At 41.6% G+C, this 107126-nt stretch carries 83 protein-coding genes and 1 riboswitch; of the genes, 58 read left to right on the top strand and 25 right to left on the bottom strand.

The features are described 5' to 3' along the window. The first annotated feature begins 726 nt into the window (after positions 1-726). The 8 genes from ACYQ2C_RS11945 (at position 727) to ACYQ2C_RS11910 (ending at position 19230) form a co-directional block, all read left to right on the top strand. A complete protein-coding gene (locus tag ACYQ2C_RS11945; RefSeq protein ID WP_460050905.1) occupies positions 727-1989 on the top strand; it encodes an efflux RND transporter periplasmic adaptor subunit in 1263 nt (420 codons plus the stop codon). A 90-nt stretch (positions 1990-2079) separates the two neighbouring features. Next, positions 2080-2799: an ABC transporter ATP-binding protein gene (locus tag ACYQ2C_RS11940; protein ID WP_460102841.1), complete on the top strand. Its 720-nt coding sequence runs from the start codon at positions 2080-2082 to the stop codon at positions 2797-2799. Positions 2800-2871: 72 nt separating this feature from the next. Continuing rightward, a complete protein-coding gene (locus tag ACYQ2C_RS11935; RefSeq protein WP_460102839.1) occupies positions 2872-4188 on the top strand; it encodes an ABC transporter permease in 1317 nt (438 codons plus the stop codon). Positions 4189-4199: 11 nt separating this feature from the next. After that, positions 4200-5438 carry an ABC transporter permease gene (locus ACYQ2C_RS11930; protein WP_460102836.1) on the top strand — a complete coding sequence of 413 codons (1239 nt, stop codon included), beginning with the start codon at positions 4200-4202 and terminating at the stop codon, positions 5436-5438. Between the two features lie 94 nt (positions 5439-5532). After that, the gene (locus ACYQ2C_RS11925) at positions 5533-6972 is read left to right on the top strand and encodes a sigma-54-dependent transcriptional regulator (protein WP_460102834.1); all 1440 of its coding nucleotides are present in this window, start codon (positions 5533-5535) and stop codon (positions 6970-6972) included. Continuing rightward, positions 6973-8313: a sensor histidine kinase gene (locus ACYQ2C_RS11920; RefSeq protein WP_460102831.1), complete on the top strand. Its 1341-nt coding sequence runs from the start codon at positions 6973-6975 to the stop codon at positions 8311-8313. A 251-nt stretch (positions 8314-8564) separates the two neighbouring features. Then, a complete protein-coding gene (locus ACYQ2C_RS11915; protein WP_460102829.1) occupies positions 8565-17423 on the top strand; it encodes an FG-GAP-like repeat-containing protein in 8859 nt (2952 codons plus the stop codon). 688 nt (positions 17424-18111) lie between these two features. Further along, a complete protein-coding gene (locus tag ACYQ2C_RS11910) occupies positions 18112-19230 on the top strand; it encodes a transposase (protein WP_460102826.1) in 1119 nt (372 codons plus the stop codon). Positions 19231-19249: 19 nt separating this feature from the next. On the opposite strand, the gene ACYQ2C_RS11905 is transcribed toward ACYQ2C_RS11910, so the two are convergent. Next, on the bottom strand, positions 19250-20563 hold the full coding sequence (locus tag ACYQ2C_RS11905; RefSeq protein WP_460115686.1) for a DUF2254 domain-containing protein: 1314 nt from the start codon (positions 20561-20563) through the stop codon (positions 19250-19252). 588 nt (positions 20564-21151) lie between these two features. Here ACYQ2C_RS11905 and ACYQ2C_RS11900 point away from each other — a divergent pair. Beyond that, positions 21152-21595: a DUF4124 domain-containing protein gene (locus ACYQ2C_RS11900; RefSeq protein WP_460115684.1), complete on the top strand. Its 444-nt coding sequence runs from the start codon at positions 21152-21154 to the stop codon at positions 21593-21595. Positions 21596-21961: 366 nt separating this feature from the next. On the opposite strand, the gene ACYQ2C_RS11895 is transcribed toward ACYQ2C_RS11900, so the two are convergent. The 4 genes from ACYQ2C_RS11895 to ACYQ2C_RS11880 form a co-directional block, all read right to left on the bottom strand. Then, positions 21962-23230: an aspartyl protease family protein gene (locus ACYQ2C_RS11895; RefSeq protein ID WP_460102822.1), complete on the bottom strand. Its 1269-nt coding sequence runs from the start codon at positions 23228-23230 to the stop codon at positions 21962-21964. A 1588-nt stretch (positions 23231-24818) separates the two neighbouring features. After that, the gene (locus tag ACYQ2C_RS11890; RefSeq protein ID WP_460102820.1) at positions 24819-25319 is read right to left on the bottom strand and encodes a hypothetical protein; all 501 of its coding nucleotides are present in this window, start codon (positions 25317-25319) and stop codon (positions 24819-24821) included. Positions 25320-25621: 302 nt separating this feature from the next. After that, positions 25622-27274: a vanadium-dependent haloperoxidase gene (locus tag ACYQ2C_RS11885; protein WP_460102818.1), complete on the bottom strand. Its 1653-nt coding sequence runs from the start codon at positions 27272-27274 to the stop codon at positions 25622-25624. A 1489-nt stretch (positions 27275-28763) separates the two neighbouring features. After that, a complete protein-coding gene (locus ACYQ2C_RS11880; protein WP_460102816.1) occupies positions 28764-30746 on the bottom strand; it encodes an acyltransferase family protein in 1983 nt (660 codons plus the stop codon). 170 nt (positions 30747-30916) lie between these two features. Here ACYQ2C_RS11880 and ACYQ2C_RS11875 point away from each other — a divergent pair, with 170 nt between their 5' ends. Beyond that, positions 30917-31414 (top strand): hypothetical protein, encoded by a 498-nt coding sequence (locus ACYQ2C_RS11875; RefSeq protein ID WP_460050877.1) that lies wholly within the window; start codon positions 30917-30919, stop codon positions 31412-31414. Between the two features lie 175 nt (positions 31415-31589). Here the strand turns inward: ACYQ2C_RS11875 and ansA are convergent, their stop codons facing one another. Then, a complete protein-coding gene (gene ansA, locus ACYQ2C_RS11870; protein ID WP_460102813.1) occupies positions 31590-32594 on the bottom strand; it encodes an asparaginase in 1005 nt (334 codons plus the stop codon). 291 nt (positions 32595-32885) lie between these two features. Between ansA and ACYQ2C_RS11865 the strand changes: the two genes are divergently transcribed. The 6 genes from ACYQ2C_RS11865 to ACYQ2C_RS11840 all read left to right on the top strand — a co-directional run bounded on the left by ACYQ2C_RS11865 (position 32886) and on the right by ACYQ2C_RS11840 (position 43440). Further along, positions 32886-35072, top strand: a complete 2187-nt coding sequence (locus ACYQ2C_RS11865) for a VWA domain-containing protein (protein ID WP_460102811.1) — start codon at positions 32886-32888, stop codon at positions 35070-35072. Between the two features lie 522 nt (positions 35073-35594). Next, entirely contained in the window at positions 35595-39530 is a 3936-nt protein-coding gene (gene hrpA, locus ACYQ2C_RS11860; protein ID WP_460115687.1) for an ATP-dependent RNA helicase HrpA, read from the top strand. A gap of 455 nt (positions 39531-39985) precedes the next feature. Beyond that, positions 39986-40351 (top strand): HvfA family oxazolone/thioamide-modified RiPP metallophore, encoded by a 366-nt coding sequence (locus ACYQ2C_RS11855; protein WP_460102807.1) that lies wholly within the window; start codon positions 39986-39988, stop codon positions 40349-40351. 70 nt (positions 40352-40421) lie between these two features. Next, positions 40422-41279 carry an HvfB family MNIO-type RiPP peptide maturase gene (locus ACYQ2C_RS11850; RefSeq protein WP_460102805.1) on the top strand — a complete coding sequence of 286 codons (858 nt, stop codon included), beginning with the start codon at positions 40422-40424 and terminating at the stop codon, positions 41277-41279. A 51-nt stretch (positions 41280-41330) separates the two neighbouring features. After that, positions 41331-42089 (top strand): HvfC family RiPP maturation protein, encoded by a 759-nt coding sequence (locus ACYQ2C_RS11845; protein WP_460102803.1) that lies wholly within the window; start codon positions 41331-41333, stop codon positions 42087-42089. Between the two features lie 562 nt (positions 42090-42651). Continuing rightward, a complete protein-coding gene (locus ACYQ2C_RS11840; RefSeq protein WP_460102801.1) occupies positions 42652-43440 on the top strand; it encodes an MlaA family lipoprotein in 789 nt (262 codons plus the stop codon). 268 nt (positions 43441-43708) lie between these two features. Here the strand turns inward: ACYQ2C_RS11840 and ACYQ2C_RS11835 are convergent, their stop codons facing one another. Continuing rightward, a complete protein-coding gene (locus tag ACYQ2C_RS11835) occupies positions 43709-44017 on the bottom strand; it encodes a PilZ domain-containing protein (RefSeq protein ID WP_460050863.1) in 309 nt (102 codons plus the stop codon). Positions 44018-44310: 293 nt separating this feature from the next. On the opposite strand from ACYQ2C_RS11835, the gene ACYQ2C_RS11830 reads away from it, so the two are divergent. Then, the gene (locus ACYQ2C_RS11830) at positions 44311-45501 is read left to right on the top strand and encodes a PP2C family protein-serine/threonine phosphatase (protein ID WP_460050861.1); all 1191 of its coding nucleotides are present in this window, start codon (positions 44311-44313) and stop codon (positions 45499-45501) included. A 2-nt stretch (positions 45502-45503) separates the two neighbouring features. Further along, positions 45504-45986 (top strand): STAS domain-containing protein, encoded by a 483-nt coding sequence (locus tag ACYQ2C_RS11825; RefSeq protein ID WP_460050859.1) that lies wholly within the window; start codon positions 45504-45506, stop codon positions 45984-45986. A gap of 82 nt (positions 45987-46068) precedes the next feature. Here the strand turns inward: ACYQ2C_RS11825 and ACYQ2C_RS11820 are convergent, their stop codons facing one another. The 3 genes from ACYQ2C_RS11820 to dusA all read right to left on the bottom strand — a co-directional run bounded on the left by ACYQ2C_RS11820 (position 46069) and on the right by dusA (position 48728). After that, positions 46069-46524 carry a tellurite resistance TerB family protein gene (locus ACYQ2C_RS11820; protein ID WP_460050857.1) on the bottom strand — a complete coding sequence of 152 codons (456 nt, stop codon included), beginning with the start codon at positions 46522-46524 and terminating at the stop codon, positions 46069-46071. 99 nt (positions 46525-46623) lie between these two features. Next, positions 46624-47595: a transaldolase gene (gene tal, locus ACYQ2C_RS11815; RefSeq protein ID WP_460102846.1), complete on the bottom strand. Its 972-nt coding sequence runs from the start codon at positions 47593-47595 to the stop codon at positions 46624-46626. A 107-nt stretch (positions 47596-47702) separates the two neighbouring features. Further along, a complete protein-coding gene (gene dusA / locus ACYQ2C_RS11810; protein WP_460102797.1) occupies positions 47703-48728 on the bottom strand; it encodes a tRNA dihydrouridine(20/20a) synthase DusA in 1026 nt (341 codons plus the stop codon). A 58-nt stretch (positions 48729-48786) separates the two neighbouring features. Here dusA and ACYQ2C_RS11805 point away from each other — a divergent pair, with 58 nt between their 5' ends. After that, complete coding sequence (locus ACYQ2C_RS11805; RefSeq protein ID WP_460102795.1) at positions 48787-49398, top strand: YigZ family protein; 612 nt, start codon at positions 48787-48789, stop codon at positions 49396-49398. Between the two features lie 32 nt (positions 49399-49430). Here ACYQ2C_RS11805 and ACYQ2C_RS11800 read toward each other — a convergent pair whose 3' ends face one another. Together ACYQ2C_RS11800 and ACYQ2C_RS11795 are read right to left on the bottom strand one after the other, a co-directional pair. After that, on the bottom strand, positions 49431-50312 hold the full coding sequence (locus ACYQ2C_RS11800; RefSeq protein ID WP_460102792.1) for a general secretion pathway protein GspB: 882 nt from the start codon (positions 50310-50312) through the stop codon (positions 49431-49433). 1 nt (position 50313) lies between these two features. Continuing rightward, positions 50314-52014 carry an ExeA family protein gene (locus tag ACYQ2C_RS11795; RefSeq protein ID WP_460102790.1) on the bottom strand — a complete coding sequence of 567 codons (1701 nt, stop codon included), beginning with the start codon at positions 52012-52014 and terminating at the stop codon, positions 50314-50316. Positions 52015-52251: 237 nt separating this feature from the next. On the opposite strand from ACYQ2C_RS11795, the gene ACYQ2C_RS11790 reads away from it, so the two are divergent. Then, positions 52252-52437 (top strand): hypothetical protein, encoded by a 186-nt coding sequence (locus ACYQ2C_RS11790; RefSeq protein WP_460050847.1) that lies wholly within the window; start codon positions 52252-52254, stop codon positions 52435-52437. Positions 52438-52576: 139 nt separating this feature from the next. On the opposite strand, the gene purN is transcribed toward ACYQ2C_RS11790, so the two are convergent. Beyond that, a complete protein-coding gene (gene purN, locus ACYQ2C_RS11785) occupies positions 52577-53284 on the bottom strand; it encodes a phosphoribosylglycinamide formyltransferase (RefSeq protein WP_460102787.1) in 708 nt (235 codons plus the stop codon). Positions 53285-53317: 33 nt separating this feature from the next. Continuing rightward, positions 53318-54361: a phosphoribosylformylglycinamidine cyclo-ligase gene (purM, locus tag ACYQ2C_RS11780; protein ID WP_460050843.1), complete on the bottom strand. Its 1044-nt coding sequence runs from the start codon at positions 54359-54361 to the stop codon at positions 53318-53320. Between the two features lie 306 nt (positions 54362-54667). On the opposite strand from purM, the gene ACYQ2C_RS11775 reads away from it, so the two are divergent. Next, a complete protein-coding gene (locus tag ACYQ2C_RS11775) occupies positions 54668-55804 on the top strand; it encodes a DUF2066 domain-containing protein (RefSeq protein ID WP_460115683.1) in 1137 nt (378 codons plus the stop codon). A gap of 130 nt (positions 55805-55934) precedes the next feature. Then, entirely contained in the window at positions 55935-56666 is a 732-nt protein-coding gene (gene hda / locus ACYQ2C_RS11770; protein ID WP_460050839.1) for a DnaA regulatory inactivator Hda, read from the top strand. A gap of 37 nt (positions 56667-56703) precedes the next feature. Here the strand turns inward: hda and sppA are convergent, their stop codons facing one another. From sppA to arsC, 4 genes are all read right to left on the bottom strand, one after another. Continuing rightward, entirely contained in the window at positions 56704-58575 is a 1872-nt protein-coding gene (gene sppA, locus ACYQ2C_RS11765) for a signal peptide peptidase SppA (protein ID WP_460102782.1), read from the bottom strand. A 226-nt stretch (positions 58576-58801) separates the two neighbouring features. Beyond that, positions 58802-59230 carry a DUF2069 domain-containing protein gene (locus ACYQ2C_RS11760; RefSeq protein ID WP_460102780.1) on the bottom strand — a complete coding sequence of 143 codons (429 nt, stop codon included), beginning with the start codon at positions 59228-59230 and terminating at the stop codon, positions 58802-58804. A gap of 32 nt (positions 59231-59262) precedes the next feature. Next, on the bottom strand, positions 59263-59856 hold the full coding sequence (gene wrbA / locus ACYQ2C_RS11755) for an NAD(P)H:quinone oxidoreductase (RefSeq protein ID WP_460102777.1): 594 nt from the start codon (positions 59854-59856) through the stop codon (positions 59263-59265). A gap of 61 nt (positions 59857-59917) precedes the next feature. Beyond that, positions 59918-60259, bottom strand: coding sequence for an arsenate reductase (glutaredoxin) (gene arsC, locus ACYQ2C_RS11750; protein WP_460102775.1), 342 nt, complete (start codon positions 60257-60259; stop codon positions 59918-59920). A gap of 748 nt (positions 60260-61007) precedes the next feature. Between arsC and ACYQ2C_RS11745 the strand changes: the two genes are divergently transcribed. The 15 genes from ACYQ2C_RS11745 (at position 61008) to ACYQ2C_RS11675 (ending at position 74770) form a co-directional block, all read left to right on the top strand. Next, complete coding sequence (locus tag ACYQ2C_RS11745) at positions 61008-62351, top strand: YihY family inner membrane protein (RefSeq protein ID WP_460050829.1); 1344 nt, start codon at positions 61008-61010, stop codon at positions 62349-62351. Positions 62352-62715: 364 nt separating this feature from the next. Next, positions 62716-63081: a response regulator gene (locus ACYQ2C_RS11740; protein ID WP_460050827.1), complete on the top strand. Its 366-nt coding sequence runs from the start codon at positions 62716-62718 to the stop codon at positions 63079-63081. Positions 63082-63093: 12 nt separating this feature from the next. Then, the gene (locus ACYQ2C_RS11735) at positions 63094-63681 is read left to right on the top strand and encodes a hypothetical protein (RefSeq protein ID WP_460050825.1); all 588 of its coding nucleotides are present in this window, start codon (positions 63094-63096) and stop codon (positions 63679-63681) included. A gap of 370 nt (positions 63682-64051) precedes the next feature. After that, positions 64052-65335 (top strand): valine--pyruvate transaminase, encoded by a 1284-nt coding sequence (locus tag ACYQ2C_RS11730; RefSeq protein ID WP_460102770.1) that lies wholly within the window; start codon positions 64052-64054, stop codon positions 65333-65335. A gap of 173 nt (positions 65336-65508) precedes the next feature. Then, a complete protein-coding gene (locus ACYQ2C_RS11725) occupies positions 65509-66024 on the top strand; it encodes a hypothetical protein (protein WP_460050821.1) in 516 nt (171 codons plus the stop codon). A 393-nt stretch (positions 66025-66417) separates the two neighbouring features. After that, positions 66418-67116, top strand: a complete 699-nt coding sequence (locus ACYQ2C_RS11720; RefSeq protein ID WP_460050819.1) for a haloacid dehalogenase type II — start codon at positions 66418-66420, stop codon at positions 67114-67116. Between the two features lie 362 nt (positions 67117-67478). After that, on the top strand, positions 67479-67829 hold the full coding sequence (locus ACYQ2C_RS11715) for a GFA family protein (protein WP_460050817.1): 351 nt from the start codon (positions 67479-67481) through the stop codon (positions 67827-67829). A gap of 519 nt (positions 67830-68348) precedes the next feature. Beyond that, complete coding sequence (gene dnaX / locus ACYQ2C_RS11710; protein WP_460102766.1) at positions 68349-70766, top strand: DNA polymerase III subunit gamma/tau; 2418 nt, start codon at positions 68349-68351, stop codon at positions 70764-70766. Positions 70767-70815: 49 nt separating this feature from the next. Then, positions 70816-71136: a YbaB/EbfC family nucleoid-associated protein gene (locus tag ACYQ2C_RS11705; RefSeq protein ID WP_460050813.1), complete on the top strand. Its 321-nt coding sequence runs from the start codon at positions 70816-70818 to the stop codon at positions 71134-71136. A 23-nt stretch (positions 71137-71159) separates the two neighbouring features. Further along, entirely contained in the window at positions 71160-71756 is a 597-nt protein-coding gene (recR, locus tag ACYQ2C_RS11700) for a recombination mediator RecR (protein ID WP_460050811.1), read from the top strand. 49 nt (positions 71757-71805) lie between these two features. Continuing rightward, on the top strand, positions 71806-72957 hold the full coding sequence (rnd, locus tag ACYQ2C_RS11695; protein ID WP_460050809.1) for a ribonuclease D: 1152 nt from the start codon (positions 71806-71808) through the stop codon (positions 72955-72957). Positions 72958-72986: 29 nt separating this feature from the next. Then, the gene (locus ACYQ2C_RS11690) at positions 72987-73511 is read left to right on the top strand and encodes a hypothetical protein (protein WP_460050807.1); all 525 of its coding nucleotides are present in this window, start codon (positions 72987-72989) and stop codon (positions 73509-73511) included. Between the two features lie 93 nt (positions 73512-73604). Next, entirely contained in the window at positions 73605-73895 is a 291-nt protein-coding gene (locus ACYQ2C_RS11685) for a YcgL domain-containing protein (protein ID WP_460050805.1), read from the top strand. Positions 73896-73916: 21 nt separating this feature from the next. Then, positions 73917-74357: a YcgN family cysteine cluster protein gene (locus ACYQ2C_RS11680; RefSeq protein WP_460050803.1), complete on the top strand. Its 441-nt coding sequence runs from the start codon at positions 73917-73919 to the stop codon at positions 74355-74357. A 41-nt stretch (positions 74358-74398) separates the two neighbouring features. Next, positions 74399-74770 (top strand): hypothetical protein, encoded by a 372-nt coding sequence (locus ACYQ2C_RS11675; protein WP_460050801.1) that lies wholly within the window; start codon positions 74399-74401, stop codon positions 74768-74770. Positions 74771-75123: 353 nt separating this feature from the next. Here the strand turns inward: ACYQ2C_RS11675 and ACYQ2C_RS11670 are convergent, their stop codons facing one another. Continuing rightward, the gene (locus ACYQ2C_RS11670) at positions 75124-75627 is read right to left on the bottom strand and encodes a pyridoxamine 5'-phosphate oxidase family protein (RefSeq protein WP_460050799.1); all 504 of its coding nucleotides are present in this window, start codon (positions 75625-75627) and stop codon (positions 75124-75126) included. A gap of 864 nt (positions 75628-76491) precedes the next feature. Between ACYQ2C_RS11670 and ACYQ2C_RS11665 the strand changes: the two genes are divergently transcribed. The 4 genes from ACYQ2C_RS11665 to ACYQ2C_RS11650 all read left to right on the top strand — a co-directional run bounded on the left by ACYQ2C_RS11665 (position 76492) and on the right by ACYQ2C_RS11650 (position 78598). Continuing rightward, positions 76492-76833, top strand: coding sequence for a hypothetical protein (locus tag ACYQ2C_RS11665; protein ID WP_460050797.1), 342 nt, complete (start codon positions 76492-76494; stop codon positions 76831-76833). Positions 76834-76845: 12 nt separating this feature from the next. Continuing rightward, entirely contained in the window at positions 76846-77286 is a 441-nt protein-coding gene (locus ACYQ2C_RS11660; protein WP_460102760.1) for a hypothetical protein, read from the top strand. 43 nt (positions 77287-77329) lie between these two features. Beyond that, complete coding sequence (locus tag ACYQ2C_RS11655; RefSeq protein ID WP_460102758.1) at positions 77330-77599, top strand: hypothetical protein; 270 nt, start codon at positions 77330-77332, stop codon at positions 77597-77599. 228 nt (positions 77600-77827) lie between these two features. Then, the gene (locus tag ACYQ2C_RS11650) at positions 77828-78598 is read left to right on the top strand and encodes an amidohydrolase family protein (RefSeq protein WP_460102756.1); all 771 of its coding nucleotides are present in this window, start codon (positions 77828-77830) and stop codon (positions 78596-78598) included. A gap of 212 nt (positions 78599-78810) precedes the next feature. On the opposite strand, the gene ACYQ2C_RS11645 is transcribed toward ACYQ2C_RS11650, so the two are convergent. From ACYQ2C_RS11645 to ACYQ2C_RS11635, 3 genes are all read right to left on the bottom strand, one after another. Further along, a complete protein-coding gene (locus tag ACYQ2C_RS11645; protein ID WP_460102754.1) occupies positions 78811-79242 on the bottom strand; it encodes a bacteriohemerythrin in 432 nt (143 codons plus the stop codon). 136 nt (positions 79243-79378) lie between these two features. After that, positions 79379-80632 carry a DUF4785 domain-containing protein gene (locus tag ACYQ2C_RS11640; RefSeq protein ID WP_460102752.1) on the bottom strand — a complete coding sequence of 418 codons (1254 nt, stop codon included), beginning with the start codon at positions 80630-80632 and terminating at the stop codon, positions 79379-79381. Positions 80633-80644: 12 nt separating this feature from the next. Continuing rightward, the gene (locus ACYQ2C_RS11635; RefSeq protein WP_460102750.1) at positions 80645-81496 is read right to left on the bottom strand and encodes a hypothetical protein; all 852 of its coding nucleotides are present in this window, start codon (positions 81494-81496) and stop codon (positions 80645-80647) included. A gap of 1451 nt (positions 81497-82947) precedes the next feature. Further along, a riboswitch (cobalamin riboswitch) is annotated at positions 82948-83100 on the top strand. A 144-nt stretch (positions 83101-83244) separates the two neighbouring features. Between ACYQ2C_RS11635 and ACYQ2C_RS11630 the strand changes: the two genes are divergently transcribed. The 4 genes from ACYQ2C_RS11630 to ACYQ2C_RS11615 all read left to right on the top strand — a co-directional run bounded on the left by ACYQ2C_RS11630 (position 83245) and on the right by ACYQ2C_RS11615 (position 87955). Continuing rightward, positions 83245-85065 (top strand): TonB-dependent receptor plug domain-containing protein, encoded by a 1821-nt coding sequence (locus ACYQ2C_RS11630; protein WP_460102748.1) that lies wholly within the window; start codon positions 83245-83247, stop codon positions 85063-85065. 207 nt (positions 85066-85272) lie between these two features. Next, positions 85273-85875, top strand: coding sequence for a cob(I)yrinic acid a,c-diamide adenosyltransferase (gene cobO / locus ACYQ2C_RS11625; RefSeq protein WP_460102746.1), 603 nt, complete (start codon positions 85273-85275; stop codon positions 85873-85875). A 107-nt stretch (positions 85876-85982) separates the two neighbouring features. Beyond that, complete coding sequence (locus ACYQ2C_RS11620) at positions 85983-86999, top strand: FecCD family ABC transporter permease (protein WP_460050983.1); 1017 nt, start codon at positions 85983-85985, stop codon at positions 86997-86999. 47 nt (positions 87000-87046) lie between these two features. Continuing rightward, positions 87047-87955 carry an ATP-binding cassette domain-containing protein gene (locus tag ACYQ2C_RS11615; protein ID WP_460050779.1) on the top strand — a complete coding sequence of 303 codons (909 nt, stop codon included), beginning with the start codon at positions 87047-87049 and terminating at the stop codon, positions 87953-87955. A 146-nt stretch (positions 87956-88101) separates the two neighbouring features. Here the strand turns inward: ACYQ2C_RS11615 and ACYQ2C_RS11610 are convergent, their stop codons facing one another. Beyond that, entirely contained in the window at positions 88102-89391 is a 1290-nt protein-coding gene (locus tag ACYQ2C_RS11610) for an NAD(P)/FAD-dependent oxidoreductase (RefSeq protein WP_460102744.1), read from the bottom strand. Between the two features lie 777 nt (positions 89392-90168). Here ACYQ2C_RS11610 and ACYQ2C_RS11605 point away from each other — a divergent pair. The 5 genes from ACYQ2C_RS11605 to ACYQ2C_RS11585 all read left to right on the top strand — a co-directional run bounded on the left by ACYQ2C_RS11605 (position 90169) and on the right by ACYQ2C_RS11585 (position 94892). Beyond that, positions 90169-90831 (top strand): DJ-1/PfpI family protein, encoded by a 663-nt coding sequence (locus tag ACYQ2C_RS11605; RefSeq protein ID WP_460102742.1) that lies wholly within the window; start codon positions 90169-90171, stop codon positions 90829-90831. A 193-nt stretch (positions 90832-91024) separates the two neighbouring features. Then, positions 91025-91639, top strand: coding sequence for a hypothetical protein (locus ACYQ2C_RS11600; protein ID WP_460102740.1), 615 nt, complete (start codon positions 91025-91027; stop codon positions 91637-91639). Positions 91640-92362: 723 nt separating this feature from the next. Continuing rightward, entirely contained in the window at positions 92363-92950 is a 588-nt protein-coding gene (locus ACYQ2C_RS11595; RefSeq protein WP_460050773.1) for a type VI secretion system PAAR protein, read from the top strand. Between the two features lie 44 nt (positions 92951-92994). Continuing rightward, positions 92995-94017, top strand: coding sequence for a DUF2515 family protein (locus ACYQ2C_RS11590; RefSeq protein ID WP_460102737.1), 1023 nt, complete (start codon positions 92995-92997; stop codon positions 94015-94017). Between the two features lie 92 nt (positions 94018-94109). Beyond that, entirely contained in the window at positions 94110-94892 is a 783-nt protein-coding gene (locus ACYQ2C_RS11585) for a hypothetical protein (protein ID WP_460115680.1), read from the top strand. Between the two features lie 274 nt (positions 94893-95166). On the opposite strand, the gene ACYQ2C_RS11580 is transcribed toward ACYQ2C_RS11585, so the two are convergent. Then, on the bottom strand, positions 95167-97161 hold the full coding sequence (locus ACYQ2C_RS11580) for an alpha/beta hydrolase family protein (protein WP_460102733.1): 1995 nt from the start codon (positions 97159-97161) through the stop codon (positions 95167-95169). Positions 97162-97321: 160 nt separating this feature from the next. On the opposite strand from ACYQ2C_RS11580, the gene tilS reads away from it, so the two are divergent. The 8 genes from tilS (at position 97322) to truD (ending at position 106435) form a co-directional block, all read left to right on the top strand. Continuing rightward, positions 97322-98725, top strand: coding sequence for a tRNA lysidine(34) synthetase TilS (gene tilS, locus ACYQ2C_RS11575; protein ID WP_460102731.1), 1404 nt, complete (start codon positions 97322-97324; stop codon positions 98723-98725). Positions 98726-99238: 513 nt separating this feature from the next. Next, positions 99239-100870 (top strand): CTP synthase, encoded by a 1632-nt coding sequence (locus ACYQ2C_RS11570; RefSeq protein WP_460050763.1) that lies wholly within the window; start codon positions 99239-99241, stop codon positions 100868-100870. Positions 100871-100959: 89 nt separating this feature from the next. After that, positions 100960-101823 carry a 3-deoxy-8-phosphooctulonate synthase gene (gene kdsA, locus ACYQ2C_RS11565; RefSeq protein ID WP_460102728.1) on the top strand — a complete coding sequence of 288 codons (864 nt, stop codon included), beginning with the start codon at positions 100960-100962 and terminating at the stop codon, positions 101821-101823. A gap of 147 nt (positions 101824-101970) precedes the next feature. Next, positions 101971-103263 (top strand): phosphopyruvate hydratase, encoded by a 1293-nt coding sequence (gene eno / locus ACYQ2C_RS11560; RefSeq protein WP_460050759.1) that lies wholly within the window; start codon positions 101971-101973, stop codon positions 103261-103263. Positions 103264-103444: 181 nt separating this feature from the next. Continuing rightward, positions 103445-103738 (top strand): FtsB family cell division protein, encoded by a 294-nt coding sequence (locus tag ACYQ2C_RS11555; protein ID WP_460050757.1) that lies wholly within the window; start codon positions 103445-103447, stop codon positions 103736-103738. A 44-nt stretch (positions 103739-103782) separates the two neighbouring features. Then, complete coding sequence (gene ispD, locus ACYQ2C_RS11550; RefSeq protein WP_460050755.1) at positions 103783-104532, top strand: 2-C-methyl-D-erythritol 4-phosphate cytidylyltransferase; 750 nt, start codon at positions 103783-103785, stop codon at positions 104530-104532. A gap of 183 nt (positions 104533-104715) precedes the next feature. Further along, positions 104716-105189, top strand: coding sequence for a 2-C-methyl-D-erythritol 2,4-cyclodiphosphate synthase (gene ispF, locus ACYQ2C_RS11545; RefSeq protein ID WP_460102725.1), 474 nt, complete (start codon positions 104716-104718; stop codon positions 105187-105189). Between the two features lie 175 nt (positions 105190-105364). Continuing rightward, entirely contained in the window at positions 105365-106435 is a 1071-nt protein-coding gene (truD, locus tag ACYQ2C_RS11540; protein WP_460102722.1) for a tRNA pseudouridine(13) synthase TruD, read from the top strand. A gap of 162 nt (positions 106436-106597) precedes the next feature. Here truD and ACYQ2C_RS11535 read toward each other — a convergent pair whose 3' ends face one another. Then, positions 106598-106837 carry a hypothetical protein gene (locus ACYQ2C_RS11535; protein WP_460050749.1) on the bottom strand — a complete coding sequence of 80 codons (240 nt, stop codon included), beginning with the start codon at positions 106835-106837 and terminating at the stop codon, positions 106598-106600. Positions 106838-107126: the final 289 nt, after the last annotated feature.

Raw genomic sequence — 107126 nt, 5'->3', positions numbered from 1 at the left:
TTGTGAAGAAATTGGAAATCGCATTTTCAATTTCTGTCCTCTGATTAAATCATGGATGAGTTAATCAGAGGTTCCTAAAGTAATCTCAGTCTGGTTTATTTAGGCTTTGTCAGAGATTTCCGACTATTCTCCGTAAGTTCTTTATTTTTCTTTTTAGTATTTCTTTTTTTCATTTTTTTTTTTCGTATTTTTCCCCTCCATCCAAAATGTCTCTTATTTATTCGTTCTCTCTACTTTGAATAAATGTTTTCAGGTTGGGTAATACAGCTAAGAATAATATTTGTGATTCACTCGATGCTGTGTCCGTAAGTGTCCGATTCTGTCCGCTATCTTTTGTTCTTGTGTCCGTCCGCTTTTGTCCGCTGCTGTTCTTTTGTATTTTCTTGGTATAAAACCCCTCTCAAATAAATTTTTACATCGTAAGTTGTTGATTTTAATAAATTTATTTTTATTTTTAGGTTGGTTGTTTTAACTGGCACGTTGGCTGCTCTACTAGAAATATCTTTCCTTCATTATTTATAGGAATTTCTGATTAACTCATCCCTGATTTAATCAGACGGCAGAAGTTGAAAATGCGATTTCCAATTTCTTCACAATTTCAATCACTTACCGTTCTTGAAATTGGCAATACATCCATGTGTCGCTGGAAACTCTGGGTTAATCAGAGTTTCCTGTAATTAATAACCGTGATGCTGTTAATCGGCTATCGCAAATAAGGCAGTCATTATGATTAAAGATACTTCTGCTCAAGATCAATTGGTTTCAGTACTTAAAAAATCGCCTTGGCGATTAGGAGTTTTAATGGGCTCTGTGCTGGCTGGTGTGTTGGCAATTACCTGGGTGATTTTTCAATTTGGCGATACCACGCCCAGTATTAATAGCAGCCGTTTGCGTATTGCTGAGGTAAAAACCGGTAACTTAACGCGCGATGTTGCGATTACTGGTCGTGTGGTTGCGGGTTTTAGCCCAATGTTATACGCACCGGCCAGTGGTACGGTGAGTTTTCATGTTCGTGCTGGTGATGAGGTATCGCAAAACCAAATTTTGGCAACCATTCACAGCCCTGAATTAAATAATCAATTAATGCAAGAGCAAGCCATACTAGAGCGCTTAGATATTGGTGTAAAACGCCAGACCATAGAAACGCAAAAAAAGAATCTACAGGCACGTAAAGAGTTAGAAGAAGCGCGTATTAAATTAACGGGCGCAAAACGAGAATTACAACGTAACGAATCCGCTTGGAGTAAAGGTGTTGTCAACGAAGTTGATTTGCAAAAAGCCAAAGACGAATACACCAGTGCCAAAATTATCTACGCTCATGCACAAGAGGCCGCAGATTTAGACTTAGCTGCATGGAAATTCGAACAAGAAGTAAAAGAGCTAGAGTTAAAACAACAAGAATTATTGGTGGCTGAGTTAAAACGCGTTATAGATGCCTTAGAAATACGTTCACCAATTGATGGGATGGTCGGCAATTTAATGGTTGAAGAGAAAACCGTGGTGACAGAAAACGCCAGTGTGTTAAATGTTGTCGATTTATCGCAATTAGAAATTGAAGCACAAATACCAGAATTGTATGCGGATGCTCTAAGCCCCGGATTAAGTGCCGAGGTAAGAATGGGTGATTATCGCGTAGTGGCGCGCTTAGCATCGATTTCGCCAGAGGTTAACGAAGGTTCGGTTTCTGCACGCATCCGTTTTGATGAAGAATTACCTCAGCCTTTACGTCAAAATCAACGCTTGCAAACCCGTGTTTTATTAGATGAGCGCGAAAATACTTTGGTATTGGCGAAAGGTCCCTTTATGGATGACGGTGCTGGTAAAATTGCCTATTTAGTACGTGACGATGTAGCCGAGCGAATTACCATCAAAACCGGTATTGCAAGCATAAACGAAGTAGAAATTCTAGAAGGGTTAAAAGCGGGTGATCAGGTAGTAATTTCGAGTTTAGATCAATTTAACAACGCAGATCGCGTACGCTTAAATTAGTCATCAAAAATACAAATCGTACTAAAATAACATTAATAACGTTAAAAAGTATTCAGTCATATTTCGTCAAAGATTTTAATAGGTGTTCTTATGTTAAAAATGAACAATTTAAGTAAGGTTTATCGTACTCATTTGGTAGAAACTCACGCATTACGTGAATTTAGTATTGAGGTAGCTGAAGGTGAGTTTGTTGCCGTAACCGGGCCTTCGGGTTCTGGCAAAACTACGTTTTTGAACATTGCCGGCTTGTTAGAAGAACATACCAACGGCAGTTATGAATTAGATGGTGTTGAGCTTACGGGATTGTCAGATCGTAAACGCTCGCAAATTCGTAACGAAAAACTGGGTTTTATTTTTCAAGGGTTTAATTTAATTCCCGATTTAAATTTGTTCGATAATGTTGATGTGCCATTACGTTATCGCGGATTTTCTGCAAACGACCGTAAGCAACGTATTGAATCTGCGTTAGAGCAGGTTGGTCTTTCTTCACGAATAAAGCATTTCCCGTCGGAGCTCTCTGGTGGTCAGCAACAGCGTGTTGCGATTGCACGAGCTTTGGCGGGTGAGCCACGGTTATTGTTGGCCGACGAACCAACCGGAAATTTAGATTCAACGATGGCGCGTGGCGTTATGGAGTTATTAGAGGCCATTAATCAGAGAGGCACTACCATTATTATGGTGACTCATGATCCAGAGTTAGCCGCACGAACACGCCGCAATGTTCATGTCATTGACGGGCAAGTTAACGATTTGCGAACCATATTTACCGAACCACAAAATATTGTCGAAAATTCCGCGGTAAACGCGTAAATTTTCATGATCAATAGTTGAACCGGTAATACATGAACTCGTAAAAGATAGTGCTAAAAAATAGGGATAAAAATGATTCGTTATTATTTTTGGTTGGCGCTGCGTAGCTTAAAAAGTTATCCGTGGTTGAGCGCATTAATGGTACTCGCAATTGCAATTGGTATCGGCGCTTTCATGACTTCGTACACTATATTTCATTATATGTCGGGTGATCCCATCCCTCATAAAAGTGATCAGTTATTTGTGGTGCAATTAGATAACTGGGCTGAGGAAGAATCTTGGGATGGCGAAGAAGGTGGCTTACCACCGCAACTTACTTATAAAGATGCACGTTTTATTGCTGAGGCCAATCAGGCAGACTTTCAAACGGCGATGTTTTTATCGGTGATGGCAGTTTACACGGATAATCCAGATATAAAACCACAGCGTTATTTGGGGCGTTTAACCTACAGCGATTTTTTCTCCATGTTTGAACCACCATTTTTATATGGCGCACCCTGGACGCGAGAAGATGATGAAAACCATTCCACCGTAACAGTTATTAGCCGGGAGTTAAACGATAGAATTTTTGGCGGCAAAAATAGCGTAGGTGAAAGTATTACGCTTAATGGTAATCAATACACGGTGATTGGTGTTTTAGATGATTTTAAACCAAGCCCAAAATATTACGATTTAATCAATTCAAATCCGTTTTCTGACTCCGAAGATTTTTACTTGCCATTTACATTAAACGATATTTTAAAGCTGACACCTAGTGGTAATAATAGTTGTTGGGCGCCGTTACCTGAAAACAGTTACGAAGGTTATTTAAATTCTGAATGTGTGTGGATAAGTGCTTGGGTGCAGTTAAATTCTTTAGAAAAGAAGCAGGAGTTTGATAGTTTTATCGATAACTACGTGCGTGAGCAAAAAACCTTTGGTCGTTTCCTGCGTCCGCTTAATAATCGCATTTCTAACGTTAAAGAATGGTTGGTAATTAATAAAGTTGTGAGCGACGATACCCAAATTCAACTGTGGTTGTCGTTGGCATTTTTTGGCGTATGCTTATTAAATACCGTGGGTTTAATATTGGCTAAGTTCCTGAAGAAGTCTGGTGACGTAGGCGTAAGGCGAGCGCTTGGTGCCAGCCGGTTGCAAATTTTTTATCAGCATTTAATTGAATCGGCTTTATTGGGTATTGTGGGTGCTATGTTGGGGTTAATGCTTGCGTGGTTGGGTTTATATGCGGTACGCAGTTTTATACCCGATATCGCCGTGTTAACGCATCTTAATATTGAGCTTGCTTTATTTGCATTCTTGGTGGCTATTACCGCAAGTTTATTGGCCGGTATTTATCCAACATGGCGTGTTTGTCAAATCGCTCCGGCTCGTCAATTAAAAACGCAATAGGAGGTGTAGCCATGGAAATTAAACCCATTTTAAAAACATTAATTCGTAATCCTGTAGGTTTGGTGTTAATCAGTTTGCAGGTAGCCCTAACTTTGGCAATTGTCGTTAACGCCTTATTTATAGTTAACCAACGTATGCAGAGCGTGAGTATAGATTCTGGTTTGGATGAAAAAAATACCCTAGCACTTACCGTTTCTGGTTATTTAGACGACTATGATACTAAATCGGCAATTTTTAACGATTTGGAATATATTAATGGTTTATCTGGTGTTCATTCGGCTATGGCGACCAACGCCTTGCCTATGACTAATTCAGGATGGTCGAATACGGTTTATAACAGCGATGCTGAAAATGGTATTAATACTAATGCGGCGCTGTATTTTGCCGATGACTCTTTAGCCGAAACCATGGATATTAACCTTGTAACCGGACGAGTTTTTAATCAAAACGAGATTGGCACCTATTCAATACGAGAAGATGTCTTACAACCCAAAGTTGTTATTATTTCAGTAACACTTGCAAAAATTTTGTACCCAGAAATTACAGAGCCAGAGCAAGCCTTGGGTAAATACGTATGGTTTCGCGGAGAAGAAATTCCTGTGGCGGCAGAAGTAATTGGCTTGGTTGATGATATTAAAGCACCCTGGAAGCAACAATTTTCTTCGGAATTCGAACAGGTATTGTTTGTACCTTATTATCCAATTTTTGGAAATTCATCTCATTATATTATTCGTACAAAAGACGGATTTTTTGATGATGTATTCAAAAATATTCAAAATCAACTACTCGAACTTGATAATCAACGGGTAGTTCGATCACCTACGGCTTTTACCGAAATCAGAAAAGATTTTTACCGTAACGATAATGCCATGGCAACCATGCTTTCTGCGGTTATTGTTTTATTACTGGTGATTAATGCGTTGGGCATTATCGGTTTAGTCAGCTTTTGGGTAACGCAACGAACTAAACAAATAGGTACTCGTCGAGCATTAGGTGCAACCAAAGTCGATATACTACGGTATTTTATAACCGAGAATCTAATCATTAGCAGCATTGGTGTTATAATTGGTCTTATTTTAGCAATGGCTTTGAATAATTGGTTAATTACCGCGTTTGAGTTAGCACGTTTACCCATCGTTTACCTAATATTGGGTGCGTTGTTGGTACTGGTTATGGGTGTTATTGCGGTTTTTGGTCCTGCTATTCGAGCTGCAAACATTGCACCTGCTATTGCTACGCGCAGCGTATAAGAAATTCGAATTTAATCAGAGTTTCTTATAAACCAGAGTTTCTTATAGAGTTGAAACCGTTAATTTTAAAAATATATAAAAGACACGCAATAAAATGGGCGATAAAACGATTTTAGTGGTAGACGACAACGACGCCGTGATAACCGCGTTAGAGCTACTTCTCGAACTAGAAGGCTGGTCTGTTGTAATTGCCAATTCAGTGGAGGCGGCCCTTACTGAATTAAGTAATCACGAAGTTGATCTTGTTGTACAAGATATGAACTTCAAGGCAGATAAAACATCTGGCGAAGAAGGCATTGAACTCTTTTACAACATTCGTGATTTATACCCAGATTTACCGATTATTCTACTCACCGCCTGGACTCATTTAGAAACCGCTGTAGAGCTCGTTCGCGGCGGTGCGGCAGATTATCTAGCAAAGCCATGGGATGATAAAAAACTGCTTACAACCGTGCGTAATTTATTGGAACTTGGTGGAACCCACAAACAGCTCAAAAAAATAAAAGAGCAGCATCAGCGTAGCCGTAGTGCATTATTTTCTCAATACCAACTTAATAATATCGTCTGTCATGATCCGGCAACAGAAAATGTTATTCGTCTAGCTTGCCAAGTGGCAAAATCCGATATTCCCGTTCTTATTACCGGCCCTAATGGATCTGGTAAAGAACGAATTGCAGAGTTAATTCATGCAAACTCAACTAATCCAGAAAGTCCTTTTGTTGCCGTTAATTGCGGGGCATTACCTAAAGATTTAATTGAGGCAGAATTGTTTGGTGCTCAAGCTGGAGCTTACACGGGTGCCAACAAATTGCGGGTAGGCCGTTTTGAAGCGGCCGATGGGGGCACCTTATTTTTAGACGAAATTGGCAATCTGCCACTTGAAGGTCAAGTAAAACTGTTACGTGTTTTAGAAACACAGCAATTCGAACGATTAGGTTCTACTAAAACCATAAAAGTGAATGTTCGAGTTGTTTCGGCTACCAATGCCGATTTATCGGCAATGGTTGCAGCAGGTGAGTTTCGCGAGGACTTGTATTATCGTTTAAACGTTATCGAATTAAATTTACCTGCGTTAATAGATCGCCCACAAGATATTTTACCATTAGCTTATTTCTTTTTATCGGAAGAAAAAACAATCTCTTCTGATGCGCAAAAATACTTGTTGGAATATGCCTGGCCGGGAAACGTGCGCGAACTAAGAAATACCATAAAACGCGCAGAATTACTGTGTAAAAACGAAACCATTCAAATAGAAGATTTAGCCTTAAAAATAACTAGTCCACAAAGCACTAAAAATAATGTTGATCTCAATGAGGAAAAGAAAATAAAAGTTGCTTCTGATTCTCAGCTTGAAGCTCAAGAAAATTCTGTTGTTAAAAACTCGTATACGCCAAAATATGAACCTTCAAAAGAAGATATAGAATCTGCGTTAAAAGCGAATCACGGTGTGGTTGCTAACGCAGCGGAACAATTAGGTTTGTCTCGTCAATCTTTATACCGAAGAATGGATCGCTTTGGTTTGCGGAAAAAGTAAATGCATTATTTTACTATTAGATTTATTTTACTTGTTGTTACAACCTTGGGCTTTTACATTATTCAGGCGAATGCAAGTGGCATTATTTTTTGGTGTTTGTCGTTTATTTGGCTTTTGATTGTTAATGTTATCTTCGGCTTTATTACTAAGAGCCCGTTTAGGCAGCAGGTACGTGCGCTTTCTAGTATGGTAGCAAGTTGGCGAGATAACGAGTTTGGTATTTCTATTCATAAACCCAATGTGCAAGAGTTGGCTGATTTAACCGAAGAACTAAATCAGGTAGGCAATTTACTTCGCCAAGAAAGGCAGTCGTTAGTTCAGCGCGAATTATTATTACAGACCGTTATTCAAAATAGCCCAATTGCTGTTGTTTTATCGGATTCATCGGGTCATATTATTTTAGCAAATGTTGCCGCTAGCCAATGGTTTGCACAAGGTGCCAAGTTAAATGGTTTACTGTTTTCGGATGTCATTAAAAATTTGCCTATTAAACTGCAAGAATCCATGCAGAAAATTGGTGATTCGATATGCACAATAGAACAAGAGGTTGTTATTGATTTAGAGCTTAATGTTGGTAAATCTCTAAAAGAAGTTATTAAAGAGTCCTATCATGTATCTAAGTCACAGTTTGTATTAAATGGGCAAAAACACGATTTACTGATGATTCGTCAAATTACAAAAGAACTTAATCGGCAAGAAGTTTTCGTGTGGAAAAAAATCATTCGCATAATGAGCCATGAAATTAACAATTCATTGGCTCCCATCTCATCACTGGCGCATTCTGGCAAGCAGGTTTTAGACCTTGTTGATGTTCAAGAACAATACTTAAATGCTTTGAACAAAGTTTTTAATACCATAGAAGATCGCGCTAAACACCTAAACGAATTTATTCGTAATTATGCCCGTTTTGCAAAGTTGCCAGAGCCTAACAAAAAATCAATGTATATTGAAAAATACCTAGAAAATATTAGCGACGCTTTGGGATGCAATTATGAATTGTTGAGCGAAAAAAACACAGTAGAATTTGATCCAATCCAAATAGAACAGGTGTTGATTAACCTAGTAAAAAATTCGCTAGAGGCTAATTCGACTTTAGAGAATATAAAAATATCTTACATTAATAACGAAAAAAATTGGTCATTAACAGTATGTGACCAAGGTGATGGTATCGACGAAACAATAATCAACCAAATACTACTGCCGTTTTACTCCACCAAAAGAACTGGCAATGGCTTGGGTTTAGCTCTAGTACGCGAAATCATAGAAGCGCACGGAGGAGAAATTTTAGTACAAAACAGAGAAGAGGGCGGAGCTTGCGTTGTTTTAAAGTTTACTAAATGATTTTGATTGGTGTTTTTTACAGTGTTAAAGGTGTAGTTAGTTTTTATAAAATATTTTACGTAATGAGTTTGTAGGAAGCTTTTAATAATCTTCTTTTTAATGAGCTAATGCTTTAGTTTATTTTAATTAATACTATTTTAGTTTTTATGTAAAGTTTTGCTTATTCGGTTAAATAGCGTTTTACAGAGCGTCACATTTTTATTTAGCATTGAGCGGTTATTCTCCCGTAAATATACCGTTTATAAGCCTTTATGAAAAACTACCGTTTCTTAAAAATATTTCTTTTTCTAGCTTTTTCTGTTGCTTTCAAAGCACATGCAATAAGCTTTTCTGGTTCTACTGCGACCAATCCAGATACTGACGGAATTTACAAAGTAGTCTGGACTACGTCGGGATACGAAAGTGGACCTTTTAGAATATACGAAAATGGTGTTATAAAAACTGACAAATCATCAGCTGGCGAATATAGCGTCACAGGAAAAAGTAACGGTACTTATCTATACGATATTTGGGGCTATAAGCTTGTTTTTAGTGGTAGTGAGCCCAGAGATGTTTTTCAGAAGTTAGGTTCATATACAGTCAATGTTTCTATCGTTCCTCAATCTCCGAACACTCCGGCTAAGCCAACATCGGTAGGCAGTACCACAAATACTAGTTACAGAATAAATTGGACGAAACCCGGCGGTACTTCTGCTACTTCATATAAATTGCGTCGACGTTTAGGTAGCGGTTCTTGGTCACAAATTTATTCTGGCAGCAATTTATATTTTGACGATTCTGGTAGAACACCCGGTAGCTGGTATTACAGCGTTTCGGCTTGTGCGGGCACAGCGTGCAGTGCTTATAGTACTGATACATTGGTAACGGTTATTGATCCTCGTCCAGGAACGCCTTCAGCGCCAACTGCACCTAATACTTCTAACATTCCTTATTTCACAGTTTCTTGGGCTAAACCTTCTGGTGTAGCTCCTACCTCATATCAATTACGAAGAAAATTGGGAGCTGGTTCGTGGCAGACTATTTATAACGGTGCAGCGTTAAATTACGCTGAAGAAGGAAGAGCCGAAGGTGATTGGTATTATGATGTAATCGCATGTAATGGCAGTTATTGTAGTGGTGACAGCGTTGATAAAAAAGTGGTTGTCGACTATGAGTATTCTCAAGCAATTACAGAGTCTTTTATAGGCCCTATTCTTACTACTAATGCTGATTTTATAGTTACATTAAAATTTCCTGGTTCAATTCGACATGATGTATATGAGAACGGTAGAATTGTATATAATAAAGTACAGAGTTTGTCTGACCTTAATATTCAAGGACCGGTTTATAATCTAGGTGATGGGGTATACCGTTACACAGCGAAACATTATATTTACAATGATTGCTTCCAGCCTTGTAATAATTTTATATATCAAGGCGATGCAATACCATTTCAAGTTGTTGTTGCTAGTAAACGCGTAGTTACACTTCCTGAACCTAATAGTAAAGATGGCACTTATCAAGTTCGCTGGAATTCATCGGCAGGTGTTGGCGTTTATCAAATACAAGAAAATTCTGGCTCCTGGGTAAACGTAACTAATTTTACCGAATCCAACGGCCAAATAATTTATACCTATTCCAACAAGTCTGATGGCACCTACACTTACAGGGTGCGTGCGTGCTTAGGTGGTCAATGTAATACTCCGAGTGATATTAAAACAGTAACCGTTTTAAAAACTCCGACTACGCCTACAGCTTTTACTCAATCGAACACAAGTGTCATAACCGATGGAAATGTTCGATTAAGTTGGCAAGCATCTCAGCAAACCATCAATGAGTATCGCATTACCGAATCAGGTGTTGTTAGTAATACGTATACTACCGCGTCGAATAGACTTTATTTAAATTTAGACCGAGTGAAAGATGGTAATCACACCTTCTCGGTTCAGGCTTGTAACGCATCCGGTTGTAGTGCGAGTGCTACTCTTAATGCAATTAATGTTTTAAAAATACCTTTAATTCCTAATGATCTTAATGCAGCTGTTAAATCGCAAACCGGTGAAATTAATCTGTCGTGGGCGGCGCCGACAGATTCGGCTGTTGATTTTTATGAGGTCGCAATTTTAAAAGAAGGCGAGTTATACAGTGATTGGGAACTAACAGGTACTACAAGAAGCTACAACGCTACTAATTTACCCGACGGCAATTATCAATTTAGAGTGCATGCCTGCAACAATTCTGGTTGCGGCGTATTAGCACTTTCAAACAGTTACAACATTAATCACCCAACACCCGTAAAACCAGAAATTACCGCCTCGGGTAGCGATTCTAATGGCCAAATTGGTGCTGAATGGAGCGTTACTAGCACAGCATTTATCGACGTTTATCATGTGCGTATTGATTCCGGTACCTGGTTAGATGGTGGTTTGGCGCTCAATTACATTGCCAATAATATTTCACAAGGTGACCACACAATTGATGTTCGCGCCTGTAATCGAACACCGGGCGCTACTAAATGCTCGGCTTACGATAGCAGCTCCATAAAAGTTTCGGGCTCTAAGCCGAGTTATGCCGATACTGCATTACCTTTTGCCAGTGCTATCGATGATGCGTCTTTTATTTCTGCCACAGGTAACCACGATGCAACCTCCGGTGTCGTTACCGGTGAAGCCAGTGTTAGTGGTGGTCAAGCAAGTTACACTATTCCTATTCCTTTACCACCGGGCCGTGCCGATATCGCTCCAGAAGTTTCTATTAATTATGGTGGATCTTCCGGTAACAGTACTTTAGGTATGGGTTGGCAAATGTCGGCTGGTGGCGCCATTTCTCGGTGCCCATCAACCCTTGTGCACGATGGTATTAATCTACCCGTTCAATACAAATCTACCGATAAACTTTGTTACAACGGCCAGCGACTACTTTTAAACAGTGGTACCTATGGTAATTCTGGAGCAACTTATTATCCAGAATCCGATCGCTTTACTGTTGTTACGCAAACCAACAATATCTCCAGTGGAAGCTCTTCATTTACTGTAAAAATGCGCGATGGATCGGTGTCGAGTTACGGGACTAGTGCAAATTCGAGAGTATTCGCCGGTGGAAAATCCTCTCCAACTAGCTGGTTGATGGCCGATCAAAAAGATCTAGCCGGTAATTATATTCACTATACCTATCAACAATTTGGCAGTGGTATGGGTGAGTATCATATTCAAAAAATTGAGTACACAGGTACGGTGGCTTCCCACGGTGATCGCCGTGTTGAATTTAGCTACGAAAATCGTCCCGATGTAACCTCTGCCTATTTAGCCGGTGGTTTAACGGTTCAGTCTCAACGTATCCGCCAAATTTCTACGTATTATCAAAACACTAAAATACGTGAATTTAATTTAAGTTATAAATTAAGTGATGCATCTGAACGCAGTTTATTAACCGCGGTTGAAGATTGTGCCTATTTAAATTCACAAAAATACTGTGTACCCAAAACAGAATTTACTTGGTTAGATTCTGCTCCGCAATTTGAACTTGAACCGCTTGGTTTTAAAACCAGTCAAAATGCGCAAGTTACTCAATTTTACACACAGCCAGAATATAATATTCAGAAATTGTTACCTAGAGGAGATGCGAATGGAGATGGCATTTTAGATTGGTCTGGTTGGCAAGTTAACGCAGAAGGTGTTGGCAATTACTCTGACGAGTTGCCTCCAGGGAAATGCTATACGGAAACAATTTCCTATTCAGTCAATTGTATTATTGCTGATTTCGATAATGATGGCAGAACTGATCTCTGGAGAGTAAATAATAATAAATTACAAATTTTATTATCTAGAACAGGAAAATGGGTGACCACGAGTGTTGATCTACCATCACTTGGGCAGGTTTCAGGTATCGTACAAGCAGCTGATTATAACGGTGATGGACTCACTGATATTGTTACCTACGAAGACGAATTAGGTACTGAATTTATAGGCGATCCTGGTGAGCCACGTCGTCTATATTTATGGTTTCATACGGGGAATTTTTCTAATCCGTATTCTGTTAGAGGACCAAAAATTTTTGAAGAAGAATATAATGTGACTTTTACTTCGATATCTTCTGCAACAAACGCAACCCCTGTTGGAGATGTAAACGGTGACGGAGTGCCTGATTTTTTAGTAAATGGTACTGAGTATAATGCTGCTGGTGTTTCCATTAGTCCTGAGCAGCCAATTCCAATGCTATTTATTGTGTCTAGCATATCTTCAAGTGGAGAGGTTAGTTTTTCTGAGCTGGATTTATCTCAATATTTAGTCCATTTAAATGTTAATAATTATTTCCCCAATCTCTTCCATAAGTTTTTAGATATAAATGGTGATGGTGCTCTCGATTGGATAGCCTGGTCTGGAAATAACTCTAATCTTAATCTAGCTCTAAACAAAGGCGATGGAAGTTTTACTCTGTGGCAAGATCTCGGTAGTGAATATAGGCTTGAAAGTAAATCGGTTGAGTATCCCACGGGTAGAGAGCTTGGAGATCAGTTTAATGTGACGTACCCAAAATTTAGTTATGGGATAAAGGAAATGGACTACGATGCTGATGGACGTGTAGATCTATTGGTTCCAAATGGTCTTCGTGAGGTAACAGCTTGCTCTATTTATAACATTATCGGTGGTACAGAAAATATTTGCGGAGAGGAGTTTTTTGGTCAATATCAAACCTTTAGTGGTCAAATTAAAACTGCTTTACCCAGTATCGATTACAACGATAACAGTGTATATCACTACGATGTATTAAAGTTTAAAGAAATAAGTCCGGGGGTTTTTCGCGTTCGTGGCGAAGATTCTGGAATAGTTGGTTCGGCGGCTGCTTCTTTGCCTATCGGTGCTTTTGGTAATGGTTTAACCGATTTTATATTTTCCTACGGTTTAACTAATTCTGCACATTCATTTGATGAGTCGAAAGGTTTTGGTGTTATGACTGGTCGTGCGCCGGGCATTTACATCAACCGTAATCGCGGTTCTGCAAAAAATGGTGAACGCTATCAACCAATCGATATGTTGGAGTCGGTTGAAAATGGTTTTGGTGTTCGTAGCGAGTGGACGTATCGGCCATTAAGTTCACAAGATTCAAATTACCATTCGGCTAATCAACCCTTTTACGAGCCAGATTTTAATTACTTAAACAGTTTAAGTGCCGAGGCGCGGGCACAGCATTATCACTTCACCAGTAATATGTATGTGGTTGCGGAATTCCGTCAATCGAACGGTGTGGGCGATAATTTAAATCGTACGCAGTACCGTTACAAAGGCGCAATGTACAACTGGCAAGGTAGAGGCTTCCAAGGTTTTAGAACCATTATTACCGAAGATCTTGATGCCGAAATTACCTCACGCGTTGAATTCCATCAGGTGTATCCGTTAGCTGGGCGCATGTATCACATGAGCCAATACGAAGGCTATGAATACAATAATGATAATGCGCCACCAACACCGTTTAACGAGTCTAAATACGAGTGGCGTTTTTGGCCGGCGGGGCAATTTAATTCGGGCAACGATTATTTCGTCAATAGTCCGCAGGTGGAATGGCAAACCGTTGTTAACGTGCCGTACATTGTTGGTCAAGCGAAACGCACGCAAACCAAACGTACGCTAGCCGGTAGCCTTACCTATTCTATGATCGAAACCCAAAATTTTGATCAGTGGGGCAGAACCACCTCGGCAGAAACAAAATATCAAGAAAGCGGCGGCCATATTGTTCGCTCTAGCACAACATCAAGCTTTGACGATACCTACATTAACGATGGTTGGTGGGACAAACCCATTGCGCGTACTACGACCCAACACGCAGTAGAAAGTCGTAAAGGTGTTGCTATTGATTCCGGTACCGATGCCGATCAAACCACCACCATGCAATATAACGCCTGGGACATCGGCCTGCGTAAGCCAACCAATGTTACCGCTGTGCCTGTTACCGGTAAATCGGTGCAAACCGCCACCGAATACAACCAGTACGGTTTACCAACCTGGGTATCGGTGAATTCTTCTGGTGAAACTGAGCGCAAAACCGCGACCGTCTACAGTAACGATGGCTACTTTGTAGCGAGGGTTACCAACCCAGAAGGCCACCTATCGCAAGTGGTTACCGATCCTAAATATGGCGTACCAACACAAACTACAGACGCTAACGGAATTACCTCTACCGTTAAATACGATGCCTTTGGTCGCGCGATAGAAACTCGCGTGCCCGGCTTGCCGCCCGCCTATTCATCGCTGCAAATGTGCAGCAATGTGAGTTGTCCGCCGGGTTTAATCTTGCAACAAACCAGTGTGCAAGCCGGTACGCCCACAACTCGTGTTTATTTAGACAAGTTAGGCAGAGCGGTGCGCACCGATACCCAAGCACTGGCAACGGGTCAGTGGATTGTTCAAGCAATGACGTACAACAAACTGGGACAAGAAGTCTTTATGTCTTCTCCGGCCTATGGTGCGCCTTCGAGTTACGGTACCCATTATGTGGAATACGATGTTCTTGGTCGTTTAACCGAAAAAACCATGGACCAAACCGATGGCCAAGTGTTACGTACCACCTACGAGCACGAAGCAGGTGAGGGCTTTACTACCAACATTAATGCCGGTGGTAATTACCTATCGCGTACCTACAACGGCTTGCAGCAACTGACCGAAACTGTCGATGCCGTTGGTACGGTAACCCGTTACGCCTACACCGGTGCCGGTCAACCCATTGTTATGCAAGACGGCAACGGCAATCGCATTACCGCAAAATACAACGACCTTGGCCAAAAACTTTGGGTGGATGACCCAAACATGGGCCGTAAAAACTTTGCCTACACCGGTTTTGGTGAAATCGCATCAGAAACCGACGCCAATGGCGATACCAAAGCCTACACCTACGACCGTTTAGGCCGAACCATTAATCGCCGTATTAATGGCAGCCTTGAGTCTACTTGGGAATACGATGGCGCCAACCACGGCATTGGTTTAATGAATGCCGAGCGATTAAGTAATGGCGCTTTCGAGCGCAGCTATTATTACGATTCATTATCGCGCCCAATTAGCGTTAATACGCAAATTGATGGCGAAACCTACACCGTTAATTCGTATTACGATGCAAACTACGGTCGCCCTAAAGGTATGCGTTATCCCGGTGGTTTAACCGTGCAATACGGATATTCCAGCACCGGTTATTTAACGACTACTCAAAACGCATCAAGCGGTTATATTTACCGTAAAATTAATAACCAAGATGCCTTTGGTAATTGGTTGCAGGCTGATCTTGCCGCAGGTGTATTAACCCAAGACCGCAATTACGACGAAGCAACCGGTCAATTACGTGCTGCGATGCTCAGCCAAATTACCGGTGTTATTCATAAGCAAACCTACGACAACTTCGATCACTTCGGTAACCTGACGCAAATGTCTACCGAGCTTGCCGGTTCTACCTATACAGAATCGTTTAGCTACGACGACATGCACCGTTTGTTGCAAAATAATCGCAGTAATGGCCCGACCATTAATTATAGTTACGATGCCGTGGGTAATTTATTAAGCAAAAGTGATTTTGCCAATAATTACCAATACAACGGCAGCAAGCCTAACGCGGTAAGCCAAGTTTCGTTAATTAGTGGCGCCACAAAAACCTACGGTTACGATAACAACGGCAACCGCACCAAAGAAAACGGCGTAACCACGGCCTATTACAACACCTACAACCACCCAACACGGTTGATAAAAGGCAGTGCCGATTTACGTTTCTTTTATGCGCCAGATTTATCGCGCTACAAGCAAACCAACGGTGCTAAAACCACGGTTTATATCGATAAACTCTTCGAAAAAATTACCGATACCGGCAAAACTCAGTATCGCTACTTTATCGACGAGATTGCCGTGCTCACGGAAACCGAAACCGCCAGCGATACACAACAAGAAATCGTCTTTACCCATCGTGATCGCCTAGGCTCAACCGTTGCCATGGCCGACGACCTTGGCATGGCGGTAGAAACCCACAGCTTCGATCCCTTTGGCAAACCTCGTGACGGTGACCTCAGCGACAAACTAGACGCCGTGCTCGACAGCCAATACACCACCCGTGGCTTTACCGACCACGAACATTTGGATGATGTCGAACTTATTCATATGAATGGCCGAGTGTATGATTACAACCTAGGCCGCTTTTTAAGTGTTGACCCGGTAATTCAGTCTCCGGGTAATAGCCAAAGCATGAACCCGTATTCGTATATAATGAATAATCCCTTGGCGGGGACGGATCCAAGTGGGTATTGCGGTAGCAATATTGATGGAGTTGAAGTATCCGGATGCAAAACTTTTAGTTTTGGTGGCGATAGTGGCGGTGATTCCCAAAAGCAAAGTGTTCCTCAGACAACTCCACCGGTGCAAAATAATGGTGCTCAGCAAGCTGCTGCGCCTGCTGAAATGATGGAGAAAGAGGCTGGTGATAAAGGAGGAATGGATTCCAGGAGCAATACCAATGCAGACCCTGGTAGTGAAATAGGTCGGCCCACAAAGTTCGATTTAACTACAAGAACAGCAACTAACTCAGAAGGTGAAGAAATCGAAGAAGTGGTTGTAACTGCTCAACTGCCAGAAGAAAGTGGAAATCCAGTTATATCTGGGATTAGGTTGGAAGGCGAAAATAGCTGTACCATACCGCTATCATGCGCAGGAGTTTCACCGTACAGTAATAGTTCCATTCCACCGGTATTGGCTCTTTTGGGGGTTGGGGCAGCTCTGCTAGAAGAAGAGAAAACAGCTCGAATAGGTCTCACATCTAAAAATAATGTCAAGTTCTCATTAAATGGGTGGGCAGGTAATCAATATGTAAAAATGATTAAATTAGAAGATATTGGTGCAGGTTTGGGAAATTTGTTTTTTGTCTTAGATTCGGCGGGAAATATAGTAGATTTCGTCTCTGGGGGTGAATTCAGTGATTTTGCATTCAGCCAAACAGTTTCCGTTGTTGGATTGAGGTTCCCTATAGCAGCCGCAGGTGTATCATTGGCTCCCGTAGTTGGGCCGACAGTTCTTGACGCTGCTATTAAAGCAGGGCCCCAGCCGACAATCGTGCCTCCAGATAATCACCGGCGCCTGATAAGAGATATCAATAATTCGTTTAGATAAAAATTTATAGGTGTGTATCTTTAATGTTCTTCGATTTCTTTTTTTACTCAATGTATAAATTTAGCTCATCTAGTTGGGGTGGGAAGAGATTGTCACCCCATATTTGGGCAATTGGTTATATGGGATTTTGGACTAATTTTATTTTCCTTTTCTTAATCTTGTTATACATGAATGTTTTTACTGGGGGGTACGTTACGATTTCTCTGCGTGAAAAAGTGGGATTGTATTTTGCGGGTGCATTTATATTCGGGTCGAATTATTTTTATTTTTTGAGGCATGATCGTTGGAAGAGTTGCATTTTCTTCTATGATCAAATTTCTCATCGAAAAAAAATAATTGGTTTTATTATAGTGTCTTTCGTTTTATTAATGTTATTTGCTGCTCAGATCTATCTTGCATATTTAATATCTTTGAAAAGGCATTTATAAACTTAACTTTGCATTTATCCTCTGTCAGGAAATAGAAATTAATAGGACATCCATAGAAATTAATAGGACATCCATAAATTTGACTTTACTTTTCTCCTCTGCCGTAATCCCAAAACATGACTAAATCTCGTTCCGAAAATTAGTAAAAAGGACATCCATAAAATTGACTTTACTTTTCGTTTTTGCCATAATCCAAAGTGAATATAAAAGGACATCCATAAATTTGACTTTGCTTTTCTCTTCTGCCATAATTCCAGACCATGACTAAACCTCGTTCCGAACAAGTCTTCATTGACGATACGCCGTTTTATCACTGCATGGTTCGCTGTGTGCGTCGTGCTTTTTTATGTGGCGATGATCACGAAACCGGTGAAAATTTCGATCATCGCAAACAGTGGTTGGTCTCCCGTCTTCGTTTTTTATCCTATATTTATGCCATTGATATTTGTGCATACGCGGTGATGAGCAATCATTACCACGTAATTTTGCATGTGGATAAAAGTCGTGCCGAAAGTTGGAATTTGGATGAGGTAGTCGAGCGCTGGTTGCAGTTGTACAAAGGCGATAAATTAATTCAAAAATGGATTGCTTTTCGTTCTGAAATGTCGAAAGCAGAACGGAAAAAAGCTGAAGAAATTATCGAGCAGTGGCGCGAGCGTTTAACATCTATCAGTTGGTTTATGCGCGGCGTAAACGAAACCATCGCTCGCATGGCCAATGAAGAAGACAACTGCAAAGGTCGATTTTGGGAGGGGCGCTTTAAGTCTCAAGCCTTGCTGGATGAACAAGCGCTGCTCACTTGTATGGCTTATGTCGATTTAAATCCAGTCCGTGCAGGTATTGCCAATGATCTAATCGATAGTGATTTTACTTCAATCCAGCAGCGTATTTTCGATTTTGTAAACTCTAAAAATACAACTGATAAAAATTCAAATCAGGAAAAAAATCCAGATAACCCAGTACAAAAAATTGATCTCAAATTAACAAAAAGCAATCAAAAAAGAATCCAATCAAAAATTAATAAACAACAAAAAATAGAAAAATTACTTCGATTACAATCTCTACCAAAATCTCATCTAAAGCCACTTCACGGCAGTGCGCACACTGATATTGCCGATGCCATTCCAATCACGTTTGCAGATTACTTAGAGCTGGTCGAAACCACCGGACGCTGTATTCGTGAAGACAAACGTGGCTTTATTTCCGATACATCCGAAAAAACTATCCACTCTCTCGGGCTTAATCCAGAACAGTGGATTATGCACGTTAAAAATTTCTCATCTTTATATGCATCAAATGCTGGCTCAAAAGAAACACTAAAAGCCAAATCTGTTAAAGATAGTAAATGTTGGTATAAAGGTATTGGTTTGATTGCTTAATCAGTTGCAGTCTTTAAAATTAATCAGTCAACTTTCCGTTTTCCAGTAAATGCCGGTATCGCTTTTTAAGATCATCGATGTCTTTCGATTGCCAGTCGTCACCTTTTGCGCCGTCGATTACTAATCTAGCTTGTTGAGTTATATGCTCCCGACGATTGGTATCTTTAGCGACGGTGTATATAGAATCTAATGCTTCTAATAAGCGAATTGCTACCGAGGGTATATTGCGGCCGTTTTGTCTTATTTGGTTAAAGGCCGCATCTAGCAAGCCGACGAAATCAACTTTTTGGCGAATTAGGCGAATTTTTTTTGTACTGTCAAAACGATAAATACCAATTAAGGGTTTATCGGCGATTTGCCTTAAACCACTCCCAAGCCAATCGATACATGAAATGGCTGTGTGTGGATCATTGATACCGGGCGATAACGCACGTACCGCGACTTCAACCAGTTGACTAATTCCGTACTCAGTATCTTGATCATCGGTTCGGCAAAAACCGATAACAAAGTATTTATCGAAATTTTTCGCTGCGCCAATCTTCCAACGCTTAGCATGAACAAAAGCCAAAGGCTCACCGGCATTTATGAATTTACCGGGGCGGTGACAGAGTTTGATCACGCCATCATAACGTTTTAATTGTTGAACAATTCGAGCCTCATCAATGGCTTGCAAATAACCACTGCGATGCGATTCGATGGTAAAGGTTTCCGATAACGGCCATTGATCTGGAACAGGTGCACTCTCTTTTAGTTCCTGCCCAGAATCATCGATAAGGCGTCTAATAGATGCCATAGTATCAATTGCCACAACTCGCACTACGTGTTCCGCGCGAATGGTGGAACTGACGTGATGAATAAAATAAATCAATACAAAGATACTTATAACTGCTAATAAAAGCCCAATGGAAGCCGATGCAGCAGGCGGATAATCGACTGTGCCACTAACATTCCCTAACGCCAGTAAACAATACAAAAATGTCGAGACAAAAGTACCCAAGACTATCTGATTACCGGTGTCTCGCATAAAGTTCATTAACAATCGCGGGCCAAACTGCGAAGATGCTAGCGACAAAGCAACCATGGTGATGGAAAAACTAACACCGGCGACGGTAATCATCGATCCTGCTACGGTAGATAATAAGGTGCGAGCGCCTTCAAGGTCACCTTGATAAATTAACCACGAAGGCCAATGTTTATGAGCTTGATGATGATAAAGTTCATCCAACCAATTCGCTAATACTGCCAAGCCAAAGGCTGTCAGACTCATTAGTGAAGGCAGAAACCAAAGACTTTCTCGCAATCGGTATAAAAAATTGAGTAGCTGGATGGTCAAATTATTTCTCCACAAATGGGGCTATTGCGCCTTTCTTTTTACTCATTTAAGTGCAACGTATGATGCTCATTCACAAGATGATAACTCATTGTTATTGTTACATCGAAATATTTAAATTATCCGTATTAAAAAGAGCGATCAACCTTATTTTTGAGAGAATTTTATATGAGGGATAAACCTAATGAAGCAGAAAAAATCTGCAAGTTAACGCTTTATTTATTTGTCTAATTTTTGCTCGCTTATTCTACTTATTTATAATGTCGCAATTGGAATCTTCTTGGTTGTATGACAGTATAACTAACTTATTTAGAAGCTCTGATTAACTCCGAAGTCATATAATTAGAACTCATAAATGGAAGGCACAAATTAAATAGAAATCAGAAGTTGGATGCGTGACTTTTAATTTTTTGCTAATTTCATTCACTTGCAGTTCGTGAAATTGGCGACACAGGCGGACTCTCTAGGTTAACAGAGCTTCCTTTACTATAAATGTGTACGTGTTTTTAAGGCGATAATTGGTTAACTGTTATGAGCTTAATGATTAAAGTTTTCTGTTGCTTACTTGTGCTAGGTTTTGCTGGGCTTTTTGTGCTTAAAAGTCCAAATGGTACGCCTTGGTTGTCGATCAGTGATTTTATGCCAGACACTCGTTCATTGGAGTCATCAATAAACGATCTCGTGCCTAACGTCTCTAGTGATGATGAACGCGATAGCGTGCCTGTCTACAAATGGCGTGATGCTCAAGGTAATTGGCAATTTTCAGATCAACCTCCAAAAGGTGTTGAAGCTGAATTAGTCACCGTTGATACAACCATTAATCGTAATTTATTACCGGCGCCAAGTCGGAATATTGAAACATCTTCTACGACGACAAACAGTGGTGGAGCGACCTTAATTAGCAATAAAAGTTTATCACCCACGACTGTTGCTCCTACCGATATTCCAACACTCATTGATGATGCTAGAAATGTTCAAGAATTAATAGATGGTCGTCAAGATCGACTGGATTCTGCGATAAAGAAATCGGAATAATCTCGCTAGAAGTTTATAAATACAGCAATACATTTACCTCAGCCGAGGTTTAGGTGAGGTTATTGCTGTTTTGAAAAATTACGATGGCGGAGATTTCAATTAAAAATAATCGATAGCTATTAAAGGAAACTCTGATTAACCCAGAGTTTCCGGTGACACAAGGATGTGTCGTCAATTTCAAGAACGGTAAGTGATTGAAATTATGAAGAAATTGAAAATCGTATTTTCAATTTCTGTACTCTGATTAAATCATGGATGAGTTAATCAGAGATTCCTAAAGTATTACCGTTTTGTCTTTGGTGTAATAATTAAGGTTGGGCTGGCAAAAACCCAACCTTTGGCTAATTATGCTCTATTTAGTGCTATTTACAACCTATCCATTAACTCAATATCTGCACAATAGCGTTCTGATTCTCTCATCCAACAAATATTAACCGAATCTGCTTGAGAGGATAATAGCTTGCTAAATTTGACCATATTTTCTGGCGTTGCAGGTTCATTGTTAATAGACTGGATAATATCGCCTACTCTCAAATTTGGCTGTTTTTCAGTGAGTTTTTCATCTGTTGATTTTACGATGTAACCGTCTTTATGTATTAGCGTTGCTAACCCAGACCGGCCAGCTGTAATAGGTGTATCAAATGTGTTATTAGGTTTAATTAACATGTAGCCTCCTTGATAATTAAATACCACGTTAAATTTGGAAAATAACTCCATACCAATAGTGCCGTGAATACTTGAATTTCTTTTACTTGGAGTGAGGCTAAAATCCGTAAAAGTACCTACAAGCTCTTTTATTTGGAAGCCACCGATATCAACGTATGAAACCAAGCCGTTCTGGGTTTCATAGATACCATTGAAACCACGTGACTCTGCGGTGTATTGCTCTTCTGGGAGCTCAATTTTGTCATGCGCGCTAGGCGAAAGGCTAATCACACCGTTCGAACCGGTATCAAGATGAAATTTGAGTTCTAATGGTAAATTTTGGTCTTTTAGCAATACCTTACTTTGTACGTAAATAGTTCTACCGGATATTTCTAGAGGTACTTTTACCCATCCATTATTTAACCGATCGTAGGAGATGCTTTCAAACTCATCAGTCTCGTAGAGGGTAATAAGAGACTGATCATGATTAATTTCTACTGCAAGAAAATTAAAAAGATCATACCCAAGAACTCCGTCCAAAAAAACTTCATCTAAACTTTCAAAAAAAGGTGTATTCGCTAATGTGGCAGTAATAATGGTTTTATTTTTTAACACTATATCACCAGTGCCAATATTCACGTTGTGAATAAAACTACCCTTGGAGCTTTTTCCATTACCGGTACCAGATATGGTAATTTTACCTTGTGAGGTCAAATTTAGATCGGTGGTTTGGTGAGACTCTAGCAGCGCAGAAGCTGCTGCCCCCGTATCTAATGCAAATCCCAATTCTTTACCCCCATTTAAAGTCACGGGTATCACAATCTTATCAGCGATATTTTTAAAAGGAATGTGGGTTACCCGGCTATCCGTAAGCCATTCGGTAGTATCGTTACTGCTAGATTCTTTCCATTGTTTGTAATCACGATTTACACAGCCTGCTAGCATTAATACACATGTTAATATCGATAATCCACTACTGATTTTTTTCATTTATTCAGGTCTCTAATTGTAAGAAAAAAAGAGTTGTTTTGAATTTTTAAGTGAGTTTTGTTTTATTGATGTTCTTTGCTAAGTCTAGAGGAAGCTCTAAGTTAATCAGGGTTTCCTTTAGTTTCTCACGCTAAAGGGTTATAAAAATTAAACGTCCAAAGAATTAATTGATTTTACTTTTTTTTGTGGTAATGCTTAAGTATTAGATTGGTGCTTTAAATCTCTATGTTGTTAAATAAATAGGATAAATCTAGAGTGATAAACTTTTTTATTAGTGTGAATTTAATGCGCTTTAATGAAAATCATTTTTGAATATTCTATCAGTCAGGCTTAATCAAAACTGAATGTTCAAAAATGTGAAATATTGCTTTTTTTGATATTTTAACCGTGTGGGGTTGTTCTGAATAAACCGAGATGAAGTGAGTGTTAAAATACAGAGAGTGATTAAAAATAAGTCGTCCAAAATTTAATTGAAAGAAGAGTTCTAAGTAGTTTCGATGGGTTTGGCGCTTCTGAAAGATCTAGCGGTGTTGCCAATGGTAAGAACGACGAGATTAGAATTGCGGTTGTGTTGGAAGTCGAAGTTTAATTGTTTTATTAAATTAAGTGTGAAGTAATCAGAGGTTGGCACAAATAGTTTAAAATCTGATATTAATTACTCAATAACATCAGCTCTATTTTATTTAGTTGCAGCTTTCTATCACTCCAGGGTAGGGGTTTAATTGATTGTCACAGGATATTTGTGCAATGGTTTGTAATCTTTCTACAACGTTCACTATTTTTAACGTTTTTGCGATATTTACGCCTACGTGTTGATCAAATTCTCTGGTTAATACCTGTGGTAAATCACTGTTCGGCCTGCTTTGCTGAATAATCTGTGTACTTGTCTTTGTTAAAATTTGGTTTGATCGAAGGTTGGAAGATAACAAACATCATCGCTAAATGCGAAAGCATTAACGCTGAATATTAGGCTTGTGAGAGCCATTTTTTTCATCATATCTTTTTCCGAATTAAATAATTTATGGAAGGTGATTTTTCTATCCCGGTATACAACGTTAAACAATGAAAGTTGGTTTTCATAAGAAGTTTAATTAAGTTTGAATATAAAAATTTGGGGCCGGAATAGCTAAAAGCGGCGATAGAGTCTGCTCTAAAGATTATGTGCACAGGAAAAGCCAGTTAACACTTAGGCAGCTAGGTGGTAAATTGTTAAATGTTTTTTCGTTGGAACAACTGCTTAGGCGGCGGACGAAATGTTTTGGAGTGCAATCGAATACGATTATTGGCTATTTTATCGGATTTATTCGAGGAGGTTGAAATAGGTGAAAGTTATCTGGTTGGCGTACCCAAAGATGAGAGAGTTCTAGAGGACGGAGGTAAAATAGCAGTTTTTATCAGTTTCCGCTGTCGAATTAAATTATTAACGAGTTAATTAACGGCTATTATAGATGTTTAATACGAATATTTACGGTAAGTGATACCCAAAAAGCTCTGATAAATTAAAAAATTAACCAGAGCTTTTAGGCTTTGTTGCAGTAATTTAATTCTATTATGTACTTTGTTTGTTAAATAGTGTGCGAGTGTTAACTCAGCTTTCTGTGGTTTTAACCATCGCATGTAATTTAATATTTTGAGCAGAAATTTCTCGCTCTACATCTTCTACAAAATCAACCATGCCTGCAAGAATGGCTTTGTTGTATTCTTCGTCACTGTTTTCAAGCTCGGTTTTAGCCGCCATCATATCGGCCAGGGCTGATTTTGATTTAGCCATTAGTGTGTCTAGGTGAGCCAGTTTTTTCTTAGTCATTTCCATAACTTCTTCAGAGGCGTCGGATTTTGTGCCTTCTTCAACGGCTTTGCGGAAATCGCGAATGTTTGAGTCGTATTCGTTGATGGCATCGAAAGAGCGATGAACAATGGCATTTAATTTAATGACGGTTTCACGAGTAAATGCTGGTTTAAAATCTTGTGGTAGCAGTTCAACAATTTGCTTGCGCGCAACAGTGTTGCTTGCTTCTTCGGCGATTACTGAATGAGCGGTAAAACCTGTGGTGACTAATACTAAAATAAGTAATTTGATAAATTTCATAATCAAAAGCCCTGAATAGCATATTTATGTCAAATATGCAGTTTAAAACGTATAAAAATCTCTGATTAACGCCTTTCTAATTAACGGTTTAATCAGAAGAGAGAAATTGAAAACGTGCTTTCAAAATTAGTCTCGATTTCAATATTTCATCATTATTGATAATTGGCGACGCATTTTGTGTCAACAGAAGTTTGTGTTAATCAAAGTTTCTTAAAAATAAACCGACCTTGCCAAAGACAAGGTCGGTGTCGGTATCATTATAACTAAGATGAAAGAATCATAGTGTTACAACGATCTGGTTCTTACCATTTTTTACCGCGTTTCTTTTTAGGTTTGAACGCATCAACTTCGTCAAGCAAGTAACGGCCGATTTGTACACCTTGGTTTTGTCCTTCGATGTTATCGAAGATCCAGTGCACACCGTTGTAAATACGACTGATACCATTTTGCTCTTGTGCTTCGGTTAAAGTATCAAAGCGAACAGGCACGAATGGGCGTGGTGCGTCTGGGAAGAATGGATCGAAACCTTCGCCGTTATATTCATCAGAAACGAAAGTGAAAGAATGATCATCACCGAAAATGTCACGTAGAATTTCGAAGGTTACACCACCGAAAGTTGCGTGACCGCTTGGGTAAGATGGGAACGGCGGTGTTGGACGCAACGGAGATGTTGTGTTTAATACCGAAATACCAACTGGGTCCCAAGTGACATCTTGTTCAGTTGCTGGGTTATCGTCTTCTGCACGAATACCCACAACAGGACGCCACATGTTGTAGAAGAATTTACTGTCCCAGGCAGAAATACCCGCATCAGCCAAACCGATGTTTACCATGGCAAGAACACGTGCAAGCTCAATGGGTTGGTCGGCGTATTCGGCGTTCGCTAACTGCGCAGTAATTTGGTTGTAAATACGTGGTGGTACACCAATTAAAGGTACACCATCGTAACCCCAGTAGTTACCGATGAAACGAGTGTCATCAGAACTGGTGCTAACCGTGTTTAGGTTGTCTGGAGAACCACCCAATGCTGCTACTTCCGCGTAAGCGGCTGCATATTCTGCTGAATCGGTTGTTGGTGGTGGTGGAATACGGAATTGATCACCTGAATCTAAGAAGAAAGGTGTTACTTCACCCCAGTAAGCGCCAAGAGCAAGGTTAAATTCAAAGGCTTCTTCGGCCGTGTTAGGATCGGATTGCCATTCACCGATAAGTGAAGTGCCACCGTTAACAGGTGTACCAAAATGAGTGGTATTGCCGTCTGCTACAGCGCCACCTTCACCAAAGTCTGGCTCGGTACGGTTCGATTTGTCGTTTTGACGAATGTCACGCATCGCTTTATAAGATTCAATACCAACGCGCTTACCTAGTTTAAAGCTAACACGTGGAGTGAATGATTGAATGCGTGTCACTTCTTCATCTAGAATTGCGTTTAAACGTTCTTCTTGAGCTGGGTATAAGCGCATTAAGGTGCTGTATGCTGCGTAGGTGACAGCTGCGTCAGCAGAAGCAAATCGAGGCGCTTTTAATCTTTTCGCAGCGTATGAATTGTAGGTGCCATCAATTGCGTTTAACGCATCAAAAACGGCTACTTGAACCATGGCTAACGCACGACTGGTACGAGTAGGACCGCCTTGACTCAGTGCTGGGAAAACACCTTCTTCGGTTGGCGTGTGGTCAAGTGCTACAGAATCCAAAGCCACTTTATGCCAAAAGATAATGCGAGCAGATAAGCTCTCATCACCAACACCATAATAAACATCGCCATAATTCGCACCGGCTTTTAGGCGGTGAAATTGACCCGATTGAATGGCCGATTTACTTAATTTACCAATGTAGCCAAGCGCTTGAGATTTTGTTTGACCACCTACATCGTGATTTTCTTGATCAGCAAATGCAGGTGTAGCTGCCATCGCAATTGTCGATACGATAACCATCGCGGATAGTTTTTTCATCATACATTTAGTCCTTTCCATTAGACAGATGATTTTTTTAATTTAATTTCCAGCTTTATTGGTGCAATAAATCGATATTTTAATTTTAAAAAATTAGAACGTTCGAAATTAATTGCAAGATCAATCAGAGGGAGACACACATGAGTGAATGACTAAGCAGTACTTAATAGCTTAGACCCTTTGGATATTATCATGTGATTTATTAAAAAAAAGACTGGTGGAAATTTCAGCTTTTTAACGAGGTGATTAAATTGAAAAAAATCCTAGCATTTTCGTTATTAAATAATTACCAATGTAATTATTTGTAAACTAAAAATGTACATTTTTTTGGTATCCATTCCACATTATTTTTAAATTTTAATCTTCAAATAATCCATTTTTTTTATTACTGGGAGTGTAAGAAGTATTGTTTGAATTTTTACATACACAAGGTATACATATCTTAACTTTGGAGATGTTTTTTAGACTTGTTGCTTTTTATGAAAAAATTAGTATTTGCCTTTTTCTATTTTAAAGCGGGGAAATATGTGAGTGTAAACGCAAAGTCTTTAAAGTATAGAGTTTAAAAAGTGTTTACCGTTATTGATAAAAACTCAGTTTTACTATTTTTTGTACGAGATTTAATTTGAGCAAATTTATTTTTGGGTAAAAAATAAATGTTAAGTAATTGAAAAGCGTTGTTTTAAGAAAAGATAATGATGAGGATTTTGAATAGATTTTTAATCAAATAATGGCATCAAATTCATCAATTTAATTCAAAGATTCACAAATAATTGTATTTTTTCAGACTGTTTTTTAATGTCTTAAATACGCCATGATGGTTGATTATTTTCTTATTTGCGCCACGTATTTATAAGAATGTCAGAAATTAAAGATGTATTTTTATTTCTTGTTTAAATTTTTTCTGTTGTTACAGAGTGTTTGTGTTGGTTATCAATATGTTGCGCGGATCTTATTGAGCTAGATCTGGTGATTACCGAGTAACTGTGGTTAGAAGCAATTCTGTCATATTAAGTTCAGGGAAAACTTAAAGAATCTATAACTATGGAGGTTTTCTTGGAGTTGTTATTTATATTCATAGTTTATCGGCTCGATTGTAGTATTTTATTGAGAATGAGAACAGATTTTTATGCTTTGAACGTTAGAGACCTTTCTTAATTTTTAATTGAATGTTTTTTGGCGATGTCTTTGGCGGATATTTTATTGTGCACAAAAAATCCTCAGTCAATAAATTCTCAATCAATAAATCCAGTTAAACGAAAAATTGTTTGTGAAGACAATTCTTATAATTACCAGCTCCTTTTTAGGGGTTGGTAATAACTTAAAGTTTTATGGGTCATTTATCGGAAACTTATCTACCATAGTGCTGGCTTTTTGCCATTATTTGTAACAATCCTTGTGTATTGAAAGTGTGCATTGAGAATACGTATTGATAGCGTTGATTGACTGTAAAGACCTGAGGAAACGGATCTTTGATTTAATCAGAGGTGCGCTAATTAGAGTTCTCAATAAATTCTGTGAAAGAAGTCAGGTTTGACTGGGCGGCGAAAATGTCCGCTGCTTTGAGCGATCCGTAAATACTAAGATGTATTCCGTCTAACGAATAGGGCAGACCTTCATCTGTTAATAACTGCTCTTGTTTGTTTGGGCCAAACATCTGAATGCGATTAATGAAGTAAATATTTGCGTTGTTATTTGCTAAGTTTTCCAATTCGGTATTGAGAGATATCGCTAGGCCATCTCTCTCTTCAAAAGATATAGGACGTTGATGATAGATGGTTCTTAATATTGCGAACCGGTCCAGAATTGGCGTTTGTGCCATTAATACAACTTTTTTATTTTTATCTTCAACGAGAGATTTTATGAGCGCTACGCTTTCATCGTAAACATTATCTTGAACTAGCTTTGACCACACTGATGATAAAATAATGAAATCATATTCTTGGTAGTGTTCAGATAAAAATTTGCGATTATATAAACACTGCGCATAAGCGGGGGTATCTTTGGTCCATAAATAATTGTCGCTTTGTGATGGATAACACCAGTTGGTACTCACAACATTAATCTTTATGTTCAGTTGTTGGCCGATTTGATTCCAGAATGGTTCAAAGCTCGCTGTGGTTGAGTCACCAAAGAGAAGCGCGGTGTATCTAGGATTGTCTATTTGGCCAATATTGCATGTAGTACCTTCAATTCCCACGGGTAAGTATCTGTTTGAATCTACGCTGTAAAAACACCAGCCATTTTTGTGTTGAGCCAACTCAAATTTATTGTCTAATACTTCTGGCAGATGAAATCTAAAGGCCAAGCCATCGGTTTTTTGGGCGATAATCGAGGTTCCTAGATTGGCGAAGACCATTGCTAAAATAATGAGATAAAAGGGTTTGCTGGCGATTCGCTTTTTGTCGCGCAGTGGTGATTCTATATATTTCCAAGATAATATTGCGAGTAATAGAGTCGTTATAATTAAGGCAATACCAATACTTGTTTGATGCGTACTGTAACCCAGTTGTCTGGCAAAAACGTACAACGGTTGATGTATAAGATAAGCGCTGTAGCTGATTAAGCCGAAGCCGACAAGAAGCCTGAATTTAAAAAATGCCAAGAGGAATTTGGATTTGTCGCAAAACAATATGAGTAGTGCGCTTCCTGTGGTAGGAAACAGTGTGTAAAAAGAGGGATACAGAAACTGTTTTTGAAAAGTAAATAGCGGTACAACAATCAGTAAAAATCCAATGAAGCTCAACAGATCTGCATTGTTATTGGATAATTTGTTACTAAAGGCTTGGAATTTGCCATCGAGCATTGCAAGAGCTATTAATGTACCGTAGAGAAATTCCCACATTCTGGTCGGTAGAAAATAATAGTTTGCGGTCGGTGAGTTTATGGCCCCCCATTGGCAAATCAGTAAACTTATCAAAAAAAGAGCAGTAATAATTGGTGTGAGATATTTAGGTAGGAGTTTTCTAATTAAGATTATTAAAATCGGAAAAAATAAATAAAATTGAAATTCGACCGCTAAACTCCACGTGTGCAAAAGCGGTTTTAATTCTGCCTCGGACGAAAAGTAATTGGCGTCTAGCCAGAAATACAAGTTAGAAACAAAAGTAGATGCGGAAAGATTACTGATAGCAAAGCTTTCCATATCTAAAGGAACTAGAATAAACCAAGCCGGTACGAACGTTAGAAATATAATGGCATAGAACGCCGGGGCAATTCTTCTCATTCTACGATCGTAGAAATTCTTAAAAGAAAAGCGCTGTAAATCAATATCATTCAAAATGATATTGGTTATAAGATACCCGCTTAGCACGAAAAAGATGTCAATGGCAATAAAGCCACCGCTTAACCAGCTAAAACCTGCGTGATACATCAATACCAGTATTAGCGCCAAACCACGCAGACCGTCGAGTTCTTTTCGATAACTCATTAAGACACTGGAAGTTGTGGGTTGTCGCTGAGTGTTAAAGTCCATTTTATACTTCCTACTGTGTAGAGTTTACAGGAGCTGCATTTATGTAATTGAATCAGCAATGCTTTGACTTTGGTTCTATTCGTTCTTTGATGAGATTCGATGCAACCTTTTTGCACATTTGAAGCGTCTGACGAAATATCTCTGATAATTAATGGGTCTGAACTATAACTATGAGAACTGTAAAGCTTATAACTTTCGTTATTTTTGTTGTACTGTCTGCTTTTACGAATGCAAAAGTCTACACTTTAAAAGGTAAACCTGAGGTAGGGTCGCGCTTTAAAACCAATTTAGCGACGAGTTCGGTACCTTTCGATAAACGTTACAAGCAAATGGCTCCAGAAGAGCAAGCAATTATAAGAGCTAATTATGAAGACCTTGGTGAAAATGATTCGCCACCTTTTCCCAATAAAGGCTTGAAATCAATCTATCTACCACTAATTAAGTACCACAAACTTAACTTACGTGAGGGAGATTTGGTGGCAATTGCCACTGTGAGTGCTAAAGGTGTTGCGGAACAAGTGCAAGTTTATTCGTCTCCTAATCAAGCTATGACAGAGTTTATTATTGCATTGTTATTTGAGACCAAATTTGATCCAGGGCTTTGTGACGGTAAGCCCTGTCAAATGGAGTATTTAATAGACCTAGGGTTAAATGTGGATTTCAATTAATGGAAATTGTTGCTTAACACTTAAGGAACCTCTGATTAACTCATCCCTGATTTAATCAGAGGACAGAAATTGAAAATGCGATTTCCAATTTCTTCACAATTTCAATCACTTACCGTTCTTGAAATTGGCGACACATCCTTGTGTCGCTGGAAACTCTAGGTTAATCAGAGTTTCCTTAATCCATCTCGCCTCTAAGATTATCCTCGAACATTTGTTTTATGGTGTTCGAGGATAGCTCTTTCGACAGCAAATAGTGCAATTTTGCCAAGCTTGCCTCAAAAGTCATATTTTTTGCAGAGACAACACCGAGATTTTTCAATGTATTGCCGGTGGCGTAACTTTGCATGTCTACACCCCCTTTTAAGCACTGGGTGCAATTAACAACAATTGTGCCGTTATCGATAGCATGTTTAATTGCTTGAATGAATTCTTTGCTGTTTGGTGCATTACCAACGCCGTAACTGATTAGTATTAGGGCTTTAACAGGCTGTAATACCGCATTTCGAATAACTTCGGCCTGTATTCCCGGATACAACATAATAACGCCAATTGCTTGCGATTTAATATCAGCAACCAATAGCTCTTGATTAATATTGTCTTTTACGACGCCTTCAATGGGTTTTATTTTAATACCAGCCTCCAGTAACGGAGGTAAATTCGGAGAATTGAACGCTGCTAAACCATCGGAGTGGATTTTTTTGCTGCGATTACCTCGTAAGAGTTTGTTATTAAAAAACAAACCTACTTCGTGTATAGGATAGTTTGCCGCGATATACAGCGCATTCAACAAGTTTGTTTGACCGTCCGACCTTAGTTGTGCAATCGGAATTTGCGAGCCGGTAACAACGACAGGTTTTGATAGGTTCTCGAACATAAATGACAGTGCTGAAGCCGTAAAAGCCATGGTATCGGTACCATGAAGAACAACAAAGCCGTCGTATTTTTCGTAATTTTGGCGAATATCTTCGGCAATAATTTGCCAGTGCCGAGGAGACATGTCGGAAGAATCTATAAGTGGCTGATATTCGTGTAGCGTATAGTCTGGCATCTCTTCATGTGTTAGCTCGGTCATAGCGGCTAAAGTATTTGCCAAAAAACCAGCTTTTGGAATGTATCCTTGTGCAGACGGCTCCATTCCTATGGTTCCGCCGGTGTATGCAATATAAATGTGTTTTTTCACAAAAATTAAGTCTGTTTTTATTTGAGTGGATCGAGACAATTGCGCTGTAAAAGGCAATGTTGTGGTGTTTTTTTGTGAAGCTAATTTCAAATAGTCATTAGTTTCGAGTAACGATTAATTTCCAGTAGCCACAGAGTCTTTCTAAATAACTAGCATATCATTATGTAAGACTTTTCTTATGAAGATCTAGCATTACCGTAATGGTCAATTAAGATTTTCCTGCACTGGTCGATAAATCTCCTAAACTTTTTTAAAAGCCCTTATTAAATTTTGCGCATTTTAGGATTTTTCGTGAGCAGCAGCCACATAAACTCAAATATTCTTCGGCATTGGTTAGCAGCGGCATGGCTGTGCTTGTCGATAGCAGTGTTATTAACTACTAATATTGCTTCGGCACAGCAGCCGGCGGATGTTCGGTTGGTTGTTGATATTTCCGGCAGTATGAAACTTAACGATCCACAAAATCTTCGCCAACCGGCAGTTGATCTGCTCGTTAAGTTACTTCCAGAAAACAGCAAGGCTGGTGTTTGGACCTTTGGTCAGTATGTAAACATGCTTGTACCGCATAAACCAGTGGATGAAAATTGGGCGAAACAAGCGCAGACACTTGCCAAGCAAATCAACTCTGTTGGTCTTTATACCAACATCGGCGAAGCATTGGATAAAGCCGCCTATGCCGCAGAAGCTGGCGGAGACTATCAAACCAGCATCATTTTATTAACCGATGGCATGGTTGATATCGATAAAAATCCAGCAATCAACGAGAAAGAGTGGCGCAGAATTGTTGATGAGGTAATCCCAACGTTGGCCGCTGCCGGAATTCATGTGCACACCATTGCTCTTTCGGATAATGCAGATAATACACTTCTAAGCAAAATAGCGCTGAATACTGGTGGTCGAGCCGCGGTCGCGAAAACCGCAGATGAGTTGCTGAAAGCATTTTTGAACGCCTTTGATCAAGCGGTTCCCGCCGAACAGTTACCGATTGATGGCAATAGCTTTTTTGTCGATTCCAGTGTCGAGGAATTTACTGCGCTGATTTTTAAGCAAGACAAGCTGCAACCGAGCACGATTATTGGTCCTGACCAACATAAATACAGTGCGCAGTCGGCAACTTCGGAAGCCGATGTCAATTGGCATTCGACGTTAGACTATGACTTGATCACCATTCAACGACCTCTTGAGGGTGAGTGGATTGTTGATGCGAGCATTGCTCCAGACAGCCGTATTACGGTGGTAAGCGATTTAAATTTAATCGTCAAACCCTTACCTGCAAATATTTTTACCGGACAAAACCTTTCGGTTGAATTAATGCTACAGGAAGAAGGTTCAACAATCTCAGACGAAAATTTCTTACAGCTGCTCAATATTGGTGTTGAAATCACCAGCGAAAGCGACCGTTGGGTTGAGAGTTTGAGCAACGCCATTCCAAATGATGGTATCTATAGAACCACTTTAGAAAAATTTGCCACTGCTGGTGATTACACCGTAAAAATTCTGGTTGATGGCAAAACCTTTACTCGTCAATTTAAACATCGGGTAACAGTTCGCGATGCTTTTTCTATCACAGTCAAACAAAAATCCGAGCAATCAAACCTCTTCAAAATAATTGCGTCTCCTTTTTTGCAGACGTTGGATTTGGATAAAACCAACGTAATTGCTCGCATAAAAAGTCCTAGTCGACAAAGCAAAATAGCGCCATTGGTGCTGGCTAAAAATGATATTTGGCAGTTGGAATACGAAGCAAAAGAAGAAGGTACTTACGAGTTGTCACTGTCGATTGATGTTGTCGAAAAAGACGGTAGTCGCTCAACCTTTGAACCCAAAGCCATGTCATTTAGTTATCCCGATGGCAAGGTTGCCGAAGGGCCCATGGCTGAACCCAAAATCGAAGAACCTCCCGATACGCAAGAGGCCGAAGTGCCTCCTGAGCCAGAGCCTAGTGGTACACCTTGGTGGGTCTACGCGGCCATTGGTGGCGGCAACCTTTTGGTCTTTGCGTTGGCATTTATCGCTTATCGCATGATTTTCGGAAAAAAATCGGCCGATGGTGAAGAAGCTCCAAAAGAGAAAAAACCGAAGAAAGCCAAAGAGAAACCTGCAAAAGAAAAAGAGAAGAAAGAAGAGACGCCAAAAAATACCGCTAGTACCGACAGCGCAGCTTTAGCCATGGCCGATATTTCTGACGATAACGAAGAGGTGGATTTGGAAGCTCTGATTTCGGGCAGCGATGATGAAGACGAGTCCGACGCTCAAGGAATGGATATTTCAAGCGACGAAGGCTTGGCCGAAAGCGGTGAAACCTTTGATGAACTACCAGAGGCGCCTATGGACGACTTAGATGCTCTTCTGGCCGACGCGGAAGGCGACGAATCCGATGCCGACGAAGAGTTTACGTTGGATGACTTCTCTGGCGATGAAAGCCTCGGAGATTTAATTGGCGATGACGGTGACGAGGAGAAAGATAAGAAAGCCTAAAACGTTTCCAACATAAGGGTTCTGACTCAAAAATATCTAGAGGAAGCTCTGATTAACCTAGAGTTTCCAGCGGCAAAAGGATAGGTCGCCAATTTCAAGAACGGTAAGTCATTGAAATTGACAATAAATTGGAAATCGCATTGTCAATTTCTGTTCTCTGATTGAATCAGGGGTGAGTTAATTAGAGATGAGTTAATCAGAGGATCTTCTTGAAACAGTTACCAACGTTAACATGTTGAACCCAGCAAGGCTTAGAATGAATCGCAAATCGGTTTTACCGTTTTCATGCGGCCGTATTGACTGATTATTACCCTTTTCTGAGACAAGGTTTGCCTTGTTCGTCTTTTCTCAAACTAATACTCACCTATTTTCGTAGATCGAATACCACGAGATTTACGTTCCTTTCGGTATAATCACCTGTTAATAGATCATTCAACTCGTATTGGCTGACCGTTTCACGATTTAACGTTGACTCAATGGTTATCAATCGAGCAAAACCCAATATTGGTAGACAAATCATCGATGTCTGAACACGAAATACAAGAATTTACGCCTGACTTTGAACGCGTATTGAACAAAGATAAATATGGATTACAAAAGCTCTGGCACGAGGTTCAAACTCGTTCAGCCGAGCAAAAACCGGTCGACCGTTTGTTCGATAAATTGAAATCTGGGTATGAAGTATCTAGTACTGCGGTTGCGCTTAAGAAACAACTGTTGCCGAATATTGAGTTTCCCGAGCAATTACCGATTTCGGAGCGACGGGAAGAAATCGCCGAGGCCATCAGTAAGCACCAAGTGGTTATTTTGGCCGGTGAAACCGGTTCGGGTAAAACCACTCAGTTGCCGAAAATATGTTTGGCCTTAGGTCGAGGCATCAACGGTGTGATTGGTCATACACAACCGAGACGCTTGGCGGCAAGTACCGTGGCCAATCGCATTGCCGAAGAGCTCAATGTTGAACTTGGCCAAGGCGTGGGTTATCAGGTTCGATTTAACGACAACAGTACCGATCAAACCTACATTAAGTTAATGACCGACGGTATTTTACTGGCCGAAATTCAAAATGATCGTTACCTAAATCGTTACGATACGTTAATTATCGATGAAGCTCATGAACGCAGTTTAAATATCGATTTCTTGTTGGGTTACATAAAATCGATTTTGCCAAAACGCCCGGATCTAAAAGTTATTATCACGTCGGCGACCATTGATTTGGAGCGCTTTTCAAAGCATTTTAACGACGCGCCCATTATTGAAGTGTCCGGCAGAACCTATCCGGTCGATGTTCGTTATCGACCCATGATCGACGATGAAGACGATCAGTATCAAGCGATAGTCAGTGCCGTTGAAGAATTATTACACGAAGAAAAAAGCCAAGGTTCCAGCAGTCGAGGCGGTGACTTTTTAGTGTTTTTAAGCGGTGAACGAGAAATTCGCGAAGCTGCTTTGGCCCTGCGTAAAGCCGATATTCCCCATCTTGAAGTTTTACCCTTGTATGCGCGACTCAGTTTGACCGAACAAACCCGTGTGTTCAGTAATCATCGTGGCCGACGCATTGTCTTGGCCACCAACGTTGCAGAAACCTCTGTTACTGTGCCGGGGATTCGTTACGTGATTGATCCGGGTTACGCTCGTATCAGCCGCTACAGCTATCGAACCAAAATTCAACGTTTGCCGATTGAGGCAATTTCTCAAGCCAGTGCCAACCAACGCAAGGGCCGCTGTGGTCGTATCAGCGCGGGTATTTGCGTTCGTCTTTACGAAGAATCCGACTTTCTCGCTCGCCAAGAGTTTACCGATCCAGAGATTTTAAGAACCAACTTGGCATCGGTTATTTTGCAAATGTTGCAGCTGCGACTGGGTGATATTCGTCATTTTCCGTTTATTGATTCTCCTGATAGGCGCTTAATTAACGACGGATATAACTTACTGAGAGAATTAAAAGCCGTTGATGATAAAAATCGAGTAACCGAATTAGGTCGCAAAATTGCTTCATTACCTATTGATCCACGACTGGGGGCGGTGGTTTTAGAGGCGGAAAAACACCAAGCCTTAAAAGAAGTTTTGGTGATTGTTAGTGCGCTTGCCGTGCAAGATCCTCGTGAGCGGCCCGCCGATAAACAACAGGCCTCTGATGAAAAGCATCGCCGCTTTTGGCACGAAGAATCCGACTTTTTGGCCTATCTTTCACTGTGGGATTACGTAGAGCAGCAACGCCAAGAGCTGTCGCAAAATCAACTGCGTAAACTGCTCAAAAAAGAATTTATTTCTTATTTACGAATGCGTGAGTGGCGGGACATCCATCATCAATTGCGAGTGGCTTGTAAACCGTTAAAGCTCACAGAAAATGCCGCAGAAGCTGGTTACGACGTTATTCATCAGTCATTATTGGTGGGTTTGTTGGATTATGTCGGACAAAAAACCGAAAATAACGATTATCTTGGAACGCGTAATCGCAAGTTTTCTATTTTTCCCGGCCCTTCGCAATTTAAAAAACGTCCGCAGTGGCTGTGTGCGGGCGAATTGTTAGAAACCGCAAAGCTCTATGCGCATAATGTTGCTAAGGTTGATCCGCTGTGGATTTACAAAGCCGGTGAGCATTTAGTAAAACGCAATTATTTCGAGCCGCATTATAATCCCAGTCGCGGGCAAGTAATGGCGTATGAACGCGTTACCTTGATGGGTTTAACGCTGATCGAAAAGCAGCGCATTAATTATTCGAGCATTAACGCAAAAGAAGCTCGCGAAGTATTTATTCGTTCTGCACTTGTGGAAGGTCGTTACTTAGAAGCAAAAAGCTCGCGAAATAAAAAAGGTGTTAGCTCTGGGCCGGGTGAATTTTATCGCTACAATACTGCGTTAATTAAAGACGTTATCGATTTAGAAGCAAAATCTCGTCGAAAAGATATCTTAGTAGACGACCAAGTTATTTTTGATTTTTACGATCAGCGAATAGGCGATGAGGCGGTTAATCTAGCAGCTTTTGAGCATTGGCGAAAAAAAGCCGAACTCGAAAATCCAAAAATATTGTATTTAAGTCGTGAGCAGCTCATGCTGCACGCGGCAGATGATATTACCGAAGTGCAATTTCCAAGCTCTGTGACGTGGAATGGCGTCGAGTATAAAGTCAGCTATCATTTTGATCCTACCAGTGCCGATGATGGCGTCAGCGTACATATTCCCGTGGCCCTGTTGCATCAAATTCCAGAATTCTCTTGCCAATGGCTTGTGCCCGGAATTCTTAAAGAAAAATGCACAGCTTTAATTAAAGGCTTACCAAAACAGTGGCGAAAAAACTTTGTGCCCGTACCGTCATTTGCCGATCGAGCTGCTTTAAATTTAATTCCCGGAAATACGCCACTCACTGATGCTTTAAGTGAGCAATTATTTCGATTAACGCAGGTTCGCGTGCCAAAAGACGCATGGGAGTCTATCCAGCTAGATCACTACTACCAGATGAATTTTAAAGTGGTAGATGATCGTGGTAAGTTAATTGAGCAAAGCCGTGATCTTGAGCATTTAAAAGAAAAGTATCGTGAAAACGTCCAAAAAACTCTGCAAACTGCCGGTCAGTCGGTTGAGCAAACGGGTTTAACGCAATGGACGTTTGGTGATTTACCGCAAACTAAAAAATTAAAACGTTCGGGTGTAAATATTTCTGCATTCCCAGCGTTGGTCGATGACGGTGATTCTGTGTCACTGAAGATGCACGATAATCCCGTCGAAGCCGATTTATTAAGTTTGCGCGGTAGTGTTCGCTTGGTGATGCTCAAAGAGCATCAAATGGTTAAATATTTAAAGAAAGAATTATTGAAGGGCAGAGATATTGGTATTGTGGTTACTTCGCTAAAAAGCAGAGAAGCCGTAACCGACGATATAATTGCTGCGGCCATCCGTGAGATTATTTTTCCTGATGGCGTACTTCGCTCCCAAGAAGCGTTTGAAGAAAGTATCGAACAGCATCGCCATGGCATTATTCCTCGCGCTATTGAAATCGAAAAAATATTTTTTGATTTGCTTGGACAAATGGTCAGTATTAAAAACGCGTTAAAATCGAACAAAAACGCTTTAGCGTTAACTTGGGCGGCTAATGATATTAAAAATCAATTGGATGCTCTTATTTATCCGCAATTTCTATACGAAACCAAATTCGAACAATTCCAGCAATTTCCGCGTTATCTAAAAGCAATTGAGGTTCGTATTGAGAAGGTGGTGTTAAACGTTCAGAAGGATAAAAGTTTTATTGCCGAAATCGACGAGCACTGGCAGCGTTATAAAGATCTCTTAGCAAAAAAAGGCTCGATCTGGTGTAAGGGTAACGAGAGGGTAGAAAGCTACCGTTGGCAAATTGAAGAGCTAAGAGTTTCGTTATTTGCGCAAACTCTAAAAACGCCACAGCCTATTTCTTCAAAGCGACTCGATAAGCTGTGGCAGGAAATCGTGACCAATTTGTGATAACAGAGACATGTTTCTTTGACGGCTTAGTCGTATATTTTGTGATGTTAGGCGCTAATTTTGAACAGGTTGATTTTGATCACAGCCTACCGTTTGGTAAGCCAATATGATACGGCTTCAAATTTAAATGGTTAGATCAAAAAGTGCTCAATCATGTTTTGAAATTGTGATATTTTTTGTACGAACTTTTGTTTGTGGCGGGCTATCAAACACAACAAATCGACAAAGATATTTTAAATGCGATTTCAAATTGACTGGATGACTATTTTTTAATGACCGATCAAGTGTTTATTTAGGCCCATTCCAGTTACTATTTAACAAAAGTATTGCTAAATCATAACAACATCGTTTTTAACACTCATGCTCAGAAACTTCTGAATTTGAGCCGAGTCTACCGGGCGACAAGTTTTTTAAACAATAACAAGTGTAGTTTTTATAATCTAGGAGAAACACATATGGCGAAGTCTAAGTCTCTACCATTGGCGGCAGCAGTTGGCGCAGCTTTTCTTGCAACTGCATCTTTGGCTCCGTTGGCAAATGCTGCCGAGAACCCATTCACCGTTACTGAACTTTCTCAAGGCTACAACCTAGCTGGCGAAATGGAAGGTAAGTGCGGCGAAGGCAAATGCGGTGAAGGCAAGTGCGGCGGCGAGAAAGGCGAAGAAAAAGCTGACGGCGAAGGCAAATGCGGTGAAGGCAAGTGCGGCGGCGACAAAGCTGAGAAAGCTGACGGCGAAGGCAAATGCGGTGAAGGCAAATGCGGCGGCGACAAAGCTGAGAAAGGCGAAGGCAAATGTGGCGAAGGTAAGTGTGGCGGCTAATACCGAAAGGTATCCGTACATTATCTAATAGCATTTGTTAGCGGCTGGAGCCGTATTAAAGGAGAAAAGTATGAACAACAATTCACCTCTAAACGGCGCCGGTCTTGGTCTGCGACGGAGTCTTCTAGACTCTCTCGCAGATACCACAACTTCCGATATTCAATTTATGGAAGTTGCTCCCGAAAACTGGATCGGTTTGGGAGGACGTTTTGAAAAACGTTTCAGATCTTACACCGAACGATTCCCGTTCGTGTGTCATGGCTTATCGTTATCGATAGGTTCACCAGCTCCGCTGGATTTAGGTTTGTTGTCCGATATTAAAAAGTTTATGCAAAAGCATAATATCGAGACCTATACCGAGCATCTCAGTTTTTGCAGCGACGATTCCCATCTTTACGATCTAGTGCCCATTCCATTTACCGAAGAAGCCGTTAAGTACACAGCGCAAAGAATTCGCCATGTACAAGACTTTCTTGGTCGTAAAATCGCGATGGAGAATGTCTCTTATTATTGCGCGCCGCAACAAGAAATGCGCGAAATCGATTTTATCAACGCAGTCATTGAAGAAGCGGACTGTGATCTTTTGTTAGACGTAAACAACATTTACGTGAACAGCATTAACCACGGTTATGATGCCGAAGAGTTCTTGCGCGCTATGCCCGGTGACAGAACCTTATACATTCATGTTGCCGGTCACTATAACGAAGCCGAAGACTTAAAAGTGGATACCCACGGCGCACCGGTTATTGATCCTGTTTGGGATTTGCTGGCCAAGGCTTATGAAATCTTTGGTGTTAAACCAACGCTGTTAGAGCGTGACTTCAATATTCCTCCGGCGGCTGAGCTGTTAGCCGAGCTTGAAATCATTAAAAAACTTCAAGCAAACGCTCGCACAAAGAGAACAACCTCGGCGCAAGTGCACGTTTAATAACCGTATTGATCAGATCAGTTATAAGTTAGATTCTTTGAGCAGCCAGCGATGTATTCATTTCAGGAAACACAATACCAATTAGCCAGTCATCTTCGTGATCCTGACCATGTCGCTCCTCCTCAAGGAGTAGATGACCGCCGCTTGCAGGTTTATCGAGACCTTATCTACAAAAATATTGAAGGCTTTATCAGTGGTGGATTTCCAATTTTACGATCCATTTTTGACGATGAAGCTTGGCATGCAATGGTTCGGGATTTTATTCAGACCCACCAAAGTCATACGCCGTATTTTTTAGAAATCAGCCAAGAATTCTTAAAATATCTTCAGGAAGATCGTGTTTTTCAAGAAAACGATCCTCCGTTTATGTTGGAATTAGCTCATTACGAATGGGTGGAATTGGCGTTGGATATTTCGACGGAAGAATTTCCAACCGAGCAATTAAGCGGTGATTTATTAAACGATAAGCTCGTTGTTAGCCCCTTAGTTTGGTGCTTGTCATACCAATATCCGGTGCATCGTATTGGCGAACATTTTCAACCAACAGAAACTCCTGAACAACCAACGTTCTTATTGGTGTATCGCAATCGTGATGACCGAGTAAAGTTCATGGAGTCCAATGCGGTGACCAATCGATTGGTTCAGCTTCTGCAAAGTGAGGAAATGTTGACTGGAAGAGCCGTTCTAGAAACCATTGCTCAAGAACTTCAAGCTCCCGATGTTGAAGCAATTATCAACATGGGTACGCCGTTATTGCATCAGTTACACCAAGCGGGTGTCATTTGTGGCGCTAAATCATTAGCGAATTAAAGGATTGTATTTCTGATTGCTTTTTTGGGTTAAAAAATATCTCTAAAGAATTCCTCGAAGATCTAACCAGAGATTAGATCTTCCCGCGCCATAGCCTCACTCTAAGTTCACTTAAATTTCTTATCCCTTCGATTGTTACGCATTGCTCCAAAATTGAGCTTTTGAAAGAAGCCACCGATTCTGTGGATTAATCGTCAAATTAATTCTTCCTCTTCGTCTTACAATTCTATTTTTCAATTCGCAGAAAGTGTTTTATTAATAATAAGACTTATAGATGTGAGTGTTGGTTGTTCGTCGCATTTCTCTGATTTTGCGTATGGTTATGGGAAGATGCAATTAATCCACAGCTTCCTGTGACGCAAGGTTGTGTCGCTAATCGCAAGAGCGCTAAGTGATTGAAATTGTGAAGAAATTAGAAATCGCATTGTCAATTTCTGTCTTCCGATTAAATTATGGGTGCGTTAATCAGAGGCCCCTATAGTGTTGTAACGTTTATTTCGCTGTTAGACTATGGAATAACTTACGTGGCAAATTCTCAAAAATAATTATTTTTGGACGTTTTATGAATGTGAAACCTTTAGTGTTTGGTATTTTTTTGGGCCTAACCTCAACTCTCGCTTCTGCACAGGTCAGTTTAAATTCCGAACAGGAATCGACAGATACTACTTTTAATGCTTCCTTCGCCGTTGATGAACCCTACGATCCATTCGAAGGTTTCAACAGGGTAATGTTTGGATTTAACCATCATTTAGACCGATTTATCTTGAAGCCCGTTGCCAAAGGCTATCGAGCGGTAACACCTAATCGCGTCGAAAATGGTGTGACGAACGTGTTCAGTAATTTGACTGAAGTTCGTAATCTCGTTAACAATATCTTTCAGTGGAAATGGAAAAAAGCCGGTAACAGCACCGGTCGATTTTTAGTTAATTCCACCGTAGGCATTGTTGGTATTTTCGACGTGGCTAAAAACATCGGCTTGCCTAAATTAGAAGGTGAGGATTTTGGTCAAACCATGGCCGCTTGGGGCGTGGGTCAAGGTCCTTACTTGGTGTTACCACTTTTGGGGCCGTCGACCGTTCGTGATTCTGTCGGTACGATTGCAGATTTTTACGTTGATCCTGTTGTTTATATTGAAGACGATGATGCCGCACTCGCGGCAGGAATCTTGCGCACAGTAAACACGCGCGCGCAGCTTTTATCAGCCGAAGAGCTAGTTTCCGGTGATCGCTATGCGTTCTTCAGAAACGCTTATTTACAACGTCGAGAATATTTAATTAATGACGGCAAAGTTGAGGACGAGTTTGGATCTGAGGCTGAAGATTTGGAAGATTTTGAATTCCAAGACGAGTAGTTCACTGCCCATACTCAATGTCTAAGAGTTTTTTACGTTAAAACCTCGAAAGAACGCAGTGTTTTGTCGGTTGATTACAAGCAGTCAATACTGGCTGCTTGGTTCTGTTTGATCGCAATAGGAACCTCTGATTAACGCATCTCTGATTTAATCAGAGGACCGAAATTGACAATGCAATTTCTAGTTTCTTGACAATTTCAATCGCCTACAGCGCTTAATGTTGGCGACACATCCTTGTTGCGCTGGAGCCCGAGTTTATTCGGGTTTCCTATAAAATCTTGTCTATCACCACGCCAGTGAGAAACGTTTCCGATTCCTCATCGTTTTCAAGACGTGCTACTGTACACAGTGCATCCAAACTTGGGCCATTTTCTTGAGCGGAAGATACCTTCACAACAAACTGATCTCCTATGTCGTATTGGGTGGATAACTCAAGCAGCATGCCGTTACCGCTCAGATTTTTGCAAATCCCCGTTTCATGGTGATCATCTTTGGTAACGGAAATTCTGGCTGGTGTGTTTACCTCCATTCTTATGAAGTTTCGTTTCTCACGATGTGCCGCGATAGAAGAGTTCATTATGTCTCCTGGCTTGTTTTTAGTTTTATACAGCCAGTTTAGTCTATGTACTTGAGTTTGCTGATATTGTTTATGTTGCGACACTTTAGTTTTCAGACGTTTCAGCAATAATTAGTCAATCCAGTGAATTGATATTTTTGAATTGTGTCTAAATTTAATAAGTAAGTGATTTCTGGTTTCATATTTAGAATTGTTTGAAAAATGACGTTAATGAACCCTGTTTTCCACTTCTAATAATTGTTTAAAATAGAGGCCTCAATGTTTATAACTTGGAGCCACTGGGTTGGTGCAATATGGTCATTGGCAAACGAAAGTTGTTGCTAATCGATGATGACCGGCTTGTGCGACAGAGCATGAGCGCTTATCTGGAAGATAGTGGCTTTGAAGTCATCGAATACGATGATGGCAAGGCGGCGTTGGAGAATTTGCAAGATCATCAACCTGACCTTGTGTTGTCCGATATTCGTCTTAGTGGCGCTGAAGATTTTAATATCTTAGAGCGCGTCCGTGAAATTGATCCTGAAATGGGCGTTATTATTATTTCAGGTTCGGGAATTCTCATCGATGCGGTTGAGGCGTTGCGAGCAGGCGCTAGCGATTTTTTAACTAAGCCAATCGCAGATATGGAAGTTTTGGTGCACTCCATTGATAAAATATTGGAACGCCAAGATCTATTGATTGAAAACCGCCGCTATCGCAAACGTTTAGAGCAGGCCAATCAAGAACTCGAAAACAACCTGCGAACACTTGAAAAAGACCAACGTGCCGGTCGTATTGTTCAGCAGCGATTGCTGCCGGTAAGACCTTTCATTCGTAATGGTTATGTTGCCAACTACAAAGTTTTTCCTTCGCTTTATCTGAGCGGCGACTTTTTAGATTATGCCTATTTTGGTGATCGGTATTTAGCATTTTATTTAACCGACGTGGCAGGGCACGGTGCATCGTCTGCATTCGTGACAATTTGGTTGAAGTATCAGGTTATGCGTTCTGTGCGTGAGAATAGTTTTTTCACCAGTCCAGAGTCTTTTGAAGAAGGCTGTAATTGGTTATTGAAAGAAATCAATGCTAGTCTCAAACATGGTAGGTTCGAAAGTCATTTAACGTGTTTCATCGGTGTTATTGATACTTATGAAAATCAACTCCGTTACTCAATTGGTGGTCATTTGCCTCTACCAATGATTGTAACTCGCAAAGGTGCCCGGTATTTAGAGGGTAAAGGAAAGCCTCTGGGTATTTTTACCAATCCCAACTGGGAGGTCTATTCAGCAGAGTTTCCTGACCATTCCAGCTTAGTGATGCTTACCGATGGTATTTTAGAGACGATTCAGGGTGATTCGTTGATCGAAAAAGAGCAAAAATTACTATCTTTGGTATCTGGTAGCCGTGGTAATATCGATTCTGTTGTTAGCGCATTGAGGCTTAATAAAGGTGATTATGTGCCTGATGACATTTCAATCTTAACCATTTCTAGAGGTGTGCATTAACCATGCAATCCGGAAAGATATTTGTCGCCGATGTTGATGGCGCTAATGTCATAAAAATGGTTGGTGATGTTCGTTTAACTTTGTGTATTTCATTTGATCAGTTTATTGATCAAATGTATGCAAAGACTAACTTTCATTCCGTTATTTTTGATTTGCGAGAAACCGAAGCCATTGATAGCACTACGCTTGGTTTAATGGCAAAAATCTCGATTTTATTTCAAGAGCGCTTTCACCAACTGCCGCTGGTAATCTCCCCTAATTCTGGTATCAACCGTTTGCTCGAAAGTATGGGTTTTGAAGATATTTTTGAGATAATTTCGAACATAGACTTGCCTGTTGGATCTCAAGTTCAGTTGCGAGAAGACTGTAAAAACGAAGCCGTGGCTAAGCAAAAAGTAATTGAAGCACACAAAATTTTGATGGGTTTAAACGAGGTTAACCGGCAAGAATTTAACGACTTGGTGAAATCGTTAGAGCAGAAGTAGTTTTTAACCGCGCTTTTTGTAAGTAATTAATAGTTGTAAGTAATTAATAGTTGTAAGTAATTAATAGTTGTAAACACACGCTTCAGTTGAATCTCTTTTCTCTCGCAATTTGTTTTGCTCGAATAAAATCGTTATGAGCCAAATAAATGAGTTCAGCAACCCTGCGAATAATATATTCTTCGTACTTATCAATCTCGCCATCGGCAAACGCTACCTCCCACATATTAATAATCAACTCGAATTTTTGATCATTGGAAAAGTTTTCGTTAACGAGAGAAGTGAATTCATATAACGAAGACGCACTCGCTTGTTCTTGTCGAGCAAGTTGCTGTAACTCTTCAACTTCGGTAGATGACAGGTCAAATTGCGTTTCAAGAATGTTCATCATGGTTTGATGTTCTACGTCACTGAAGTTGCTATCAATATTGGCAACTTCAACTAATAGTGCTGCTGCAGCTAAGCGCGATTGATGCTCACGAGTAGATTCCGAGTTGGTTTCTGGTTCGAACGCAAAAATATTCTTTAGTAAATCAAACATAAGTAACCGTTAGTGCGCGACCAATCAGTGGTTGATCACATTTTTCAATTTTTGCCCTCTGATTAAATCATGAATGAGCTAATCAGAGGTTCCTAAAAATTACATGCCGGGCTTAGACGCTTTTTCTGTCAGTAGAGTTTCAAGTTTTTCTTGGTCGGCAATGAAATTACGAATTCCTTCGGCCAGTTTCTCTGTGGCCATGACGTCGTCGTTTAATTGCAAACGGAATTCTGCTTCTGAGAGACTCATTTTCTTGAGGTTACTCTTAGCCGAAGATGCACTCAATTTTGTAACAAGCGCGCCAGTATCAGCTTCAAGCTCTGCAAGCAATTGCGGGCTAATGGTTAGTCGATCACAACCAGCCAGCTCTTCGATTTCACTGATATTTCTGAAGCTTGCACCCATTACTACAGTCTTGTAGCCATGAGTTTTGTAGTAGTCGTAGATTTTGCTCACCGATTGAACACCGGGATCATTTGCACCTGAGAAATCTTGATTGGGCTGTTTGGCTTTGTGCCAATCTAAAATTCGGCCCACAAATGGCGAGATTAAAAATACACCGGCTTCGGCGCAGGCAACTGCCTGTGAGAAGCTGAACAATAAGGTTAGGTTACAGTTGATGTTCTCTTTTTCGAGAATTTCTGCGGCGCGAATACCTTCCCAAGTAGCGGCAATCTTAATAAGCACTCGGCTCTTATCGATTCCTGCTTCTTCGTAAAGGGCAATAATTTGGCGGGCTTTGGCAAGGGTTTTACTGGTATCAAAAGACAGGCGCGCGTCCACTTCTGTGGAGATTCGACCCGGAATAATCTTTAAAATTTCGCAACCAATGGCAACGCCAAGCTTAGTAGCGGCCAGATTCGCGGTTTCTTCGGCGTATTCGCTCTGCTCATTTGCCCACTGAATTGACTCTTCCAGTAGTGATTGGTATTGCGGCAATTGTGCGGCTTTGAGTAACAACGATGGATTGGTCGTTGCGTCTAAGGGTTTGTATTTTGCAATGGCTTCAATATCACCCGTATCAGCGACCACATCTGTAACTGATTTTAAAGTGTCTAGTTTATTCATAATCTCTTCGTTCCCAATCGCTTTGGGTAAGTTCCTTATTGGTTACCGCTGTTGTGGCATCTGTTTGCGCAAATACAGCGGTTTTGACTAATAAATTGTTAAATAAGAGTTTACTTTGCGCTGCGAGCTTGTTGTTGCTCGTGCTGGCCTAGTAGACCAAAAGCTTGCCATAGCGTTTCTACACTGGCGCCAGGTTTATGGACGTTTTCGCTGATATAACGTCTGAATTGGCGTGCTCCGGGCAAACCGTTAAAGAGTCCTAAAACATGCTTGCTAAGATGATGTATTTTTGTGCCTTGTTCAACTTCCTCGCGGCAATAATCTAAGTAACAGGCGAATACTTCTTCGCGGGTTAAATGCCGTTTTGGCGATTGATAGAGTTTTTCGTCGACTTCGCGCAACAAGAAGGGATTTGAATAGGCTTCTCGTCCAACCATTACGCCGTCAACGTGCTTGAGTGATTCTTGGCAGTCTTCAAGAGAGCACAAGCCACCGTTAAGAATGATTTCAAGCTGCGGAAATAACTGCTTTAGCTCGTAAACGGCTGGGTAATTTAGCGGCGGAACTTCGCGATTCTCTTTAGGGCTAAGGCCTTGTAACCAAGCTTTGCGAGCGTGCACGATGAAGGTTTCGCAGCCACTATCGGCGACAGTCTCGACAAACTTAGCCATATGTTCAAACTGGTCGAGTTCATCAACGCCAATGCGATGTTTTACCGTCACCGGAATATCGCAGGCTGCTTTCATGGCAGCGACACATTCGGCAACCAGTGCCGAATCGCGCATTAATATGGCGCCAATTTGATTGTTTTGTACTCGATCGCTGGGGCAGCCGCAATTAAGGTTTACTTCATCGTAACCCCATTGTTCGGCGATTTTAGCGCATTCGGCGAGTTCTTGCGGATTACTGCCACCGAGCTGTAGAGCAATAGGATGCTCTTTTCGGTGAAAATCTAAAAAGCGTGGACGATTGCCATGCAAAATGGCACCGCTGACCACCATTTCAGTGTAGACCCAAGCATTCTTGCTGATGAGACGCCACAGGTATCGGCAATGTCGGTCCGAATACTCCATCATGGGCGCTAAGCAGAATTTTCGCTCGGGTAGTGTTTTTAGGGGCGTTACGTTTTTGGTCACTAATGCTGAATCTATATTGAAAATGGATTAACCTCTCGATTTTTAGCATCGAAAGTTCATGACGTCCTATTGTATACCATCTACCGAGCATTCGGCTGAGATTGAGATAAAGCGCAGCCGATTTATTGCCTATGTTGGTCGAGCCGAAGACCGAATCTCAGCGGAGAGCTTCATAAAAGCGGTTCGTGAGCAGCATCCACAGGCGCGGCATGTGTGTTGGGCATACGTTGCAGGAGCGCCCAACACCACGATTCGTTCTATGAGTGACGATGGCGAGCCCAGCGGAACCGCAGGACGGCCAATGTTGGCGATGTTAGAGCACAGTGGTTTGGGCGAGGTTGTCGTTGCCGTTGTTCGTTATTTTGGCGGCATTAAATTGGGTACCGGTGGTCTGCAAAGAGCCTACAGCGATTCGGTAGCAGCAGGGCTTTCGGATTTACCCACCAAACAAGTAGAGCCGCAAGATCGGTTAAAGCTGCTGTGTAACTTTTCGGAAGAAGCCCTGGTGCGCAGAGTTTCTGACCAGTTTGCTGTCGTTATTCAAGAGGTTTCTTACACAAATCGAGTTCAAATTGATTGCCTTGTAAACACTCGCCAGCGCAATGAGTTTGAAGCTCAGCTGATAAGTCTTTCTGGTGGGCAAGTCAGTGTCGAATCCTTCGAAGATTAAGTGAATCAGTGCTGGTGTCTTCTGAATACTGCTCAGCGGCCAAAACCATTCCAATTGGTCATTGCCGGTAGCTTAAACAGGTATCCGTTCTGATTCATGATAATAAAATCCTGCGACACCTTTTCGAGATACAGCTCACCTTGCAGTTGTCTGCCCGGTACCAGCTTAACGTTGTTGATAATTACAAACCCTTTCGATGCATCACTTGAATACACATGGGCAATGTAATTGATGGGTGGAATCTCGCTTTGCACGGCATCGGGTAGATCGTAGATCAGTGGGATAAGCTCTTTGGGCGCTTCTTCTATAGCTGCGACTGCTGCTTTTGCCGGTGCGGTTTGTTTATTGGTTTGTGATTGAGGCTTTGTCAAATCAACGGAGGTTACCTTCGGTTGAGTCAGTTCTTGAAAACTGCTTTGGGGTGACTCAGTAATTGCTATGGACTGTTGATTTTCGTTTGATTGTTGATTTGCGCTCGCTTGGTAGAGACGGTCAATGGCCGATTGCGAACGGCTGGGTTCGGTTTTTAAAACGGTTGTTTGTTGAGCGGTGTTATCTTGCGTGTTCTGCGTAGCAGTTTGGTTTGGAACTTCCTGAACTTTGCTTTCAGCCACCCTAGGTGGCGGATTTTGGTTGCTTGTTGGTGTGACCAAGGTATTGGTCGGAGCCGAAGATGCAAGGTTTGTCGTGTTTGTTGGCGATGCAGGAGCCACTAGAGGAGCGGGTTTTCGAAATATAATGATTCCCAGTAATACGACTAACAGAATCGTTAGTACCATCACAAACCACCAAGCGATGTGAATTTTTTTTCGACGAATTATAAAGTCGCCGTCATGCACGGCGGAGATAGTCGGCGTTGCTTGTTGTTGGCGTTCTTGTTCTGATTTTTGCAAAGCTTCCAAAATATACGACATATCAATTACGCCCTTGTAAATTCGAGTCTAGAGAGAAGTCGTTATTGAGGTAGTCGTTCATCTTGAGTACGGTTCTTAGCCCCACAATACCGTCGGGCTCTAAGTTGTTATCGCCTTGGAACACCGCCACGCGGGTTTCTAAAGGTTTGGTGAAAGTATAGTCAGTAAGCGCTTCGGCTCGTTGATCAATTACCGCAAAGCTCTGGGCAATCCAATTAACGTAATTCGATTTGTCGCCAAGTTTAGCCAGTGCTTCAAAACCTTGAGGTGGTTGCCACAGGAGCGTAAATTTTCCGGTCCAATATTGGCCAAGTTCAAAAGGGCTCAAAGGATAACGTTGAGCATTGCTGACTACGATGAGTTGGTTGTCACTAAATTCGGCGACTGCTAGATAGTATGACGTATGTTCAATTAACAGCTCCAATACCGAAGGCCGATTGTAACTTTTAAACTCCAACCAACTGGTCGCATTTTCATCGCGACATTGCACGCCGTAGTTCCCAAGTCGGTCACAGACGGGATTAAGATCACCGGCAAATACATTGAGATTTCTTTGCAGCTCATTCAATGCTTGAGCCTTATTGAGATAACCGAGCGTTTTGATATCTGGAAGTATTTGAGCTGGCGGTGCAGGGCGGCTATCCGGCTCAGTAGACGTAGACGCAGTTTGAGTATCCTGCTGGGATGTACTTGTTGGAATTGCACTGGCTTCAGCATTGATTGCGGGCGTTCGCTGAATTTCGCCGGTGTTGGTATCTTCGGTCAATGGGTTGGGCTCTAGGTGCAGATATTGATACCCCAGCCAAAAAGTTAACACCAATACCGTAAGCGAAAGAACAGAGGCTGTGGCAATGGCCAAACGTGAGTTATTCAGGGCCGAGCCACTTTTCTTACCGGTCGCTTCTTCTACTGCCGACTGCGCAATCTCTTTATCAACCTGATTAAGCCCGTGGGTGTAAGTACCTAAAAGCGCCCGGTCACAGGTTACGTTAATTAACCGTGGAATACCTTGGCAGGCTTGGAAGATTATCTTCACCGCGGTTGGTGTAAAAATGGATCGGTTTGCTGGTAGTCCGGCAATCATCATACGGTGGCGAATATAAGCTTTGGTTTCTGCCAAGGTTAGTGGATCTATGTGAAAGCGAGCCGTAATTCTTTGGGCAAGTTGCCTTAATTCAGGTTTGGCGAGAATCTCGTTCAGTTCTGGCTGGCCGATAAAAATAATCTGCAAGAGCTTTTTTTCGTCGGTTTCGAGGTTGGTCAGTAATCGAATCTGCTCCATAACTTGATAACCAAGGTGCTGAGCTTCATCGATGATCAAAACGGTATTTCGGCCTTGGCTGTGGTTTTTCAGTAAAAACGCGTGCAGCTGGTCTGAGAGGTCTTTCAAACTGCTGGTATCTTTAACGCCATCGACTTTGAGTTCGTCGCAGATACTGGCTAAAAGCTCAGTAGAGTTGAGATAAGGATTGAGAATATAAGCAACGTCAGTATTCTTCGGTAATTGACGCAGAAGACAACGGCTGATGGTGGTCTTACCGGTGCCAACTTCTCCCGTAAGCAGCACAAACCCGCCACCATGGCTTACGCCGTAGATAAGATGCGCCAGCGCTTCTTTATGGCGTCGGCTCATAAAGAGATAGCGTGGATTAGGCGCAATCGAAAAAGGCGCTTCTTTTAAGCCAAAGTGCTGATGATACATAGGTTAGTGTTGTGCGTACCGGTTTGTTCATAAGGCGGCAATGATAAACCAAGCGTCGCAAATACGATATGTATCTTCGGGCGCAGGTCTGCTGAAAGCCGTGGCTGTGTGAGCTGTGATTTCATCACAAGTTCAAGTCTACCGAGTTAACGTTTTTGCAATTACCTTTGGTATTCGTAGCGCAGCTTTCTTAAAATTAAATGATTGAGATATTACCCAAGCCTTAGGAGCACATTTGTGGGCGAGGTTCTTCCGTTTAAACGACCCAAGGCGTCTGAAAAGCACAAGGGTAAAACCCTCTGTCGCAGCGGTTTTCATCGTTGGAAAATAGTCACCGAGAAAAAATTTGATGTTAAGCAAGGTCGGTTGGTGACGGTGTCGCGTTGCGAGCGTTGTGGTGCAGAAAAGGTCGAACGCTTGTAAGTGCATTGCCTTTAGGAGGGTTGATAAGGTGTGTGGATGTAAGCCCAACAAATTTGGCATTTGCCTGTTTTGAGGTGAGCGGCATTCCTATCGCTTTGAAAAACACCTCCTAGGTAACCCTGCGTTTGTCTAAACAGGGTTAAGCCTTAACCAGCACATCAATTAAGCGATTCGTTTCTTCATTGTCTTGCCATTGGAATCCTTGTGGTGGCAAAGGCTCTCCACAAAGTACTGCGTTGTTGGCTGCCATTGTGAGTTTATTCAGCGCAAACCATTTCACCGTAAGTGGCAAAATCTTGTGCTCTACGGTTAGTACCTTAGCGGCCAGCGAATCGCTGGTTTCATTGTCATCGATGGCAACTTTGGCCTGAATAATAATCGGGCCGCCGTCGAGTTCAGCGGTAACGAAATGAACGCTGGCGCCGCCGTGGCTATCGTTAGCATCAATAGCTCGCTGATGAGTGTGCAAACCTTGATATTTAGGCAATAAAGATGGATGAATGTTGATCATTCTGCCGACAAAGTGCTGCGTAAAACTTTCGGTTAAAATTCTCATGAAGCCTGCGAGCACCACGAGACCCGGCGAGAAGCTTTCAATTTCTGTTAACAGTTTTTGATCAAACGCTTCTCGTGAATCAAAGTCTTTGTGGCTAATCACCCGCGTAGCGATGGATGCCTGCTCGGCTCTTTCAAGGCCTTTTACACCCGCTTTATTACTGATAACAGCCATGATTTCGATGGGCAGAGAACCATTTTTTTGGCCATCAATTAATGCTTGTAGATTGCTGCCACTGCCAGAGATTAAAACAACGACACGAAGCGGTGAAATGGTCTGTGTATCAGTCATGGGCAAATTAACTTGAATGGAAAAAATGGTGATTTAGGCAATTTCGACCGCAGCTTCGCCTTCATTTCGCTCGGCTATTGCGCCGATAACAAATGCGTTTTCGCCACTAGCCGTCAAATTCTCTAAGGCCGCTTGTGCCGTCTCAGACGGTACCGCGATTACCATGCCTATGCCGCAGTTAAAGGTGCGGTACATTTCGGTTTGCTCAACATTGCCCGCTTGTTGAAGCCACTGGAATACTTCAGGAAGCGTCCATGATGCCGCATCGATAACCGCTTTACAGTTTTCTGGCAATACACGAGGAATGTTCTCTAATAAACCGCCACCGGTAATGTGTGCAAGAGCATTAACCTGGGTTTCTGCGATTAGCTTAAGCAGTGGTTTTACGTAAATTCGGGTTGGTTCAATCAGAGCCTTAGCTAGGGTGGTACCGGCAATTTCTTGATTCAAATCGGCTTTGCTAACTTCGATAATCTTACGAACCAAAGAATAACCGTTGGAGTGTGGACCGCTGGACGCAAGCGCGATTAATGTGTCACCCGGAGCAACTTTGCTGCCGTCGATAATTTCAGACTTTTCAACAACACCTACACAAAATCCGGCAAGGTCATAATCTTCGCCTTCGTACATTCCCGGCATTTCAGCGGTTTCACCACCAACCAGAGCACAACCAGCGTCTAAGCAGCCAGCGCCAATTCCGGTTACCACCTCGGCGGCGATATCAACACTCAGTTTGCCGGTTGCGTAATAATCTAAGAAGAACAAAGGTTCTGCGCCGGTTACGATTAAATCGTTTACACACATGGCGACTAGGTCTTTACCAATGGTGTTATGAATGCCCAAATCCATTGCCAGTCTTAATTTGGTACCAACACCATCGGTGCCAGAAACCAAAACCGGTTGGCGATAGCCTTCGGGAATTTCACACAGAGCGCCAAAACCACCGAGACCGCCCATCACTTCAGGCCTGTGAGTACTTTTGGCAACGGACTTAATTCGCTCAACCAGGTCGTTGCCGGCATTAATATCTACTCCGGCGTCTTTATAGCTAAGAGAAGGTTTTGCGGTGTCGGTCATGGGTGACTCCTTTATGATGGCGTCTGGTGTGTAGTCGGGCCTGGTCAAAATTTCAGGGCGCGCATTCTACCAGTTTGCAGAAAAAAACCGAGAGAATTCTCAAATTATTGACGATAAACCGAATTGTTATTGAATTTTAGACTTACGCAAAGACTCTATGGTGCCATAAAGGACTTTGGTTCTTCATTTTAAGACTTTGTTAGTGTAGGGTTGCGCGGCTATTTCAAAGCCTAATAAGAGATTAACGCCATTTCGAGTCTTTCAGCCTTCAAATTGCGTGTTCAAGGTGAAGTTTTACTCATATGCGTGACCGTCGAAAACATATTTGATGACTTGATTTGTATGAAAGACTTAAAACGCTGGTTTATATTGCTGTCGATGCTTCTTGGTATCAGTCATCCGGCAACGGCAATTGTGGTAAATGATTTATACGTGAGTGAAGTCGCGGTTGAAAATCGTGCAGACCAAACACGTGTAGAGGCAACACGTAACGCACTCGCCAAGGTCATTGTAAAGGTGACCGGCCGAGAAGATATTCTCGCTCATCCGGCCATAGAAAGAGCGTTATCTAACAGCAGTACCTATCTGCAAGAATACAGCTATCAATCTGGCGCAGATAACCAAACGTTACTGTCGGTTCGATTTTCGAAAGTAGCGCTTGAGCGCGTCTTTTCTGCAGCGGCCATTTCTGTGTGGCCCAGTAATCGCCCACAAATTTTAGTGTTATTGGTGGAGCGTGATATTTCTGGTATACGGTTGGTTCTACCCAACAGCGCTGAGCAAAACGATGGACAAGAAAATGTTAGCCCTACCGTTAATGCTTACAATGCAGTAGCAGAAATTGCTCGTAATCGTGGTTTGGCGGCAGTTGCTCCACTGCTTGATATAGAAGATCAATTAATACTGGATGCACAAACTCTGTGGCGTGATCAATCGGCAGCTATTGTTGGTATTGTAAATCGCTACAATCCCGATGCGGTGCTTGTTGGTCGGGTCAACAAAACGTCTTCGGGCAACTGGTTAATCGGTTGGTGGTTTCAACACAATCAACAATTTGATGTTTACGACTCGCAATCAAACGAATTAACCGATGCGCTTGACGCGGGACTCGCCTTAACGGGTCGATACCTCGCGTCTATTTACTCAGTAACACCGTCGTCCAGCGAAGTTGGCTTAACGGTGCGTTTATCGGGTATTAAAGATTTTTCGGATTATGCTCATGCCTTCGAATATTTGCGTGGCTTGGCTGTAGTGGAATCCGTGCAGGTGGCGAAGGTAGACGGTTTTAATATTGACTTAGTATTGGCTCTTAATGGTGAATTGTCCGTATTCGAAGACGCCTTGCGACTCGATCGTAAATTAGAAAAAGTTTTGTCTCTGGATACCGACGTTGGCAGTTCAACTATTTCTGCGCCACTGCTGTTACGTTGGAATGGCGGCTAAACTCATAGGTATTCTGGCCATGTTAATAGACGTTAATGGATTTTTAGTAACACCTTGCTTTGTTGTGAATACTCTGCACTCGTCAGAGTTTTGTGCAGTTTGATACCGTTTTTTGACCGTTTGCATACCTATGTCGAAACAACACGATTCAGTCTTCAGCCCGCAGCTTCCGCTTGAGGTTAATCTCGATGACGAGCCGACCTTTGCGAATTATTATCTGGGCGAATCTTCAGAGAATAAGCAGGCGGTTATTCAGTTAGTTGAGTTCGTCCAAGGTCGCGGTATCGAGAATTTTGTGTTCCTTTGGGGATACGAAAGTGTGGGTCTGACTCATCTATTACAGGCTAGCCAGCATTTAGCCGAAGCGTTGGGCAATCGCGCAGTATATATCTCATTGCACGATCACAAAAAACATACTCCCGAGTCTTTACTGGCGATCTCAGAAAAGTGCGAGTTTTTATGCTTGGATGATTTCGACGTTATTGCTGGAAACGCCGAATGGGAGAGGGCGGTATTTCATTTGTACAATCGCATGCGCGATGCCGGCCACAGAATATTGATTGCCGCTCACGAACCGCTGCAATCCATGAAGGTATCCTTACCCGATTTGAAAAGCCGTTTAAGCTACGGCGTTACCTACCAGATAAAACCGTTATCCGACGACGAAAAAGTGCACGCTCTGCAGTTGCATGCTAACGAACTTGGTTTATCGTTAAACGAAGAAACGGCGTGGTTTATTGTGCATCGCGCGAGTCGGGGATTGTCCGAGTTGTTTGAGATTTTAAATAAGCTGGATCGGGCGTCGTTGGCAGAAAAGCGTAAGATCACTATTCCTTTCGTTAAGCAGGTCATGGAGTTTTAGGTACCGCCCGAATAATCAGGCGGTACTTTCATTCCTATCACTGTGGAGAACGGCACTCCATACACAAAACATACATTCCACGTGGGTCAGTAAGACTTTGGGTCAAGTTGAATGGCTCAAGCAACGCGTTAAAGTGAGCTAAAAGCACGGGATTGATAGTGGTTTCGACGTCGCTCATCATATAACTTTTGAATTGCTGTGACGCCGATTGCACAACCTTAGCACTGGTCAGGCTCTCAACAAACTGATCAACGGGATCGGTAGGTTGTTTGATTGTTACAACTTCGTAGTTGTCGAGCTCTGCTAGTTTTGCCGCGCGAGCAATGACGTCTTCAAGGTTACCCAGCTGATCCACCAAACCCAATTCTAACGCTTTGTCACCACTCCAAACGCGCCCTTGGGCAATCGCATCAATGGCTTGCGGTGTTGAATTTCGAGCTTCAGCAACCAAGGTGATAAAGCGTTGGTACATATTGTTGATGCCTTGCTGAATCAATGACTCAGCCGCAGGTGATAACTCACGATCCATGCGAATTGCGCCGGCAAGTTCTGTAGTGCCTAAACCGTCGGTATTAATGCCAAGGTGAGCAAGGGATTGTTCGAGAGTTAAGAACGCACCAAAAACACCGATTGATCCAGTAATGGTGGTGGGTGTTGCCCAAATTTCATCGGCTGGAGTCGCAATCCAATAGCCGCCCGACGCTGCCACACTGCCCATTGAAACGACAATCGGTAAGCCTTTTTCGCGAACCTGCAACAGGCTTTGACGGATCTTCTCAGAAGCAAAAACGCCACCACCGCCGCTGTCAATTCGTAGCACTAGGGCTTTAATGGATGAATCGTCTTTCACTTGATCGATCAACTCTTGAAAGCTCTTATCGCCGATTTCACCGGGATTCTGATAACCGTCTTTAATAGTTCCGCGCGCAACAATGAGCGCAACTTTCGGATCTGTCGGTAAAAGAAGTTTTTGGTTTGCGGCAAGGTACTCACGAAATCCTAATGATTTAACACTACCGTCGCTGCGCGCGCCGTATTGCTCTGACAGAGTCTTTTGCCAGGTGTGTAGCGGATTTAGTTGATCGACCAGACCGGTATCTAGTGCAAGCCGGGCAGAATCTCCAGAGACAGACTGAAGCTTGACCGACATGTTATTGATGTAATCGTTGATGGTGCCTTCGGGCAATTCTCGCAGCGCTTCCACTTCTGAGGTGTAAGCGCCCCAAAGGCTCTCTAACCATTGTTGGTTGTGTTCACGAGAGGCGTCTGACATGTCGTTTCTTAAAAACGGTTCCATGGCGTCTTTATATTGACCCGCACGGAAGATGTGCATTGAGACTTTGAGCTTGTCGAGAGCGTCTTTAAAATAATTGCGATAGCTGGCAAACCCTGTCAGTACCACTGAGCCAAACGGATCAAGACTGATTTCATCGGCGAAGCTCGCTAAATAATATTGGTGTTGGCTCATGTTACTGCCGTAGGCGTAAATCTTTTTGCCCGTGGCTCTAAATCGGGTCAGCGCCGCACCAATTTCTTCAAGCTTACTGATTCCACCCGCGGCGAGCTTATCCAACTCCAATGCCATGGCGTCAATACGAGAGTCGTCTGCGGCCATATCAATAGCAGATACAAGATCACGAACCAGAGTTTCGGGTGGGGAATTGTCTGAGCTGGTAAGCCGTTCTATTGGTGCTATGTAGGTGTATTCATCCACCAAAACACCCGTTGGTGCGACACTCAACAAGGTTTTATCGTTGATCTTTAACGTCTCTCGTTGAGTAATAGAGGCGATAATTGCAACGATAATGGCCAAGAAAATAACGTTGAGTAATGCAACTCTAAACCAGGTAATTGTTTTCCAAAGTCCGGAAAATAGACGAAATATAAAAGGCGCTTTTTGCGTTGCCATGCAATCTTATTCCTGTGTGCTGAAATATGCGAACTTACTAAGAGTCGCAAATTTAGTACTGTAATTCAAATAATAGGTGCTGGTTTTGACACGTTTACATCAGATACCGTTGCAAAGGATAAAAACAATTCAAAAGCCGTCCTTGAGTGGCCCAAAATTGAGGTTCGCATGAGTGTATGCGCCTCGTGTTGTTGAAAATAAGAGCTTGATACCAAAGGCCGTTTGATTAAACCTCGTTTGTGTCCTGAGAGACATTTTTGGAGCCCTGTTGGGCATAATAATCTTCTAAGGCAAGTTCGTATTGCCATCTTTGAACGTATCGGCTTGTCATCATTGCACTGATAAATAAACCAATAGTCAGTAGTAATCCGGTGATATCGGTCCAGCGCATCAAAGGCGAACCAACTTCAGTTACATACGCGGTAAAATACAAAAGCACCACAAAGCACAGCCAACTGTAGGTTTTATAGTGCTTTTTATGAATAAGTCCGGGAATAAAAATGATCAGTGGAAGGGTTTGTATGATGATGATCGATGCAAATCCATAAACAAGCTGGGCGACTGCAAAAAGCGCGAACATGCCGATAAAAAAAACAACGGTTAAGCGGTACCAAATATTGGACTGCTTTTCTAATTGAGCGGATTTCTCAGACATGGATGGCTTCCTCAGTGACAAATGATTTAAAACTAATGTTGATGGGCGAGTTTCAGAGCCAGCTCTGCCAAACGCTTGCCTTGCGCTCTGCACAGCGCAATCTCGTCTTCACTGAGTTGATCGTTACTAGAGAGGTGCGATGCGCCGTAGGGTGTTCCGCCCGATACGGTGTGGGTTAAGGCTTGTTCGCTGTAGGGAATTCCCGCGATGACCATACCGTGGTGTAGCAATGGAATCATCATGGTCAAGAGTGTTGATTCTTGGCCGCCATGCATGCTGCCGGTAGAAGTAAATACGCTGGCAGGTTTATCGATCATGCTGCCATTAATCCACAGGTCACTGGTGCCGTCTAAAAAATACTTCATGGCTGCGGCCATATTGCCGTAGCGAGTTGGGCTGCCCAGCGCTAATCCGGCACAGTTGGCAAGTTCTTCACGGGTACAATAACGGGCTCCAGCACGAGGAATGGACGGCTCCGAGGCTTCTGTTTTGGTGGAAACTTCGGGAACCGTGCGAATTTTGGATTCAATCCCAGGAATCTGATCGACACCCTGAGCTATTTCCATCGCCATGTCGGCAGTCGCACCATTGCGACTGTAGTACAAAATTAATACGTAGGGTTTCATGACTGAGTCTGAGTGCTCGCTTTGGGCTTTTATTTATGACTGTATTTATGATTGGTTGTAATCACAGCAGAGCTTGTACATTTTCTGGCGGGCGACCTAAAACAGCTTTGTTACCTTTAACAACAATCGGGCGTTCAATCAGCTTGGGATATTGCACCATAAATTGGATAAGTTGGTCTTCAGAGAGACTTTCATCGCTTAAATTGTTTGCTTTGTAGTCGTCTTCGCCTTTGCGCAGTAAATCCCGAGCGCTCATGCCGAGCTTGGACAGTAGGTCTTTGATGTCTTCGGCGGAGGGCGGAGTTTGCAAGTACAAAATCACTTCCGGTTCAATTCCGGCTTCTTCGATGATTTGTAAGGTATTACGAGACTTTGAACAGCGGGGATTGTGATAAATTTTCATAACAAGTTTTAAATGCTTAATAAGTTATTGCAATTAATTATTTGTATCTAAAATGAGTGCTGAAGTTTACCTCGTTCTTAATAAATGTCTTAGGTGTTTCTGTCAAACTTGGCCTTTAATCAACTAAACACCCCTTTAGCGACGTATTATTTGTTTATTAATTGAGCTTATTTTGTGGAAAACTATTTTAGATTGGTCTTACAAGAAACGCAGTTATTTGCTTCGCAGCGTTCGAATATTGGATTGGCTTATATTCTGCTGGGTAACTGTATGTGTAAAAGATTAACTCTACGTGTAAAAGATTAATGTAAGGGGCGCCTGATTAACTCATCCGTGATTTAATCCGAGGATAGGAATTTAAAGTAGGGTTGTAATTTTTACACAATTCCAATGAACTATCGTTAATGAGATTAGGGATATCTTCTTGTGTAACTGGGAATTTAGTTGTGTAACTGGGAATTCTGAGTTTTAGGGCCTCCTTAATATTATCGAAATTTACCTTTCTTGTTCTTATTATAGGAACCTCTGATTAACTCATCCTTGATTTAATCAGAGGGCAGAAATTGAAAATGTGATTTCCAATTTCTTCACAATTTCAATCACTTACAGTTCTTGAAATTGGCGACACATCCTTGTGTCGCGAGAAACTCTAGGTTAATCAGAGTTTCCGATAGAAATTCGTGAATAATTACCGTCTCCTCTCATAAAACACTGTTGATTGAGATTCACCGCTAGAGAGCTTATTGTTGTGAAAACGCCGTCGTTCAGCCGAGAAAAATGTGTAAATTGGTTTAAGAGAAATGGTCGCTATCTGTATTTGCTGGCTTTAGAGGTTTATTCTCAATTTATCTCTAAAAATTGCCAGAGAAGCGCCGCGGCACTGACCTATGTATCGCTCTTTTCTTTGGTGCCGATGCTTACCGTGGTGTATGCGATGTTGTCGATTATTCCATCTCTACAGGGTATGGAAGACCAAATTCAAGCGTTTATTTTTCAAAATTTAGTGCCGTCGTCTGGCTTGGCACTGCAAGAATATCTCAATGACTTTACCGAAAAAGCGCGTGGCCTAACCTTGCCCGGCGTCACTATCTTGATTGTTACCGCCTATCTAATGCTTAAAAACATTGAGCGTACTTTTAACAATATATGGGGCGTTACGCGCAGCCGCTCGGGTGTTGCGAGTTTTCTCTTGTATTGGGCCGTGTTGAGTTTAGGGCCGTTATTAATGGGTGCTGGTTTGGCGATGAGCACATATTTAATCTCGAAAAAATTGTTGGTCGACGAGTATGATCCCATCGGTGTTTTACCCATTATTTTGCAATATTTGCCATGGTTATTAAGCACGGGCGTGTTCACGCTGTTTTATGCCGCGGTGCCCAATTGCCGAGTTACCGCGCGGGACGCGATTATTGGTGGTGTTACTACGGCGTTCTGCTTTGAAATTGCTAAAGATGTTTTTGGTGCTTTAGTGGCGAAAACCAGTTACCAATTAATTTACGGCGCCTTTGCCATTGTGCCGCTGTTTTTATTGTGGGTGTATGTGCTGTGGGTGATTGTACTTTCGGGCGCGGTCTTAGTTCGAAGTTTGAGCCACGTGCGCGCCGACATTAACAGCCGCGGTTATTCGGATTTTGTGGCAGCGGTTTTCATCTTGCACAAGCTGCACAAAGCTCAAGATCATGGCATGTCCATTAAAGAGAAGCACATCGTGCGATTGGGTATCTTTCCCGAGCAGTGGTATCGAATCCGTCGGTCTTTACTGTCGGCGCGAGTCATCGCCGAGACCCAAGGTGACGGCTACATTGTGTCACGAAACCTAGAACACTACTCTTTGGAATCTTTATACAACGTTGTGGGTGATTACCATCTCGCACCAGCTGGTCTATCGTCGGGTGTGCGCAATTGGCCTTGGGCTAAGTCTTACTTTGAAAGGCTTAGACAGGGTGACCAATACGTAGAATCCTTGTTAAAGGTGTCTTTGGCGGAATTGTTCCGTGGTCAACCAGACGGCATAGAAGTTGATGAGAGTTTAGATTCGACTCATACACCAGCTGATCAACACCAGTTTGTTCCTCAAAAAGATGAGGCCTAATTGTTGATGAGATCCAGTTGTTTATAAAGCCCAGTTGTTTATGAAACTTAGCGGTTGACGTCAAAAAGCGAAAATTGCTTTTCTAATTTCGTCATAATTTCAAGCACTTATCGTTCTTAAAATTGGCGATACATCTTTAGGCTGTAAAAAAACTCCGTCAATCTGGGTTTTCTTTATAATTTCTAGGCCTTTTAGTGTTTAAGGGCTGTGCCAAATCCTTGCAAAATTGAGTCTTCACGTTCATAGGTAAAGGTTTTTTGCGGAGATGTTTCCCTAAGATTCGAGCATCTTGGAATTGTGTGTCTATACTGGGTACTGGAAGGCATTAATTGGGCTCGGTGAGAAACTAACGTTCGAATTACCTATGACGATACCGCTATTAATCTGTGATGACTCCAGTATGGCTCGAAAGCAAGTTACGCGCTCATTGCCAGACTCTTGGGATGTAACCATTACCTACGCGACCAACGGTGTAGAGGGCATTGCTGCAATCCGTGATGGCCACGGTGAAATGGTCTTTCTTGATCTAACCATGCCTGAAATGGACGGCTACGAAGTATTAGAGTTAATTAAGCAAGAAGACCTTAAATGTGTAGTGATTGTTATATCGGGCGATATTCAGCCCGATGCTCGCGAGCGCGTACTAATGCTTGGTGCGTTGGAGTTCATTAAAAAACCCATCAACAAAGAAATCCTAGAAGAAGTACTTCATCGCTACGGTTTACTCTAAGGTGCTTGATTAATGAATATTCAACTGCAAGAAGATTTGCGCGATGCACTTCAGGAAATCAGTAATATTTCCATGGGGGCGGCCGGGGAAACACTCGCCGCTTTTACCGATACTTTTGTTGAATTATCCATCCCTAAAATTCGTGTCATCGACAGCACTCAGCTAACACGTTCATTATCGGAATTAAACGATGCCGAAACTATGACGGTGCTCGCGCAATCGTTTTATCTTGATGATACCGAATGCTATGCGCTAGTCGCAGTTACCGAGCAAAGCGTTGAAGATGTGGTTGCTGAAGGTGCCGATAATACCGATGAAGAATTAGTCCGCTTTGGTCATGCTATTACGGATGTGTGTTTGGAGCGCTTTGCCGATCTTGTAAAACTCGGGCTGAGCACGTCGTCGGTTTATGTGGTTGAAAGAAACACATATATCAAAACCTTTGCGTTTAATGAAATTCACAATTGGTCTGAAATTATTTCGGTCGAAATTAATTATCATCTTGAAAACCATCGATTCAATTGTGATTTGGTATTACTTTTTCCGAGTGAATTTTACGAGCCACTTATCGATAGCCTAGAGCGGTTATTGGCCCAGTAGATTAATAATTAGCGACTTTGTTTGCTCGTTAGTGCTCACTTTAGATGTTTCTGATGAACGGATTATTTTAATTAATGGAATATTTATAAGAACCTTTGATTAACGCGTCCAAGATTTAATCAAAGATAGAAACTGGCAAGGCGATTTCCAATTTCTCCAAAATTTCAATCACTTACCGCTCTTGAAATTGGCGATGCATCCTTGTGTCGCTAGAAAGTCTAGGTATTTCGGAGTTTCCTATTCTTCAAACCATTTCTACTAAACTTTGTCTTTAAGGTCAGAGTGTGTTTTGATGCCCTCAAATAATCTAAGGCAGCGCGTAAAGCCTGTCTAAAAGCTTCTATAAGACAGTTAATTAATTTTTACGACCATGAAATTATCTCAATTTGGCGAACGTTTTTGTGCCGAATCCGGCACCTATAATCTGATGGATGACTTAGGCAAGGCCCTAACCACAAATCCAGAAATGTTATTTCTTGGTGGCGGTAATCCCGCACAGATTCCAGAAATTGAACAAGAAATCCAACAAGCTCTTGAAACCTTGGTAAAAAAAACCGGCGGTGTCGGGCGTTTGTGTTCCAACTATCAATCGCCGCAAGGTGATCCCAGCTTTTTAAAAGCCTTAGCGGCATATCTTAATAAACATTGCGATCTATCGATTTCTGAAAAAAACATTGCCATTACCAATGGTAGTCAGGCAGCGTTTTTCGTATTGTTTAATATGTTTGCGGGTGAATTTGCTAACCAGCAAAAAAAGCATATTTTGTTACCACTTACACCAGAATACATTGGTTACAGTGGTGCCGGACTTAGCGAAGATTTTTTCCGCTCCTGTAAGCCGGTGATCGAACATCTACCCGGAAATTTATTTAAATATCAGTTAGATGAGCACGCCATCGAGCAGCATATTACGAGCTGTCTTGAAGACAGCACCAATACGGTGGGCACTCTGTGTGTTTCTCGTCCCAATAATCCAAGCAGCAATGTTATTGCTGATGAACAAATTGAATTTCTTACGAAATTGGCAAAACAGTATGACGTGCCATTAATTATTGATGGTGCTTACGGATTGCCTTTTCCGGGAATTTTATTTAACGACGCGAAAATCAGTTTTACCGACAACACAATACTAGTGTTGAGCCTGTCAAAATTAGGATTACCCGGTGCGCGAACCGGAATCGTTATTGCTAACCCCGAAGTGATTCAGGCGTTTGCCATTGCCAATACGTCTATTAATTTAGCGCCTTCAAGCTTGGGGCCTGCACTTGCTCAAACTTGGTTTGAAACCGATAAAATTCATCATCTTTGCCATCACATTATTCAGCCGTTTTATCGTTCTGCCTGTGACTCAGCTTTAGGTCTAGTAAAAAGTGCCTGCGCAGATTTCCCGGTGCACATACATATTCCAGAGGGAGCGTTTTTCCTTTGGTTGTGGTGCCAAGATTTACCCATTTCTAGCCAAGAATTGTATCAACGGCTAAAAGATCGCGGTGTCTTGGTCCTGTCGGGCCATCACTTTTTCTTAGGCGTTGAAGAAGATTGGCCGCACAAGCATCAATGTATTCGACTCAGCTACTGTCAGCCAGCGGCGGTTATTGAACAGGCCTGTGAAATTATTCGTCAAGAGCTTAAGAAAGCTTACGAAGGAAATTAAAGGAAACTCGGATTAATTTATGGATAAGTTAATCCGAGGTTTCGATAGCTTTTAAATTTATCGACTGTTTTAAGTGTACCGACTGTTTTAAATTTACCGATTGCTTTAAATTTACCAAAGTATGGTAGTTGCTTTTTGACACTGTTGTAAAAATTCAATAGAGGTTCTAAGCGATGTTACTCATAAAAAAGCTGCAACTCTTGTTTGTTTTTCTGTTTCTTTTTTTAGTCAGTCAGCCAAACTACGCCGGTCCTCCGCACGGTTTTACCACCACAAACCCAAGTGTGCGCGGTGCGTCTATGCCGTGTACGTCTTTTGCCGGCGAGTTGGTGCCTTTTGTTGCTAATTACGCCACGCCGGGTATTGGTAACCCGGGTATGGCCGCAAGAACCTACAACGGCCAACCTTATATTTACATTAATCCTAACGTGACCGATCCATTGCCAGACTTAATTGTGCAGTTTTGGTTTGCTCATGAGTGTGCGCATCATGCGTTGCCGCCACACCTAAATAGCGAAATTAACGCCGATTGTTTTGCGGTTCGAAATTTAAGAAACATTGGCTTGGTTAATAATGCTCAACAAGTTCAGTGGATGTTCGAATATTTAAGTGGCTTACCCGGCAGCATGATGGGGCATTTACCGGGGCCAGCGCGTGCACAAAACATTTATCAGTGTTTAAATACCTAAGAGGGTATGTAATCCACCCTCTCATGATTTAATCAGTGCATTCTAGAAGCATTTGGTTAATGTGTTTGACAGATAACAAGAAACTAACTCCAAGTGTTTAATTTTTTTAATTTCAACTCACTGTCAAATTTTGAAAGACTTTAAAACACCAATAAAAGCATCGTTTCGAGATTTTAATTAAACGTATAAGACAAGCTCTGATTAACCCAGAGTTTCCAGTGGTACAAGAATGTGTCGTCAATTCCAAGAGCGGTAAGTGATTGAAAATTTTAATAAATTGGATATCGCATCGTTGATTTCTGCCCTCTGATTAAAACATGGCGAGTTAATCAGAGGCTCTTAACGTTTTCAGTGAGCTTTTATTGATATAAAAATACAATAATGGGAGTGCGTGTGAAGAAGACTGAAAAAATCACCTTAGCGTTTGATGTTTACGGAACCTTGATTAATACACACGGTGTTTTGGTGTTGTTAGAATCTATGATTGGCGAGAAGGCAAATGTGTTCTCCAACTTGTGGCGTGAAAAGCAGTTGGAATACAGCTTTCGTAAAGGTTTAATGGATGCTTACGAACATTTTGGCTTATGTACAGCACAGGCATTAGACTATGCCGATGCATTTTTGCAAACGAATTTAAGTGCCTCACAAAAACAAACCTTGTTAAATCAGTACAAAATATTACCGGCTTTTGACGACGTTATTGCGGGCTTAGACAATATCGACAAAGAGCGTTTTAACCTTTATGCGTTTTCAAACGGTTTATACGATTCTGTAAATCAATTATTGGAACAAGCTAAAATCAGTCAGCATTTTGATGGTGTTGTAAGCGTTGATCCTTTAAAAACCTTTAAACCCAACCCAAAGGTTTACCAGTATTTTTTAGATCAATCAAATTCTCAAGCAAAACAAACATGGTTGATATCCAGTAATAATTTTGATGTTTTAGGTGCGCTTAATTACGGCCTGAATTCGGTTTGGGTTAAACGCTCTGCGCAACAAGTATTTGATTTTTGGTCGAAATCGCCAACGTTAACTCTTGATGATTTAACCGATCTTGGCAGCAATATTATTCAATATACAGAGCAAAGTTAGTGGTTGGTTGTGAATGTATAAACTCGTTGTTGCTGAGTTTAAAAACTACTTTAAATTCAAAAATTACTTTAACTTCAAAAACTACTTTGACGTTAAAAAACGAGATCGAATTTAAAAACTGGTTCGAAAGCTAGATGCTTGTAGGAATTTCTGATTTACGTATCTGGTATTTAATCAGAGAACAGAAACTGACGATCTCAATCGTATACTGCTCTTGAAGTAAGCAGCACATCCTTATGTCGATAGAAGTTCTAAGTTAGTCAGAGTTTCCTATAGTCAGTACGCTGTTGTTTAAGTGTTTTTGAATCGATTTAAGCAAAAAAACAAATTAAGCGAAAAACAAATAAAAACATGGAGGAAAAATGACCGAGACTTATCAAGGTAAGTGCCATTGTGGCGCCGTTCAGTTCACTGTTGAGCTAGATTCGCTCGATTCTTTTTATTGCAATTGCAGTTATTGCAAACGCAGATCGGCAACGTTAATTCGAGTGGATGAAGACAAGTTTACATTAACGTCAGGTGAGTCAAATTTAGGTGTTTACGGTTCGCGGGATTTTTCAAAACATTATTTTTGCAAAACCTGTGGTATTAATTGTTTTACCAAACTTACACGCGAAACCGGTAATGCCACGGTTGTAAATACGGGTTGTATTGACGAAATTGAATTTGATTCTTTATCACCATCGCTATTTGACGGTGCCAATAAGCTTTAGGAATCTCGGATTAATTCCTCTATGATTTAATCAGAGGGTAGAAATCGACAATGCAATTTTCAATTTCTTCACAATTTCAATCGCTTACCGTTGTTAAAGTTGGTGATGCATCTCTGCATCTCTGCATCCCTGTATCACTGGAAACTCCAGATTAATAAGAGTTTCCTTTAAATGTATTTGGCTCGAAGGCGTTTAACTTACGGCGCTTTCTTGTTTTTAAAACTCCTCGCCTCTAAAAAACCTTGTCTCTAAAACAAATTGCTTCTAAAGCACCTTGCTTTTGAGGGTGGTTGTTTTTTGTTCTTGCGGTGTTTTTCTTATTTTCTTGTTTTGTCGCTATTTTTCCAAGAATTTCCCTCCAACGAGCGTGTGCTCAATGTGCTAGTATTGATCTCCTTTGGGTATCAATGTGTGACCATTTGCTCGTTCGTGCCTGTGTTTGCATACAGTGCTGGTCTTTGCGGTCTCATTAATTGATAATTTCCGGTCAATGTACGGAGTTTGGCTAAGTAATATAGAATGAGCTATCAAGTTTTAGCGCGAAAGTGGCGACCTCGAAATTTCCATGAGATGGTAGGGCAGGAGCATGTGTTACGCGCGCTCATCAATGCTCTGGACCACAATCGTTTGCATCATGCCTATTTGTTTACCGGTACTCGTGGTGTGGGCAAAACCACCATTGCGCGTATTTTGGCCAAATGTCTTAATTGTGAGTCTGGTGTTAGTTCAAACCCTTGTGGTCAGTGTGGTGCCTGTCGTGAAATCGCCGAAGGTCGTTTCGTCGATTTGATAGAGGTCGATGCGGCGTCCAGAACCAAAGTCGAAGACACTCGCGAACTGCTCGATAACGTGCAGTACGCGCCAACTCGCGGTCGTTATAAGGTGTACTTAATCGACGAAGTGCACATGCTCTCCGGTCACAGTTTTAACGCCTTGTTAAAAACCCTAGAAGAACCGCCGCCGCACGTAAAATTCTTGTTGGCCACAACCGATCCGCAAAAACTTCCAGTAACTATTCTATCGCGCTGCTTGCAGTTCCATCTAAAGAACATGAGCCAAGAGCGAATAGTTGGCCATTTGTCTAATGTGCTTGAGCACGAATCCATTCGCTTTGAAGACAGCGCGCTATGGCAACTCGCCCGCGCCGCCGATGGTAGTATGCGTGATGCGTTGAGCCTCACCGATCAGGCCATCGCTTTTGGTAATGGCTCTGTGAGCGAAGCCGAAGTTAGCTCGATGTTGGGCACGATCGACCGAGCGTTCGTGTACGAAATATTGGTTGGTTTGGCCGAATTCGACAGTCATAAAGTGCTTAACGCTGTTGCGCAAATGGCTGAGCAATCGCCGGATTATCCGGGCGCTTTGGCAGAACTGATTTCGGTGTTGCACCGAATTGCGCTTGCGCAGGTTGCACCTCAAGCGTTGGATAACAGTTTGGGTGACCGCGAACAGATTGTGTCGCTGGCCAGCCAAATTACCAGTGAAGATGTTCAGCTGTTTTATCAAATGGCTTTGCACGGCAGACGTGATCTGCCGTTAAACCCAGATTTACGCAGTGGTCTTGAGATGACGCTGCTGCGCATGTTGGCGTTTAAGCCACAAGGTGTGATTGCTCCGCCCGAAAAAGCGATGCCTAAGCCCAGTGTTGAAATCAAACTGCCAGAAGCGCCTAAAGCGTCTCCAATAATCGCAGCCGATTCGAGTCGTTTACCTGAGTCAAATGTTCAAGACGAGGCAAAAAAAAACTCTGATCAACCACATTCCAATCAACCATTAGGCTCCGCTGAAACTCATACCAATACGCACCAGATTGCCCAATCAGAACCAGCAGTTGAGCCTGCGGCGGCCACAAATGAAGCCATTGCGGCGGAAGTCAGTAACCTAGATTCGCAAGCAAAAAACAACGAGCGATCTCTGGCGATTGCTCAACAAACGCCCGATATCGAGACATCTCAAGAAAACCTTGTTGATATCGGTGCCGATGGCGATGTCTTGGACAATAAGGGTTCTGGGCAGCCTTCCGTTATTTCTTCAGAAGCTGTCAAATCGCAAGTTGAGCGCCCATCTGGCCATATAAATGCCAGCGAGCCCATCTCTAGAGATGTTCGACCTGTTGCTCAAGCCGCAAATATGCCGTCAGAATACGACGATTACGCCGCGCAAATGTACGCCGATGAATACGACGCTCAAGGTTATTCGCCTGCTTCTAGTCCAGATGCTTCTTCTAGACAAAACGCAGAGCCGAAGCAAGACGTCTATCAACCACGCCATCAAGTCAATCAATACGACGATGAAGTTGATTCCGATGACGATGAGCCTGTTATGCAGGACGATCGCACGCAATCGTTGTTTGGTGATGATCCTGAGCCGGAACCCACTCCTCCTATTGGTGCCACATCGACTAAGGCGCTGATCGAACAGGTTGAGCCAACCAGTTCTTTACCACAATCTCGGCCTGCTGAGCGGGAAGGCCTTGAACAACCGGTAACTCAGGCTGTTCAAGAGAGCACCACCGAGCAAACCCGGTCTGAGCCTCGTTACGAGTTAAGTGATTTAAACGAACGTACTTGGTTGGATATTTATCCGCATTTGGGCGTGACGGGAATCTTGCAAAGTACGGTGTCTAACTGTGTGTTTACCGGGCGTGAGGGCGACAAGTTGCATTTTTTACTCGATTCCGTCAACGCGACCCTATATTTAGATAACCATCAGCAGCTTTTTAGCGAGCAACTGAGCCGATATTTTGATCATGCCGTAACCGTAGTTGTGGAGCAGGGCAGTGTAACCACAGAAACTCCGGCCGCACGAGCTACCCGTTTAAAACATGAACGTCACGCCCAAGCGGTACATTTGGTGCAAACCGACCCCTTTGTGCAGCGTTTGGTTACGGAGTTTGCGGTGGAGCTCGATCCCGATAAAATCGAACCTATGGTTTAAACTCCATTAACTACATAGATTCCGTTAAATTTAACAATAAGGTGAATATATGAAAGGTCTTGGCGACTTAATGAAGCAAGCTCAAGAAATGCAAGAAAACATGCAGAAAATGCAACAAGAGCTTGCTAATGCCGAGGTAACCGGAGAGTCTGGCGCAGGCATGGTTAAAATTGTCATGACTGGCCGCCATGATGTTCGATCCGTCAATATTGATCCCAGCTTAATGACTGAAGATCGTGAGATTTTAGAAGACCTTATCGCCGCCGCTATGAACGATGCCGTACGTAAGGTCGAGCGCGCCAATCAAGAAAAGCTGGGCAGTTTAGCGTCTGGGTTCCAAATGCCGCCTGGCTTTAAAATGCCGTTTTAATCGTAAAAGTGTAGGGAAGCCGCTTGTACAGTCCATTGATCGATCAACTTATTCAAGCGTTAAAAGCGCTGCCGGGTGTTGGGCCAAAGTCGGCCCAGCGCATGGCATTTTATTTGTTAGAACACAACCAAGAAGGTGCCGTTGGGCTTGCTCAGGCGCTTCAGGCTGCTGTTGAAGGTGTTGGCCGTTGTGATCATTGCCAAACATTAACCGAAGAAACGACCTGCGCCATTTGCCAAAGCACGAAGCGCGATCAATCGACTTTGTGTGTTGTTGAAAGCCCTTCGGATGTCTCTATTTTTGAACAAGCTGGCGTTTATTCTGGTGTTTACTTTGTATTGCATGGCCATTTATCGCCTATTGATGGTATTGGCCCTGCCGATTTGGGGCTCGATATTCTCGAAACTCGTCTTCAACAAGGCTTGGTGAAAGAGATTGTTTTGGCGACCAATTCAACCGTACAAGGCGAGGCAACCGCCCATTACATTTCTGAAATTGCTAAAGACACCGGCGTGGTTGTTACTCGCTTGGCTCAAGGTGTGCCACTGGGTGGCGAGCTTGAATACCTTGATGGCGGCACACTTGCTCACGCCATAAATAGCAGAACCCGCTTTCAGTAATCCGTTGATTATTGATATTCACTGTTTAACCAATTGATGTTGCAAAATCGTGATAGAAACCCCCGAATTTCATTGGATCGATAATCCCCAAGAGCTGGAAGTGCTTTGCCAAAAGTGGTCAGCATTACCCGCCGTCGCTCTTGATACGGAGTTCGTTCGTACCGACACCTTTTATCCCAAGCCGGGTTTATTGCAACTCAACGATGGTGAAGAGACTTATCTCATTGATCCGCTGGAGATTGGTAAACATCAAGCGTTATCGGATCTTTTAACCAACCCAAATGTTGTTAAGGTGATGCACTCTTGCTCAGAAGACCTCGAAGTCTTCCAAGGTTGTTGCCACGTGTTACCGCAACCGGTGTTCGATACTCAAATCGCTGCGGCGTTCGCTGGATACGGAATTGGTGTTGGTTACGCAAATTTACTGCGTGAAATGTTCAATGTCGATTTACCCAAAGACGCGACGCGATCAGACTGGTTACAGCGCCCCTTAGCCGAAGTACAAAAACATTATGCGGCACTCGATGTTGAGCATTTGTTACAGATTTACACGACGCTTTGCGAGAAATTAACAAGCCAAAATAAATTGGCTTGGGTTTTAGACGATTGTCAGTCTGTTTTGAACAACACCACCTCGCCACAAGCGGTGAACGTTGATTACTACCAAAAAATAAAACTGGCTTGGCAATTAAATCCGCGTAGTCTAGCGGTGCTTAAAGAATTATGCATTTGGCGTGAACGTCAGGCTCGTAAGCGCAATATTCCTCGCAACCGTGTTCTTAAAGACCAAACTCTATTCAGTTTAGCTCGTACTCGTCCGCCGCATTTTGCCAAGTTAACCACCATTGATGGCATGACTGCACGGGTGATCAAAAAAGATGGGCCGACTCTTTTAGAACTTGTAAAAAAAGCTCAAGAAAACGAAGCTGAATTCCCGCAACGTTTACCTAAACCGCTACCACCTATTGCAGGTGCAATTACCAAAGCACTGCGGGATTTTGTGGTTCAAAAAGCCGAAGAGTTATTGTTACCGCCAGAGGTATTAATCAAAAAAACCGATCTACAGCATTTGGCGCGAGAGATTCTATCTAATCAGCCGTTAACTTTAAGCGATAGATTACAAACTGGCTGGCGCTTTGAGGTCATCGGCCAAGGCTTGCTGGATTACGCCTGTACACTCGATATTAATCAGATTAGCTAGTGATTTTAATTTAGGCTTTATCAAAAAATATGAAATTTCGAGAATTGCCTAACTTTATTAATAATAAATTGGAGCCGGAGTTATCTAAGTCGATTATAAAAAATCAGCTAAATATAAATGCACCTGACTCTGTTGTTAAGCAGTTTTATATTGATCATAGTGACAAAGATGAATTCATATCTATGTATGGTCATATAGATTTAACTAAAATTTTATGGTCATTGATCGAAGTTCATGTTGACGAGATTATTAGTATCTCCACAGAAGCAACATTCCCAGATTACATGAATGAAGTTTCAGAAGATGCATCCTATTTCTCTCAAATAGGTGAAAAGGTAATTTCTTCAAGATTGGAGATAAGAGAACATTGGAAAATGCATGGAACTTGGAGAGTTCCGCCGGTGTTTATAAGTAGAGAGTTACTTAATCCACCTTCTATTAAGGGTTTACACTTAGTTGAAGGGCATACTCGGGTAGGATGTTTGAAAGGTTTAAGTAAATACAAAGTCATAGACGTAAAAAAATATCATAAAGTTTATTTCGGTTCTTACTGAAAAATACTTGCAAAGATATTCTTGAGTGTTCTACAGAAACTCGGTAAACAATGTAGAGCTACGTAAATACAAAGAAAGGTTATCCATAACACAGTGAAACAAATTTGCGATATCTATAAAAGCTCCAAAATTGATGACATGTATTTATACGTGTTAAAAACCGATGGCATAAGCCGAGTACCAAAGGCTTTAATGGAGCGTTTTGGTAAACCAAAACACTCGTTTACTTTGGTGCTTACTCCAGAGCGTAATCTTGCCAACGCCGATATTACTCGTGTGTTAGCGTCTATTAAAGAACACGGTTATTACTTGCAAATGCCGCCAGAAAAAGAAGATTACATGCAAGAAATTAATAAATCGAACGATAAACTCAGCAAAATTTAATGGGCAGCGGTGATAATAACAATGTCTGAAAATCGATTTTGGGAAACCAAATCTTTGTCAGAAATGACCAGCGAAGAGTGGGAATCACTGTGTGACGGTTGTGCAAAATGTTGTTTGCACAAACTCATTGATGACGAAACCGATGAGCTGTTTTTTACCGATCTTGCTTGTAAATTACTCGATGTCGATACTTGTCGCTGTACCAATTATTTAAATCGTTTAGAACAGATTCCTGATTGCAGAACCTTTACCGCTGAAAATATCCAAGACATGTACTGGTTGCCGATCAGCTGTGCTTATCGAACCTTGGCGGAAGGACGTAAGCTGGAAAAATGGCACCCGTTGATTACCGGTGATGAAACTTCGGTGCATCGATTCAAGCGATCCGTTAAAGGTCGCTGTATTTCTGAGAACGAAGTTCCACTTGAACAGTGGCAAGATCGAATCGTGCGATGGGTTTAATCGTTAATTATCAACCTAGAAAATACTAAGCGAAATTTATTATGTCTGATACCGACTATACAAATGCTTGGCTGGTTTATATTGTTGCATCTTTAGTTGTCACGTTAGGCGCATGGGGATTAACACGCCGAGTGCGTCCTATCGTACAATATCCGTTGCTGTTATTAATAACGGCGTTTATGTTGACGCCGTTTAATATCGAAACCGGCTCAAAATTTATGGGGCCTGCGTGGTTAATTACTTTTTACGAAGGTGTATTTGTTCCTGAAGTAGGCTTTGCCCGCGCCGGTAGTATGTTTGCAACCGTATTGGTGATTAGCTTATTGATTTATCCTGTTTTGTATGGAATATATTTTTCGTTTGCCAAACTATTCGGTGGCAGGAATCCAACAAATACCGAAAGCGAAGCTTAGTTCGCCATTATTGATGAGCTCTTCCAGAAAAATAATTCTAAGAACTGCTGATTAACTCTTCTATAGTTAACCTATAGGAACCGCTGAAGGAACCTCTGATTAAATTAAGCATTTATTGTTCTTGAAATTAGCAGCACATCTGTGTGTCGCTGGAGGCTCTCGGTTAATCAGGGTTTCCTTTATTAAGTACAAAAAATAAACCCCGATAAAATCGGGGTTTGGTTTAAATTCATTCTTTCACTGATCCATCAGTGCCTGACAAGAATGCATGCCAATAAACCTAAAATCTACTTAAAAACTACATCGCTAGCATAGCTTCTTAAATTTAACTGAAACTGAACGGCCAGTCTTACCTAGTGATGATAGATAACATGATTGTCTAAATTGGGCTGTTCATCACGAATTTTTGCGATGGTAGTTTTAGCAAAACGAGTCATCGCTGAGGTCTCTACATCCCACATTTCTGCTTCGCTGACACTAATTTTTAGTAAATACAAACCCGGCGCATCCGGGCCATCGGGTGCCCAAGTTCGGTAATCTTCGTCCCAGTACTTATGCAGTAATTTCCTATCCGAAATCAATTGTGCGTAGCCTGTAACAGAAATATAAATGCCTTTTTCCGGCGACGAATAAATAACATTGACGAAATTATTTTCAGAAATATCCAGTACGCGCTGTGAGTCGTTGTAGGCGTAAAACCATAAAGCACCATACTCATCTACGCTTACGGTGTGCATTGGTGAAGCGTGCGATCGGGTAGAATGAGTTATGGTAGAGATCATCGCGGTTTTAATTTTTTCGATATTGGTTTTTAAAGACATTAAGTTTTCATCGTCGTGTAAGCTTAACTCTGTCATGGTAAATTCCTCTGCTGATTCCTATTTGCGCATTCCTTTGGAGTAAATGTCTCTAATATTGTTGTTCTATTAATAATAAAACAATAAATGAATGCGATTTTCATATTCATAAGTGATAAAGCTTAAATCGTGCCAGAGAAAAAATACTCTATAAATAATAAAGGTGAAACGTATCGTCGGTTGATTTTTTTGCGTATTTTTAAGCGCTCCTTTAATGGAAAGGCTATGTTTGCGGGTGTTTTCTCTCGTTAGTAATACAGAAAGCTCTAGATTAATTGGGGATTTCTATTTTTATAAAATTTTTCAAAATTATAAAAATACTACAAAGTTGATTCTGTGTGCTTTGATCTTGAATTGACTGCAAAATATCTTGAAAAATCTGCAAAATTATTTTTGTGCAATAGATGTTGATTGTGTTTTGTGCATTGCTAAATTTTGAATTGTAATTTTTGGCTATGTGATAACTCTTTGATTTTTAGCGCATTTAAGGTGATTTAAACGGTATTTGAGGGTTTTGGAAATTATTTTTTAAAAATTGGCAAGCCCTATGCTTCATACAGAGTAATACGCTAACAGGTTTCAATAAATTTTTAACCAATAACTTTTTAGTATTTTCGAGCGATATCTAAAAAGTGCGTATTTATCTTGCGCTCGACCTAGTTGTAAAAGACCTAGTTGTAAAAATTTAGCTTTAGCAATATTGGTAATTATTTTTCGGTACGATATTCAGAGATAAAGTTCGCTGAACTCAATAGTTACCAACGTTATTAACTAATTAATAACCTATAAGCCGCTCTTATATGTGAGTGAATTTTTCTTACATCTAAATTCATAGATGATTCAAAAAATTCAACGGAGAACGCCATGAGTACTCAAGAAAATTCAGTAGATTCAAGTGCAAAACTTAATTCAGTATCTAAAGACACGGCTGCGGCTGCTCACACTATGACTGAAAAACTTGCGAGCGCAGCCCATGACGCCATCGATAGCACCAGCCCAAAGCTCGATAAACTTGAGCAAAAGGTCAGAGAAACTGCTTCTTCTGCGGGTAAAACTTTGCACGATAAAAAAGAAGCGAGTAACAAGGCTATCCACGAGGGTATAGATTCAGCGCGCGGTTTTGCACAACGTAATCCATTCCTAACGCTGGGCGCTGCATTTACAGCAGGTGTTTTGGTTGCGTCGCTAATTGGGAAGAAAAAATAATCGGGGTTCACAATGAACCAGAATCATACCAACACAGATTCTGAATCTTCCGAAAATGGAGAACCGGGCGATAATCGCCCGGCTCAGAATTCTTCTGATACATTAACAATTCATCAGCTCATTGGTGAAGGCTTAGCTGGTATCGGTAAACTTACTGATGATTCAAAGCAACTGATCAAAGCTGAATGGTCTTTAACACAAACATCGTTAGTGCTCACTCTTTTATGCGTATTGTGTTTTAGCGGTATGGTATTAATGTGTTGGTTATTTGTATGTCTTACCGTGGGTTTTTACGCGTTTAAATTAGGCCTTGCACCCATCTACATTATGCTCTCTATGAGCGCCATTCAAATATTATTGTGTGTTACCTTGTGGAAAGCCGGTAAGTATTTTGCTAAACATGTCGGCTTTAGCCAATCCATTAAATTGATGAGTGTATTATTTTCTAAATAGCGAATCTTTTTATTATGAGCAGAGGCTGTCTCGGGAGGTATGAATGTTTAGTTTTTGGAAAAAAAAGAATGCAGTTTTAGAATCACAGTACCGAGTTACTCAAGACTTAATTCAAGTTATAGATGTCGCAAAAAAGTCCAAAAATATGGCTCGTCATTACGCAACTGACCCTAAAAGTCTCGGGGCGTTTTTTGCGGGTGGAGTTGCTGCAAAGTTACTCGATAGGCTTTATACCAAAGCTTCTTTTTCTGATCGCAAATCAAGAGTACGAATAATCCGTACGGCGCAAATGGTTAATCAATTTTTTTCCTAGAAATCTATTTTTCCTAGAAGCCAATTTTAGGGTGAAACACTCGTAAATTCCTGGGTATTTGCCGCGTGTGTACATGATACAGGCAAATTTCTAATATTAGTTAAAACTTAATTAAATCTAATATCGAACTTTAGGTGTGGTCGGTATTTTAGGTGCTATTCTTAGTTAAGTTTAGCGTTAGTTTTTGTTAGCTTTTACTTATATTAGACGTCTGCTTTGGGTTTATGAATGTTAAATAAATTGCCTTTATTTGATTCGCATTTTCATATTATTGATAAACGATTTCCCATTTCTGAGAATAATGGCTTTATTCCAGACGCCTTTACCGCGCAACAGTATCTGGATCGCATGAGTGAGTACCAATTACTCGGCGGAGCGATTATCTCAGGGTCTTTTCAAGAATACGATTACTCTTACTTAACGGATGCGCTAAGTATTTTAGGCGCAAACTTTGTAGGCGTCGTAAATGTTAAAAGTGATATCTCTGAAGATGAAATTTTAACATTAAATAAAATGGGTGTACGCGGTATTCGTATTAATTTAAGGCGTTATGGACAAGCAGCTCTTACCGATCTTGTTAATTTGGCCGCTAAAATTTACGAAGTCGCTCAATGGCATGTTGAGATTTATGCAGATTCACGCGATTTATGCGATTTAATGGGTGTTATTTCAACCCTACCTTCTGTGAGTTTGGACCATTTGGGTTTAAGCGAAGAAGGGTTTAAATACGTTGTTAAACTGATCGAAATGGGTGCTTACATTAAAGCGACAGGTTTTGGGCGATTAGATTTCAGCGCGAAAGCAGCGATCATTAATTTGTACTCACTCAATCCAAAACGATTAATCTTTGGTACAGATTTACCCAGCACGCGCGTGCATATTCCTTACAGCGACGACGATTTTAACCTGGTTGTTGAGACTCTCGGTGAAACAGGTGCTAGAGACGTACTTTCACTCAATGCCTTAAGGCTTTATCGCATGGAGCATTTAGCCCTGTAAATAAAATGATGCTGTATTTCCAGGCATGATCTTGTATTCACAGGAACACTAAAACATGAATTTTATTGCTTAATGAGCCGTGTCATCACTGCCACCAGCGTCAGGTAACGGCTAATGTTGCTACGTAAACATTTGACCTTAATACAATAAAGCCGCCGTTTGGTTTGGCGTTTTTAAACGGTCGATCACTGGTTTTTAGTGCCATTTGTCGGTTAGGCACTTTCGGGAATACTGTCTTTGTGTAGGTGTTTCTTTAAATCGACAGCTAAGGCGCTATCCATGGTTTTTACGTGGGTATCAAACCATTGCAATAAGCTGTCAGTCATCCACGCTCGTGCCATTTGTGTACGACCCACTTGCACCTTGTCATTAAAGCGCGACATATCGCCCAATATTCTTTGATGGTCAGAAATGTGTTCCAGCATCGAGCCGTGACCAATTTTTTTCATATTTTCTTCTTCACCCGAAAAATGAGCTTGGGTGTGGGCGAGTAAATTTTTAAAAATATCCGCAAACTCAAGTCCTTTGGCTTTTGTCGCTTGTTCTACAAGATGCAGGAATTCTTGATGAATTGTATCAACCTCAACTAAATCTAATTTCAGTTGTGGGTCGAAATTTGAGACTAGGTCATTGATATTGGTCATTTTGACTCGCTTGGTAACAGAAATGGCTTAAATTGTTTAATGTACTGGTTTTTGATTTTGCCAAGGCTGTGCCAAGCTCATAAAAAAACCGAGCCATAAGACTCGGTTTTTTTAATCGTCCGATTAGAAACGTTGATTACATTTCTAAAGCAGATTCTTGTGACCACAACTCAGATAAACGAGTTTGATCTTTAAGTTTTAAGCTTTTTACTTCAAACGGTGCAACAAGACCGGTAGCGCTAAGCTCTACTTCAGGCACTTCTAGGGTAATAGTACCGTTAGCATCTAACCATTGAGCGGTAGCAGTTAACACACCCGGAACCATACGGCCGCGAGCATCGGTACCGTAAACAACCGCAGATACTTCGTAACGGCCAGGTAGTACGCTTTCTACGGCAAAGCTCATGGTCATAGCTGCGGCTGAGTGCTCAACTTCAACGTCACCGGTTAGGCGAGCAGTTTTTGGCGCAACAGCAAAGGCAACTTTATCGGTACGAAGACTCTTAACACCACCTTCGTTAGATTCGGTAACCAAGTGTACTTCGAAAAGGCCGGGTGCACTGGCCAGCATATTGGCTGTGTCAATTACCGCTACTGCTGAACCACGACGTTGACGAACTTGTACGGCTTGTGGTTCGGTTGAGCCAGGAGCCATAACAAATGCTTCTACAGAGCTAAGCGCCATTGCTGAACCATCTTTGGTCATCGCTGCGTTAACTCGGATGTTTTCACCTTGCACTACGCGAGTTTTGTCTAAAGTGGTTTTTAACACTTCGTTGCTTTTCGGCTCGAATACCAAAACGTTAAAACGGTCAGCGGCTGCTAAAGATTGCTCGCTGCGCATTAACATACCGTTTTTACCGGGCTCTGCTTTCATCTTCATGGCAAAGCTGCCTTTTGGCGACTCAAGGCCTGCGGCGGTAAGTTCGTTCGCATCAAATGTTTTTGCAAAGGCTTCGTCGGAACTTAACCATTGACCATTTGCATTGACTTGCAACATTTTTTCGTCAATGGCGGTTGAGCCAGACATTGGAATGACACGAACCAATGCCGATGGGGAAGAAATCGGTAGATTAATACCTTTTGATAATTCTTCACCTGTTGCTAGCATTTTGAAGTTGCGGCTTTCGGAGGTAAAGGTTTGACCAACGTTAGCTTGAATGCTTTCGCTGCCTGCCAATACTTGGGTAAAGGTGACACGCTCGCGAGCGGTACCGATGGTTGGTAATGCAACGCCATTGAAAGAAGTTTCTAGGCTTTTGCTGACCATATCACTTTTTGCGGCTTGTTTTAGGGTCATTTTTTCTGCGTTTGCAGAGAAGCTAACACCGGCTGCTACCGCCAATGACAAAGCGACGTGCAATGCTTTTTTGCTAAATAATTGAGTCATGTTGGTAGCTCCTTAAATGTCGTTTCTCAAAATTACGTCTAGGCCAAAACATGGACGACGGCTTTGGTTATGGTTAAGAGGTTCTTGACCATTAGTAAGCTGAGTGTCGTAGAACCAAACGGTGCCTGCTGCTGCTTGGCTGGTGCAGTTTAAGAAACCATCGGAACAGCTGTTTAGGAATTCTTGTGTAGCTTCAAGTGCAACGGTTGAAGAGTAGCCACCACAGTAGCTGTCTGAGTCGAACGGTGAGCTGTCTACGTCTGAACCAACAACATCATAGAATTGACGTGGTAATGATGGGCGACCCGCAGTACCTAGCAACCAAGTTGAATTGTAGTAAGACATCCAAGCAACTTGTTGTTGGCGAACAGCATCGTTAGCAAAGCCTAGAATCCAGCCCAAAACTTGCTCAAAAGTGTTGCCTGCAATAACTTGGTCGGCCAGTGGAGTGCCCGCGCTGGAAGGTGCAACCGCGTTAACCCAGCGAGTGCGATTGATAATGTTTGGGTAGCGAGAGTCGAAGGTTGGGTTTGATAAAATCCAGCGCATTACGTTACCACCGTTAGAGTGAGTAATGACTACAAGATCGGTAATGCCGCGTGAATTTACGAAGTTGGTAAGTTGCTGAGCCAAACAACCCGCTGCGCCATCGGCCCACATAAATTGTTCGAAGTCGCAGTTAATTACAACATAGTTAGCTTGGTTAGGCAGGCCGCGACGCACGGAGTTTACAAAATCGGCGGTCCAATAATCGTTGAAAGCATCGGTTTGTTTGCCGGTGCCGTGAACCAAAGCAACTCCCGTGTTAGCGTTTGCAAGAGCACAAAAAGCGCTCAAGATTAAACCCCAGAAGATATTTTTCATTTTTCACCTATTATCTAAGTTAAATGTATTGCGGTAGAAATGCATGATTTTTGTGTGACTGAATACCAGCCTAAAATTCTCTCAACTGAAAATTAGAGAAAGCCTAAATGTTTGTCCTTATAGTTATGTGTGGTTTCCGATACCTAAACTGTGTTTTAAAAATTTAGTTAAATATTTGATGATTTAAATTGACGATATAGGTCAATTTGATTTTCTTCTGATCGAAAATGTTATTTATAAATTGAGAGTTGATTTTGAAGAAATGTTGGCCTTTTTACGAATAAATTAAGTTAAAGGCTTATTTTATAAAATACTTGTCTGTTGAGTGTTGTTTCTGAGTTTTTAACTATCAAAAAATAATTAAGGATCATAAGTTAATTTCAAATTTTAATTTCACAAGACGTAAAAGTAATACTGGGTCGGCAAGTTTTGGCGATAAAACTGCAAGAAATAACAGTCTGAAATTCATGGTTCAGCGCTTTTTATTGGGTGTTGTATTGTGCCGCAAAAATTGATCATTTAACGATAGCGTGTATTGATTGTATTTATCGATTGTCAATACTTGTTAGTGTTTTGCATTTAATTTTACAAATTCATTTTGTGTGTTTATTGGTAAATCGATAGCTGTGTAAAAAGCCTTTATTTTAAAGTGATTTGACTGTTTTCGGTGTTTTTGGTCAGGTTTGTTTCAATTGACGATTTTTAAATTAAACACTCTTGAAATACGATTCAAATCTTCTGTGGTCGAGCATGCTAAAGCGCTATTGTTAAGAAATAAATACAAAAATTTTAAAATATTGAATTCGATCAATGTTTAACTTTTTTAAATGTAAAGTTCATCGGGAATGATTTTTTTTGTCATATTGACTTGATTTGTATAATTTTGATAAGCGGGTCGCAATTGGCTAAATGCAACGTTGTATCTATTGTAGTTTAAGGTTTTTTTTATCAAGAAAATTCTGTGATTATTTTTAGCTTGTATCGCTATATTAGTTTGGGTTGTATATTTTTATTTATTATTTGCTTTGTGGGCTGAATATTTATGTTAGTAATTCTATAAAAATATTTAATTCAGTTTTCAGTTTTCAGTTTTCAGTTTTCAGTTTTCAGTTTGGAAAATAATGTTAAAAGAAAAAGAAAAAGAAAAAGAAAAAGAAAAAGAAAAAGAAAAAGAAAAAGAAAAAGAAAAAGAAAAAGAAAAAGAAAAAATGCCACAGTATTATTTTTATGATTATGTTTGAATTTTTTTTGATGCACTAAAAACAGCACAATTTGTTATTTCGAGTATTCTGGGTGAATAAGCTCAAGGTTGACCATTCATCATAAGCTGGGTAAAGTTCGCGCCACTTATAGGTGCTTACAGCCAATCATTTGTTAACGTTCATTCTTCTAAAAGCGATGTCTTTAATTTGATTTGTCGTTATCAAGCCAGTTGCTAAGTCATTATTAATCTTTCATTACGTTAATAATGCCCGTGCAACCTTAACTGGTGTGTAGGTTAAATGGGAAGCTTGGCGGTTTATTGCAACCGATCCATCACTGCCCCCGCAACGGTAGAACCTGTGTGTTCAAAGTCCGATACCAGCCTGAGTAACTTAAATGCGATGCAGCGGAGGGCTCATCGGAAGTAGAACGCTATGTTATACCTAAAGATTGGGTATTTCTCGACAGATTGCAGCTTTTCAGCGAAATCTTTCTACCTCGTTATCCTCCCTAAATCGTAAACACCTTGTCGAATTGGGGACATAATGAATAAATCCTTGCTGGCACCGCTTGCCGCTGCTGTATTCTCTGCACATTCAATTGCTGCCACTACCATTGAAGAAGTGGTTGTATCATCACGTATTCCCGAGAATACTCTTAATCTATCCACCAGTGTCTCGTTAATTGATGAGCAGCAGTTGCAGTTGTCGGGTCAAGAAAGCCTTGCCAATGCTTTGGCTGCGCAACCGGGCGTTGGTGTGTCGCACAACGGCGGCATAGGTAGCGTTACCACCGTTCGTATTCGCGGCGAAGAAGGTTTTCGCACCCAATTGCGTATTGATGGAGTGTTAATTGCCGACCCCTCTGCACCGCAGGTTACGCCGGTATTTGACGATTTATTGGTGAGCGGTGTTGAGCGTGTTGAGATACTGCGTGGTCCGCAGGGCGTTCTTTATGGCGCCGATGCCGGTGGTGTTGTGAGCATTACGTCTAAACGCTACGAAGACGCACTTGCCGGAAGTGTTGATGTAAAAGCGGGAACGGACGGTTTTCAACGTGTTACCGGCAATGTAGGTGGTTCTAGTGATTTGGGTTATTTCTTTGTATCAGGTTCTGATTTAGATGTTGATGGTTTTGATGCGACATCACCAGCCGACGATAAAGACAGTTACGATAACCAAACGCTGCAATTAAACGGAAAAATTAATTTGAGCGAAAATTGGTTTGTGAAAGGGTTTTATCGCCAGCACGAAGCCGATAACGATTACGATAATTGTTTTGTCAGCGCTACTTTTGCAACTTCAGACGACTGCCGTTCCGATTCCGAGTTGGATATTTGGAGTGTGGGTATCGGTTACAAAAATTCTGTATTCAGCCACGAACTTAACGCGAGCATTTCTGATATCAGCCGTGAGTTTTTCACCGAAGGAGAATTAACCTTTGAGAACGAAGGCGAAATTACTCAAGTAGAATATCTGGGCAGTTATACGCCCCAAGACAGTTTGAAAATTGTTTTTGGTATTGACTCTAAAGAGGAAGAAATTGCTTTTTCTGAGCGTGATCAATTAGCCGCTTTTGTTAATGTACAAACTCAATTTAATGATCATTGGTTTATTGATATTGGGGCGCGTTATGACGATGTTGATGACTTTGGCGAATACCAAAGTTTTCGCCTTGGCAGCAGCTATTTAATTACTTTCCAAGATTCTGGTATTTTAAAATTTAAAGCCAGCTACGGTTCTGGCTTTAGAGCGCCAAGTTTATTTGAACAATTTCTTAATGATACCGCCTTTTTTGGTCCTGCTGCGGGTTTGCAGTTAGACGAAGAAACCAGTAAAGGCTACGATCTTGGCGTTGAGTGGTTTTCGGAGCAGGGCTGGAAGTTATCGCTGGTTTGGTTTGATCAGACCGTTGAAGATTTTATTGAGTTCGACCCGGTATTTTTTAGCGGCTACTTACAATCCGACGATGACGCGACCTCACAAGGTGTAGAAGTCGCCTTTAATTGGCCTGTGAGTGAATCATTAGAGCTCTCGGTAAATCATACCTATAACGATACGGAAACCAGTAATGGCCAGCAACGTGCACGTCGCCCTGAGAACATTACTAATTTTTCAGTTATTGCTCAATTAATAGAAAATTTAACCTTGTCGAGCCAATTAAGCTTCGTCAGTGACGCCATTGATATTGACGGTGAAGACTTGGATAATTACTCGCTATTAAATATTACGGTCAACTACACAGTAACTCCTGAGTTACAAGTGTATTCCAACGTTATTAATGCTCTTGATGATGATTATCAAGAAGCGCGTGGCTTTAATAATGGTGGTATTCAGGCGTATGTAGGTGCTCGTTATTCCTTTTAAACGATACACGTAAAATAATTATCAATACTATTGAGCGTAAGCATTAGGAATTCATACTCAGAGTATGAACAGCAAGGATACGTTTATTGCTTGTATTTCTTACGAGCAATTACAAACATATAGGAAGCTCTGATTAAATCAGGGATGAGTTAATCAGAGGTTCCTACAGTTTGATGTTGATATATGCAACTTTTTGGTTTTTTTTAAATGGATAAAAAGTCTGAGAAACACAACAAAGCCATGCAAAAACAAAAAGAACGTGTTTCTGCAACCATGGCAAAAGCAACGCAAGATCAATCCGTTGTAGTTTTATTAACCGGTAACGGTAAAGGTAAAACCAGTTCTGCATTTGGTATGGCAATTCGAGCTCTAGGCTATGGTCAACAAGTGGCGATCATTCAGTTTATTAAAGGTGTGCAAAAATCCGGCGAAGAATTATTTTTCCTTGAGCATTTAAAGGATGTACCTCTTTATCAAATGGGCACCGGTTTTACGTGGGACACGCAGGACCGAGACGGTGATATGGCTGCGGCGAAGATTACGTGGGATCACGCTAAAAATGCGCTCAGTAGTCCTAAATACGATTTGGTTATTTTAGACGAATTAACGTATATGCTGTCTTATCAATATTTGGATGAACAGTCGGTAGTTGACGCTATTATTGCGCGTCCTTCGCATCAAAACGTAGTGATTACCGGTAGAGGTGGTGGTAGTCGATTACGTGAAATTGCCGATACCGTTTCTGAGATAAAAGAAATCAAGCACGCTTATAATCAAGGTATTATGGCGAAAAAAGGAATCGATTTTTGACAACTCATCGATCGTTGTCATCATCTTGTCACAGCCCGGTCCATAAACAGCACAATCGACGATCATGCGTATTTTTGTGCGTATTAATTGTGCTTGTTTTTGTGGCGATGCTAACCAGCTTAGCGATTGGTGATGTTAAAATCACATTTGTCGCACACCTCAAATTCGTGTTAGGCTATTTATCATTCAATAATTTTTCAGATTCTGAATTTTTTGCTCAGAGCTTAAATTCACAAGATTTTATTATTTTATCGCAAATACGTTGGCCGAGAGTGTTAATGGCCCTGTCAACAGGGGTTGTGCTTGGCGTCAGTGGCGCGGCTGTTCAAGCCATTTTTAGAAACCCATTGGCGGATCCTAATTTAATTGGTATCTCCTCAGGCGCCTTGTTGGGTGCAAGCTTAATGGTATTTGCCTCGTATAATTTGGGATTCGCTGTTCTCTCGTCAATAAATAACACGGCATTAATTTCTGGAGCGGCTTTTTTAGGTGCATTGATCGCATCAATGTGCGTATTAATGATGAGCCATTGGTTGACTAAACCAGGTGTCAATCAGGTGCTTTACATGTTGCTACTTGGATTTGCGTTGTCGGCCTTTACTGGTGCTTTTGCGGGTCTCATAAAATATTTTGTTGATCTTCAACAATTACGTTTTCTCTCATTTTGGCAATTGGGGAATTTACAACCGTCTTCAAGCGTGTATCTTTGGTTTTCACTTATAAGTGCCGTAATTGTTTTATTTTTATTAATGATTCATTCAAGCGCTTTAAATTTATTGGCGCTGGGTGAACAGCAAGCGATGTATCTTGGCGTTAAAGTAGAATCGCTTCAATATCGTGTATTATTGATCTGCTCTGTAGGTGTGGGTGTTTCTGTTGCCTGCGTGGGTTTAATCGGTTTTGTTAGCCTAATTGCTCCGCACGTAGTAAGAATGGTGACTGGTGCTGACAACCGCTGGGTTATTCCGTTATCGGGTTTAACCGGAGCAATTATTTTAATAACCTCAGATGTATTAGCACGCAGTCTTATTGACGGAGAAACATTGCCTGTTGGTATCATTACTGCTTTAGTGGGTGCGCCTTGGTTTATTGGGGTTTTAATGAGGAAACTTAAACATTCTTAAAGTATTGTTGTTATTCGTTATCGCGCTGCGTCGTAAGATAAGGGTTTATGAATAAAGATTATTTGTTCGAAGTTAATCACCTACGAGTATTCCAGCAGAATAGAGACGATGGTATTGATGGTTTAATACGTGTTCGGGATTCTTCTTGCAAGAGCTCACGTGTGCGCCTTGATATCGAGCGTTTGCAAATTCCTAAAGGTCAGTTAATTGCGATTGTAGGGCCAAACGGTTCTGGAAAGTCCACATTGTTACATTGTTTGGCCGGCGGGTTAAAAGGCTCTGGCGACGTTATTTTTTGTGGCGAAAATATAAGCCTGCTCAGGCAATATCATCATCGAGAGTTAGCAAAATACTTATCGGTGTTATCGCAAATTAATTCACTTGAATTTAACTTCAAGGTTCAAGAAGTGATAGCCTTTGGTCTGGCAAACCATTCATGTTCCCATGTTGGTAAAAAGCAGTTTCTAAATTTAGCGGCAAATTTTGCAGACGTCGGTCATTTATTCGAAAAAAACTACGATCAACTCAGTGGTGGCGAACAGCAACGTGTTCAATTAGCTCGATCGTATATTCAGGTATTACCCAATCTGGTTGATAAAAGCCAATTTAAGTCTGGAGCTAAATCGGTTAAATCAGAAACCTCGTTGATTCAGTTAGATCTTAAACCCTGTTTATTATTGGATGAGCCAACCGCAAGCCTAGATTTAAAACATCAAAATAATATGTATGAAACTCTAAAAGTAGAGTGTCAGAGAGGTTTAAGCGCAATTATTGTTAGTCACGATTTGAATTCTGTTTTGCGCTACGCAGATCTAGTGATTGTGATGCAAGACGGTCGATGCATCGATTTTGGCAGTCCAGAAGAGGTTTTTCACGCAGATCAAATTAAGCAGGTGTACGAACAAAACTCGGCAATTATTGACACAGAATTTGGAAAAAGATTGGTATTCTTCTAAGGTTTCTAGGATTGGAATTGCTTTAAGAAAGAAGCGCTCAATCTTTAATTTTGAGTGCTTTATTCGTTAATGAATGTATTAATTGATTAATAGGAACCTCTGATTAAATCATGGATGAGTTAATCAGAGGTTCCAATATAGTATTTTTAATGAAGCTTCATTTTAGGTCGAACAACCTTGCTAATGGTTTCTGCCACATAAACCATTGCCGCTTTACTAAAGCCATGAATGGCAATTTGGTGCATGCGATACAAAGATACATACATCAAACGTGCTAAATGGCCTTCCACAAACATACTTTTGCTGGTCAAATTTCCCATCAAGCTGCCCACGGTACTGTAACGACTTAAGCTTACTAAGGAGCCGTGGTCGTGGTAAGTAAAGTCTTTTTGGTTTTTGTTGTTACGCCTTCTTAAAATATTTTCTTTAATGGTCGATGCCATTTGATGAGCAGATTGAGCTCTAGGCGGAACCCATTTGCCATTTTCTTGCAAGAAACCACAGCAGTCACCTAGCGCATAAATATCGTCATCCGTGGTGCTCTGTAAGGTAGGTTTCACTAATATTTGATTGGCCTTATTAAGCTCAAAAACACCTAAATCTTTCACGTAATCGGCGGCTTTGACGCCTGCGGCCCACAACATTAAATCGGCACGAATTAAAATATCGTCGGAGGTAATAAAACCATCGGCGGTTGCTTTTTGAATGCGAGTGTCTTCTTTAACTTCAACGCCAAGGCGTGACAACTCTTTTCTGGCCGATGCTGAAATTCGCTCCGGCAAGGCTGGTAGAATGCGTGGCCCAGCTTCGATCAACGTAATGCGAAGACGCTTAGGCGTCATGTTTGGCATACCGTAGTTTTTAAGCAGCTCGGTAACGTGAAGCAGCTCTGCAGAAAGCTCAACACCTGTGGCACCGGCACCCACAATTGCAACATTAAGCGTACCGCCATCAACTTCTTCGTCAATACGCATAAAATGATTCAATAATGCTTTATGGAATCGTTCTGCTTGTGCCTGAGAATCTAAAAAGAAGCAGTGATCTTGAACGCCCGGAGTACCAAAATCGTTGCTTACACTACCTACAGCCATGACTAATGTGTCGTATTTTAACTGACGTTCAGGCAGAAGTGGTTTGCCTTCATCATCAAATACGGCGGCTAATTTAATGGTTTTATTGTCGCGATCAACGCCGGTAAACTCACCCATAACAAATCGATAGCCGTGTCTGGCACCGTGTGCGCGGTATACAACGCCATCTGTTCCGGTATCTAAAGATCCAGTTGCAACTTCGTGTAATAGGGGTTTCCAAATGTGAGAAGTGTTTTTATCGACGAGCACAATATCGGCTTTTTTACGTTTGCCTAATTTACGCCCGAGTTGGCTGGCAAGTTCTAAACCGCCCGCGCCGCCTCCTACGATAACAATTGTTTGCATAGTTACGTCCTCAAGAGTGATATGGGTCTGAGCTCTGTAGAACACAAACCCATAGCACCATTAAGTAATAGCATTTGAAATTGATCGAAACAAAGATTAAATATTCTTATTTTTTGATTCGACTTTTATAAAGGATCAGTTTGTCGTTGGATACCTAAAAACGCAAGACATAAAGTAACAAAAAATTAATGAATAAGAAAATACTGTTACAAAAGAGGTGTCAAAAACAAGGTCTTTGAAAATATTACGTCTGTTTTATGAAATATATCCTTATAAAAATAGGCGTTAGCGTTAATGTATTTTCCAGGGATTCGATATTGTGAGGTATTTTATTATCGTTAAGTACAACCTCTACATCTAAATATTGAAAATACCAGTTTGTGTAATTAAGTGTGTGTAATTTAAAAATATTGCTCCAGCTTTTATCTGTTGTTTTCGTTAAATTTATAGGCATGTTTTTCTTTGTCTTGGTGTGGCTATTTTTTGTTCGATTATAGATTAAACAGAAGCAGGTGTGGGCGTGATTTGAATCGTTTTTTACGCACTTTGATGTTTAATTTTAAGGTGAATAATTTTTTAACTAGTTGAAATATCTAAAAATTTGATCATTAATCTATTTAATAGATTAAAAATAAATATATTATCAATTTTACATATAAGTGTACTCCTGTATCTTGATTATGTGCTCAGGTTTGGCTTGAGCTCATCTCAAATTTTTAATTCGACCGTTCTTAAGGTCGTTATCTTTTGATTAAAAAACAACGTACAGGAGTATGTATGAAAATAAAAAAAGTTTTGCTCAGTTTATTTTTAGTGATTTTATCTTCCGCTAGTTTGGCTAAAGATAAATCACAAATAGGTATTTTAGTTTTTGATAAGTTTTTAACCAGCGACGTTACGGCACCAATAGAAGTATTTGGCGCAGCTGTCAAACATGATCAATTTTCTGAATACGAAGTTGTTTTAATTTCGGCGACAAAAAATCTGGTTGTTACCTCTGAAGAAGGTTTAAAAATTGTTGCCGATAAATCTATTTACGACGCGCTAAATCTTAAGGTTTTATTGGTACCCAGCGCCTACGATATGAGTCCGTATTTAGAAGATAAAAAACTTGTGCAATTTATTAGTGATCAGAGCAAAAAAGTGGATTGGAACGCGAGCAACTGTTCAGGTGCATTCTTGTTAGGTGCAGCTGGTGTACTTGATGGTAAAAAAGCCACCACGTGGGCGGGTGGCGAAAATGACTTACAGAAATCTTATCCAGAAATAAACGTTCAATATGATGAGAATGTTGTTCTAGATGCAGGCGTCGTTACCTCAAACGGTGGGCCTATCAGTTATCAAGCGGCTTTTGAATTGCTTGCAGCGCTGAGTGACGAAAAATTCGCTAACCAAATCTCAGAACTCATCCAGTTTGACCGCTTAGAAAACGCCTTCTAATCCAAATTATTCTTTTAAACTATAGGAACCTCTGATTAACTCTTCCGTGATTTAATCAGAGGGAAGAAATTGACAATGCAGTTTCCAATTTCTTGAAATTAGCGACACATCCTTGTGTCGAGATAAACTCCAGGTTAATCAGAGTTCCTTTGAGTATATGAATTAGGCGTTAGCAGGTTTTGGAAGAGATATTATGATTTTTGATGAACTGGGATTAAAAGTTCTTGATGGGAATATATGGGATCTACTGCGTGGTATAGCAAGCGATATTTCGCAAAATTCCGCCAACGCCATTAAGTGGATTAATCAGGCTGAAGCCGGTTGGAAGAGTGATCTTGCATATGATGAACTGATTACTGAGCTTAAGGCTAAGTTTCCCGGTTATTTTCAACATTATGGCTCTTGGCAAGAGCGTACAAATAAATTTTCGGAAGAAGTTTTTGCGTGTTATTGCTTCGTCGATATCTTAAATGTTATGGGTTATTTTATAACCGTTGACTGGAAAGAGAGTGGTGATGCTTATGTATTGTCTCTTCTTTCTCAGCAGTTTGAATTATTAGGCTTGCAAGCAATTGATGTTAAGATTATTGATAAATTTGCAGAAGACTACATTGATTCTCCATTAAGAGAGGCGAGTAGTTATTTAACTAAATTAATGAAAACTCTTGCTCAAGAGAGAGGGTGTGACATTCTCTTTTGCGATAATGGTAATGACGAGACCATATTTGCAACGGTTTCTCAAGAGGTTTTCTCGCGGTTGTATATGGTAGAGATAAATAATGGCTCTCTAATTTTTAGTGATCAATAAATTTTCTGTGCAACTGATATTGACTTATAAGCGTGATATTGAGTCGCCAGATTTATCGCATTGGTATTCTTGTTATTTTTGCTTGGATTTTAATTAATTCTTGTTTTGATAGAGTAAAAACGTATCTGGATAGTTGGGTTTACTTGTTTTGAATACTAAAAAATAATGATAGATTTATTCTTTTTGTGATGATTTTCTCTGTAAAAAGAAAATAACTCTTAAAGTGTTAATATATCTATAGGAAATTCAGATTAACCTAGAGTTTCTTGCGACACAAGAATGTGTCGTCAATTTCAAGAACGGTAAGTGACTGAAGTTGTGAAAAAATTAAAAATCGCATTTTCATTTTCTGCCCTCTGATTGAATTATGGATGAGCTAATCAGAGCTTCCTATAAAAATGAATTTGATTGTTCGTGGGTTTTGAGCAGTTGATACATGGTAAATCTACAGCGAATAAGCCGTGAAAATATTGCGCAAAAATAGAGTGGCAATTTTAACCTTAATGTAACCACTTAACGTAAATAAAAACCCATGAAATTATTGCTAGGTTATTCTGCGAATGTAAAATTTACCGGCAAAAAGTCTCGTTTTACGCAACGCATAATTAATAGTGGAAGAAATTTTTGTCACAATCCCTAACAATTAATTGATGGTAAGGGTGTTTGTGGAGGTTTCTTATTCACCTTCATTTACAGTTTAATACTTTAGTTTAGGAAATATAAATGTCGAGAAAACCAGCGGCGCGACTGGGCGATATGGGTTCAAATCATGGTGCATGGCATCCTAGTCCGGTAATCCAGGGCAGTGGTAATGTTATGGTTAATGGAATTCCCGCCGCTCGAAAAGGCGATGCGCTTGCTCCGCATATAAAGCCCAAAAGCCCACCACATCCAAGAGCCATTTCTAAAGGTTCAGCGACGGTTTTCATCAATAATCAACCTGCCTCTCGTGTGGGTGATGCTATTAATTGCGGCGGAACCATTATGGTTGGGTCTGCCAACGTTTACATTGGTGACGAAGGCCCTGCTATTAATCTTGCCGCTGATGATATTCCTGTTACCAATACCTTCGCGTTGCGTTTTGTACTTAAAGACACGCTCGGAAATCCAGTCAAAGGAATGGCCTATCGAGTGGTTCCCGAAGGTCAGCCTATTGATGAAGATTGGCACTTGCCCGACGATGTATCGGGTACCGATGGCACTACGGCGGTGGTGTCGACTACCGAAGGTGAGAAGCTCGAATATCAACTGGTTTGGCCAAAAATAAATACGGATAAAGCCGTGGCCTATGCAAATTCCAAAGAAACTTAATCAGCTAAAGCCTGTTAACCGAAAAAGAACCAAGGAATATCGACATGGTAAGTCCAGAGAGCACTGCGGGCGTTAACGATAATACTGATAAAGTCGAACCGGTAGAAATTACCTGTAAAACCTATTGGTCAAAAGCACAAGAATTTTCGATTATTCGCATGAGCGAGCGAGTGGGTTTTAACGAGTACGACCTGCTCGATTGGTATGAAGTGCGAGCAAAACGTATCGCCGCAACCTACGCACGCTTTTATTTAGAAACCGAAGAAGGCGGGGATGTTAGTAAACTGGGTCGCTATTATTGGATGGCTCTGGGGGCCTTTGCCAGTAAAACGGTTGCTTGTCTTTTGGGCATGAACAGAGTGGTATTAACTGACATGTTTCTGCCATTTGTGAATGCCAAAGAAATAGCTGATGGTTTGGGTAAAGGCAATTTATGGCTCTTTATGGATATCAGCGCGCCACACTGGTTTTACAACAACTACCCAGAACATTTTTTTGACGGCATGGTTTGCATCGATAAACGTAACGCAAAAAATCTAGAAGCGCCCATTCAAACAGTGGTGGATAGTATGCCTTGGTCGCAGAAAACACTGCCTATTATCAATAACATGGCAATATCCGGCAGCCTGAAAAGTGGCTTTAAGTACGTTACACAGATTGAGAAGGCGTCTGGACGAGCTAAGAGAGACCTGCAAATGAAGCATCTGTTGGAGATCGCTAACCATGAGCAGGGTGTTATCTTGCAACCGCTGATTTACGAACACCCGGAATTTGCCAAGTGGGCGAGATGGCAACGGGGGATTCTCTTAAATTGGGCATCTCCATCATTCGAGTTGGTTTTTTCACACGCCTGCGAAATAGACGACGGTGAACTTAAATCGGTCGCCCCTGATGATATGCAAGTTGAGAATTTCAAGAGTCGTATGGATTGGATAAAAGAGGCAGCATCTGTATTCCATGATCTTATGGCAAAAAGGTCTAATTATATGCACGGTGAGCTACAGAAAATGGCGAGCTGGGTGAATACAAAAGATTATTCAATGCCAACCCGAGCAATTATCGAATGAGGTACCTACTAATAATAGGGGCCTTATTGCTGGGCTCACTTATTTTAGGCTATGTATTTTTTACACATCAAACAACCAAGAGCACGCCTTCAATGCCAGTCGCTAAAGCCTTTATTGAACTGAATATGTCGCCGGAGAAATTTGTAGAAATTAACTGGGTGGATCAAAAACGCGGAATAAACAGTCAGCCAGCCGGTTTGGATTTTTATAGCGTCAGATGGCCAATTGCATCTCTTGGGCAAGTATTTCTAGAAAACGGACCTTACAGTTTTACCTTTCCCAATACGCTTCGAGTAACCGGTACCTACGACCGTGATCTTCCCAGAAAGGGTATTTATGTTTTTAGAGTTTCTGGTGGCATGTCTACACAAAGTGATATTTATCACGACGAGGCACGATTACGCTTTTTAGAGTTTTTAGCCATGCTAAGGCAGAGAGGCTGGCAAACCTTTATTAACCTTGAAGACCCACGTTTACCAACCAATCAAGCCCTGCACTATGCACTGCAAGAAGACAATGTTTTATACAGCTTACCTATCGATGCTGACATAGACCTAGACACGTGGATGCGGATAACCGACAACGATTGGCGAATGTATGCGGGTGATGTCATTATGAAAATAGGTTTTCGTCGAGACACAAGCCGCCTAGATTTAGATAAGCCTTCGGATTATTTATTTTCTTACGAAGTGTATAACATGCAAGAACTTATTATAAATCAGTTAGAAAATGACGAGCGAAAGGATGCTGCGCAAATTTGGCCACAACGGAAATTAGAATTACAAGAGAGACGTCATCAAAAAGAGTTATTACTCGAACAGCAGGGTTATCACATTGATCGATCTTACGTTGACCCCGAGCTTGTACTGGAATAGTTGTTAATTACACATTATTGGAAACTATAAGAAAGCTTGGTTCATAAACTAGCCTTGCTTTGGGGTGTCAGTAGTGCCGGTATTGCTTGCTATTTAATTTAATGTTTAAAAAAACATAAGGAAACTCTGATTAACTTAGAGTTTCTTGCGACACTAGGATATGTCGCTAATTTCAAGAACGATAAGTGATTGAAGTTGTGAAAAATTGGAAATTGCATTTTCAATTTCTGTCCTCTGATTAAATCATGGCTGGGTTAATCAGAGGTTTCTATCGTTAAATACTTAAATTCTGTATTTCGACCGCTTCTATTTTTTCACTTAATTCGAAACCAAATATTTTGCTGTAAAAGTACAGTTCACCTTCTACCGAGCGAATCATGTTGTTGGCTTGTCTAAATCCGTGGCCTTCTTCTGGGAAAAGCACATAAGCAACCGGAATTTCTTTTGCGTTCAGGGCATTTACCATCGCTTCTGCTTGGTTGGGAGGTACAACCTTGTCTTGGCCACCTTGGAAGAATATTACCGGACAATCCAGTCGCTCAACGTGATTGATGGGCGAGCGCGAAACGTAAGTTGATTGGTCTTCTGGGTATTTGCCAATTAACGAATCTAAATAACGCGACTCAAATTTATGAGTATCGGTAGCGAGTGTTTCTAAATCACCAATGCCGTAATGGCTGGCACCCGCCTTAAAAGTTGATTCAAAAGTTAGTGCTGCAAGTACGGTGTAGCCGCCAGCGCTGCCGCCTTTTATAGCCAGTTTATTAGCATCGGCCAAACCTTTTTCGACTAAGTAATTTGCGGCGCGGCAAACATCTTCAACATCTTTAACACCCCAGTTATGATTTAACGCTAAACGGTAATCACGGCCGTATCCAGTGCTGCCGCGATAATTAACGTCAACCACGGCAAAACCGCGTGAACACCAATATTGAATTTTAATATTAAACGCGGTGCTGCGAGCGCTGGTTGGGCCGCCGTGAGCCATAACAATTAATGGTGGTTTTTCGCCGTCTGCTGCGCAATATTCTGTGTTGTGAGGCGGATAATAAAAACCATGGGCTTGCTCGCCTTCAGGGCCAAATTCAATGGCTTCTGGAATGGAAAAGACGTCTTCTTGTAAATCGGTGGGTATGCTTTTAACAATTTCGAAGATGAGTTCGTCTTCGTTTTCGGAATTTAAATCAATAATGGCAAGTTCGCTGGGTGTTGCAGCATTACTGCCAATAAACGCAAATTTATTGTTGCTGACTGCCATGTTGGCGATATCTGAACAATCGCTTTCGATAACGTTACAATCACCGGTTTGATAATTAATTAATGCCAATTGCCAAATGTTGCGAATATTAAAACAGCAAGCGATGGTTTCTACGTCGATAAATCCCCACGTGGATAATCCAAAAACCCATTGTGGTGTGGCAAATTCGGCGTCGGCGAAATTTAATTCTGCTTTTAATAAAGGCTGCCAGTTTTGTTGTTTGTATTCGTAAAAGTGCCACCAGTTGTCGCGATCACAAATACTGATTACCGTATTGGTTGCACTCCATTGCGGTTGAAAATGAGATTGCGGTGCTTCACCAGCGGCAACACCAGCAATGGCAGTGATGTCGTCCAAGGTACCTTGTGAATTAATTATCGCGGTAAACACCGAGTTGCTTTCCCATGGCATGGCTGGATGATTCCAGCTGATCCAAACCAATTGATTACCATCGAGCGATAAGTTTGGCGATGCGTAAAAATCATCTCCTGTTGCAAGCACGGTGGTTTCTCCGGTATTACAATCAACGGCAACTAACTCGGCTTTTTCTTCGATGTGATGGGATTGATCGTCTGCGGATTTATGGCTGTGGTCTTCGCGAATGCAGATAATTCGATTTTTATGGCTATCGATTAATAAATCGGCGTAGCGATAGGGGCCTTCGGCGGTAATAGCCGTGGCTTGAATTGGTTGGGTTTGGGTATCCACCTTATAAATGCGCTGATCATAACCCGACACAAAATAGACGATGTGATTTGCGACGGTATAGCTGCCACCACCATACTCGTTGGCCTTGGAGCGCGAGCTCATGTTTTCTGGAATAACATCGCTAATATTGCCGTTACCGTCTTTTTTAACGATGCAATTGCGGCCTTTTTCATTAGGGCGAAATTCCAACCAATACAAATCTTCGCCATCCCATTTGGGTTCGGCCAAACCTAGGCTCTGAGAGACAATGTGCTGTGCGGAGATTTTTGAAGGCCAACTGCCGTAGGGAAGGGTTTTTTTCATGATGAATTCTTTTATTGGGTCAGTTTAGATGCGTCGGTTCGTAGCTATTGCTGTTGAGTAGAAGTCTTAAGAGACGCGTTTGCGACATGGTAAACTTTAGGCGAAACTCATCCAACCTTAAAACACCCGTTATGAGCACTGCTTTTTGGCGCAACGTTTAATGACTCACTTTTTTGACGCTTTATATGATGATCAGCTGGCCGCGATAAACGGTCACCAAGCAGATGTTTGGGTGGCCTACAGCGGTGGGTTAGATTCAACGGTGTTACTGCACTCGCTGGCGGAGTACGCGAAGCGTAATCACACGGGTTGGATTGTACGAGCGATTCACGTCAATCATGGTTTAGCGCAAGACGCCGATGCGTGGCAGAAGCATTGTGAAAATTTCGCACAATCACTAGGTATTGAAATTCAGTCTTCCAAAGTGCTTGTGTGCGCCGATGGCGAGGGCATTGAAAACGCGGCGCGTGAAAGCCGTTATGCAGTGTTTCGCGGTTTTGTTAGGCGCGGCCATTACCTGTTAATGGCGCATCATTTGGATGATCAAGCCGAAACCGTGCTGCTGCGTTTAATGCGTGGTGCCGGTGTAAAAGGTTTGGCGGGCATTCCTAAAGAACGACCATTAAGTGCAGATGTACAAGCATCTAGCGGAACTCTTATTCGACCTTTATTGACGACACCGCGTTCAACGTTGGAAGAATATGCTCGGGCGTTGAATTTACGTTGGGTCGAAGATCCCAGTAATACACAGAATCATTTTGATCGTAATTTTATTCGTAATCAGGTTTTACCCTTGTTGGCGACTCGCTGGCCAGATGCCAACCAGCAATTGGCGCAAAGTGCGCGGCTTTGTCGCAAAGCCTTAGGTTCTTTATCTGAATTAGCAGAAGATGATTGGCGCAGTCTTGAGGGGCGAGTCGAAAAAGCCAGCGTTTCAGTCTCTATCGCGCGGCTGAAAAACCTGTCTGAGAATCGCCAGTTTTATGCGTTGTCTTTGGGCTGCGAGAAACTTGGTTTGCCGCCACTCAATCAACAACAGTTTCGTGATGTTCAAACGCAAATTCTTGCTGGCGAAACCGTATCTGGCACTCCGTGTGTGCATTTGAACCCACAATTTGCTGTAACTGGCTTTCAAGGGCGACTGCATTTTATTGAAACCCAAGTACTTGAGGCCACAAATGCAAACACGGAAATGGGCAATTTAACCTTGAGCCTTGAACAGCCAATTTACCTAAATGGCTGGCAGCTGCGATTACAACCTCAAGGGCATCTTAACAGTCGCTCAGAGAGTTTTACGGTTTCGTTTCGCCAAGGAGGTGAGCGTGCTCATCCATCGTTTCGGCATCGATCGCAAACACTGAAGAAGGTTTTGCAAGAGCAATCTGTGGAGCCTTGGTTGCGTGCCTGTGTGCCTTTGATTGCTGATCCCCAAGGTTTGGCGGCGGTCGCGGATTTTTGGGTTGAAAAAAGCGCTTGGTGTGAAAATTCAGAAGAGGGTTATTCAGTGATTTGGCAATATCAGAGTGATTGGTACCAGTCTGTTAAAGCTTTGAGGAACGTCTGATTAATAAGAACTTCATCGATACCTTTCTGACTCCATCAAAAAAAGATGCCTGAGTTGGCTCTTAATTTCCTTGATCCGGCCGCATTGTGAAAATCGGTTATACAATTATTTGGTAGCTCTTTATGAGTGTTTGTTGATAAAAACATTGTAAAGAAGGAGTGGTGAGTGGACGAGTAACGGTACTGGTCATTAGTTGTCTAGGTCTTTGTTTTGGTCAACTTTCTTGGTTGAGAACGGCCAAAAATGTTGTTCCGATCAGCAAACAAAAGCCTCTAAGCTATTATTAATTGAGGCAAAAGTTCGAATCTGGTAATCTGGCGCCCCATCTTGGAGATGGGTAGTAATTCCCGCCAGTTGCCAAAAAAATTCGTTCGTTTTACGCAGAATTTAAACGCGATAAGACAAACCCTACCTTGGTTTGGCAACACGATTACGGCTGATTCTGCTCCTTCTGCTAGACACGAGATTCATTCGCACAAAATTCAATTCAACACAGTGCTCACAGGTCAATCAATGACACGCTATTTGTTTGTAACCGGCGGTGTAGTTTCATCGTTGGGTAAAGGTATTGCTTCCGCATCTCTCGCGGCGATTTTAGAATCGCGCGGTTTAAAAGTGACCATTCTTAAGCTTGATCCCTACATTAACGTGGATCCGGGTACCATGAGTCCGTTCCAGCACGGCGAGGTTTTCGTAACCGACGACGGCGCTGAAACCGACCTAGACCTTGGTCATTACGAGCGCTTTATTCGCACGCGTATGACTCGCCGCAACAACTTCACTACCGGTCGTGTCTACGAGACTGTACTTCGTAAAGAGCGCCGAGGTGATTATTTAGGCGGCACCGTTCAGGTGATTCCACACATTACCGACGAAATTAAACGCCGTATTATCGAAGGCGGCCAAGACGTTGATGTAGCGCTTGTTGAAATCGGTGGCACCGTGGGTGATATCGAGTCGCAACCGTTCTTAGAAGCCGTTCGGCAGCTTAAAATTGAGTTGGGTGCTAAGCGCGCGCAGCTAATGCACTTAACCTTGGTGCCTTACATCGCCACTGCTGGCGAAACCAAAACTAAGCCTACGCAGCACTCTGTAAAAGAACTTCGCTCCATTGGCCTTCAGCCCAACATTTTGTTGTGCCGTTCTGAGGTAGAAGTTGACGCAGACTCGCGCAAAAAGATCGCGCTATTTACCAACGTTGAAGAACGTGCGGTGGTGCCTTTAGCCGATGCTAGAACCATTTACGCCATTCCTAGAATTTTGATGGAGCATGGTCTTGATCAAATCGTTCTAGAAAATTTTGACATGCAAGCGCCTGAAGCTGACTTGAGCGAATGGGATCGTGTGGTAGAAGGTAAGCTAAATCCAGAGCACAAAGTTACTGTAGCCATGGTTGGTAAGTACATGGACTTGCCAGACGCCTACAAATCATTGATCGAATCGCTAATTCATGCCGGTATTCACACCAGTACGCGCGTAAATATTAACTTCATCAATGCAGAAGACGTTGAAGAGCAAGGCATTGAACTGATCAAAGACGCCGACGCGATTTTAGTGCCGGGTGGTTTTGGCGAGCGTGGTTTGGATGGCAAGTTAACCGCCGTTCGATACGCGCGCGAGAACAACATTCCTTATCTGGGTATTTGTTTGGGGATGCAAACCGCGGTTATCGAATACGCACGTAACGTGGCCGGTTGGACCGATGCTAACAGTACTGAATTCAACCAACAAAGCCAGCATCCGGTCATTGGTTTGATCACCGAATGGTTGGATTCAACCGGTAAGCGCGAAACGCGTGATGAATCCTCTGATTTGGGCGGTACCATGCGTTTAGGTGCCCAAGAATGTCGCTTGGTAGAAGGCAGTAAGAGCCGTGATATCTACGGTAGCGAAATGATTGTCGAGCGCCACCGTCATCGCTACGAAGTTAACAATAACTTCCTTGATGGCCTTCAAAAAGCGGGCTTAAAAGTAGGCGGTTGGTCTGCTGATGATAATCTGGTTGAGATGATTGAATTGCCAGAGCATCGTTGGTTTGTGGCGTGTCAGTTCCACCCAGAATTCACCTCAACACCGCGCGATGGCCATCCGTTGTTTAAGAGTTTCGTTTTAGCGGCACTGGATTACAACCAATCAAAAGGCTGAGCAGATGGAAACTCTGGGTAAACCAGAGTTTCTTGACGTTTACTCACGAGCGCCAGATTCGCCGAATTTAAAAAGAGCAAGAGAGTTTCATGACAACATCGAACAGCAAAACGGTAGTTTCTGTAAAAGGTATTGAGGTGGGCAACCATCTACCTATGGCATTATTTGCCGGAATGAACGTGTTGGAGAGTCGCGATCTCGCCATGCAGGTTGCAGAAACCTTCAAAACTGCAACCGACAAGCTAGGCATTCCCTACGTATTCAAAGCGTCTTTCGATAAAGCCAATCGCTCTTCCATTCATTCCTACCGAGGTCCAGGAATGGAAGAAGGTTTGAAGATTTTTGAAGACGTAAAAAAAGCGTTTGATGTACCGGTAATCACCGATGTGCATGAGCCCTATCAATGTCAGCCGGTTGCAGAAGTCGCCGATGTGATTCAGCTGCCAGCCTTTTTGGCTCGTCAAACCGATTTGGTTGAAGCTATGGCCAAAACCGGCGCCGTAATCAACATTAAAAAGCCGCAATTTATTTCGCCGCCGCAAATGAAAAACATCGTTGAGAAGTTTCGTGAATGCGGTAACGATCAACTGATTTTGTGTGAGCGCGGCAGCTGCTTTGGTTACGACAACTTAGTAGTTGATATGCTTGGCTTTAAAACCATGAAAGACGTTAGCCATGGTGCGCCAATTTTATTTGACGTAACCCACGCCTTGCAATGTCGTGATCCTAACGGAGCGGCTTCTGGTGGTAGACGTGAACAGGTTGCCGAACTGGCTCGCGCCGGTATTGCTGTGGGTATTGCAGGTTTGTTTTTAGAAGCGCATCCAGAACCGGCTAAAGCAAAGTGTGACGGCCCAAGTGCGCTGCCATTGCAGTTGGTTGAACCTTTCTTGGTGCAAATGAAAGCCTTTGATGACCTGTTAAAGTCTCAACCTGAATTGATTATCGAGTAGTTTTGTCGGCTTTAGATGGTACAATTCGCACCTGACTAAATTTATTCTTCAAGCGAGCGCTGAATATGGACGATTTGCCTCGCTTGTAGCCTTTCAACATTAAGACTCAAGTCTTTACTTTTAAATTTAAATGCTTGGAGCTAACGCATGACCAAGATCGTTGATATCAAAGCTTTTGAAGTGCTTGATTCCCGTGGCAACCCAACCGTAAACGCCGATGTTATTCTAGACTCCGGCGCTGTGGGTTCTGCTTGTGCACCGTCTGGTGCTTCTACCGGTTCGCGCGAAGCGCTTGAACTGAGAGATGGCGATAAAAGCCGTTACCTAGGCAAAGGTGTATTGAAAGCCGTTGAAAACATCAATACCACCATCAAAGATCTTCTTGTGGGAATGGACGCAGCCGATCAGCGTGCAATCGACACGGCAATGATCGAAGCAGACGGTACCGAAAATAAAGCAAACTTCGGTGCTAACGCTATTTTGGCGGTTTCACTGGCGGCGGCAAAAGCCGTTGCTATTGAAAAAGGCATTCCTTTGTATCAGCACATTGCCGATATCAACGGTACTTCTGGTCAGTACACCATGCCAGTACCTATGATGAACATCCTTAACGGTGGTGAGCACGCTGATAACAACGTTGATATCCAAGAGTTTATGGTGCAGCCAGTTGCGGCTAAATCGTTCTCTGAAGCACTTCAAGTCGGTGCCGAAATCTTCCATTCACTGAAAAAAGTATTGGTTGCCAAAGGCTTAAACACCGCTGTGGGTGATGAAGGCGGCTTTGCACCAAACCTCTCTTCGAATGCCGAAGCATTGGCTGTTATCAAAGAAGCCACTGAAGCCGCGGGTTACAAGCTGGGCGAAGACGTAACGCTTGCCCTTGATTGCGCGTCTTCCGAATTCTACAAAAATGGTCAATACGATCTTTCCGGCGAAGGTAAAGTGTACTCTTCAGAAGGCTTCACCGATTTCTTGGCGGAGCTTTGCGATCAATTCCCAATTATCTCCATTGAAGACGGTCAAGACGAGTCTGATTGGGATGGTTGGAAGTACCAAACCGAAAAGTTGGGCGAAAAGGTTCAATTGGTTGGCGACGATTTGTTTGTTACCAACACCAAAATTTTAAAAGAAGGTATTGAGAAGGGCATTGCTAACTCAATTCTGATTAAATTTAACCAAATTGGTTCTTTGTCTGAAACTCTAGACGCGATCAAAATGGCCAAAGACGCTGGCTACACGGCAGTAATCTCGCACCGCTCTGGCGAAACCGAAGACACCACCATTGCCGATTTGGCCGTTGCTACCGCAGCAGGGCAAATTAAAACCGGTTCTCTCTGTCGTTCAGACCGCGTTGCCAAGTACAACCGTTTGTTACGCATCGAAGCCGAATTAGGAACTGATAAAGCTCCTTACCGTGGTAAAGCGGAATTTACAGCGTAAGCATTGAGCGTATGAAACAGTTTCGGTCATCGCCGGAGCTGTTTCGAGTTCACATTAATAATTCGTAACCCTTCTCAAATTAAACTTTTTGCCTTAACGTCCATCAAAATTTCGTGGTTTACATCCGAACAGTTGTTGGTTCGGCTAAAATCTTATTTGTCGTAATACATTGTTGGTGCCTATGAAAGTAACCATCGCCATATTAACCGTGCTGCTTTTAATTCTGCAGTTTCGTCTATGGATTGGTGAAGGTTCACTGGCTAATGTTGCGCAACTAGAAACCGCCATCAGCGAACAAAAAACCCTAAACAGTATTGACGCCGAGCGTAATCAAACACTCGAAGCCGAGATTTTACTGTTAAAGAGTGGCCATGAATCAACCGAAGAAATTGCTCGTGAGCAGCTCGGTATGATCAAAAACGACGAGACTTTTTATTTGGTTGTCGATGAAAAACCAGCCGAAAAAAAGCGCTAAGCTCCCTTCTTTTGTAAACCCCTAGCTGTGTCTGCTTCCATCTTATGAATGAATCTACGAAATTCTGGGCGGTAATACCTGCGGCTGGAATCGGCTCTAGAATGGCAAGTGATATTCCCAAACAGTACCTGAATATTGCCGGTAAAACGATTCTAGAACATACGCTCTCCATTTTTTTAAACAGTCCTAAAATACACAAAGTGGTAGTGGCCATACGGTCAGACGATTCATTTTGGCCAAATACTGCAATAGCTTCGGAATTTTCTGAAAAACTGGTGACCGTTACCGGTGGCAGCGAGCGTGCAGATTCGGTATTAAATTGCTTGAACTATATAAAAAGCTTAGGCGATAACAAGAGCGACTGGGTTTTGGTGCACGATGCGGCGCGGCCCTGTTTGCAATCTTATGAATTGCATCGAATGATGGATTCTTTGCAAATTGATGACGTGGGTGGGCTAATGGCACTCCCGGCCTCTGATACAATCAAGTATGCAAAGGCGTTTGTTTCTGACGTTAACGATCAAAGTTCTCAAAACACGGCTTTTGCAAGTGTAGAAACTACGTTAGATCGCAAGCGAGTTTGGTTGGCACAAACGCCGCAAATGTTTCGGCTAGAGGTATTACACAACAATATCGCCAAAGCGCTTGCGCTAGGTTTACCTATTACCGATGAAGCATCTGCCATGGAAATGGCTGGGTTCAACGTTAAGCTTTACCCAGGTAGAAGCGATAATCTTAAAATAACGGTTGCCGAAGATTTACGTGTCGCTACGGCGATTTTGTCGCAATCTTAGAGCATTATTTACCGGCAGATTTATCGCTAAATTGCGTTCTCATTGACGTGCTATTCTAGTGTTTATGAGTCTGTAAGAATTCTGATCAAGCAATTATTTCTGATAACATTATCGGCGTTTGTGAAGATTTGGCGCAAAACAAACTCCTAAAAATAAACGCATACAGCGAGTAGAGGATACCCAATGAGAATTGGACAAGGATTTGATGTTCACGCTTTTGGTCCCGGCGATCACATTGTTATTGGTGGTGTAAGCATTCCTTACGAGCGCGGTTTAGTGGCACATTCGGACGGCGACGTACTACTTCATGCATTGTGTGATGCGCTTTTAGGTGCTGCCGCTTTGGGTGATATTGGTCAGCATTTTCCCGATACCGATCCCGCTTTCAAAAATGTTGATAGCCGCGACCTGCTTCGAGAAGTGTATCGAAAAATTCAAGAAAGCCAGTATCAACTGGTTAACGCCGATATGACCATTGTTGCCCAAGCTCCAAAAATGGCACCGCACATTTCAGCAATGGTCGAAAAAATTGCCTCCGACCTGCAAACCTCTACCGATACAATCAACGTGAAAGCCACAACAACCGAATACCTAGGGTTTACCGGCCGTAAAGAAGGCATTGCCGCGTTTGCGACGGTACTGCTGCAAAAAATCTAACCAATATGAATCGGTTTAAATGTTTAACTGAGCATTATTAAACTTATCTGCTAATAAAGTTATCAGCTAATTACTTCAGAATTAGAGAAATAATTAGTGGTTTATCTACTTATTAACTTCTTGGCTTTAATCACCAATTGCTGCGATTAAAGCCCATTAATACAGAGCTTGTCTTTTGGATTCATCTAATCAAACCCCTGCTGATCAAACTCAACCATCCGGCCCTTTATTTGATATTAATTTCCCAAAAGCATTTGGTGAGCTGAATACTTTTGCAAAATTCAAAGAACAGCCCGGCGATTTTTTTGTGCAAGAAGTTCTCGAAACAGAATTTGCAGGCACAGGCGAGCATGTTTATTTGTTTATCGAGAAGGTTGGCCAAAATACCCATTGGGTGCAAAAAGAGCTGGCCAAATTTTGCGGTGTAAACTCCAGTGATATTGGTGTTGCCGGGCTAAAAGATCGAAATGCAATTACCCAGCAATGGTTTAGTATTTATTTGCCTAAAAACCAAGATAAAAACTGGAGTGAATTTAATTCCGAATTTTGGACGGTAAAAGACGTTCGCACGCATACCCAAAAATTACGCAAAGGCTCACACACAAAAAACTATTTTCGCATTTTGTTGCGAGAACCAAGCTTTGTTAACAGCACGAACGACGCAAGCTCGTCAAATTTAACCAGCCTACAAGAAATTCTTGATAGTAAATTGCAAAAAATCCAGAGCGCGGGTGTGCCGAATTATTACGGAGCACAACGTTTTGGGCATGATGCGAATAACTTGTCTCTGGCGAAAGATTGGTTTGAGGCCGGTAAGAAAATCAAAAATCGCACGCTAAAAGGATTGGTGTTATCGGCAGCACGCTCTTATTTATTTAATACTGTATTAGCAAAGCGAGTTTTAGAAGGAAATTGGAATAAACTTGTTGATGGTGATATTGCTGATCCAACAAACACTCAGTTTCCGACCGGGCCTTTGTGGGGGAGAGGGCGCTTAGCGACGGATTCGCTCGCGAAAACCCTCGAGCAACAAGCCCTAGAAACATTCTCGGTTTGGATTGATGCGCTGGAGCATCAAGGATTATCTCAAGAGCGGCGACCGCTGGTGTGTTTGCCCGAGGAAATGACTTGGTCTTGGCAAGAACAGAACCTAGAGATTTGCTTTTCACTAAAACCCGGTGAATTTGCTACGTCAGTTCTGGGTGAGTTATTAAGAGTTGTTGAGCCTGAACATCGAGATTATTAACGCGTACTTATTTTGTTAATCGTAAAATAATTTATTGCGGTTAATTTTTAGCGCTGAATTTTTTGTCTTTCGCCCTTTGTACAGACTTTTAATCACGAACAATTACAAAGGGCGAAGAGTTACTAGCTGAGCAAGCATTGGCAAGAAGTTTTAACGATTAGTTTAAGCTCTGTCACGAAATGAAAGATCACGATCTTTTTGTAGTGAACTGTAAATTTGGCAGCGTTCTTTTAATGCTTGATGAAGGTTGTTGCGATGTTCGAATTGCTCGGAACCGGCGAACTCTATTGCTGAAATAAGCTTTTCCAATTTGCTAATTTCTTTCTCTAAGGTTTGGAGAAGAATACGGTTATCTAAACTTTTAGTCCCTACAAGTGTCGTGCTTTTATTGGTTTTTTTCATTTCCCAGCCCTAATGATTAGTAGAAAATATAGAAATTCGCACTTACGTATAAGTAGGTGTAGCTCATGTGAGAAAAATCTCACACTGTGTAGGTAATTTTTTAGAATACTTTACACTTTTGTATTAATTGAGTGATCAGTTACGGGTATAAAATAATTTACTAATAAAAATTGTTTGAGGTTCTTCGCTAACTGTTCGGTTTTTTCATTAACTTAAGGAAACTCTGATTAACCTAGAGTTTCTCGCGACACAAGGATGTGTCGCCAATTTCAAGAACGGTAAGTGATTG

Source organism: Sessilibacter sp. MAH3, assembly GCF_054658275.1.
Note: the sequence above shows the minus strand (reverse complement) of the source record. Positions and strands in the feature narration are given on the sequence as shown.

What these genes read in the sequence shown, in the direction of transcription:
- ACYQ2C_RS11895 (WP_460102822.1), bottom strand. Translation starts at nt 23,230, where the DNA reads ATGAAAAAAATCAGTAGTGGATTATCGATATTAACATGTGTATTAATG.
- ACYQ2C_RS11605 (WP_460102742.1), top strand. Translation starts at nt 90,169, where the DNA reads ATGAAAATAAAAAAAGTTTTGCTCAGTTTATTTTTAGTGATTTTATCT.
- ACYQ2C_RS11910 (WP_460102826.1), top strand. Translation starts at nt 18,112, where the DNA reads ATGACTAAACCTCGTTCCGAACAAGTCTTCATTGACGATACGCCGTTT.
- ACYQ2C_RS11570 (WP_460050763.1), top strand. Translation starts at nt 99,239, where the DNA reads ATGACACGCTATTTGTTTGTAACCGGCGGTGTAGTTTCATCGTTGGGT.
- kdsA (WP_460102728.1), top strand. Translation starts at nt 100,960, where the DNA reads ATGACAACATCGAACAGCAAAACGGTAGTTTCTGTAAAAGGTATTGAG.
- ACYQ2C_RS11595 (WP_460050773.1), top strand. Translation starts at nt 92,363, where the DNA reads ATGTCGAGAAAACCAGCGGCGCGACTGGGCGATATGGGTTCAAATCAT.
- ACYQ2C_RS11645 (WP_460102754.1), bottom strand. Translation starts at nt 79,242, where the DNA reads ATGACCAATATCAATGACCTAGTCTCAAATTTCGACCCACAACTGAAA.
- ACYQ2C_RS11555 (WP_460050757.1), top strand. Translation starts at nt 103,445, where the DNA reads ATGAAAGTAACCATCGCCATATTAACCGTGCTGCTTTTAATTCTGCAG.
- ACYQ2C_RS11880 (WP_460102816.1), bottom strand. Translation starts at nt 30,746, where the DNA reads ATGGACTTTAACACTCAGCGACAACCCACAACTTCCAGTGTCTTAATG.
- dnaX (WP_460102766.1), top strand. Translation starts at nt 68,349, where the DNA reads ATGAGCTATCAAGTTTTAGCGCGAAAGTGGCGACCTCGAAATTTCCAT.
- tilS (WP_460102731.1), top strand. Translation starts at nt 97,322, where the DNA reads ATGACTCACTTTTTTGACGCTTTATATGATGATCAGCTGGCCGCGATA.
- ACYQ2C_RS11735 (WP_460050825.1), top strand. Translation starts at nt 63,094, where the DNA reads ATGAATATTCAACTGCAAGAAGATTTGCGCGATGCACTTCAGGAAATC.
- ACYQ2C_RS11620 (WP_460050983.1), top strand. Translation starts at nt 85,983, where the DNA reads ATGCTAACCAGCTTAGCGATTGGTGATGTTAAAATCACATTTGTCGCA.
- ACYQ2C_RS11615 (WP_460050779.1), top strand. Translation starts at nt 87,047, where the DNA reads ATGAATAAAGATTATTTGTTCGAAGTTAATCACCTACGAGTATTCCAG.
- ACYQ2C_RS11945 (WP_460050905.1), top strand. Translation starts at nt 727, where the DNA reads ATGATTAAAGATACTTCTGCTCAAGATCAATTGGTTTCAGTACTTAAA.
- hda (WP_460050839.1), top strand. Translation starts at nt 55,935, where the DNA reads ATGTCGAAACAACACGATTCAGTCTTCAGCCCGCAGCTTCCGCTTGAG.
- ACYQ2C_RS11760 (WP_460102780.1), bottom strand. Translation starts at nt 59,230, where the DNA reads ATGTCTGAGAAATCCGCTCAATTAGAAAAGCAGTCCAATATTTGGTAC.
- ACYQ2C_RS11935 (WP_460102839.1), top strand. Translation starts at nt 2,872, where the DNA reads ATGATTCGTTATTATTTTTGGTTGGCGCTGCGTAGCTTAAAAAGTTAT.
- ACYQ2C_RS11925 (WP_460102834.1), top strand. Translation starts at nt 5,533, where the DNA reads ATGGGCGATAAAACGATTTTAGTGGTAGACGACAACGACGCCGTGATA.
- ACYQ2C_RS11660 (WP_460102760.1), top strand. Translation starts at nt 76,846, where the DNA reads ATGAACCAGAATCATACCAACACAGATTCTGAATCTTCCGAAAATGGA.
- ACYQ2C_RS11725 (WP_460050821.1), top strand. Translation starts at nt 65,509, where the DNA reads ATGTTACTCATAAAAAAGCTGCAACTCTTGTTTGTTTTTCTGTTTCTT.
- ACYQ2C_RS11820 (WP_460050857.1), bottom strand. Translation starts at nt 46,524, where the DNA reads ATGTTTGATTTACTAAAGAATATTTTTGCGTTCGAACCAGAAACCAAC.
- ACYQ2C_RS11590 (WP_460102737.1), top strand. Translation starts at nt 92,995, where the DNA reads ATGGTAAGTCCAGAGAGCACTGCGGGCGTTAACGATAATACTGATAAA.
- ACYQ2C_RS11915 (WP_460102829.1), top strand. Translation starts at nt 8,565, where the DNA reads ATGAAAAACTACCGTTTCTTAAAAATATTTCTTTTTCTAGCTTTTTCT.
- ACYQ2C_RS11830 (WP_460050861.1), top strand. Translation starts at nt 44,311, where the DNA reads ATGGTCATTGGCAAACGAAAGTTGTTGCTAATCGATGATGACCGGCTT.
- ACYQ2C_RS11840 (WP_460102801.1), top strand. Translation starts at nt 42,652, where the DNA reads ATGAATGTGAAACCTTTAGTGTTTGGTATTTTTTTGGGCCTAACCTCA.
- ACYQ2C_RS11930 (WP_460102836.1), top strand. Translation starts at nt 4,200, where the DNA reads ATGGAAATTAAACCCATTTTAAAAACATTAATTCGTAATCCTGTAGGT.
- ACYQ2C_RS11885 (WP_460102818.1), bottom strand. Translation starts at nt 27,274, where the DNA reads ATGATGAAAAAACTATCCGCGATGGTTATCGTATCGACAATTGCGATG.
- ACYQ2C_RS11730 (WP_460102770.1), top strand. Translation starts at nt 64,052, where the DNA reads ATGAAATTATCTCAATTTGGCGAACGTTTTTGTGCCGAATCCGGCACC.
- eno (WP_460050759.1), top strand. Translation starts at nt 101,971, where the DNA reads ATGACCAAGATCGTTGATATCAAAGCTTTTGAAGTGCTTGATTCCCGT.
- ACYQ2C_RS11705 (WP_460050813.1), top strand. Translation starts at nt 70,816, where the DNA reads ATGAAAGGTCTTGGCGACTTAATGAAGCAAGCTCAAGAAATGCAAGAA.
- ACYQ2C_RS11920 (WP_460102831.1), top strand. Translation starts at nt 6,973, where the DNA reads ATGCATTATTTTACTATTAGATTTATTTTACTTGTTGTTACAACCTTG.
- ACYQ2C_RS11875 (WP_460050877.1), top strand. Translation starts at nt 30,917, where the DNA reads ATGAGAACTGTAAAGCTTATAACTTTCGTTATTTTTGTTGTACTGTCT.
- ACYQ2C_RS11855 (WP_460102807.1), top strand. Translation starts at nt 39,986, where the DNA reads ATGGCGAAGTCTAAGTCTCTACCATTGGCGGCAGCAGTTGGCGCAGCT.
- arsC (WP_460102775.1), bottom strand. Translation starts at nt 60,259, where the DNA reads ATGAAAATTTATCACAATCCCCGCTGTTCAAAGTCTCGTAATACCTTA.
- sppA (WP_460102782.1), bottom strand. Translation starts at nt 58,575, where the DNA reads ATGGCAACGCAAAAAGCGCCTTTTATATTTCGTCTATTTTCCGGACTT.
- ACYQ2C_RS11845 (WP_460102803.1), top strand. Translation starts at nt 41,331, where the DNA reads ATGTATTCATTTCAGGAAACACAATACCAATTAGCCAGTCATCTTCGT.
- purM (WP_460050843.1), bottom strand. Translation starts at nt 54,361, where the DNA reads ATGACCGACACCGCAAAACCTTCTCTTAGCTATAAAGACGCCGGAGTA.
- ACYQ2C_RS11650 (WP_460102756.1), top strand. Translation starts at nt 77,828, where the DNA reads ATGTTAAATAAATTGCCTTTATTTGATTCGCATTTTCATATTATTGAT.
- ACYQ2C_RS11795 (WP_460102790.1), bottom strand. Translation starts at nt 52,014, where the DNA reads ATGTATCATCAGCACTTTGGCTTAAAAGAAGCGCCTTTTTCGATTGCG.
- ACYQ2C_RS11630 (WP_460102748.1), top strand. Translation starts at nt 83,245, where the DNA reads ATGAATAAATCCTTGCTGGCACCGCTTGCCGCTGCTGTATTCTCTGCA.
- ACYQ2C_RS11890 (WP_460102820.1), bottom strand. Translation starts at nt 25,319, where the DNA reads ATGAAATTTATCAAATTACTTATTTTAGTATTAGTCACCACAGGTTTT.
- hrpA (WP_460115687.1), top strand. Translation starts at nt 35,595, where the DNA reads ATGTCTGAACACGAAATACAAGAATTTACGCCTGACTTTGAACGCGTA.
- ACYQ2C_RS11665 (WP_460050797.1), top strand. Translation starts at nt 76,492, where the DNA reads ATGAGTACTCAAGAAAATTCAGTAGATTCAAGTGCAAAACTTAATTCA.
- ACYQ2C_RS11635 (WP_460102750.1), bottom strand. Translation starts at nt 81,496, where the DNA reads ATGAAAAATATCTTCTGGGGTTTAATCTTGAGCGCTTTTTGTGCTCTT.
- ispD (WP_460050755.1), top strand. Translation starts at nt 103,783, where the DNA reads ATGAATGAATCTACGAAATTCTGGGCGGTAATACCTGCGGCTGGAATC.
- ACYQ2C_RS11655 (WP_460102758.1), top strand. Translation starts at nt 77,330, where the DNA reads ATGTTTAGTTTTTGGAAAAAAAAGAATGCAGTTTTAGAATCACAGTAC.
- wrbA (WP_460102777.1), bottom strand. Translation starts at nt 59,856, where the DNA reads ATGAAACCCTACGTATTAATTTTGTACTACAGTCGCAATGGTGCGACT.
- ACYQ2C_RS11680 (WP_460050803.1), top strand. Translation starts at nt 73,917, where the DNA reads ATGTCTGAAAATCGATTTTGGGAAACCAAATCTTTGTCAGAAATGACC.
- ACYQ2C_RS11600 (WP_460102740.1), top strand. Translation starts at nt 91,025, where the DNA reads ATGATTTTTGATGAACTGGGATTAAAAGTTCTTGATGGGAATATATGG.
- ACYQ2C_RS11835 (WP_460050863.1), bottom strand. Translation starts at nt 44,017, where the DNA reads ATGAACTCTTCTATCGCGGCACATCGTGAGAAACGAAACTTCATAAGA.
- ACYQ2C_RS11715 (WP_460050817.1), top strand. Translation starts at nt 67,479, where the DNA reads ATGACCGAGACTTATCAAGGTAAGTGCCATTGTGGCGCCGTTCAGTTC.
- ACYQ2C_RS11825 (WP_460050859.1), top strand. Translation starts at nt 45,504, where the DNA reads ATGCAATCCGGAAAGATATTTGTCGCCGATGTTGATGGCGCTAATGTC.
- ACYQ2C_RS11610 (WP_460102744.1), bottom strand. Translation starts at nt 89,391, where the DNA reads ATGCAAACAATTGTTATCGTAGGAGGCGGCGCGGGCGGTTTAGAACTT.
- ACYQ2C_RS11850 (WP_460102805.1), top strand. Translation starts at nt 40,422, where the DNA reads ATGAACAACAATTCACCTCTAAACGGCGCCGGTCTTGGTCTGCGACGG.
- ACYQ2C_RS11580 (WP_460102733.1), bottom strand. Translation starts at nt 97,161, where the DNA reads ATGAAAAAAACCCTTCCCTACGGCAGTTGGCCTTCAAAAATCTCCGCA.
- ACYQ2C_RS11675 (WP_460050801.1), top strand. Translation starts at nt 74,399, where the DNA reads ATGTCTGATACCGACTATACAAATGCTTGGCTGGTTTATATTGTTGCA.
- ACYQ2C_RS11690 (WP_460050807.1), top strand. Translation starts at nt 72,987, where the DNA reads ATGAAATTTCGAGAATTGCCTAACTTTATTAATAATAAATTGGAGCCG.
- purN (WP_460102787.1), bottom strand. Translation starts at nt 53,284, where the DNA reads ATGACTGATACACAGACCATTTCACCGCTTCGTGTCGTTGTTTTAATC.
- ACYQ2C_RS11740 (WP_460050827.1), top strand. Translation starts at nt 62,716, where the DNA reads ATGACGATACCGCTATTAATCTGTGATGACTCCAGTATGGCTCGAAAG.
- ACYQ2C_RS11535 (WP_460050749.1), bottom strand. Translation starts at nt 106,837, where the DNA reads ATGAAAAAAACCAATAAAAGCACGACACTTGTAGGGACTAAAAGTTTA.
- ACYQ2C_RS11670 (WP_460050799.1), bottom strand. Translation starts at nt 75,627, where the DNA reads ATGACAGAGTTAAGCTTACACGACGATGAAAACTTAATGTCTTTAAAA.
- ACYQ2C_RS11805 (WP_460102795.1), top strand. Translation starts at nt 48,787, where the DNA reads ATGACGTCCTATTGTATACCATCTACCGAGCATTCGGCTGAGATTGAG.
- ACYQ2C_RS11640 (WP_460102752.1), bottom strand. Translation starts at nt 80,632, where the DNA reads ATGACTCAATTATTTAGCAAAAAAGCATTGCACGTCGCTTTGTCATTG.
- ACYQ2C_RS11940 (WP_460102841.1), top strand. Translation starts at nt 2,080, where the DNA reads ATGTTAAAAATGAACAATTTAAGTAAGGTTTATCGTACTCATTTGGTA.
- ACYQ2C_RS11585 (WP_460115680.1), top strand. Translation starts at nt 94,110, where the DNA reads ATGCCAGTCGCTAAAGCCTTTATTGAACTGAATATGTCGCCGGAGAAA.
- ACYQ2C_RS11800 (WP_460102792.1), bottom strand. Translation starts at nt 50,312, where the DNA reads ATGTCGTATATTTTGGAAGCTTTGCAAAAATCAGAACAAGAACGCCAA.
- cobO (WP_460102746.1), top strand. Translation starts at nt 85,273, where the DNA reads ATGGATAAAAAGTCTGAGAAACACAACAAAGCCATGCAAAAACAAAAA.
- ispF (WP_460102725.1), top strand. Translation starts at nt 104,716, where the DNA reads ATGAGAATTGGACAAGGATTTGATGTTCACGCTTTTGGTCCCGGCGAT.